A 115343-nucleotide genomic window follows, 5' to 3' on the forward strand; every position below is an offset into this window, starting at 1 on the left:
CCAGGGTCGGCGCGGCCGAGGCCACGCTGCCCCAGCCGGGCGCGGGTTCCCCGGCGCCGGAGGAGCCGTGCGGGCCCGCACCCGCGGCCGGGCCGCCGTATCCGGCCGCGGAGGCCGACCGGACGGGCGCGGGGGGCGGGACCGGCCCCGGTGCCCGTGCCGGTGGCGCCGGGGGCGCCGGTGGGACGGGCAGGGTCGGGTGGTCCGTGGCGGCGGCCGGGGGAGAGGAGGTCAGGGCGTAGCCGCAAAGGCCGCAGAAACGGTCACCCTCTTCCAGGGGCTCCGCGCAGCTGGGGCAGCCCGACGGCCGATGCATCGACATCAATCACACCCACGTCCGGGGACGGAAACGGTTGGCCCGTTCCACCAGTTCGATCCTCTCCTCGCCACGCCGTGCCAGCCGTGCGAGAACGCGGTACGAGCGCTCCAGTCCGAAGCGCAGGCCCCGCTCGTCCAGTTGACTGCCGAGCAACGAGGTCCGGCCGGGGTCGGCACCCCGGCCACCCGACAGTACCCAGTCCAGGGCCGAGCCCAGAACCTCCGTCGTCAGCAACTCCTGCCGTTCCGGGTCCAGCCCGAACCGCCGCAGGGCCTCCACCTGGTCGGCGGCCGCCGAAAGATCGGCCAGCAGCGGCTCGTCCGGTGACCGGTCGCGCAGACGTGCGCGTACGGCCGCCACCCGCGCGGCGGTGTAGTGGATGGACGCCTCCGGCACGGACTCCAGCGTGCGGACGGCCCCCTCCCGGTCACCGGCGGCCAGTTGCACCCGGGCCAGCCCGAAGGCCGCGCTGACGAAACCGGGGTCGGTGATCCAGACCAGGCGGTAGTACTCGGCGGCGTTGTCCAGTTGGCCCAGCACCTCCGCGCACAGCCCGAGAGCCAGCTTCGGCGCGGGCTCGCCCGGGAAGGCGTCGTAGATCGCGTCGAAGGACAGGGCCGCGGTCTCGTCGTCACCGGTAGCGAGGGAGGCGATGCCGCGGGCCCAGACGACACGCCAGTCGTCCGGGTGCCGGGCCTCCAGCTCCGCCAAGGCCTCGCCGGCGGCGGCCGGTTCGCCCAGCTCCAGCCGGGCCCGCAGCTCACGCAGCCGCAACTCGGCCGATTCCGCGGGGGCGGTGGCGAGGGCGCCGAGCAGGTCCGCGGGCGCGGAGGCCAGCAGGCCGGTCAGGAAACCGGCGTTGGGGTCCGCCGGGTCCACGAGGGGCACGGGCAGGGCGAGCGCGCTCTCGCGGGCGTCCACGCGGGTGGCTCCGGCGGGGCCGGTCGCGGCCGTGGCGGGCGGCGGCACCGGTGCAGGGGCCGCCGCGCCGCCCGGCACCTGCCGAGCCCGCGGCACACCGGCCCCGGCCACGCGCGTCGCGCTGCTCCCCACCCCACCGACCCCGCCGGAGGGTGCCGCGTACGCGGCGACGCCGCCCGGAGCGGGATGCCAGGCACCGGCCGGGGTGCCCGGGGCGCCCGCTCCGCCGCCGGCCGCCGCCCAGGTCCCGGGCGCGCCGCCGGTGGCCGGGCCGGGCAGGCCGACACCGCCGGGCAGGGAGGTGCCGGCGGGCCCCGTCGGCCTTCCGGGCACGGGTGCAGCACTCGGCGGCGTGGGCGCGAGGCGGGCCAGGAGGGCGGACAGGGCGGCCGCGCGGCGCGGGGCCGTGGGGCGGTCGCCGAGGCGGGAGACCACCGTGTCCGCCGTGTCCGTACCGGTGAACAGCCGGGTGTCCGGCACGCGCAGTTCGGGACCGAAGAGGGTGGACAGCTGCGGCCGCGGCCGGCCCGTCTGCAGGGCGACCACCTCCCGCAGCACACCCGTCAGCTGGTCCGCCATCTCCTGCGCGGAGGCGAACCGCCGACCGGGGTCCGGGTCGGTCGCCCGGACGAGCAGCCGGTAGAAGGACTCGTACCGCCGGAACACCTCGATGTGCTCCGGATCCGGCAGCGAATCCACGAAGACATTGGTGTAGCCCTGGAAGTCGAAGGTCAGGACGGCCAATGTCCGGGCCACCGTGTACAGGTCGGAGGCGACCGACGGACCCAGCTCCGCGACCTCCGGGGCCTGGTAGCCGACGGTGCCGTAGATGGCCGACTCCTCGTCGTCCATCCGCCGCACCGCGCCCATGTCGATCAGCTTCAGCTGGTCCTGCTGCTGGATCGCGTTGTCGACCTTGAAGTCGCAGTAGAGGAGGTTCCGGCTGTGCAGGTGGCCCAGCGCCTCCAGCGCCTCGATGCCGTACGCACACGCCTGTTCCACCGGCAGCGGGTCGCGCCGCCCGTCCGGCCGGCGCCGCTCGTTCGCTATCTCCTTCAGCGACTTGCCGCCGACGTACTCCATGACGATGTACCCGTCCAGCGAACCGGTGCGCTGGTCCAGGTGCTCCACGAAGTTGTAGATCCGCACGATGTTGGAGTGCTCGATCTCCGCGAGGAAGCGCCGTTCCGAGATCGCGGCCTCCATCGCGTCCTGGTCACCGGTGTCCAGCAGGCCCTTGAGAACCACCCACCGGTCCGCGACCGCCCGGTCCACCGCCAGGTACACCCAGCCGAGCCCGCCGTGCGCCAGGCAGCCCGCCACCTCGTACTGCCCGCGCACCACTTCACCGGCGCGCAGCTTGGGCACGAAGGAGTACGGGTGCCCGCACTTGGTGCAGAAACCCTCCGTCCGGCCCGGCCGGTCGCCGCGGGCCCGGCCCACCGGGGCGCCGCAGTCCGCGCGCGAGCAGAAGCGCTTGCGCTCGGGCACCTCGGGGTGTTCCAGCACCGCTGTCGAGGGATCGGGGCGCGGCACTTCCGGAACGGTGACCAGACCGGCACCCAGCCTGCTGCGGCCCGAGGAGGGGGCGGCCGAACCCGAACTGCGCACCGACACCGACCGGGTCGAGGACGGGCCGCCGCCCGTGAGCGACCGCGAGAGCCGCCCGGACACCGAACGGCGGGACGAGGAGGACCGGGAGGACCGGGCCGACGCCGAGGAGCGCGCCGAACCGCGCGACCCCTGGGAGCCCTGGGACCCGTGGGACCCGCCGGACCCCAGGGCGCCGCGGGCCGCGCTCGTCATCCCCGTGGGCGGCGACACCAGTTCCCCCGCGCCCGCCGCGACCGAGCCGGCCGGGGCCAGGCCGCAGGTGTCGCAGTACAGCCCGCCGTCACCCATGTCCTCGTACGTTCCCGGGCAGCCGAGGCGAACGCACGCCGTTCCGACCATGCTCATGCGTCCTCCGTCCCCGGCCCCTCGGGCCGCACCGCCTGCTCGGGCACGGGCCGCGGCGCCAGCGACTCCGCGGCCGCCTGCTGGTAGCGCAGGACGGCCTGCTCGGCGGCGCGCAGGTCGCAGGGCGCGCTCCACAGCATGCGCCGAGCCGCGTCGTACCTTTCGATCAGCAGGGGGTCCTCCGCCAGGCCGTGCCGCGCCACCTTCGCCTTGTAGGCGTCCAGGCGCCCGCGCAGCTCGGCCCGCACGGCCAGCGGCGCCGTCACGGCGGTCAACGATTCACGGGCCCTGCGCAGTTCCTCCTCCGCCCGTTCCTCCAGGGATTCCAGCAGCGGCGAGAGCCGGTGCCAGCGTGCGTGCCGCCGGTGCTCGGCCGCCGCCGCGAGCTGCTCCTGCAGCACCGTCGGGGGCCCGCTGACCGCGGGCACCTCGGACGCGGCGATCTTCGCCAGTACCTCGCCGCGCGCCGTCCGCGCCTCCGCCAGTGTCCGGTCGGCCCGTGAGAGCACGTCGCGCAGGCTGATCAGCCGCTGCTCGGCGTCCTGCCGTACGGCCAGTACCGCCTCGACCTCCCGCCGTACGTCCTCCAGCGCGAGCGCGGCACGGTCGTACCGGCCGGTGTCCGGGCGGCCGCCGCCCGGCGCGGAACTCCCGGCGGCGGGACGCCAGAAGGCCAGCGGATCCGAGATGACCTCGGTACGCAGCTCCGCGAGCTCGGCGGTGATGTATTCCAGGTCGTCGCCCGACGGGTGCTCGCCCGGGCGAACACCCACCGAGTGGGCCAGCGAACGGGTGCGGTGCAGTTCGGCGGCGAGCAGGTCGATCCGGGCGGGCAGTGCCGACCAGACGGCGTCGGCGGCGACCACCACGTCCAGCGAACGCGCGTAGAGGTCGTTCATCCGGGTCACCAGCTCGGCGAGGGAGAGCCGCTCCGCCAGGGCGGCGCCCTCGGTGGCGGCCCCGGCGATCAGGACGCCGGGCCCGCGCAGCCGTTCGGTCAGCTCGATCAGGTCCTCACGGTGGGGCCAGCGGCGCCGCTCGCGGACCTCCCGGGCGGCGGTCAGCGCACCGCTGTAGGCGTCGAAGTACGTCCACAGCCTGGTGATGTCCGCGTCGGCCGCCGCCCAGCGCTCCTTGGTGAGCCCGGTCAGCTCGGCGCCCTCCAGCAGCCGCCGCCCCGCGTGGTCCTGGAGGGCGAGCAGGGAAGTCTCGACGGCCTCGTGCTCCGCGCCCAGCCGGGCCAGGGCACGGTCGACACCGTCCCGGTCCATCACACCAGACCCCGTCTCCACCGGCCGTGCCTCCGCTTCCGCCGCCGCCTCCGTGTTCGCTTCCCCGCCCGCGTCCGCGCCCGCGTCCTCGCGCGCCGTCCTACTCATCCCCGCGTCCGGTCTCGCGCCCGGTCCCGTGTCCGCCACCGCCACCGGCCTCAGCCGTCCCGGTACTTGGGTGCGGGCGGCGCGCTCACGCCGGGCAGCACGGGCTGGAGGTGCTTGAGGTACGCCTTCATCCACGGGCTGTCATTGCCGCCCGCGCGGTAGTTCTCCAGCACCTTGTTGACCCGCCGGACCAGGTCCGGAGCGTCCTTGTTCATCGCGACCCCGTAGAACTCGCGGGTGAAGGGCGAGCCCACCAGACGCACCGAGGGGTCCTGCGCGGCCTGGCCGGCGGCGAGGGCGTTGTCCGTGATGATGCCGTCGACCTGGTGCAGCTGCAGCCGGACCAGGCAGTCCAGCTGGTTGGCGACGGTGACCGGCTGTGCTCCGTACGACTGCGCCTTGAGCGCGCTCTCCGCAGTGGAACCGGCCGCGACGCAGATCCGCTTGTCCTTCAGGGAGGCGTCGTACCCGGTGATCGGCGACCCCTTGGGGGCCAGGACCTGCTGTCCCGCCTCGAAGTAGGCCGTCGAGAAGGCGACGTCCTCCAGCCGCTTGCAGTTGATGGTCATGGTCCGCACGACGATGTCGACGCGGCCCTCCTGCAGGGCGGGGATGCGCTGGCTGGTGGGGATGGCCCGGTAGATGACCGCGTTCTCGTCGCCCAGGATGTCCTTGGCGATGGCCTTGACCAGGTCGATGTCGAAGCCGTCGAGGCGGCCGCCCTCCGCGGTCTGGTTGCGGTACCCCCAGCGGAAGCTGTTCTGGTCCACACCCGCGACGAGCTTGCCCGCCGCCTTGATCCGCGCGATGGCCGCCCCGTCCACGTCGGACGGGCGCAGGCTGGCCTCGGGGTCCTGGCAGGTGTCGGTGAGGACCCATGGCGCCGCCGGGGCCGCCACCGCCGAGGCGGGTCGGCGCGGCACGCCCGGTGCGGTGTCCGGGGTCGCGTGGGCCAGCGGCAGCAGCACCGCCGCGGCCGTCACCGCGCAGGCGACGGCCATCGCGCTCACGCCGCCCCAGCCGCGCAGCCGTCCGGCGGCCCGCCGGAACCCGGACGCCCGGCCCCGGGTCCGCGTGCGGGCCCGGTGTTCCCCGAGCACCCCGTGATCCCCGAGCACGCTGTGTTCCTCACCCGCCCCGTGGTCTCCGAGTGCCTTGTGCCGCACGTGTTCCCCGTGCTGCGCACGGCGGTCGTACTCCCCTTGGCCCCCGGCGGCCCGCCTCGCCCGTATCCGCATCGCTCTCACCTGTACTCCGACAGCCTGCGCCCGATACCGAGCAGGGCCGCTGTCGCGCCGGCGACCACCAGGACCGCCGAACCCGTCACCAGGCCGCCCAGCGCGCCGATCCCGTCCCGGGCCGCGCGCGTGAACTCCCGCTGCTCATGGGCGACGGCCCGGTCCAGGGAGGCGTCCACCGTGTCGAAGGCGGCGCCGCTGCTCTCCTTGTGCTGCTCGTCGCCGACGACCTGGGACAGCGCGGCCTCGTAGTCGCCCTTCAAGTCCGCCTCCCGGGCCGCCGCGTGCCGCTGCTTCCACTGCTCCACGCCGTCCACGGCGCGGCTCACGGGCGACCGGCCGTCCTCGTCGTCGGCCAGCCGCAGCGCGGTCGCGAGCCCCGCGTCCAGCTGCTTCATGTTGTTCGCGAAGTCCACGTCGTACTTGTCGGACTTCTTGTCCTCGGCCAGTACGGCGCCCCGCGCGATCAGAGTCAGGTTCTCACTCGCGCGGGCCTGGAGGGAGGCGATCCGCGCGTCGTTGAGCACCTTCATCGACTCCTGCCCGTCCGTGCGGGCTTCACTCAGCGAGGAACGCGCCACCGTGTGGCCGACGGACAGCCAGAGCAGCACCACGGCGGAGGCCGCGGTCGCGGCCACCAGACCGTGGTTGAACACCCGGTTGGTGTGCCGGTAGTTGCGCCGCTGCGCCCACACCAGGGCGGCCAGGGCGAGCAGGCCGAGGCCCAGCGAGCCCACGGGCCAGGCGCGGGCGTCGTCGTCGTCGGTGTACAGCCGCCGGGTCTCCGCCTCGTAGAGCCGCTGGGCGGCCGGCAGCAGCTGGGTCGTCATCTGTTCGTTGGCGTAGCGGAGGTAGGCGCCGCCGAGCGGCAGGCCCTGTCGGTTGGTGGCCCGGGCCTGCTCGATCAGCCCGGTGTAGCGCGGCAGCTGCTCGCTCAGCAGGGTGATCTGCCGGCGGGACTCCTCGCTGCCGCCGGTGTTGGCGGCGGCACTCACCAGCAGGCGGGAGGCGTTGGCGATGTCCTTCTCGTAGCGCTCGCGGACCTCGCGCGGCTCCTGCGCGCCGAGCAGGAAGCCGCTGGAGGAGGTGGTGTCGGCGTCGGCCAACGAGCGGTAGATGCTGGCCGCGTCGGCGCTCAGCGGCTGGCTGCGTCCCACCACATCGTCGGCGGCGGTGGCCCGCTCGGCGACCTCCCACACGCTGACCATGCCGAACAGCATGATCAGGGCGGCCAGTACGGCGCCGATGATCCGCAGCCGGCCCGGCTCGGTGGTGGCCGCCTCGCGCAGCCGCTGCACTCCCTCGGACCAGGCGGTGCGCCGTCCCGGTGGCCCGCCGGGCGACGGCGCCGGCGCACCGGAGGGCGGCGCGGAGGCACCACCCCCGGGCGCGGGCGCGCGTGAAGTGATTGCCACGGTGACCTCCCCCTCGGTCCTGTCGTCCCCCAGTCGGCGCCGGGGGTCCCCCTGCGCAGCAGCAGTATGGCCGTAGTGCCGGTGGACCACAGCACCCGGTGCTGGATCCGGGGCGATCCGCCCCCGCGGGTGCCTTTCGTCACCCCTTCACCGTCAATACGTCCTTACGGGCGCAACGGTTCCAGACCGGGCGCCTCCCGGGGCCGGTTCACCCGAAATGGGCACGGAGATTTCCGTGGGACTGCGCCGAGGCCCCGACCGCGTCCAGGCCCAGCAGTGCGGCGCCCAGGACCGGGGGCGCCGTGACGACGGTGACGCGGGCGCGCGGGGCCCGTTCGGCGAGGCCCGCCGCGATCCGGTCGTCGAGCCGCGCGTGCCGGGCAGTCAGCACTCCGCCGCCCAGCACCACCGGCACCTCCTCGCCCAACAGTCCCAGCCGACCCAGCGCCACCACGGCCATGGCGACGACCTCGTCCGCCTGGCGGTCCACCAGCGACAGCGCCACCGCGTCCCCGGCGGCGGCCACCTCGAACATCACCGGCGCCAGTTCGTGCCGCCGTGCGGCCGGTACGCGGCCGAGGTGCAGCGCCTCGATCAGCGAGGCCATCGAGGCGTGGCCGAGACGGGCGGGCAGCGCCCGGGCCAGCTCCGTGGCCGCGCCCCGCCCGTCCTCCGCCCGGGCCGCGCACCACAGGGCCTCCTCGGCCAGCCCGCCCCCGCCGCCCCAGTCGCCGGAGATCCGCCCGATCGCGGGGAAGCGCGCGGTCCGCCCGTCCGGGGTCATGCCGACGCAGTTGATGCCCGCCCCGCACACGACCGCGACGCCGCGCGGCTCGGCGCCCGCGGGCAGTCCGGCGCGCAGCAGCGCGAAGGTGTCGTTGTGCACGGCGGTGGACCGCCCCCAGCCGCGGCGCCCGATCTCCTGCGCCAGCAGCCGCTCCTCCACCGGGAAGTCGGCGTTGGCGAGGCAGGCGGACACGTGCGCCGCGACGGGCCGGGCGCCGCCGGTGTGCAGCCCCGCCGAGGCCAGTGCCTCGGCGAGGACGTCCACGGCCGGCGCCACCCCGGTGCGGGGCGGCTGGAAGCCGCCGGCCCGCCCTTTGGCCAGCACGGACCCGTCGCGGCCGACGAGGGCGACGTCGGTCTTGCTGTTGCCCGCGTCGATCGCCAGGACCGGAGGGAGGGTCACGCCCATGGCAGGTGCTCCTTGTTGTGCGCGAGGAGCCGGTCGGTCAGCCCTTCGGCCAGGTCGTACTGGCCGATCAGCGGGTGCGCCAGCAGCGCCTTGAACACGCGGTCGCGGCCGCCCCGCAGGGCCGCGTCCAGCGCGAGGTCCTCGTACGCCGTCACGTGCTGGACCAGCCCGGAGAACAGCGGGTCCAGCCGCGGTACCGGCAGCGGTACGGGGCCGGTGCCGCCGGCGGCGCGGACGCGGGCCTGGACCTCGACGACGGCGTCGTCGGGCAGGAAGGGCAGGGTGCCGTTGTTGAGGGTGTTGACCACCTGCACGGCGGAGCCGGCGCCGCCGAGCAGTGCGGCCGCCAGGTCCACGGCCGCCTCCGAGTAGAAGGCGCCGCCCCGCTTCGCCAGCAGCGCGGGCTTCTCGTCGAGCGCCGGATCCGCGTAGAGGGCGAGCAGTTCGCGCTCCATCGCGGCGACCTCGGCGGCGCGCGAGGGCTTGGTCCCCAGTTCCCGTACGACGTCGTCGTGGGCGTAGAAGTAGCGCAGGTAGTACGAGGGGACGACGCCCAGCCGGTCCAGCACGGTCCGCGGCAGCCGCAGGTCCGAGGCGACGGCCTCCGCGTGCGCGGCGAGCAGGCCGGGCAGCAGGTCCTCGCCGTCCGGGCCGCCCTTGCGCACGGCCAGCTCCCAGGTGAGGTGGTTGAGGCCCACGTGGTCCAGGTGGACGTCGGCGGGAGCGAGCCCGAGCAGGGCGGCGAACTTGCGCTGCAGGCCGATGGCGACGTTGCAGAGGCCGACGGCCCGGTGCCCGTCCCGCAGGAGGGCCCGGGTGACGATCCCGACCGGGTTGGTGAAGTCGATGATCCAGGCCTCGGGGGCGGCCCGGCGGATCCGTTCGGCGATGTCGAGGACCACCGGGACGGTGCGCAGGGCCTTGGCGAGCCCGCCCGCGCCGGTGGTCTCCTGTCCGATGCAGCCGCACTCCAGCGGCCAGGTCTCGTCCTGGAGCCGGGCGGCCTGCCCGCCGACGCGCAGCTGGAGGAGGACCGCGTCGGCCCCGGCGACGCCCGCGTCGAGGTCGGTGGTCGTGGTGACGAGGCCGGCGTGGCCCTGCCGGGCGAGGATCCGGCGGGCCAGGGCGCCGATCGGCTCCAGCCGGTCGGCGGCCGGGTCGATCAGCACCAGCTCGCCGACCGGGAGGGTGTCGCGCAGCCGTGCGAAGCCGTCGATGAGTTCGGGGGTGTAGGTGGAACCGCCGCCCACCACTGCGAGTTTCAACGTCGTCAGCCTTTCACGCCGGTCGGGGTGACTCCCTCGACGAACGCCTCCGGGGCGACGGGGAGAGGGCGGTCACCGGGGCCGGGACCGGCACGGTCACGGCCATGGTCGGGGTCAGGTCCGTTCCGGTCGGGTTCCGGTCGGTTCCGCTCGGTGCGGTGCACCCCCTTGCAGGACTCAGTCCATGTCCGGGCGTCCAGCCGGGGGGACGGTCACAGGGGTGGATCTGTGGGGCCGGGAGGTGTCGAAGACCTCGTCGCGGGTGACGGCCAGCGCGCTCTCCAGCGCGCCGTGCAGGACGGGCCGCTCCAGGACTTCACCCGGGACGAGCGGGGGGCAGGACGGGGCCAGTTCGGCGAGCTCGGCCTCCAGCAGCGCGTGCAGCGGTCGGCCGCCGGCGCTGATCGCGGCCCCGGCCAGCACCACGACTTCCGGGTCCACTACGGCGACCAGCGAGGCGAGGCCCGTGGCCAGGGCGGTGGCGTACTCCTGGAGGAAGCGCAGGTGCGCCCCCTCGGGCGCGGCGGCGGCCCGCGCGAGCAGTGCGACGGCGGCCGCGACCGCCGGGCCGTACGGCGCGCCGGGTGGGGACGCGGTGGTGTCCGAGGGGGTCTCGACGCCCAGTTCCGCGGCGAGCCGGGGCAGCGCCGCCACGCCGGCCAGCTCCTGGTAGCCGCCGGAGTTCGCCCGGGTGACCCGGCGGACCAGGGGGCGGCCCGGCACGGGCAGGAAGCCCACCTCCCCCGCGCCGCCGGTCCGGCCGCGGTGCAGCCGCCCACCGAGGACCAGGGCGGCGCCGAGGCCCTGCTCGTTCCACAGCAGGACGAAGTCCTCGCGGCCGCGGGCCGCGCCGAGGCGCTGCTCGGCGACGGCGGCGAGGTTGACGTCGTTGTCGTACGCGACGGGCATCGGCAGGGCTGCCGCCAGGTCGTCGAGGAGGGTGGGGGAGTGCCAGCCGGGGAGGTGGCCGGCGTAGCGCAGCCGGCCGGTCTGCGGGTCGAAGGCGCCGGGCGTGGCGACGACCACGCGGTGCAGGTCCGAACGGTGCAGCCCGGCGGCCTCGACGGCCCCGTCGAGGGCCTCGGCCACCTGGTGCACGGCGTCGGCGCCACCGGCGCAGCGGACCTCGTGGGTGGTGACGACGGTGCCCGTGAGGTCGGCGACGGCCGCGAGGATGCGCTCCGGGGTGACGTCGAGGCCGCCGACGTACGCGGCCCGCGGGTTGACGGCGTACAGCTGGGCACTGGGGCCGGGGCGGCCGCCGTCCGTGCCGGTGGCCACGACCAGGCCGGCGGCCTCCAGCCGGGCCAGCACCTGGGAGGCGGTCGGCTTGGACAGCCCGGTCAGGTGGCCGATGCGGGTCCGCGACAGGGGGCCGTGCGCCAGGAGGAGGTCGAGAGCGGCCCGGTCGTTCATGGCGCGCAGCAGGCTGGGCGTTCCGGGTGTGGCGGCGGGCATGCGGCTCTCCTCACCGAGGTCTGTCAGGTAACTTTCCTATTGGTGTCGGCCCGTGTCAACGCCGCTGCCCCGCGGGCCGGGTCCGTGCGGACCCCGCCCGCGGGGCAGCGGGAGCAGTGGCGTGGAGGCTACTTGGTGATCCGCGGTCCGGACGGGGACGGGATCGGGGCGGTGGCCAGGGACTGCGGCGAGGCGGGGTTCGCCAGCGCGGAGGGCGCGGCGACGGAGGCCGTCGGGTCCGCCGGGGCCCCGTCCTCGTCGTCCGTGGCCGGCACGCCGCCGATGATCCGGATGCCCGCGGCGTCGAAGGCCTCCTTGATCCGCCAGCGCAGCTCGCGCTCCACCGCGAACTGCTGGCCCGGCATCGTCTTCGCGGACACCTTCACCGTCATCGAGGCGAGCAGCACCTCGTCCAGGCCCAGCACCTCCACCGGACCCCACAGGCGCTCGTCCCAGGGCGACTCCTTCGCCAGCGAGTCGGCGACCTGCTGCACCACCTCGCGGATCCGCGTGAGGTCCTCCGAGGGCTTCACCTGCACGTCCACGGTCGCGGTCGCCCAGCCCTGGCTGAGATTGCCGATCCGCTTGATCTCGCCGTTGCGCACGTACCAGATCTCGCCGTTGTCCCCGCGCAGCTTCGTCACCCGCAGGCCCACCTCGATGACCTCGCCCGACGCCACCCCGGCGTCGATCTTGTCACCCACGCCGTACTGGTCCTCCATGATCATGAAGACGCCGGAGAGGAAGTCCGTCACCAGGTTGCGCGCACCGAAACCGATGGCTACACCGGCGACACCGGCACTGGCCAGCAACGGGGCCAGATCGATCTTCAGGGCGGCGAGGACCATCAGCGCGGCCGTGCCGAGGATCAGGAAGGACGCCACCGACCGCAGCACGGACCCGATCGCCTCGGACCGCTGGCGGCGCCGCTCGGCGTTGACCAGCAGCCCGCCGAGCGCGGTGCCCTCGACCGCCTCGGCGCTGGTGTTCATCCGGTTTATGAGCTTGGTCAGCGCCTTGCGGACGACCGAGCGGACCACGGCGGCTATCACCACGATCAGCAGGATCCGCAGACCGATGCTCAGCCAGGTGGCCCAGTTCTGCTCGATGAAGCTGGCGGCCTCGGTGACGCTCTCCTGCGCCTCCTTGACCGAGGCGGGCGCGTCCGGGACATCGGCTGCCAGCGGCAGCAGAGCGGCGGGCCAGGGCACGACAGGAACCTCCAGATGTAGCGGTCTGCCCGCCGGGGGTCCCCTCGGACGGAGTCCGCGGGCGGATGTGCGGGGCAGACCATCCACACTAACGGGGCAATCCCTCCACCTTGGCGCCCTGTTCGAGGGAGAGACCAGACTCACCCGGGGATGACCGACTGTGGTTGAAAACACCTCGGACCCGTTACGGGCGAGTGGTGGCGCTTCGACCAGCCGTAAGGAGAGACTGGAGAGCAGATCGTCCCGGCGCGAGCCACGCGCCGCCGGCGTACAAGGAGGCAGTCCGTGCCGCACGTCCTGGTCCTCAACGCGTCGTACGAGCCCCTCGGCGTCGTACCGCTCCGCCGCGCGCTCGTCCTCGTCCTGGAGAACAAAGCGGTCTCCCTGGAGGAATCCGGCGCCTATCTGCACAGCGCGACAAGGGTCGTCCCCGCGCCCAGCGTGGTACGGCTCAAGCGCTTCGTGCGGGTCCCCTACCGGGGGCCCGTTCCACTCACCCGGCGCGCCCTGTTCGCGCGGGACGGAGGCCGCTGCATGTACTGCGGCGCCGTCGCCACCAGCGTCGACCACGTCATTCCGCGCAGCCGGGGCGGACAGCACGTCTGGGACAACGTCGTCGCGGCGTGCCGGCGCTGCAACCACGTCAAGGCCGACCGGCACCTGCTGGAACTGGGCTGGCGCCTGCGCCACCAGCCTGCCCCGCCCTCGGGGCTGGCCTGGCGCATCATCGGCACCGGGCACCGCGACCCCCGGTGGATGCCCTACCTGCAGCCCTACGGTGCCGACGACGCGCTGGAACGGATCGGGATCGGCGTCGCGGCCTCGTAGCAACCGCCGGACGGATCGCCCCGCCCCTGCGCTGCGCCGGCCGCCCGGAGGGCGGGCGGGACCGCGCGGCCACGACCTACGGCGTGACCGCGTAGGCCTCCGCCGACCACAGCGAGCAGCCGTAGCGCGTCGCACGGCGCTCGCAGGTCACCCGCAGGAAGCGGGTGTCCGCTGCCGGCGCGTCCAGCCGCAGGGACTCGCGACCGCCGCGGGACCCGGTGACGGACGCGGCCGGCCGCCAGGTCACCCCGTCGGCGGAGGTCTCCACCCGGTAGGCCGACGGGTACGCATCCTGCCAGTGCAGCTCCAGCCGTCCGACCCGGGCCGGGGCGGGCAGCTCCGCCTGCCACCACGCGCCGTCCGCCGCCGGTGACGACCAGCGGGTGGAGGGCGAGCCGTCCACGGCCGCCGAGGCGGGGAACGCGGCGGTCTCGTTCCCCGACGAGCTCGCCCGCGCCGTGCGCAGCAGATCCGGTCCGCCGGTCCGGGGCACCGCCCGCACCGTCAGCGTGCGGGTCTCCCCGTCGAAGGCCACCGGGATCCGGTAGCTGCCGGGCGGGGTGTTCGCGGCGACGAGGACCTCCAGCGGGATCGACGCCCGGCCGCCGCGCGGCACCACCGCGGTCTGCGGCAGGCGCACCTCTATGCCCGCCGGCGGCTGCGCCGTCAGCGGTCCGCGGACCTCCCCGGGACCCAGCGCGGACAGCTGCGCCGTGACCCGCTGCGCCGCGCCGCCGATCTCGGCGTCGGCCCGGCCGCCGTCCGCCAGCTCGAAGCGGGCCCGGGGGCCGTCCCCGAACCACGGGACCACCTGGTGCACCACGGGCGCGTCCCCGGCCCAGGCCAGGCGAACCGCGTCCGCGCGCAGGCCCGCCGTGTCGGCCTGGGTCCAGCCGGACGCCGCCGCGTCGGCGACCTTGCGCCAGCCCTCGCCCGGTATGTGGACCTCCACCACGGCGCCGCGCGTGCCGCCCCCGAGCGGGTCCGTCATCACTGTCACCGCCGACACCGGGCGTACGGCGTCCAGCCGGACCGTCCAGGACTGCCCGTCCTTCGCCACCGTGCCGGCCGTGCGGGCCAGGCCGGTCCAGGCGTCCGCCTCGGCCGCCGCCTGCTTCAGGAACGGATCCAGGACCGCCTTGTCGACCTGGGCCGGGCCCGGCTCGGCCAGCGCCCGGCGGGCCTCGGCGAGGGAGCGGGAGGCCTGCCAGGCGGCCGCACCGTCCCCGCGCGCCTGGGCCTGCAGGACGTCCACGGCCAGTTCGCCGGCCGTTCCGTACTGCGCGAGCCGCTCCATCCAGGGGCCCGCCTCGTCCGACAGGGCCGTCAGCCGGTCGGGAGTCTCGCGCATCACCGTGAACGCCTTGCGCAGGGCGGCCCCGGCCGCCGGATCCCCCGCGGCACGTGCCTTCCAGAACTGCTCCACCAGCGGCCGCAGGTACGCCGACTCCTCCTGCTTGAGCCCGGACGCGGTGGTGTTCCCGGCCAGCGCCGCCACCGCCTCGCGCTCGCGCGGGTCGGACCCCGACAGGTCGCGCACCGCCGCCTGCCACGACTCCCCGGCCCGGTAGCCGCGCGGGTTCCAGGCGAAGTCGGCAGCCGTGAAGAGCGGGATGCGCGACAGGACGGGCTGCTGCATGGCGTTGGCCAGCAGCGCCGCCGAACCGCCCGCCACCGCCGGTTCGCGGCCCGCGTAGGGGCCGAGGAAGATCCGGCCGGGATCCCAGTCGTTCACCGGGTAGTTGTCCATGGTGATCAGCGGCTGGTGTCCCAGCGCGGAGCGTGCCCCGGCCAGTTCCCGGCCCGTGATCGTGCGCGGTACGACCCCGACGCCCGTCCAGGCCACCTCCACCCGCGCGTCCAGCGTGCGGGCGAGTGCGGTCCGGTAGGCGGTGGCGCCCTCCTGGTAGTACTCGGTCGGCAGCAGCGACAGGGCGGGCGCCCCCGGGTACCGGGCGGCCAGGTGCGCGGCCAGTTCGTTCGCGACCTCCGCGTGCGCCTTCGCGGCCGCCTCCGGGCCCCTCCCGTAGCGCTCCCGGTCCGCCCGGCAGCCCCATTCGGTGTAACTGACGTCCTGGAACTGCACCTGGAAGGCGCGGAAGCCCAGGTCCCACATCGCGTCCAGCTTCCGGGCGAGCGCCGCCCGGTCGGCCGACGACGCCAGGCACATGGACTGTCCCGGCGTGACGGCCCAGGCCAGGACGACCCGGTTGGCGCGGGCCCGCTCGGCCAGCGCGCGGAACTCCTCCTGCTGCTCCCGCGGGTAGTCCTCGCGCCAGCCCGTCGTGCGGTACGTGTCGTCGCCGGGCGCGATCAGCAGCCGGTTCTGCTTGGTGCGGCCCATGAAGTCCACCTGGGCCAGGCGCTGCTGCTGGGTCCACGGCTGCCCGTAGAACCCCTCGGTGATCCCGCGCACCGGTGCGGCCGGCCAGTCCCGCACCAGGACGCCCGGTACCTTCCCGCGGTGGGCGGCGAGCAGCTGACGCAGCGTCTGCGCCGCGTGGAAGAGCCCCTCCTCGCCGACGCCGGCCAGGGCGACCGTGTCGCGCCCGCCCGGCCGTCCCACGGCCAGCCGGTAGCCGCCGTGCGGCAGGTCCGCGGCCCCGGTCGCACCGAGCGCCAGCAGTGCCTCCTGGGCGGCCGCGTCCTGGAGCCGTACGAGGGTGCCCCGCTCGGGCAGCGGCTCCCCGGGCCCGGGCTCGTGCAGGGTCTTCACGCCGGCCCGGCGCAGGGCCTCGCGCACCACCTGGACCGCGTACGGATCCGCGTCGGCGGGGGCCACCAGTACGGCCTCCGTGCCCAGCGCCAGCTCGCGTGCCTGATCGGCGGCCATCGACTGCGGCCGGGGCCACACGGCGGGCCCTTCGGAGGCTGCCCGGGGGGTGTCGCCGCCGGGGTCGAGCACGGGGCCGACGGCGCCGTTCGCGCCGACGCCGCCCGCACCGGCGGCCCCCGGGGCGGGTGTCGGCACGTCCGGCACGGAGGGGCCCGCGAGGAAGCCGGGCGGCGCGGAGGCCACGGCGCCGCCGAGCAGCGACCCGATCACCGCGATGGCGGCGGCGGTCGACCGTTTCCTGCCCCTGAGCTGCACAGAGCCTCCTCGTCCCGAGACGTCCCCCACTCGCACGAATGAGCCCGAGCCCACCACCCGTGCGGCTTGAGTGTCAATGCGGGTGGGTGATCTGCCCCGGATGCGACAGGAATGCGATCCCTCCGAGTGGGTATGGCTGCGGTGTTCCCCGGCGGCGTCCCGCTTCTGTGCTCCACGCTTCTGACCCACCCTCATCCCCGCCTGCCCGCACGCACGAAGGAGCGCCCGTCCATGGACGACCTGGCCCGGCTCGCCGCCCTCCACGGCATCGCCACCGCCTACCGGCCCGCAGCGGACGTCACCGTCCCGACCCCCGAGGCCACCGTCAGAGCCGTCCTCGGCCTGCTCGGCGTGGCCGTCGGCGACCCCGAGGACCTCCGGGCGCAGGCCGACCGGGCCGAACGGGAGCAGGCCGAACGGCTCCTCCCGCCGACGGTGGTGCACTGGCGGACGGAGGGCGCGCCCTCCGCGCAACCGCCCGTCCTCGCGGCGCTGCCGCCCGGCACCCGGATCCGGGTGGTCCTGGAGGACTCGGGCGCGAGCGTGCCGTGGAGTCCCGGGCTGCCCCTGGGCGTCCACCGGGTGAGCGCCGAGTCACCGGACGGACGCAGTACCGAGGCCGTGCTCGTCGTCGCCCCGGACCGGGCCCCCGCCGCACCAGAACGGGCCCACGGGCTGCTCGTCCAGCTCTACTCGCTGCTCTCGGACCGCTCGTGGGGCATGGGCGACCTCGCCGACCTGGCGGAGCTGGCCCGCTGGGCCGCCCGGACCCACGGCGCGGACTTCATCCAGGTCAACCCGCTGCACGCGGCCGTGCCGGGCGCCCCGACGGACCCCTCGCCGTACCGGCCGTCCTCGCGCCGCTTCCCCGACCCCGTCCACCTGCGCATCGAGGACGTCCCCGAATACGCCGACTGCCCCGAGCGCGGGGCACTCGCCGACCTGGCGGCGCAGGGCGGGCAGCTGCGCCGGGAGGTGCTGGAGAAGGGTGCGCTGATCGACCGGGACGCGGTCTGGGACCTCAAGCGCCGGGCCCTGGAACTGCTGTACACCGTCCCGCGGACCGCCGAACGGGAAGCGGAGTACGGGCGGTTCTGCGCGGAGCAGGGCGCCGCGCTGGACGAGCACGCGGCCTGGTGCGCGGCCGCCGCGGGCGAGGAACCGGGGCGGCGGGCCGACTTCCACCGGTGGACGGTCTGGCTGACGGACGGCCAGCTCGCCGCCGCCCAGCGGGCCGCGCGCGGGGCGGGGATGGCCGTCGGCATCGTGCACGACCTCGCCGTCGGGGTGCACCCCGACGGCTCCGACGTGGTCACGGGCTCCTTCCACGCCCGCGACACCTCGGTCGGCGCCCCGCCGGACGCCTTCAACGCGCGTGGCCAGGACTGGGGTCTGCCGCCCTGGCGGCCGGACCGGCTGGCCGCCACCGGCTACGCGCCGTTCCGGGCCCTGCTGCGCGGGGTGTTCCGGTACGCGGGCGCGCTGCGCATCGACCACGTCATGGGCCTCTTCCGGCTGTGGTGGATCCCCGAGGGGACGCCGCCCGCCGAGGGCACGTACGTCGGCTACGACGGCGAGGCCATGCTGGCGGTCCTGGTCCTGGAGGCCCACCGGGCCGGTGCCCCGGTCATCGGCGAGGACCTCGGGACGGTGGAGCCGCACGTGCGCCGCGAGCTGGCCCGGCGCGGGGTGCTCGGCACGTCGGTGCTGTGGTTCGAACGGGACTGGGCGGGCGACGGCGGCCCGCTCGCCCCGGAGGCCTGGCGGGCGGACTGCATGGCCACCGTCACCACCCACGACCTGCCGCCCACGGCGGCGAAGCTGGCCGGCGGCCATGTGGAACTGCGCGACCGCCTCGGCCTGCTGACGCGGCCGGCCGAGCAGGAAAGGGCCGAGGACGCCGCCGACACCGCCGAGTGGCTGGAGCTACTGGACGGGCTCGGCCTCGACACCAAGGGCGAGGAGGCAGCCGTCCAGGCCCTGTACGGCTTCCTGCTGCGCACCCCCGCGCGCATGGTCGGCGTATGGCTGCCGGACGCGGTGGGCGACCGGCGGCCGCAGAACCTTCCGGGCACCTGGGACCAGTACCCCAACTGGCGGCTGCCCCTCGCCGATGCCTCGGGCAAGCCCCTGACCCTGGCCGAGCTGATGGCCTCCCCCCGGGCGAACGCGCTGCTCAGCGCGGTCCGGGAGGGGGCGGGTCCCCGTACGGCACCCCCGGGCGCGCGCCGCGTTTAGGTGTTCGCTACGTTTGCACCGTGGACAAGAAGAACGCTCTGCGCGCCGGCGCCGTCTCGGCCGGAACGACGCTGATGATGCTGCTGATGACGTCTCCGGCCCTCGCGCTGACCCGCGACGACGGCGACGACCCGGGCCCGGGCCTGAGCATCGGCGAGACGCTCGGCCTGTACGTGGCCCTGCCGCTCGTGATTTTCCTGGTCATCGTGGGCCTCGTGATGGTCCTCGACAAGTCGGACAAGCCGCAGAAGAAGCAGGCCTGACCCGCTGCGGCCCCCTCGGGGGTCGCAGCCGCGTGACCTCCCCGGGCGCCGGGGGTCCGCACCGCCGATCCTCGTCGGCCGTGCGTCGACCCCCGGCGCCCGGTCATGTCCTCAGACGCCGGCCAACAGCTTGCGGAGCAGCCCGGTCAGCCGGCCGACCTCCTCGTCGGTGAGCCCGGTGAGTGCGGCGCGCTGCACCTCCAGGCCGGCGGTGACGGCCTCGTCGATGAGCGCGAGGCCGCGATCGGTGATCGTCACCTGCAGTCCCCTCCGGTCGTGCGGATCGGGCTTGCGGCACAGCAGCCCGGCCTTCTCCAGCTTGTCCAGCCGCCCCGTCATACCGCCCGTCGTCAGCATGAGCGTGGCCGAGAGCTGGCGGGGCGAGAGCGTGTACGGGGCGCCCGAGCGACGCAGTGTGGCGACGACGTCGAACTCCCCGCGCGAGATGCCGAAGCGCTGGTAGCGCTCCTCCATGGCGTCGCCCATGGCCTTGGCGATCCGGTAGATGCGCCCGAAGACGGCCATGGGGGTCGTGTCCAGGTCGGGGCGCACGGCGAACCACTGGGCCGTGATCGCGTCGACCGCGTCCGGCGGGTCCTTGTCCTCACTCATGAACGCAGTATTCCGGCTCGGCAGGATCGGTCGCAAGAAAGTGGCTTGACGGTAAGTAGCTTAGCGGTAAGCTACTTACCGGCAACTGAATCGGGGGAGGGACCGTCGTGGCAGTGTTCAGGGACAGGACGCCGACAACCGGGGAGGCGAAGGTCGCGGGGGAGCGGTCGCTTCTCCTCGGCATCGGTATCGGCGCGATCGGGACCGGCATGTACGTTCCGTTCTCGCTCGTCTTCTTCCACCACGTCACCGGCCTCTCCTTCACCCTCGTGGGCCTGGTCCTGACGGTCACCGCGGTGGCCGGGCTGGCCTTCATGCCGCTGGCCGGCTCGGCCGTCGACCGGTTCGGCGCCCAGCGGCTCAGCCTGCTGCTCCACGCAGTCCGGGCGGTCGGCTTCGCCCTCTACCCCTTCGCCGGCTCCCTGCCCGCCTTCGCGGCCGTCGCCCTGGTCACCGCGCTCGCCGACCGCTCCTTCCCCGTCGTCCAGCAGTCCCTGATCGGGGAGGTGGCGCACGGCCCCGCCCGCGACCGGCTGCAGGCCTCCACCCGGGCCCTGCAGAACGCCGGGATGGGCGCGGGCGCCCTCCTCGTCTCCGGAGTGCTGGCGCTGTGGGGCACCGGCGGATTCACCGGCACCGCCTGGGCCAACTCCGCGGCCTTCGCCCTCGCCGGACTGCTCGTCGGCCGGGTCCGCCCGGTCCCCGCCGGGCCCTCCGCCGGGCGGCCGGCCGCCGGCTACCGGATGGTCCTGCGCGACCGCCCCTTCCTCGGGCTCACCGCCGCCAACTTCCTCACCGCACTCGGCTACGCCGCCCTCTCCGTGCTCTTCCCGCTCTACCTCTCCACCTGGCTGGCGGCCCCCCACTCCCTCACCGGAGCCGCCTTCACCCTCAACACCGCCCTGTGCGCCGGTATCGGCGTGCTCGTCGCGGGCCGGGTCCGCCGCTCCGGCGCCCGCCGCACCCGCTCGGCCGCCCTCGGTGCGGTGCTCTTCGCCGCCGCCTTCCTCGGACAGATCGTCCTCGGCACGCTGCGCCCCGGCCAGAGCGCCACCCTGGCCGCCCTGCTGGTCATCGTCGTCGTCTACACCCTGGGCGAACTAATGCACAGCCCCTCCGGCGGCGCCCTGTCCGTCTCTGCCGCCCCCGAACCGCTCCGCGGCCGCTACCTGGCCACCTACCAGCTGTCCTACGCGCTGGCCACCGCCCTGGCCCCCTCCCTCTTCACCGCCCTGCTCGCCGTGGACGGCCGCCTGCCCTGGGCCGTGCTGGCCGTCGCCGCGCTCGGCGCCGCCCTGGCGCTGCTGCGGCTGGAGCGCCACCTGCCGGCCGAGGCCGTGCACGCCGAGCCCCCCGGCACGGCGGCGGTCACCGCGGGCCGCCGGCCGGCCGCGGCCACCGTCTGAGCCCCGGCGCCCGGTGCCCGCAGTCCCCTTTGCCACCCGCCCCGAGGAGCCGTCCGCCATGAAGCGTCCCGCCGTCGTCGCCCTGACCGCCCTCGCCCCCGTCTCCTGGGGCTCCACCTACGCCGTCGCGTCCGAACTGCTCCCCGCCGACCGGCCGCTGTTCACCGGCGTCATGCGGGCCCTGCCCGCGGGACTGCTCCTGACCGCCCTCGCCCGTACGCTGCCCAAGGGCGAGTGGTGGTGGAAGTCCGCGGCCCTCGGCACCCTCAACATCGGCGCCTTCTTCCCGCTGCTGTTCCTCTCCGCCTACCGGCTGCCCGGCGGCGTCGCGGCCGTACTCGGCTCCGCCGGGCCCCTGTTCGTCGTGGGCCTCGCCGCCCTCGTCCTCGGGGAGCGCGCGAGCCTGCGTACCGTCCTGGCCGCCGTCGTGGGGGCGCTCGGGGTGAGCATGGTGGTCCTCACAGCCGAGGCGGCACTCGACGTGGTCGGCGTCTTCGCCGGCGTGGTCTCCTCCGCCTCCATGGCCGCGGGCACCGTCATGACCAAGCGCTGGGGGCGCCCCGAGGGTGTCGGGCCGCTGGCGATGACCGGCTGGCAGCTCACCGCCGGCGGGCTGGCCATCGTCCCGGTCGCGGCCCTCGTCGAAGGCGCGCCGCCCGCGCTCGACGGTGGGGCCCTCCTCGGCTACGGCTACATGATGCTGATCAACACCGGCCTCGCCTACTGGCTCTGGTTCCGCGGCATCGGACAGCTCAGCGCCACCTCGGTCACCCTGCTCGGGCCCCTCTCCCCGCTCACCGCGGCCGTCATCGGCTGGGCGGCCCTCGGCCAGGCGCTCACCGCCGTCCAGGTCGCCGGCATGGCGATCGCCTTCGGAGCCACCCTCGCCGGGCAGCTCGCGACGGCGCGCACCCGACAACCGTTCAGTTTGCCTGAAGAGAATGATCGAAACATTTCGATGGACCTGACAGATGGGCGGGTGCGACGGTAGGTCCCTCACCACCCGACCGACCCCGAGGGGGAGACGCACAGTGGCCGTCACGGACCGCGCCCGCACCGTTTCGCACGCCGGACCCCTCAGCACCGGCACGCCGGGTGCCGCCGGGTTCGGCGTGCTCCTCGCCCTCCTCGCGACGGTCGTCTGGTCCGGCAGCTTCGTCGCCACCCGCGGCATGGCCGACAGCGTCCCGCCCGTCCAGGCGGTCTTCTGGCGCTGGATCATCGCCCTGCTCGCCGTCGCGCCCTTCGCCGCCCGCCAGGCCTGGGAGCAACGCGCCCTGATCCGACGCCACCTGCGCTTCGTCGCCCTCGCCTCACTGTTCGGCGTCACCCTCTACAACACCCTCGTGCACCAGGCCGGACTGACCACGTCCGCCTCCAACATGGGCATGATCATGGCGGCCTCGCCCGTCATCATGGCGCTCTACGCCCGCCTCGGCGGCGAGCGCCTCGGCGCCCGCCGGACCGCCGGCATGCTGCTCGCCGCCCTCGGCGTGCTGCTGCTCGTCGGAGACGGCTCCATCGGCCTCGACCTCGGCGCCGGCGACCTGTGGATGTTCGCCGCCGCCCTCTCCTTCGCCACGTACAGCGCCCTGCTCAGGCGCAAGCCCGCCGAACTCGGCGGACTGGCCTTCCTGATCACCACCTTCGTCCTCGGCGCGCTGATGCTGGCCCCCGCCTACGCCGTCTCCGTCCACGTCCAGGGCGGCTTCGCGGTCACCGCCGGCACGGTCGGACCGCTGCTGTACGTCGGGGTGTTCTCCTCCGCCGTCGCCTTCTTCGCCTGGAACAAGGCCGTCTCGGTGATCGGCGCGGCCCGCGCGGGAGTCGTCTACTACCTCCAGCCGGTGTGCGTCGCCGGACTCGGCCTGCTGCTGCTGGGCGAGCCGACCGGGCCCGTGCAACTGCTCTGCATGGCGCTGATCCTCGGCGGGGTCGGGCTGGGAAGTGCCCGGCGGTAGGTTCGGGCCCATGACCGAGTGGGACATCAAGAAGCTGCGGATCCTGCGCACCCTCGCCGAACAGGGGACCGTGACCCGGGCGGCCGAGGCCCTGCACATGACGCCCTCGGCCGTGTCGCAGCAGCTGACGAACCTCGCCCGGCAACTGGGGGTGGTCCTGCTGGAGGCGCAGGGCCGCCGGGTCCGCCTCACCGACGCCGCCCACCTCGTACTGCGGCACGCGGAAGCGGTGTTCGCCCAGCTGGAGCAGGCCGACGCGGAACTGGCGGGCTACCTGGCCGGGGACGTGGGGGAGGTACGGGTCGGCGCGTTCTCCACCGCCGTGCCCGCGCTGGTGGTCCCGGCGGTGGCGCACCTGCGCACGGCCCACCCGGGGGTGGAGGTCCGGGTCCGCGAGACCGAGGCCGCGGAGTCGTACGAGCTGCTGTCGGCCGGGGGAGTGGACCTCGCGCTGTCGCTGGCCGCCCACGCACCCACCGCCCGGGACCGGCGGTTCACCCGCGTCACGCTGATGGAGGACCCGCTGGACGTGGCGCTGCCGCCGGGGCACCCGCTCCGGGACGCGGCGGACCTGCGGTTGGCGGACCTGTCCGGGGATCCGTGGATCTACGGGGGCAGCGGCCCGTGGTCGCAGATCGCGCGGGGCGCCTGCGAGGCGGCGGGATTCGTCCCCGAACAGGCCCACTCCGCGTCGGGCTGGACCGCGATCCTGGCCATGGTCGAGGCGGGGATGGGCGTGGCCCTGGTCCCGCGGATGGTTTCCAGCCGGGCGTCGGGGGTGGCGGTGCGTGTGCTGTCGCAGGACCGGCCGACGCGGCACGTGATCGCGGCCGTCCGCCGCGGCGCCGAGTCCGCTCCCGCGGTGGCGCACGTCCTCACGGCCCTCCGGTCCGCCGCCGCGCGCCCCTGACCCCGCGCTCCCGGGGCTCTGCCCCCGTGCCCCGAGCGCCGGCGAGGCCGAAAGAGCGGACCCCGCGCCCCGAACGCCGGGCGGCTGGTGGATCCAGCCCCGCCGGCGTTTGAGGCGCGGGGGTCCGGGGGCGGAGCCCCGTATCGGGCCCGGGGCCCTAGACCTGAGCGGCAGCGGCAGCCGCAGCGGCGTCGGCCGCCTGGGCCTTCAGCGCTCGCTCGACGCCCGCGCGGGACTCCGAGACCAGCCGCCGCAGCGCGGCGTTCGGCTCTGCGGAGGCGAGCCACGCGTCCGTCGCGTCCAGCGTCTCCCGCGAGACCTGGAGCGCCGGGTAGAGGCCCACCGCGATCTGCTGGGCGATCTCGTGGCTGCGGGTGTCCCAGACCTCCTTGACCGCCGCGAAGTACTTCTCGGTGTACGGCGCCAGCAGCTCGCGCTGGTCGGTCTGCACGAAGCCGCCGATCACCGCCTCCTGCACCGCGTTCGGCAGGTCGCCGGACTCCACCACCGAGGCCCACGCCCCGGCCTTGGCCTCCGCCGTCGGGCGGGCCGCCCGCGCCGTCGCCGCGTGGCGCTCGCCGGCCGCCGTCGCGTCCCGCTCCAGCTCCGCCGCGATCGCCGGCTCGTCCGCGACACCCGTCGCGGCCAGCCGCTCCAGGAACGCCCACCGCAGCTCGGTGTCGACGGCCAGGCCCTCGATCTCGGCCGAGCCGTCCAGCAGCGCCGACAGGAAGGCCAGCTGCTCCTGCGTCCGGGCGGTCGCCGCGAAGGCCCGGGCCCACGCCAGCTGGTGGTCGCCGGCCGGCTCCGCGGCGCGCAGGTGCTCCAGAGTGGCCTCGGTCCAGGCCGCCAGGCCCTCCTCCCGCCACGCCGGGTCGGCGTACAGGTCGATGGCCAGCTTCACCTGCCGGTGCAGGGACTGCACGACGCCGATGTCGGACTCCTTGCCGATGCCCGAGAGCACCAGCGAGAGGTAGTCGCGGGTGGCGAGCTCGCCGTCACGGGTCATGTCCCAGGCCGAGGCCCAGCACAGGGCGCGCGGCAGCGACTCCGCGAAGTCGCCGATGTGGGCGGTGACCGCCGCGAGGGACTCCTCGTCGAGGCGGACCTTCGCGTACGACAGGTCGTCGTCGTTCAGCAGGACCACGGTCGGGCGGGCCCGGCCCACCAGCTCCGGCACCGTCGTCAGGGCACCGTCGATGTCCAGCTCGATCCGGTCGGTGCGCACGAGCGCGCCGTCCTGGAGCTCGTACAGGCCCACGGCGATGCGGTGCGGGCGCAGGGTCGACTCGCCCTTCGCCCCGGCGGGCAGCGGCGGCGCCTCCTGGCGGATGCCGAAGGCGGTGATCACGCCGTCGGCGTCGGTGGTGATCTCCGGGCGCAGGACGTTGATGCCGGCCGTCTCCAGCCACGCCTTCGACCAGGCGGTCAGATCGCGGCCCGAGGTCTCCTCCAGCGCGCCCAGCAGGTCCGACAGGCGGGTGTTGCCGAAGGCGTGCGCCTTGAAGTAGGCCTGCACGCCCTGGAAGAACGCGTCCGTGCCGACGTAGGCGACGAGCTGCTTGAGCACCGAGGCGCCCTTGGCGTAGGTGATGCCGTCGAAGTTGACCATCACGTCGTCGAGGTCGCGGATGTCCGCCATGATCGGGTGCGTGGACGGCAGCTGGTCCTGCCGGTAGGCCCACGTCTTCATCGAGTTGGCGAAGGTGGTCCACGCGTGCGGCCACTTCGAGCCCTCCGCGTACGCCTGGCACGCGATGGACGTGTAGGTGGCGAACGACTCGTTCAGCCACAGGTCGTTCCACCACTCCATGGTGACGAGGTCGCCGAACCACATGTGGGCGAGCTCGTGGAGGATGGTCTCCGCGCGCACCTCGTACGCAGCGTCCGTCACCTTCGAGCGGAAGACGTACTGGTCGCGGATGGTGACCGCGCCCGCGTTCTCCATCGCGCCCGCGTTGAACTCCGGCACGAAGAGCTGGTCGTACTTGGCGAACGGGTAGGCGTAGGCGAACTTCTCCTGGAACCAGTCGAAGCCCTGCCGGGTCACGTCGAAGATCGCGTCCGCGTCGAGGAACTCGGCGAGCGAGGGCCGGCAGTAGATGCCGAGCGGCACGGACTGGCCGTCGGGGCCCTCGTAGGAGCTGTGCACCGCGTGGTACGGGCCGACGATCAGGGCGGTGATGTACGAGGAGATGCGCGGCGTCGGCTCGAAGCGCCAGACGTTGTCCTTGACGTCCGCGGGCTCGGGCGTCGGGGAGTTCGAGATGACCGTCCAGCCCTCGGGGGCCTTCACGGTGAACTGGAAGGTGGCCTTCAGGTCGGGCTGCTCGAAGCTGGCGAAGACCCGCCGCGCGTCCGGCCCCTCGAACTGGGTGTAGAGGTAGGCCTGCTGGTCGACCGGGTCGACGAAGCGGTGCAGGCCCTCACCGGTGTTGGTGTACGCGCAGTCCGCGACGACCCGCAGTTCGTTGGCCCCGGCCGCGAGGTGCGCCAGCGCGATCCGGGAGTCGCGGAAGACGGCCGCGACGTCGAGCGACTTGCCGTTGAGGACGACCTCGTGCACCGCGGGGGCGACCAGGTCGATGAAGGTCTCCGCCCCGGCCTCGGCCGACTGGAAGCGCACGGTGGTCACGGACGGGTAGGTGCCGCCCTCCTGCGCACCGCTGAGATCGAGTTCGATCTCGTACGAGTCGACGGTGAGCAGCTTCGCACGCTGCTGAGCCTCTTCACGGGTGAGGTTCGTGCCTGGCACGCGGTCATCTCCTTCGATGGTGACGTTGCCCCGCCATCCTTCCACGGGGGGACGGGTCACCGCCCCGGAGTAATCCACGGGCGAACGCACCGCCGCGGGGGCCGCGCCCCCGCACCGGTGGGAGGGAGGGCGCCGGTGGCGGCCGCCCTCCCCGGTGTCCCGGCGGGTCAGCCGCGCAGTTCCTCGGCGACGAGCTCCGCGATCTGGACCGCGTTCAGCGCGGCGCCCTTGCGGAGGTTGTCGTTCGACACGAACAGCGCGAGGCCGTTCTCCACCGTCTCGTCGACGCGGATGCGGCCCACGTACGAGGCGTCCTGGCCGGCGGCCTGCAGCGGGGTCGGGATCTCGGAGAGCTCCACGCCCGCCGCTTCCTTCAGCAGCTCGTAGGCGCGCTCGACGCTGATCGGGCGGTCGAAGCGGGCGTTGATCTGGAGGGAGTGGCCGGAGAAGACCGGCACGCGCACGCAGGTGCCGGAGACCTTGAGCCCGGGGATCTCCAGGATCTTGCGGGACTCGTTGCGGAGCTTCTGCTCCTCGTCGGTCTCGAAGGAGCCGTCGTCGACGATCGAGCCCGCGAGCGGCAGCACGTTGAAGGCGATCGGACGCTTGTAGACGCCCGGCTCGGGGAAGTCGACGGCCGCGCCGTCGTGGACCAGCCCGGTCGCGCCCTCGGAGACGGCCTTGACCTGGCCGTCGAGTTCGGCGACACCGGCCAGGCCGGAGCCGGACACGGCCTGGTAGGTGGTGGCGATCAGGGCGGACAGGCCGGCCTCGTCGTGGAGCGGGCGCAGCACCGGCATGGCCGCCATGGTGGTGCAGTTCGGGTTCGCGATGATGCCCTTGGGCCGGTTCTTGATCGCGTGCGGGTTGACCTCGGAGACGACGAGGGGGACCTCGGGGTCCTTGCGCCAGGCGGAGGAGTTGTCGATCACGACGGCGCCCTGTGCGGCGACCTTCTCGGCCAGGGCCTTCGAGGTGGCGCCGCCCGCGGAGAAGAGCACGATGTCCAGGCCGGTGTAGTCGGCCGTGGAGGCGTCCTCGACGGTGATCTCGCGGCCCTCCCACTCGATCGTCGAGCCGGCGGACCGGGCCGAGGCGAACAGGCGCAGCTCGTCCACCGGGAACTTGCGCTCGGCGAGGATGCCGCGCATGACTGCGCCGACCTGACCGGTGGCTCCGACGATTCCGACCCTCACGTTGACTCCTCTTGATCCGTACGTCGCGTGCGCGCGTGGGGCCATCATGCGTTCGACCCCACGAGCCTTGTCCAATCCATTGTCCGAGGACCGGACGGTGTTCTGCATGCGAACACCCGTGACGGGTGCCCGGCGGCCTTGTCCTGGGCCCGCTGTGTGCCCGTTCTGCCTGGTGGGGGCGGGTTGACGTCCGGTCTGTCGCGTCCGCTCTCCGGACATGATCGACCGAAGGCCGAAACCCGCCCCTGGAGGGATCCACCGTGCCCGCGCCCGGCAGGTGGCGGGCCGCGGAACGGCCCGAGGGGGCGGCGCTCGTCAGAGCGCCGCCCCCTCGGGTTCCCTGCGCAAGGTGCTACGGGAGGACCTTCTCGATCTGCACGCTGCCGGTGCCGGCGGCGGTGCCGCGGGCGTTGAGCAGCTCGACCTGGCCGAAGAACTGGCGGCCCTCGGGGGCCGCGCTGGTGACCAGGACGTTCGCCGAGACCTGCGCGGTGGCGCCGGTGGCGAGGTTCACCGCGGCGGCCTCGTCGACCTGAACGGAGCCCAGGGCGGCCGAGAAGAACACGTCGCGGTAGTCGTACGTGGTGGAGCCGGCCGGGACCGCGTAGCCGATCACCTTGACCGTGTAGGTGCCCGCGGCCGGGTTGACCAGGCTCACGGACTCCTCGGAGTCGCCGTCGGCGGCGGAGCCGACCTTGACGCCGTCCTTGTAGACCTCGAGGTCGAGGTCGGCGGCGGTGTCGGACACCTTGCCGATCGCGACGTCGAGGCGCGAGGTGCCGGCCGGCACCGCGATCTCGGTGGTGTGGGTCTCACCGTTGGCGATGGTCGGCTTGGCGACCTTCGCGGAGCCCAGCGGACCGCCCTTGAGCTTGCCGCCGCTGATGGCCGCGCCGCCGTTCTTGACGCTCCACTGGACGGGCGCCGGGGTGCCCTGCTTCACCTCGGGCAGGACCTTGACCGCGGGGTCGAAGGCCGCGCCGAGCACGGAGACGTCCAGCTTGTACGGGTTGTCCAGGACCGGCGACGTACGGCGGGCCTCGACCTCGATCTCCCAGACGCCCGGCGTCGGCTCGGGGTACGAGCGCACGTCGGGCCGGCAGGTGTTGGCCGGGTTGTCGTAGTTCGGGTAGCAGTTCGTCGTGGCCGTCGGGTCGACCGGCACGCCGTACGGGTGGATCGCGATGAAGCGCGTCTGGGCGCCCGCCGCGAGACCGCTGAGGGCGACCTCCAGGCTCTTGGCGCCCGGCGGAACGGTCACGAAGTACGACGTGTGCGAGTTGCGCTGCACCGAGGCGGACTGCGACAGGGAGAACGACGGCGCGGCCAGGGGGGCGGAAGCCACGACGGTCGTGAGGATCTGCTTGTCGATGCCCTCGGTGGTCTCGTCGTCCAGCTGCAGGATGCCGCTGTGGACGCCGGCGGTCTTGGCGTTGGCCTCGACCTTGATGGTGACGGGCTTGTTCAGCGGCAGGGTGACGTAGTCGTAGCCGCCGACGACCTTGAAGGTGCCGTCGTTGTTGCGCCAGCTCAGGTCGTGCCGGGTGCCGTACTTGACGCCCGTGGTGCGGGTGACGACGACGTTGTAGACCTTCTTCTGGCCGACCTTGAGGCCGCCCTCGCGGTCGTACAGGCCGGTGCCGAAGCCCGGGGTCTTCAGGAACTGGTCGATCGCGGTGTCGACCGGCGCCTTGACGGTGAACTCGTTGGCCTTCGCGTCGCGCTGGACGGACTCCCACGCGCCGTTCACGTCGATCAGGCCCGAACCCTGCGCGTGCGCCGGGACGTTGTCGATCTTCTTGGCGGAGCTGGTGAGCGCGATCCGCAGGGAGGCCGGGGTCAGCTTGATGCCCTGCTGCTTCGCGGCCGAGATCAGCAGCGCGCTCGCGCCCGCCGCCTGCGGCGACGCCATCGAGGTGCCCTGGAGCATGCCGTAGCCGGCCGGCAGGGCGTAGCCCGCCTCCTTCACCGGCGCGCCGGGCAGCCAGGTCTGGATGGTGTTGATGGCCGCGCCGGGGGCGCTGATGGTCGGCGTGAAGCCGCCGTCCTCACGCGGACCGCGCGAGGAGAAGGGGAACATGTTGTACTTCGTGCTCACGCCCGAGCCGTAGTTCGCGGCCCACGTCTCCTTCGAGACCGAGGCGCCCACGGAGATGACCTTGTCCGCGAGGGCCGGGTCGCCGATGGTGTTGACACCGGGGCCGGAGTTGCCGGCCGAGATGACCAGCTGGACGCCGTAGGTGTCGACGAGGTTGCGGTAGAGCTCGGCGCGCGCGTTGTTGCCGTCGTTCAGCGCGGGCAGGCCGCCGATCGACATGTTGACGATGTCGACGCCGCGGTTGACGACGAGGTCGATCATGCCCTCGGTCAGCGCGATGTTGGTGCAGCCGCCGGACCAGGAGCAGGCGCGCGAGGAGACCAGCTTGGCGCCGGGCGCCCCGCCGTTCATCTTGCCGCCGAACAGGCCGTTGGCGGCGGTGATGCCGGCGACGTGCGTGCCGTGCTCGGACTCGATGATGCCGATGTTGACGAAGTCGGCCTTCTTGCCGACCCAGTCCCCGCCCAGCGGGTCCATCGGGACGTCCTTGCGGATCTCGATCACGAACGGAATCCGCTCGGCGACCTCGGTCGCCGGGTTGTCCGTGCCGAAGTAGCCGATCTGGTAGCCGTCCTTGTACGGCTTCATCGGCTCGTTGTTCGTGAAGTCGCCGTCCTGGTCGGTGTCGACGCGGACGGTTCCGGCGGCGGCGTCGTAGAGCATGCCGAACCGGTCGGTGGTGTCACCGTCGCGGTTGACGTCGCCCGCCATGTCGCCGGTGGCCGTGATCGACTCGCTGAACCGGCTCCACTGGAAGCTGCCCTCGGGCGCCTTCCAGCTCTGGCCGCCCGCGGTGAAGGAGCCGCCCGCGGCGGTCACCGGGGTGATCTGCGCGCGCCAGGTGCCGTCGCTGTCGGTGATCGGGTCGGTGGCCGTCACCCAGTCGACGATCTTGCGCTCGCCGGTGGTGGTCTTCTGCAGGGCCGGGTGGCCGAGGTCGACACCCGAGTCCATGATGCCGATGGTCACGCCGCGGCCGTCGGCCTGCGGGTTGTTCGCGACGAAGTCGACCGCGCCGGTCTCGAAGGACGGGTTGTACGGGTTCTTCGCCGGGGTGTCCTTGTCCGGCGCCGCGTACGACTCGGCCGCGGTCTTCTTCACCGTGCCGGCCTCCCGGCCGGCGTCGGGACGCGGGTCCGGCAGCTGGATCTCGTGCCGCAGGTCGATGCCGTGCACCGAGGACAGCTTGGCGGCCGCCTTCAGCGCGGCCTCCGCCTTGCCGGTCGGCAGGGTGGCGCGCACGTAACCGAGGTTGTCGTACGTCCGGCCGACCGAGGCGCCCTGGACGGCGTCCAGCTGCTCGGCGACCTGCTTGGTCTGGCCGGGGGCCGTCGCGACCATGACGGTGACGTTCGCGTCACCCTTGGCCTTGGCCTCCTGGAGGAGCTCGACGTCGGCCGAACCGAGCTTCTGATCGGCGGTCTTGACCGCGGGCGAGGTGCCCGGGGTCTCCGCGCCGGTCGCCGCGAACGCGGGCGCGGCGCCGGTCGCCGCGAGGGCGGCGACCAGGCCGGCCGCGGCCGCGACGCGCGCGACGCGTCTGGCCCCGGGTATGGAGCCGGGGGATTCGAGGGTCATCAGCATCCCTGGTAAGTGAAAGATACGGTCCGGATTTCGGTGCCGGATGACCGGTCAGCTTTCCTCAACCGACAGGTCTTTGGGGAGGGATGTCATCGACCGAGACCTGCGGTGGCGGAGACCCGCCAGCGCGGAACATCCGCCAGTGAGGCCGTATCGGGGCACAGTGGTGCGAACCTCGGGGGTCGAAGAGTGGCTTTGTCGACTTGGAGGCCTCGCGCCGCTACCGGTGCGGGATGGTCCGCCGACCCGGGTGTGACAGATTTCGCCCCGTCAGCGCTCGCGCGTGCGCGCGTAGTGGCGCGAGGCCTTCGCCCGGTTTCCGCAGGCGGACATCGAGCACCAGCGCCGGGTGCCGTTGCGCGAGGTGTCGTGGAAGTGCAGGACGCAGGTCTCCGCGGCGCACTTGCGGATCCGATCGGGCGCGGAGGCCAGCAGCTCAAGGTAGTTCCGGGCGGCCGTCCAGGCCGGACCCCAGGACGGGTCGTCGAACTCGGCCCGCTCACCCGGCCCTTGCGCGGTCAGGGTGGCGCGGATGCGGCCGTGCTCCAGTACGGCGTCGACCAGGGCGCGGGCGCCCGCGTCGGCCGGGTCCGCGACCGCGCGGGCCAGTGCCTCGCGTGCGGTCATCAGGTGGACGAGGGTGGGGGCGTCGGCCCGGAAGCGGCCGGCCAGCCCGGCGGACTCCAGCCACACGGCGAGCCCTTCGACCCTGCTCAGCCCGAAGGCGCCGGCGAAGAGGTCGACGGGCTCGCCCTCCTGCACCCAGCGGGTGTTCAGCAGGTCGAGGGCGATCGGCTCCCCGGTCAGGGGCCGTGCGTCCGCCGTCGTCATGTCCGTCTCCTCGCTCGCTAACCACTCAAGAGTACGTGAGCGGTTGACGCCTCCTGTTCTAACCTTTAAATTGCATTTAGAAGGTTAGAACTCGTGGAAGCAGTCTTCGGGGAAGGACCCGTCATGACCACCGCCATCAGCACCCTCCGCACCGGGCACGTCGGCCTCAACGTCACCGACATCGAGCGCTCACTCGCCTTCTACCGGGACGCCCTCGACTTCGAGGTCCTGGCCGAGGGCAAGGAGGAGGACCGCCGCTTCGCCCTGCTCGGCCGGGACGGCGCGCTCGCCCTCGCGCTCTGGCAGCAGGCCACCGGCTCCTTCGCGCCGGCCGCGGCCGGACTGCACCACCTGGCGTTCTCGGCGGGCGGAGTCGAGGAGGTGCGCGGGTACGAGGAGCGGCTGCGCGGCCTGGGCGTCGTGTTCGCCTACGAGGGTGTGGTCGCGCACGGCGAGGGCGCCGCCTCCGGCGGCATCTTCTTCCACGACCCCGACGGCACCCGTCTGGAGATCTCCGTACCGGCCGGGGCCGAAGGCGCGCCCGCCCCCGTCGCCGGGGCGCCGACCTGCGGGTTCTTCTAATGCCCGGCGCCTACCACTGGGGTTCGCTGGCGGTGCAGGAGCGGGTGGGCGTACGCGGGGCGGCCGAGCACGTCGGCCGCTCGATCGGTACGGGCATCCGCGATGTCGCCGCGGCCTTCCTGGAACTCCAGCCGCACCTGGTCGTCGGGGCCGCCGACGGAGCCGGCCGGATGTGGGCCTCGCTGCTCACCGGCCCGCCCGGCTTCGTGCGGGCCACCGGCCCGCACCGGATCTCCGTCGCGGGAGGCGTACCCGCCGCGGACCCCCTCGCCGAGGCGCTGGCCGCGGACGGGACCCGCGTCGGGACCCTCGCGCTCGACCCGCGCACCCGGCGCCGGATGCGGCTGAACGGGACCCTCTCGGCGACCCCTCGGGGCTTCGCCGTCGAGGCCGAACAGGTCTTCGCCAACTGCCCCAAGTACCTGCAGAAGCGGCAGCCGCTGGAGCGGGTGGCGCAGGGGGCCGGCGTCGTGCGCCGCGGGGAGGCCCTGACCCCCGGCCAGGTGGATGCCGTGCGGAGCGCCGACACCTTCTTCGTCGCCACCACGGCGGAGGCGGACGGGGTCGACGCAAGTCACCGCGGCGGCCTGCCCGGCTTCGTGGACGTGCTCTCCCCCGCCGAGCTGGCCTGGGCGGACTACGCGGGGAACGCGATGTTCCTGACCCTCGGGAACCTGACCGCGGACCCGCGGGCCGGACTGCTCTTCCCGGATTGGGAGACGGGGGCCGTCCTCCAGCTCAGCGGCCGGGCCCGGACGGAGTTCGCGACCGACGGCGGCCGCCGCACCCGCTTCCGGGTGGAGTCGGTGGTGGAGGCGCTGCACCCGGGGCGGCTGCTGTGGAGCACCCCGGAATACTCGCCTCACCTGGGCAGCACCACCAGATAGGCGGCGGGCTCGCGGTCGTCGGACGCCGTCAGGGCGGTCCGGATGACCGCGGCCTGCTGCTCGGGCCAGTCGCGGAGCTTGCGCGGGGTGATGTGCACGACGGTCACCCCGAGCCGCTCCAGCGTCTCCCGCTTGCGCACGCACTCGGACCACTCCTCGTCCTCGCCCTGGCGCGGGGCGCGGGTGTCGATCTCCACCGCCACGGAGTGCTCGGGCCAGTACGCGTCGACCCCGCCGAGGTGCGGGCCGCCGGGGATCCGCAGGTCCACGTTCCAGACGGGGTCGGGGAGCTCGTGCCCCCGTACGAGGTGGTACAGCCGGTCCTCGGCCATGGCCCTGCCCTCCGCCAGGAGGGACTCGACGGCGTCGACCACGTGCTCCCGGTTCAGCAGCCGGGCCACCGTCAGCTCCCGTACGATCGCCGCCGGTTCGCAGTGCCCGCTGCGGACGGCCTCGCTGAGCAGCCGCCGAACCGTGCCCGCGTCGGAGAGCTGCGCGACGGCGTCGGCGACGGCCCGCGCGACCGGCGCCACCGGCAGTCCGGTGACCTCCTGCGGCCGGGGCGGGGTGTGCGCACGCACGATGCGGACGTCGCCGGTGGACCGCAGCCGCCGGATGCCCGGCACCAGGACGTCGATGTGTGCGAGGGCGAGCAGCGGCGGCGCGGAGGCGAAGCGGTACAGCGCCAGCGCCGCCAGCCCGGTGATCATGCCCTCGCCCCCGCCGCGCCGCCCCGCGTACAGCAGCGCCGCGTGCAGCCGCTCCTCGCTGGTCGCCGGCCCGGAGTGGAGCAGGAACACACCGGGCAGGATCTGCCGCCACGGCCGCTCGGCGGCGTCGGAGGCGCTCACGCCGTGTTCGCGCAGCTGTGCGAGGGTCAGCACGCGGGGGCGGTTGCCGGTGAGGTGGGCGAGGGGGAGGGGTGCGTTGTGGTTCATGACGCAGTGATTCCCTCAGGCCATGGCCTCGCTAACCCCTGTTACACGCCTGTCGGCAAATGCGGACAAGCTGGGGCTAAAGTACGGGCGTTCGACTGCCGATAGCCTGCCGCGCCGCGTCCCCGGACCGCTGCTGCCGGGGGCGGCGCCCCCGGCAGCGGCGCCGCAGGTCAGGCTCCCGCCGCGTCGCACGCCTGGGCGCGCAGGGCCCGGGCCAGGTCGTCGCGGGACTCCAGCACCAGGCGGCGCAGGGCGGGGGCGGCGTCCTCGTGCCCGGCCAGCCACGCGTCCGTGGCCTCCAGCGTGGCGGCGTCGCCCTGCAGCGAGGGGTAGAGCCCCCTGACGACGTCCATCGCGATCTGGATCGACCGGTCCGCCCACACCCGCTCGATCACCTCGAAGTAGCGTCCCGTGTGGGCCGCCAGCAGCTCCCGCTGCGAGGACTGCTGCATGCCCGCGATCGTCGCCTCCACCAGGGCGTTGGAGAGCGCATCCGACTCCACGACCGCCGCCCACGCCTGGTCCTTGACCGCCTGCGAGGGACGCGCCGCCAGGCACCGGACCTGGTGCCGCTTGCCCGACGCCGTGTCGTCCCGGGCCAGTTCCGCGGCGAGGACGCCCTCGTCCACCGCCCCGTGCGCCGCCAGCGGCAGCAGGAGGTCCCAGCGCATTTCCTGGTCCACCTCCAGCCCGTCGATCCGCGCCGACCCCTCCAGCAGTCCGCGCAGCAGCTGGAAGTCGCCCTCGGTCGCCGCGCACGCCGCGAAGAACCGGGCCCAGGTCAGCTGGTGCTCCGAACCCGGCTCGGCCACCCGCAGCTCGTGCAGCGCACCCGCCGCCAGGTCCCGGCCGCTCTGTTCGCGCCGGTCGGGAGCCGCGTAGTGCGTGACCGCCGTCAGGGCCTGCGCGTGCAGCATCTGCAGGACGCCGACGTCGGTCTCCCGGCCCGCGTGCGCCAGCAGCAGCGCGACGAAGTCGCGCGCCGGCATCAGGCCGTCCCGCGTGAGGTTCCACAGCGCCGACCAGCTCAGGGCCCGGGCCAGCGGGTCCGTCAGGTCGCCGAGGTGTCCGCGCAGCGTGGCCAGCGACCCCTCGTCGAAGCGGATCTTGCAGTAGGTGAGGTCCTCGTCGTTCACCAGGACCAGGTCGGGCCGGTCGGCACCGGCCAGCTCCCCGATCACCGAACGGGCGCCGGCGACGTCCGCCTCGGCCCGCGCGTAGCGGACCAGCGCGCCGTCCGGCTCCAGCCGGTACAGGCCGACGCCGATCCGGTGCGGCCGGAGCTCGTCGCCCTCCTGGACGACCGCGAGCTCGGTGATCCGCCCCGCCGCGTCGTAGGTCACCACCGGGGTGAGCGCGTTCACGCCCGCCGTCTGCAGCCAGGCCCGCGACCACTCGGTCATGTCCCGCCCGGACACCTCGCCGAGCACCGACAGCAGGTCGTCCAGGGTGGTGTTCCCGTACGCGTTCGCCTTGAAGTAGCGGCGCGCGCCCTCCAGGAACGCCTCCCGCCCGACGTAGGCGACCAGCTGCTTGAGCACCGCCGCGCCCTTGGCGTAGGTGATGCCGTCAAAGTTCAGCTTCGCGTCCTCCAGGTCGCGGATGTCGGCCGTGATCGGGTGGGTGGACGGCAGCTGGTCGGCGCGGTAGGCCCACGACTTGCGGCTGTTGGCGAAGGTCACCCACGCCTGGTCGAAGCGGGTGGCCTCGACGAGCCCGAAGGAGCCCATGAAGTCCGCGAAGGACTCCTTCAGCCACAGGTCGTCCCACCACTTCATGGTGACCAGGTCGCCGAACCACATGTGCGCCATCTCGTGCAGGACGACGTTCGCGCGCCGCTCGTACGACGCCTGCGTGACCTTGCCGCGGAAGATGTACTCCTCGCGGAAGGTCACCATCCCCGGGTTCTCCATGGCGCCCAGGTTGTACTCCGGCACGAAGGCCTGGTCGTACTTGCCGAAGGGGTAGGGGTAGTCGAAGATCTCGTGGAAGAGGTCGAAGCCCTGCTTGGTGACGAGGAAGACGTCGTCGGCGTCGAAGTGCTTGGCCAGTCCCTTGCGGCACATCGCGCCCAGCGGGATCGTCAGGTCCCCGCGGGTGTAGGTGTCCGTCACGTAGTGGTAGGGCCCCGCCACCACACAGGTGATGTACGTGGAGATGGGCGCGGTCTCGGCGAACCGGCGGGTCTGCCCCTCGCGGGACTCCTCGGCGCCGTTGCTCCAGACCTGCCAGCCCTCCGGTGCCGTCACCTCGAAGCGGTAGGGCGCCTTCAGGTCCGGCTGCTCGAAGTTCGCGTACACGCGCCGGGCGTCGGCCGGCTCGTACTGCGTGTACAGGTAGACCTCGCCGTCCTCCGGGTCCACGAAGCGGTGCAGGCCCTCGCCGGTCCGGCTGTAGGCGCAGTTCGCGTCGACCACCAGCACGTTCTCGGAGGCCAGATCGTCCAGGGCGATCCGGGCCCCGTCGAAGACGGCGGCCACGTCCAGCGCCCGCCCGTTCAGGGTGACGGAGTTGACCGAGGGGGCGATCAGGTCCGCGAAGGTGGCGGCGCCGGGGGCCGCGGACCGGAAGCGGATCGTCGTCACCGAGCGGAAGGTCCGCGGGCCCTGCGCCGGCTCCGCCTCGTCCACCGCGGACCTGATGTCGAGGGCGACCTCGTAGGCGTCGACGGTCAGCAGCTCGGCCCGCTCGCGGGCCTCCTCGCGGGACAGATTCTCTCCGGGCACCTGCACTCCTTCGTGCGTGATCGCGTTCTTGGGTCGAATCCTCGCACGGGGGGAATGCGTGCGAGGGCGTCCTGGTTGGCCACGGAGGACATGCGCCGTTGATGCCTTTTTCCACCCGAGACCGACACCGAGGAGAGACATGACCGAGACCCGGGTGCGCGAGAAGACGCCGGTCGACTTCTGGTTCGACCCGCTCTGCCCTTGGGCCTGGATGACGTCCCGTTGGATGCTGGAGGTCGAGAAGGTCCGCGACGTCGAAGTGCGGTGGCACGTGATGAGCCTCGCCGTCCTCAACGAGAACAAGCTCGACGAGCTGCCCGAGGTCTACCGGGAGCTGCTCGGCCCCAAGGGCTGGGCCCCCGTGCGCGTCGTCATAGCGGCCCAGCAGAAGCACGGCGACGAGGTGACCGGCAAGCTCTACACCGCGCTCGGCACCCGCATCCACAACGAGGACAAGGGTCCCACCCGCGAGGTGATCGCCGAGGCGCTGGCCGAGGTCGGCCTGCCGGCCGAGCTGATCGCGTACGCCGACTCCGACGAGTACGACGAGGTGCTGCGCGCCTCGCACAACAACGGCATCGACCGGGTGGGCCAGGAGGTCGGCACCCCCGTGATCTCCGTTCCGGGCGCCGACGGCGAGGGCGACGTCGCCTTCTTCGGCCCGGTCGTCACCCCGACCCCGCGCGGCGAGGCCGCCGCCCGGCTGTGGGACGGCACCCTGCTCGTCGCCTCCACCCCGGGCTTCTACGAGATCAAGCGGACCCGCACCGAAGGTCCCCGCTTCGAGTAGTCCGCACGGCGCACACGAGCACACAGAAGACCCCCGTGAGTCACGTCCTCACGGGGGTCTTCTGCTGGACACGCCCGCCGGTGAAGGTGGAGAAGACGATCACGAGGCGGACGGGCTCGGGGGTGCGATCAGCCCTTGACGGGGATCAGCAGCGGGGTGTTGGCCTTGGCGTCGGCGTAGCGCCGGGAGACGTCCTGCCAGTTGACGACGTTCCACATGGCCTCGATGAAGTCCACCTTCTGGTTCTTGTACTGCAGGTAGAAGGCGTGCTCCCAGGCGTCGAAAACCAGGATCGGGGTGCTGGCCACGCCCACGTTGCCCTGGTGGTCGTAGACCTGCTCGACGACCAGGCGTCCGCTGACGGGCTCGTACGCGAGCACGCCCCAGCCGGAGCCCTGCGTGGCGGAGGAGGCGAAGGTCAGCTGCTTCTTGAACTTCTCGAACGAGCCGAACGACTCGGTGATCGCGTCGGCCAGGTCGCCCAGGCCGTCGGCCGCGGTCGGCTCGCCGCCGCCCTCGCCGGTCTTCGGGCTCGCCATGTTGTGCCAGTAGATGCTGTGCAGGATGTGCCCGGAGAGGTGGAACGCGAGGTTCTTCTCCAGGCCGTTGAGCGCGCCCCAGTTCTCCTTGTCGCGCGCCTCCGCCAGCTGCTCCAGCGTGTTGTTGGCGCCCGTGACGTAGGCCGCGTGGTGCTTGTCGTGGTGCAGCTCGATGATCTGCGGGTTGATCACCGGCTCCAGCGCCGCGTAGTCGTACGGAAGTTCAGGAAGCGTGTAGATGGCCATGCGTGTTTCCGGTCCCCTCGGCGTGCCAATCGCTAATTGCAATTAATGCGCAACTGCACGCTAGCAGCATCTATTCCAGCTCACACGTAAGGGTTGCCTCTGTGGAACGCAGGTGGGCCCCGTGCGCTCGCACGGGGCCCACCTGCGGTCGGGGTCGTCAGCGGGCCGTGGCCGCCGACCGGCGCTGCAGGACGTAGCCGATCGCGGCGAGGGCGACCGTGAGCCCGCCGGTGAAGAACACCTGGACGCGGGTGTCCTCGCCCAGCGCCATCAGCGCCAGGACCCCGGCCACCCCGGCCAGCGCCACCCAGGTCAGGTACGGGAAGCCCCACATGCGCACGACGAGCTTCTCGGGGGCCTCGCGCTCCAGGCGGCGGCGCAGCACGACCTGCGACACGGCGATGAAGCCCCAGACGACGAGGATGACCCCGCCGACCATGTTCAGCAGCCAGGCGAAGAGGGTGTCCGGGTACCAGTACGACAGCAGGACGGTGACGAAGCCGAAGCCGGAGGAGGCGAGCACCGCCCGGCGCGGCACCCGGCCGGCGAGCCTGCCGAGCGCCTTGGGACCCTGGCCGCGGGCGACGAGGGAGTAGGCCATGCGCGAGGAGCCGTAGATGTTCGCGTTCATCGCGGACAGCAGTGCGACCAGGACGACCGCGTTCATGATCTGGCCGGCCGCGGGGATGCCCAGGTGGTCCAGGGTGGCCGCGTACGGGCCCTGCTCGGTGACCTTCGGGTCGTTCCACGGCAGCAGGGTGACGATGACGAGCATGGAGCCGACGTAGACGACGGCGATCCGCCACATGGTGGTCCGCACCGCCTTGGCCACGCCCCTGACCGGGTCCTGCGACTCGGCGGCGGCGATGGTGACCGTCTCCAGCCCGCCGTAGGCGACGACCGAGGCCAGCAGGCCGACCAGCAGGCCGTCCACGCCGCGCGGCAGGAAGCCGCCGTCGGGCAGCAGATTGGCGGTGCCGGGGGCGCCGGTGCCCGGCAGCAGGCCGAGGACGGCCAGCACACCCAGGCCCAGGAAGAGGCCGATGGCGCCGATCTTGAGGGCGGAGAACCAGAACTCGAACTCGCCGAAGTTCGAGACGGCCGCCAGGTTGGAGCCGCAGAACAGCGCCATGAAGACCAGCACCCACATCCACGACGGGGTACCCGGGAACCAGCCCGTCATGATGTGCGCCGCGCCGATGGCCTCGATGGCCACGCCCACGCACAGCAGCGTCCAGAACATCCACCCGGCGGTGAAGCCGGCCCACGGGCCGATCGCCCGCTCGGCGTGCACCGAGAAGGAGCCGGAGGCCGGGTCGGCGGCGGACATCTCGCCGAGCATCCGCATCACGAACATCACGAGCAGTCCGGACGCGGCGTAGGCGAGCACGATCGAGGGACCCGCCGCGGCGATGCCGGCTCCGGACCCGACGAAGAGGCCGGCGCCGATGACGCCGCCGAGGGCGATCATCGAGAGGTGGCGCTGCTTGAGTCCGTTGCCGAGGGGGGAGGCCCCTGAGTCGGTCGGCGGGGGCTCGGGAGGTGCGACGGTGGTGCTGTGGCTCATGGGGTGGGTGCCTGTCCGGTGCGGGGGTGGAGCGGGCCCCAGTGTGCCGAGCGTCCGCTGACCGGACGTCTTTCGTCCGATATTCGGACGCCCGCTTCACGGATCGTGATCACGTCCGCACGTCCCGGGGACGGGGAACCACCGGACGGACAGGACCCCCGCGCCGGGGCACGGGGGTCCTGAGGGTGTCCGCGGACGGACGCGGGGTCAGCCGGTGCGCCGCTCGCGCAGCTCGCGGACGCCCGCCACGGCGAGCACCAGCAGGGCGGCGCCCGTCGACCACAGCAGCTGCGGCCGCGCGGAGTCGTCGAACAGCATCAGGACCAGGACCGCCGCCATCCCGGCGAGCGCGGCCCAGGTGGCGTACGGGAACAGCCACATCGGCAGCGTCAGCCGCTCGGGCATGTCCTGCTCGATCCGGCGGCGGAGCTTCAGCTGCGAGACGGCGATCAGCGCCCACACGAACAGCAGGACGGCGCCGACGGCGTTCAGCATGTAGAGGAAGATCGTGTCCGGCCACAGCAGGTTGAGCACCACCGAGACGAAGCCGAAGGCCACCGACGCGAACACCGCCCGGCGCGGCACGCCGCCGCCCGAGACCTTCAGCAGCCCCATCGGCGCCTCGCCGCGCTCGGCGAGCGAGAACACCATGCGCGAGGAGCCGTACAGGTTCGCGTTGAGCGCCGACAGCAGGGCCACGAACACCACGATGTTCATGATCTGGCCGGCTGCCGGGATCCCGATCGAGTCGAGGACGGCGACGTACGGGCTCTGCCCCGGCTCCAGCGAGTCCCACGGCAGCAGGGTCACGATGACCACCATCGAGCCGACGTAGAAGAAGAGGATGCGCCACACGGCGCTGCGCACGGCGCGGGACACCGACCGGGCCGGGTCGTCTGACTCGGCGGCCGCGATGGTGACGACCTCCAGGCCGCCGAAGGCGAAGATGACGGCGAGCATGCCGGCGACCACGCCGCCGAAGCCCTCGGGGAAGAATCCGCCGTGCCCGGTGAGGTTGGCCATCCCCACCGGGTCGGTGTCCGGGAGCACGCCGAAGATCGCGAGGGTGCCGAGGACCAGGAAGAGCACGATCGCGCCGACCTTGAGGGCGGCGAACCAGAACTCGAACTCGCCGAAGTTCTTCACCGCGGCCAGGTTGCTCACGGTGAAGACGACCATGAAGAGCAGCACCCAGATCCACTGGTCGACCGCGGGCACCCAGCCGTTCGCGATCTTCGCGGCTCCGGTGGCCTCGACCGCGAGCACCACGACCAGCAGGAACCAGTACAGCCAGCCCGCCGAGAAGCCGGCCCAGCGGCCGAGCGCCCGCTCCGCGTAGACGGAGAAGGAGCCGGAGGCGGGCATCGCGGCCGACATCTCGCCGAGCGCGCGCATGACGAGCATCGCGAGGACGCCGGCGAGGAGGTAGGAGCAGATGATCGCGGGACCGGCGATGCCGATGCCGGCGCCGGAGCCGACGAAGAGGCCGGCGCCGATCACACCGCCCAGCCCCAGCATGGTCAGGTGGCGCTGCTTGAGGCTGTGGCTGAGGGGTTCCGCGGGCAGGTCGCCCGTCGTGGGAGGTGCTTCTGGCAGGCGCTCACGCATGAGGAGTGCTCGTACTCTCGTTCGGCCCAGCGGTGATGGGGGCCCGCGCTTGGCTTGGCGGGATCCAACAGTCTTGCTGAGCGGCGGCCGTCCGTGCAAAACGGACGTGTTGTCAGATGTTGCTCGTGACGAGGATCACGCCGATCCGATCGGGGGAGCGCGCTTTGTGCATTCCCCACCAACGCGGGGAGCGGGGCTTTGTACCGGGCGGCGGTGGGGCGGCCACGGGGCGCGCACTAACGTCGGTGATCGTCCCCACCCCCACCACCTCGCGGAGCCCCCTCATGAGCACTGCTTCCGTCTCCCTCCGGCCCGGCGCCGTCCTCGCCGACCTGCTGCCCGCGAGCCGCGTGCGCGACATCGCGCTCGTGGTCGGCGGCGCCGCCCTCACCGGGATCGCCGCGCAGATCGCCGTGCCCGTCCCCGGCTCCCCGGTCCCCGTCACCGGCCAGACCTTCGCCGCGCTGCTCGTCGGCACCGCCTTCGGCGCCCGCCGCGGCTTCCTCTCCCTGGCCTTGTACGCCCTCGTCGGCATGGCCGGGGTGCCGTGGTTCGCGGGTGGCACCTCCGGCGCCGGCGGTGCCTCCTTCGGCTACGTGCTCGGGATGCTGCTCGCCGCCACCGTCGCCGGCGCCCTCGCCCGCCGCGGTGCCGACCGGTCGGTCCTGCGTACGGCGGGCACGATGGTGCTCGGCTCCGCGGTGATCTACGCGGTGGGTGTGCCGTACCTCATGGCCGCCACCGGGATGTCGCTGGGCGCGGCCGTCGCGGCGGGCCTGACGCCGTTCCTGATCGGCGACGCCCTCAAGGCGGCCCTCGCGATGGGTGCCCTGCCGGCCGCCTGGAAGCTGGTCGGCCGCCGCGGCTGAGCCCGGCCCCGGAGCGCCCCCGTATCGGCCGGAGCCCGGCCCGCCTGACGAGGCGGGCCGGGCTCCGGCGTACGTACGGGACGGGTGCGGGCCGGTCAGCCCTGGACGGCGGTCCGCTTGCGGCGGAAGTCCAGGACCACGCCGACGGCCACGACCAGGCCGGCGACGACGGTGGACAGGGTGACCACCTCGCGGTTGGCGTCGTCCACGAACATGTAGCCGATCACGAACAGGATCAGTGCGGCGGTGGCCCAGGTGAGCCACGGGAAGAGCCACATCTTCACGGTCAGCTTCTCCGGGGCCTCGCGGACCAGGATCCCGCGCATCTTCAGCTGGGTGAAGCAGATCACCAGCCACACGAAGAGCGCGATCGCACCGGAGGAGTTCAGGAGGAAGTTGAAGACCGTGTCCTTGAACGCGTAGTTGAAGTAGACGGCGACGAAGCCGAAGACCGTCGAGCCGAGGATCGCGGCAACCGGCACGCCCTTGGCGTTGACCTTGGCGAACGACTTGGGGGCGTCGCCGCGCTCACCGAGCGAGAAGGCCATGCGGGAGGCGGTGTAGAGGCCGGAGTTCAGGCAGGACAGCACGGCGGTCAGGACGATGACCTCCATGATCGTGCCGGCGTTCGCGATACCGATCGAGTCGAGGGCGGCGACGTACGAGCCCTTCTCGGTGATCGACTTGTCGTTCCAGGGGAGCAGCGTCAGCACGACGAAGATCGAGCCGAGGTAGAAGACGCCGATGCGCCAGATGACGGAGTTGGTGGCCTGCGTGACCGCCTTGCGCGGGTTCTCCGACTCGCCGGCCGCCAGGGTGACGATCTCGCTGCCCATGAAGGAGAAGACGACCATCAGCACACCGGTCAGGACCGCGCCGTAGCCGTTGGGGAAGAAGCCGCCGGTGTCGGTCAGGTGCGCGAAGCCCGCACCGGGGTTGTCCGAGCCGGGCAGGACGCCGAAGACGGCCAGCATGCCGATGACGACGAAGGCGCCGATCGCGACGACCTTGATGCCCGCGAACCAGAACTCGAACTCGCCGTAGGAGGCGACCGAGCCGAGGTTGGTGGCGGTCAGCACCGCCATCACGATCAGGGCCCAGGCCCACTGCGGGACGGCCGGTATCCAGTTCTCCAGGATGGCGGCACCGGCGGTGGCCTCCACCGCGAGCACGACGACCCAGAAGAACCAGTACAGCCAGCCGATGGAGAAGCCGGCCCAGCGGCCGAGCGCCCGGTCGGCGTAGGCCGAGAAGGAGCCCGAGTTCGGGCTGGCGGCCGCCATCTCGCCCAGCATCCGCATCACGAAGACGACCATCGCGCCGACCAGCGCGTAGGAGATCAGGATGGCGGGACCGGCCTTGGCGATGCCGCCACCGGAGCCGACGAAGAGACCGGCGCCGATGACGCCGCCAATGGCGATCATGGACAGGTGGCGGTTCTTGAGACCGGCCTTCAGACCGTCGGAAGGCTGACCGTTACCGGGGTTGCCGGCGGGGTTGCCTTCCTTCTGAAGGGTCGTCGTGGAGCTCATGGACGGATCCTTAGGTTCTCGGGTTGCGAGCCCCGGCATTCAAACCTGAGATGAACGCAGGACGGAAGACCTCAATCCGGATCGTTGCCTTGGGACGAACGTCCAGGACCCACGTCCTGCCGTGTCCCATCTGCGTTCTTTGGGTTTACTTGAGCTTTAGAAGTGACTTACGCGACACCCACTGCGGGTCGTCCGGGCTCCCCGTGCCACACTCGTCCCATGCGCGTGTACCTCGGATCCGACCATGCCGGCTTTGAGCTCAAGAACCACCTCGTGGACTGGCTCAAGAACAACGGCCACGAGCCCGTCGACTGTGGCCCCCACATCTACGACGCCGTGGACGACTACCCGCCCTTCTGCCTCCGCGCCGCGGAGAAGACCGCCGCGGACGAGGGCAGCCTCGGCATCGTGATCGGCGGCTCCGGCAACGGAGAGCAGATCGCCGCGAACAAGGTCAAGGGCGTCCGCGCCATCCTGGCCTGGAGCGTCCAGACCGCCCAGCTCGGCCGTGAGCACAACAACGCCAACGTCATCTCCGTCGGCGGCCGCATGCACACGCAGGACGAGGCCGTCAGCTTCATCGAGGCCTTCCTGGCCACCCCGTACTCCGGCGAGGAGCGCCACACCCGCCGCATCGACATGCTCTCCGCCTACGAGCAGACCGGCGAGCTCCCCCCGATCCCGGCCCACCACCCGCAGGGCTGATCCCGCTTCCGGCCGTGCCGTCCCCAGGTGGGCGGCACGGCCGTCGACGTCCTTCCCAGGAGTGCGCCGTGCCCGAGGGGCATACGATCCACCGCCTCGCCCAGGACCACACCGAACGGTTCGCCGCCCGGCCGGTCCGCGTGAGCAGCCCCCAGGGCCGCTTCGCCGAGAGCGCGGCCCTGCTCGACGGGCGCCCGCTGGAGAGCGCGGAGGCCCACGGCAAGCACCTCTTCCTCGAACTGGGCGACGCCTGGATCCACATCCACCTCGGACTCTTCGGCAAGCTCGGCTTCGGCCCCGCCCCCGCCCCGCCCGCGACCGAAACGGTACGGCTGCGCCTGCTGAACGACGAGCACTACGCCGACCTGCGCGGACCCACGGCCTGCGCCCTGATCGGCGAGGGGGAGAAGAAGGCGATACACGGACGGCTCGGCCCGGACCCGCTGCGCCCGGACGACGACCCCGACCGGGCCTGGGCCCGGATCTCCCGCTCCCGCACCACCGTCGCCGCACTGCTCATGGACCAGAAGGTCGTCGCGGGCGTCGGCAACGTCTACCGCGCCGAGGTCCTCTTCCGGCACGGCATCGACCCGTACCGCCTGGGCAAGGACCTCACCCGCGCCGAATGGGACGCCATGTGGCAGGACCTCGTGGTCCTCATGCGCCAGGGCGTGCGCTACAACCGCATCGACACCGTCCGCGACGAGCACCTCCCCGAGGCGATGGGCCGGCCGCCGCGGGTCGACGACCACGGAGGCGAGGTGTACGTCTACCGGCGGGCGAACCTGCCCTGCCACATCTGCGGCCACGAGATCCGCACCGCCGGCCTCGCCGCACGCAACCTCTTCTGGTGCCCCACCTGCCAGCGGCACTAGCGCGCGGCAGCCGGACGGATGTTCGCGCTGCGACAGCGGACATCACACCCACCGGCCCGCAAACCGTGCATCTCCAGAGCCATGCGGCGCCATACGGCCATCCCCGCCAGGGCAATCCCTACCGGCCCGGCTGATTTCGGGCACTCCCCGCCCCACCCCCGCGGCCGGGTCCGGGGGTACCCCTGCGCATTCACAGCCAGGATCGATAGGGTCCCGAAGCAATGGCCGGAGCACGCGTGGAGACCTTCCTGGCCCGGATGCGCATGCGGTCGCACCGGGGCCGCACCGTCCTGCGCAAATCGGCCGTCGACTACTTCCGCGGCGACGCCTCCGACTGGCTCGCCTTCATCGGTTTGCTGCTCACCGTTCCCGCCATAGCCTGCGGCACGCTGATGCTCCCGGTCTGGTTCTCGCCGTCCGCGCTCGTCCTGCCCATCGTGGCCGGCGGACTCCTGCTGCGGCCCGCCAGCCTCCTCGCCCTCTACGCCGCCTCGGCCGCCGCACTGATCGTCGAGGCCCTGGTACTCGGCCCGTACACCCAGGGCCCGGCGCGCGTCACCCCCGGCACCGTGCTGGTCGTCGCGGCCTGCGGCTTCTTCGGGCTGGTCATCGCGCAGTTCCGCAGCCGCGTCGGCGTGCCCTGGCGGCGCGGCGGCACCATGCTCTTCGACCTGCGCGAACGCATCCGCGTACAGAGCAAGCTGCCCGCACTGCCGCGCGGCTGGCACCGCGAGATGGCCCTGCGCCCCGCCGGCGGCCAGTCCTTCTCCGGCGACTTCGTCGTCGCCGCCCGCACCAACGGCGGCCGGACCCTGGAGATCGTCCTGACCGACGTCTCCGGCAAGGGCATGGAGGCGGGATCCCGCGCCCTGCTGCTGTCCGGCGCGTTCGGCGGGCTGCTCGGCGCCCTCCCGCCGCACGGCTTCCTCCCCGCCGCCAACGGCTACCTGCTCCGCCAGGACTGGGACGAGGGCTTCGCCACCTCCATCCACCTCGTCCTCGACCTGCGGACCGGCGACTACGAACTGCTCTCGGCCGGCCACCTCCCCGCCCTCCAGCTCTGCGCCGGCACCGGGCGCTGGCAGGAGAAGTCCGGCGAGGGCCCGCTGCTCGGCGTCTACGACGGAGCCGAGTTCACCCCCACCCGCGGCAACCTCCGCCGCGGCGACGTCCTGATGCTCTTCACCGACGGCCTCGTCGAGACCGCCGACCGCGAGATCAGCGAGGGCATCGACCGCCTCACCGGCGAGGCCGACCGCTATGTCTCCGCCGGCTGGGAGGGCGCGGCCTGGCACCTGATCGAAAAGGTCGCCAAGGACGTCAACGACGACCGCGCCCTCCTCCTCATCCGCCGCTCCGCCTGACGCGGCCCGGGGCCGATCCGGAGCCTCCGGTGCCCCCGGGGGCCGCGGGGCCGCCCCGCAACCGGGGCCGCCCGGCCACTCGGGCCGAATTGGCACGTCCGCGGCGGAGCCGGCGGGGCCTACCGTGCCCCCATGGACCGCACGCTCGCCGCCGACCTCGCCCGGCTCCCCGACCTCCTCGACACCACCCGCCGCGCCGCCGCCGAAGCGCTCACCACCCTCGACGAACGCCCCGTCGTACCGCACCCGCCGAAACCGGCCGACCCCGAACCGCTCCCCGAGCACGGCTCCGGCACGGAGACCGCCCTCGCGGCGTTCCGCACCCGCTGGGAGCCACGGCTCTCGGCCTCCGCCGGCCCCCGCTACTTCGGCTTCGTCACCGGCGGAGCCACCCCCGCCGCGCTCGCCGGTGACTGGCTCACCGCGGCCCACGACCAGAACTCCAACTCCGCCATGGACGGCGCCGGCCAGGACCTCGAACGCGAGACCGTGGGCTGGCTGCGCGCCCTCTTCGGCCTCTCCGACGCCCACACCGGCACCTTCGTCAGCGGCGCCACCATGTCCAACACCACCGGCCTGGCCATCGCCCGCGAATGGCTGGGCGAGCGCCTCGGCGTGTCCCCCGCGGACGACGGAGCCGCCGCCCTCGGCCCGGTCCGCGTCCTCTCCGGCGCCCCGCACTCCTCCATCGCCAAGGCCCTCGCCTTCCTCGGCCTCGGCCGCAACTGCCTCGTGCGCGTCCCCACCCTGCCCGGCCGCGAGGCCGTGGATCCAGCAGCCCTGGACCGCGCCCTGGCCGACACCCCCGGACCGGCGGTGGTGGTGGCCAACGCCGGCACCGTCAACACCGTCGACTTCGACGACCTCACCGCCGTCGCCGCCCTCCGCGCCCGTCACGACTTCTGGCTGCACACCGACGCCGCCTTCGGCGCCTTCGCCGCACTCTCCCCGCAGCACGCGCACCTGACCGAGGGGCTCGACGCCTCCGACTCCGTCTGCGTCGACCTGCACAAGTGGCTCAACGTCCCCTACGACAGCGCCGTCCAGTTCACCCGCCGGCGCGACCTGCAGGCCCGCGTCTTCCAGAACGCCGCCGCCTACCTCGGCCCCCTCGGCGAACACCCCGACCTCGTCCACCTCACCCCCGAGAACTCCCACCGGCTGCGCGCGCTGGCCGCCTGGTTCACGCTGCGCGCGTACGGCCGCCAGGGACACCGGGAGATCGTCGAACGCAACATCGCCGGCGCGCGCGCCCTCGGCGCGGCCCTGGCCGAGGACCCCGCCTTCGCCCTCCTCGCCCCCGTCCGCCTCAACGTCGTCTGCTTCACCCTCGCCGGCGACCCCGACCCGGCCCGGCTGACCGCGCTGCGCGAGGCGGTGTCCGCCGAGGTGTTCGTCACCCCGACCGTCCACGAGGGAACCGCCGGCCTGCGTGCGGCGTTCTCCAACTGGCGTACGACGCAGGCAGATGTCCGCAGGGCCGCCCGAGCCCTGCGCACGGCAGCGAGGGAGATCGCATGACGAGCAGTCCCCTGACCCTCCTGGAGGTCGAGGCCCTGGCGCGGGAAGCGCACGAGGGCCAGACGGACAAGGCCGGCAGGCCCTACGCCGAGCACCTCGCGGCCGTCGCCGAGGGCGTGCGCTCGCGTGGCGGCAGCCCCGAACAGCAGGCCGCGGCGTGGCTGCACGACGCGATCGAGGACGAGGCGCTCAGCCTGACGTGGCTGGAATCCGCCGCCCTGCCGCAGGCCGTGAAGGACATCGTCCTCGCCGTCACCAAGCGGCCCGGCGAACCGGTCGAGGAGTACGCGGCCCGCATCCTGGCCACCCCGGGCGCCCTGCTGGTCAAGGAGGCCGACCTCGCGCACAACGCCGACCCGGCACGCCTCTGCGAACTGGACGCCCCCACCCGTGACCGATTGTCCGCGAAGTATGCGTATGTCCGATCCCTCTTGGGCCTCACCGCCCCCTGACCCCTCCACCCCCCAGGCGGTTGGCGAAAACGGAACCATGGCCTTTCGTCACGGGGCGTATGACCGCGGCCGGTTGGTGGGAGGATGGTCCATGTGGGGGCATTCCCGGCCGTGCGCCCCCGGCCGACCAGGGGACGACCGAAGGTGTGATCAGTAGTGGCCATTTCGCTGTCAGTGGTGGTTCTGTTGGCGGTCATCCTGGTGGTGCTGATCCGCGGCAACCACATCAAGACGGGCCCCGCCATCGTCGCGGCCCTCTTCGGCTTCTTCCTGGCGTCCAGCTCGATCGCGGACGACGTGAACCGTTTCCTCAACTCCCTGGCGACGATGATCGCCAACATCAAGCTCTAGCGTCCCCGGGCAGCACCCCACTCGCCCCGCCCCGCCTCCGGGCCCCGGGAACGACCTAGGGCCAGGAGGAGGAAACATCCTCCGACCTGGCCCTTCGGTACGCAGAGCGGGCGCCGGGAATCGAACCCGCGCAGCTGGTTCGGAAGATCGCGTACGCCCCCGCCGCCCGACCGGCCAAGCCCCTGGCCTGCACCCGGGCCGAGCACCTACCGCGGTTGACCGTGTTTCCCCGCCACTCGCGCCGCCCGATCGGGCACGTGAAGGGCGCGCCGGCGAACTCGGACGTCAGAGGAACCTCTCCGGCATCGGACACGCCTCCGGCGCCCCGTCCGGCCGGTCGGCCCAATGCAGTAGGCGCGTAATCGGCCATGCCGAGGACGCCAACAGCGTTGCGGCGCCCGGCCCGGCTGGCTTTGTCCATGAGAACGGGCTGTGGCTCAAGTTCTGTGATGGGTCGCCTGGTCCCGGTTGAGCGCATCAGCCAGCTGCGTGCCTGGGTCGCCGGTGGGGCGGCGACGGGAGGGCCCGGTCGGCCAGGTGGAGATCCCGTCGTCCACCCATCGCGGAACGACATGGAAGTGCATGTGAGGCACGGACTGTTCCGATCCCGGGCCACTGGCACTCAGGATGTTGACACCCGAGGCGCCCAAGGCGGTCCTCATAGCCGCCGCGACGCGCTGGACCAGCGCCATCGACGCGGTCAGGACATCGGGCGGGATGTCGAACATGCCCTCGTAGTGACGGGTGGGAACCACCAATGTGTGCCCCGGCGCGAGCGGGTTCAGCGGGGTGAAGGCACAAGACTCGGCGTCGCGGGCCACCCAGCGCGCGGTGCCCTCACGGATGAGTCGGCAGAAGACACAGTCCATCCGTCCAACCCTGTCACATGCCGCTCCGAGGCCCACTGCGGGACGGACACCGTGGCCCTCGGGGCGGACTGTGCCGTGTGCTTCCACAGATGAGCCAGAACCTGAGAACGGGTTCTGGCACACATTCCGTGAGGCGTGCACCGTGGGTGACGGTTGAGGCCGCTCCTACCGTCCGAAGCGATGGTGCTCCGGCTGGAGAAGCTGCGGTTCCCGGCGATCGTGGCTGGGGCGGGGTCAGCGCTGATCGGGCGCCGTGTCCGTCCCGCGCTGCCCGCAGTGTGGGCAGCGCTCGCGGCCGTCCCATGCGGACCAGCCGAAGTCGGTCGGGGTGAGGGCGTGGCCCTCCAGCTCGTTGCGGACGGCCTCACGGTAGGCCCAGACGGCGTCCAGGTAGGGGTGGTAGATGTCGTGGAATGCGGGGGTCGAGATGCCGGCGCCCGCGGCGACCGTCCTTCGGAGGGCGCGGAGGCGTTCGAACATGGTCTGGCCCGTTCCCGCGATCCGGGCGCTGGCGTCGAGGAAGAGGCGCTCGCGCACCTCGTAGATGCGGGCGTCCGTCAGCGCCAGGCGGCTTGCTTCCTCCAGGTCGGTCGCCTCGGCGCCGCTCTGCGCGAGGCGGCGCAGTTCGGTGTGGGCCGCGCCCGCCGCCGCGATGAACTCCGTGTAGACGTCCCGGCGGCGCGCCTGAAGGCCTCGGCGGTGTTCCTGACGGGTGCGTAGGCGGTCGGCCAGAACCGTGCCCGCTATCGCGATCAGACCGCCCCCCAGTGTGGCGACCAGCGTTCCCCACTCCATAACGTCTCCCCCAGTCGGTGCTCCGGAAGGGCGCGCCCCCCGCGCCGTCCCGTCCCGCAGATCATGCCCGACGCCCGGTCCGACCGAGTACGCCCCGGCTCAGATGTTCGGCCGGGCCAGCTCCGCCACTGACTTCACGCTCAGTCAGCCCTCCACGGAAAGTGAGCCAGAACCCGAGAACGGACAGCAGGTGTTCACGACTCCGAGCAGCGTGGGCCGGGGTGCTGTTCGAATGCCGCCGGCCTGCGGCAGTCAGCGCAAGAACGCCATGTGATACCCGATCCGTCCGAGGTCATACCGGTCAGAAAGACAGTTCGCATCATCGGGCGATCTTGGCTCCGACGTGGCCCTTCCATGGGTTTTGGGAAGAATCCGACGCCTAGTCTCGGGGCGGACGCGTCGACGCGCCCGCCCCGCCACTCCCGCGAAAGGACGATCATGGCCACCGTCGCCACTGACCCGATCACCATGAAGCTGGACCAGCTGTTCGCCGCCACGGACACCAACAGCGACGGCTATGTCGACTGGAGCGACTACCAGCGCCTCGTCGACCGCTACCTGAGCACCTACAAGATCGACAAGCGCGACCGTCGGGCGCAGGCGCTGCTGACCTCGTACCAGATGCAGTGGGTCGAGCTGCTGCGGCACGCGAACGGCGCCGACCGTCTCTCCAAGGAGCAGTTCCAGGCCGCCAACCGCGCGGTGAGCGTGGACACCAGCCGCTTCAACATGGTCGAGGGCGTGCCGCACGCCATCTTCGACATCATGGACACCGACGGCGACAACACCATCAGCAAGGCCGAGTTCGCGCAGTACCTGAAGGTCTGGGACATCTCCGACCCCGGCGCCCTGGACACCTTCGTCCATCTGGACACCGACGGCGACGGAGAGATCAGCCGGCAGGAGTTCATCCGCGCGGTCAGGGAGTTCTTCTACTCTTCGGACCTGGAGGCCCCGGGCAGCCTGTTCTTCGGGCGCCTGTCCGCCTGAGACGCGAGGTCTCCCACCCGCAGCGGGCCCTGCGGGGCCCGAGCCGGCTCGGACGACTGCCTGATCCTCACCCGGCGGTGGTCCTCCGGGGCGTTGCACCTGGAAGCGGCCCGGGTCCGGAACCATGGATGGTGGTTCCGGACCCGGACCGCTTCCGACAGTACGGGACAGGCTTTGCGGCCCTCCCGGCGTTGTCCGCATCGAGCTCGGCGCTGGTCTTACAGGACCGACCAGAGCAGGCACCGCTCGGTGGCGTTCGATTCTGAACCGCCCTCGGTACCTCCCGAGCCGATGAACATCGAAGGCTGCCATGGCCGCCCTCGCAGATGGCGCCGACCACGTCGTCCGGGCGGGCGTGGACTTGTCTTCCAAGGACTACGCCCGGCGCTACGAGAGCCGGCGAAGGCTGTACCAGTGGAGGGGCACAGAGACCCTCGTGACTCTCCGCCCACACGGGCACAGCAGCCGCAGCCAGCGCGGCTGTGCGGGCCATCCGCTCCGCGTCCCCAGAGATTCCCCTCTCTCCTCCTGCGGCTGCCCTGACGGCCCACAGGCACGCGGGGAACACGTCGCCCCCGTCACAGCCCCGGGAACGCCTCAGGGCCAGGTCGAGGAAACATCCTCCGACCTGGCCCTGAGCCATCAAGAGCGGGCGACGGGAATCGAACCCGCGTAGCTAGTTTGGAAGACTAGGGCTCTACCATTGAGCTACGCCCGCAGTGCGCGTGTCGCAGGTCCGGGGACCGCGGCACGGACAGCATCCTAGCGGGTCGTTCCCGCCGCGTGCACACCACATTCCGTGCCCGCGCCGCCGTCCGTGCGAAACGGCTCGGGAAACACCGCGCATCGGAGGGTCTCCGGGCATGTACCCTACGTGTCGCACCGACGGGGTGTGGCGCAGCTTGGTAGCGCGTCCGCTTTGGGAGCGGAAGGTCGTCGGTTCGAATCCGGCCACCCCGACCACGCACAGTCCACCCGCAAGATCGCGTTGTGGGCTGATTGCCGCGTGCGGCTACTATGCAAGCTGCGTGCCCGTGTGTCTGATGTACCGGGCCGAAGTCCGCCGGGCCGCTGATTCCAGCGAGACGGCAGATCCCCCAGCAGTCAGCCACAAGGAGACCGAACCGTGAAGAGCGCCGTTGAGACCCTGAACCCGACGCGGGTTCGGCTCACTGTTGAGGTGCCCTTCGAGGAGCTCAAGGACAGCCTCGACGCGGCGTACAAGAAGATCAACCAGCAGGTCACGGTGAAGGGCTTCCGCAAGGGCAAGATCCCGGCCCGCGTCATCGACCAGCGCTTCGGCCGCGGTGCGGTGCTGGAGGAGGCCGTCAACGACGCCCTCCCGAAGTTCTACACCGAGGCCGTCAACGAGGCCGACCTGAACCCGCTCGGCCAGCCCGAGGTCGACATCACCGAGCTGAAGGACGGCGAGCTGCTGGCCTTCACCGCCGAGGTCGACGTGCGCCCCGAGATCGAGATCCCGGACTACTCCGGCATCGAGGTCGAGGTCGACGCCGTCGAGGTCTCCGACGAGGACGTCGAGAAGTCGGTCGAGCAGCTGCGCAACCGCTTCGCGTCCACCAAGGACGTCGAGCGCGCCGCCGCCGAGGGTGACGTCGTCACCATCGACCTGGAGGCCAAGGTCGACGGCGAGGTGCTGCCCGACGGCGTCGCCTCCGACGTCTCCTACACCATCGGCTCCGGCGAGCTGCTCGAAGGCATCGACGAGGCCGTCACCGGCCTGGAGGCCGGCGGCGAGGCCACCTTCACCTCGCAGCTGAAGGGCGGCTCCGCCGAGGGCAAGGACGCCGAGGTCACCGTCAAGGTCACCAAGGTCTCCGCCAAGGAGCTTCCCGAGCTGGACGACGAGTTCGCCCAGATGGCCAGCGAGTTCGACACCCTTGAGGACCTCAAGGCGGACAGCCGCAAGCGCCTCGAGAACATGAAGCAGTACGACCAGGCCACGCAGGCCCAGGAGCGCGTCCTGGAGAAGCTGCTGGAGCTCGTCGAGGTGCCGATCCCCGAGAAGCTGCTCGAGGACGAGGTCAACACCCGCAAGCACAACCTGGAGCACCACCAGCTCGGCCAGATGGGCCTGGACCTGGCGAAGTACCTGGAGTTCCAGGGCAAGACGGTCGAGGAGTTCGACGCCGAGACCAAGGAGCAGGCGATCAAGGGCATCAAGACCCAGTTCGTCCTGGACGCCCTGGTCAACAAGGAGAAGCTCGGCGTCAACCAGGAGGAGCTCACCGAGCACCTCATGCGCCGTGCCCAGTCCTCCGGCATGTCCCCCGACCAGTTCGCCCAGGCCGTCGTCGAGGGCGGCCAGGTCCCGATGCTGGTCGGCGAGGTCGCGCGCGGCAAGGCCCTCGCGGTCGTCGTCGAGGCCGCCAAGGTCGTCGACACCAACGGTGACGTCGTGGACCTCTCCGACGAGGAGGACGAGGACGAGGCCGCCGCCGAGACCGTCGAGGCCGCCGCCGAGGGCGACGACGAGGTCAAGGGCGACGAGGCCAAGTAACCCCTCGGGCGAGGCCGGGTGACGCCCCGGCCGGAGCCCGTCGAACAGTGCCCCGAAGAGTGCCCCGAAGGGCCCGGACGCAGCCGCGTCCGGGCCCTTCGGCATGGCCGCGGCGCGGTCCCCGCAAGGGTTCGGGAGCTTGCGCTCCGAGCGAACAGTTCGGGAAGCGGGATGGCGTTGTCCGACCTGCGCGTTAGGGTCCATGAATACGAGGGCACGTGAGTACCCGGGCGCCTGCGGACCCGTCCGCGTCCCGGCCGGACCGTGCCCCAGAACGAGACGCTGAGACGGCACATGGCCGTCGGAGACGAGCAGGTGGATACGTGACGAATCTGAAGCCTTACGCCGCGGGTGAGCCGTCCATCGGTGGCGGCCTCGGCGACCATGTCTACAACCGGCTGCTCGGCGAGCGCATCATCTTCCTCGGCCAGCAGGTCGACGACGAGATCGCCAACAAGATCACGGCGCAGCTCCTGCTCCTGGCCGCCGAGCCGGAGAAGGACATCTACCTCTACATCAACAGCCCCGGTGGCTCGGTGACGGCCGGCATGGCCGTCTACGACACCATGCAGTACATCCCCAACGACGTCGTCACCATCGGCATGGGCATGGCGGCCTCGATGGGCCAGTTCCTGCTCACCGGCGGCGCCAAGGGCAAGCGCTTCGCCCTGCCGAACACCGACATCCTGATGCACCAGGGCTCCGCCGGCATCGGTGGCACCGCGTCGGACATCAAGATCCAGGCCCAGTACCTGCTGCGCACCAAGCAGCGGATGGCCGAGATCACCGCGTTCCACTCGGGCCAGACCGTCGAGGCGATCATCCGCGACGGTGACCGCGACCGCTGGTTCACCTCCGAGGAGGCCAAGGAGTACGGCCTCATCGACGAGATCATCTCGGCCGCGTCCAACGTTCCGGGCGGCGGCGGCACCGGGGCCTGATCCCCGGAGCACCGCCAGTACCCAGCAGCCGACAGCCCGCAGAACGCCACCAGGATGGTGAACACCCAGATGCAGAACAACTTCTCCGCGAGCTCCGCGAGCGGCCTCTACTCCGGCCCGCAGGTGGACAACCGCTACGTCATCCCGCGCTTCGTCGAGCGCACCTCGCAGGGCGTGCGCGAGTACGACCCGTACGCGAAGCTCTTCGAGGAGCGCGTGATCTTCCTCGGCGTGCAGATCGACGACGCCTCCGCCAACGACGTCATGGCGCAGCTGCTGTGCCTGGAGTCGATGGACCCGGACCGCGACATCTCGATCTACATCAACAGCCCCGGCGGATCCTTCACCGCGCTGACGGCGATCTACGACACGATGCAGTTCGTCAAGCCCGACATCCAGACGGTCTGCATGGGCCAGGCGGCCTCCGCCGCCGCGGTCCTCCTCGCGGCCGGCACGCCCGGCAAGCGCATGGCCCTGCCGAACGCCCGCGTACTGATCCACCAGCCCTCCGGCGGCACCGGCCGTGAGCAGCTCTCCGACCTGGAGATCGCGGCCAACGAGATCCTGCGCATGCGCGACCAGCTGGAGACGATGCTGGCCAAGCACTCGACGACGCCGATCGAGAAGATCCGCGACGACATCGAGCGCGACAAGATCCTCACGGCCGAGGACGCCCTCGCGTACGGCCTGATCGACCAGATCATCTCCACCCGCAAGAGCACCAAGCTCTGAGCCTTGCCGCCAGTTGGCGCGGGCACACCTCCGGATGATTCGGGGATGTGAACCACGTCAAGGGGGCCCCGCACGGGGCCCCCGGCAAGGTACCGTCGGATATGAGGCACCAGGAGCGCTGAACCAGGCGTCTCCCAGGCGAAGGGGAAGCACCTCGTGGCACGCATCGGTGACGGCGGCGACCTGCTCAAGTGCTCGTTCTGCGGAAAGAGCCAGAAGCAGGTGAAGAAGCTCATCGCAGGACCCGGTGTGTACATCTGCGACGAGTGCATCGACCTCTGCAACGAGATCATCGAAGAGGAACTCGCGGAGACCTCCGAGGTCCGGTGGGAGGAACTCCCCAAGCCCCGCGAGATCTACGAGTTCCTGGAGAGCTACGTCGTCGGCCAGGAGCCGGCGAAGAAGGCGCTCTCGGTAGCGGTCTACAACCACTACAAGCGGGTCCAGGCCGGCGAGAACGGCGGCGCGCAGGGCCGCGAGAACGCCATCGAGCTGGCGAAGTCCAACATCCTGCTGCTGGGCCCCACGGGCTCCGGCAAGACGCTGCTGGCGCAGACCCTCGCCCGCATGCTGAACGTCCCGTTCGCCATCGCCGACGCCACGGCGCTGACGGAGGCGGGGTATGTCGGCGAGGACGTCGAGAACATCCTGCTGAAGCTGATCCAGGCCGCCGACTACGACGTCAAGAAGGCCGAGACCGGGATCATCTACATCGACGAGATCGACAAGGTCGCCCGCAAGAGCGAGAACCCGTCGATCACGCGCGACGTGAGCGGTGAGGGCGTGCAGCAGGCCCTGCTGAAGATCCTGGAGGGCACGACCGCGTCGGTGCCGCCGCAGGGCGGCCGCAAGCACCCGCACCAGGAGTTCATCCAGATCGACACGACGAACGTGCTCTTCATCGTGGGCGGCGCCTTCGCCGGCCTGGAGAAGATCATCGAGTCGCGCGCGGGTGCGAAGGGCATCGGCTTCGGGGCGACGATCCGCTCGAAGCGCGAGATCGAGGCCAGCGACCAGTTCCAGGAGGTCATGCCGGAGGACCTGGTGAAGTTCGGGATGATCCCCGAGTTCATCGGCCGTCTGCCCGTCATCACCTCGGTCCACAACCTGGACCGCGAGGCGCTGCTCCAGATCCTCATCGAGCCGCGCAACGCGCTGGTGAAGCAGTACCAGCGGCTGTTCGAACTCGACGGTGTGGAGCTGGACTTCGAGCGCGAGGCGCTGGAAGCCATCGCGGACCAGGCGATCCTCCGCCAGACGGGCGCGCGCGGCCTGCGCGCCATCATGGAGGAGGTCCTGATGTCGGTGATGTACGAGGTCCCGTCCCGCAAGGACGTGGCCCGGGTCGTCATCACCGCGGACGTCGTCCGCTCCAACGTCAACCCGACGCTGGTCCCGCGCATCGTCCCGAAGGACCAGGGCCCGCACGAGAAGTCGGCGTAGCCGAAAGGCAGTAGAGCGGCAGAAGACCGGTAAGCGAAAGGGGCGCCCCCGCCGGGGGCGCCCCTTTCGGCATTCAGGACTTCGTCGCGCAGTAATCGGCCAAGTGCTCGACGACGGCTGGCGGGAGCGCGTGTTCCTTGATCAACTTTTCAGGGAGAGGTCACTGCGGAGGGATGAAGAATGAAGAAGAAGCGGACGTTCAGCACTCTCGCAGCCGTATTCGCTGCTGCTGCCCTGCCCATAGTCGCCGCTTCGCCGGCGTCGGCCTCTTCGGCCGACTGCCAGGTGTACCTGCGAAACGTCGGTTACAACGTGGGTGCGCAGGTGCAGGCCGCGTGCGACCACGCCGCTGCATGGGACATGTCGGGCATGAATCGCCATGCCTGCTATGCGAGTCTGGTCAACCTTGGAGTGAAAGCCAACGACGCTTCGACGGCCTGCTATCAGCTCGCGTGAGGGCCACACGGTCGGCGTAGGGTTCCCCCTGCGCCGACCGCTGCACCCGTCATGACTTGACGCGGGCGGTGTTGTAGAGCTTCGCGGCGAGATCCGCGGCCTGCTCCTGGGTGTAGCCCGGCTTGCCGGCCAGGATCGACGCCACGTCGGAGGCGCTGACCATGGAGAGGGTGCTGTAGTCACCCCAGATGCAGAACGGCACCGTGGCCTCCTTGGGGCCCTTGGTGCTCGTGTCCTTCGAGGTGAACTTGATGTCCTGGCACTTCATGACGGCGCCCTTGAAGTTCGGCGGGGACATCTCCTTCGGGCTGCCCAGGAGCTGCACTTCGGACTTGCCGTCCTTGGCCGCCTCCAGCCGGGCCTGGGCGAAGTAGCCGTCCACGGCCTTCTCCGGGTCGGAGATCTCGCCGTACACGCCCGAGAAGTTGAGCCCCTTCAGGGTGAGGGGGTTCTTCGGGTCGCCGGACTGGTAGTTCATGCCCACCTGGGTCGGGTTCTTGACGCCCGCGGCCTCGGCTTCCTGCCGGTCCTTGTCGGTGAAGGGCTTCGCCGCGTACTTGGGGTCCTTCTTGAAGTCGTCCACCGACTCCGGGGCGACCAGCTTGTAGCCCTTCGTGTCGGCGGAGATGCTGCCGCCCGCGCCGCCGCCCAGGAGGTACCAGCCGCCGCCCGCGATGACCGCCACCGCCACGACCACGCCGATGATCACGCCGGCCTTGGACTTCTTCGGCGGCTGGCCGCCGTACGGGGCCTGCTGGGGGTAGCCGTAGGCCGGGGTCGGCGGCTGCTGGGGGTAGCCCTGCGGCGGGACGCCCGGCTGCTGCGGGTAGCCGTAGCCCGGCTGCGGGGGCGCGGGCTGGCCGCCGTACGGGCCCGGCTGCGCGGGCTGGCCGTACGGGCCGGGCGGCGGCGTGGGCTGCTGCCCGTACGGTCCGGGCTGCTGAGGCTGCTGTCCGTAAGGTCCCGGCTGGTTGTAGCTCATCCCGCGTCCCCCTCTGAGGTTGCTTATGCGTTCCTCACATCCTGTCCCAAGCCGAACCCCGCCAGGGCGCCGGGCCCCTCCCTAACCGGTTTCATGACTGGACTGTTACGGCCCTAAACTGGGCCCCGTGACCGAGAACACGCAGACACCCAGCAGCCCCGACTCCGAACTGCCGACCGCCTACACGCCGGCCGATGTAGAGGGGAAGCTCTACGAGCGCTGGGTGGAGCGTGGGTACTTCACGGCCGATCCGGCGAGCGAGAAGCCCCCGTACACCATCGTCATCCCGCCGCCGAACGTCACCGGCTCCCTCCACCTCGGCCACGCCTTCCAGCACACGCTGATGGACGCCCTCACCCGCCGCAAGCGCATGCAGGGCTACGAGTCCCTGTGGCTGCCCGGCATGGACCACGCCGGCATCGCCACCCAGAACAAGGTCGAGCAGCAGCTCGCCGAGGAGGGCAAGTCCCGCCACGACCTGGGCCGTGAGGCGTTCGTCGAGCGCGTCTGGCAGTGGAAGGAGGAGTACGGTGGCAAGATCCTCGGCCAGATGCGCCGCCTCGGCGACGGCGTCGACTGGTCCCGTGAGCGCTTCACCATGGACGAGGGCCTGTCGAAGGCCGTCCAGACCATCTTCAAGAAGCTCTACGACGACGGCCTGATCTACCGCGCCGAGCGCATCATCAACTGGTGCCCCCGCTGTCTGACGGCCATCTCCGACATCGAGGTCGAGTACCAGGAGGACGCGGGCGAGCTCGTCTCCATCCGGTACGGGGAGGGCGAGGACTCCCTCGTCGTCGCCACCACCCGCGCCGAGACGATGCTCGGTGACACCGCCGTCGCCGTCCACCCCGACGACGAGCGCTACAAGCACCTCGTCGGCAGGCAGATCAAGCTGCCGCTCACCGACCGCACCATCCCGGTTGTCGCGGACACGCACGTCGACCCGGAGTTCGGCACCGGCGCCGTCAAGGTGACTCCGGCGCACGACCCGAACGACTTCGCCATCGGGCAGCGCCACAACCTGCCCAACCTGACGATCATGGACGAGCACGGTGTCATCACCGTCCACGGCCCCTTCCTCGGCCTGGACCGCTACGAGGCCCGTTCCGCGGTCGTCGGCGCACTGCGCGAGCAGGGCCGGATCGTCGCCGAGAAGCGCCCGTACCTGCACTCCGTCGGGCACTGCTCGCGCTGCAGCACCACCGTCGAGCCGCGCCTGTCGCTGCAGTGGTGGGTCAAGGTCGAGACCCTCGCCAAGGCCGCCGGCGACGCGGTCCGCGACGGTCGCGTCGCCATCCACCCGGTCGAGATGGAGAAGCGCTACTTCGACTGGGTCGACAACCTCAACGACTGGTGCATCTCGCGCCAGCTGTGGTGGGGCCACCGCATCCCGGTCTGGTACGGCCCGGACGGCGAGGTCGTCTGCCTCGGCCCCGACGACGAGGCGCCCACCGGCGAGGGTTGGACGCAGGACACCGACGTCCTCGACACGTGGTTCTCCTCCGGCCTCTGGCCGTTCTCCACGCTCGGCTGGCCGGAGAAGACCCCGGACCTGGCCAAGTTCTACTCCACCGACGTCCTGGTCACCGGCCACGACATCATCTTCTTCTGGGTCGCCCGGATGATGATGTTCGGCCTGTACGCCATGGACGGCGAGGTCCCCTTCAAGACGATCGCGCTCACCGGCCTGGTCCGCGACGAGCGCGGCAAGAAGATGTCGAAGTCCTTCGGCAACGTCGTCGACCCGCTGGACTGGATGGACAAGTACGGCTCCGATGCCGTCCGCTTCACCCTGGCCAAGGGCGCCAACCCCGGCACCGACGTCCCGATCGGCGAGGACTGGGTCCAGGCGTCCAGCAAGTTCGCCAACAAGATCTGGAACGCCACGCGCTTCGCGCTGATGAACGGCGCCACGATCGAGGGCGAACTGCCGCCGGTCGAGCAGCTGTCGGCCACCGACCGCTGGATCCTCTCCCGCCTGAACAAGACGATCGCCCAGGTCGACGCCTACTACGAGGACTTCCAGTTCTCGAAGCTGAGCGAGGCGCTCTACCACTTCGCGTGGGACGAGGTCTTCGACTGGTACGTCGAGCTGTCCAAGACGACCTTCTTCGCCGGCGGCGAGCAGGCCAAGGTCTCCGCCCGGGTCCTCGGCGAGGTCCTGGACGTCATGCTGCGCCTGCTGCACCCGGTGGTCCCGTTCGTCACCGAGACCCTGTGGACCACCCTCACCGGCGGTGAGTCGCTGGTCGTCGCCGACTGGCCGAAGGACAGCGGCTTCCGCGACGACGCCGCGGAGGCCGAGATCGGCAGCATCCAGACGCTGACCAAGGAGGTCCGCCGCTTCCGCAAGGAGCAGGGCCTCGACGACAAGCAGAAGGTCCCGGCCCGCCTGGACCTGGCCGGCACCGTGCTGGCCGCCCACGAGGCCGCCATCCGCCAGGTGCTGCGACTCCAGCCGGAGGGCGAGTCCTTCAGCGCCACCGCCACCCTGCCGGTCGCCGGCGCCACGGTCGCGCTCGACCTGTCGGGCACCATCGACGTCGAGGCCGAGCGCAAGCGCCTGACGAAGGACCTCGGCGCCGCCGAGAAGGAGAAGGCGCAGGCCGAGGCGAAGCTGGGGAACGAGGCGTTCCTGGCCAAGGCCCCCGACAACGTCGTGGACAAGATCAAGGGCCGGCTGGCCAAGGCCGAGGCGGACATCGCCCGGATCCAGGCCCAGCTGGAGACGCTTCCCGCCGCGTAGTCCCGCCCCTCGTACGACGCGTCAAGGCCCCCGCACCGGTCCGCCGGTGCGGGGGCCTTCACCGTGTCCAAAGTATCCCGAAGTGCCCTACGTCACTCCGGTTCCCGGGCGGTGGGATCTCATCCGCGGTGCCGACCACGGATGATGGAGGGCATGCACGTCAAGTCCGTCGCCCCGGTGTTCCAGCGCGGCGTGGCCGCCGGCCGCCGGCTGACCGACACCTGGGGCGCGTCCCCGCGGGCGGTCGACGTGCTCACCGCGCTCGGCTGCCTCGGGCTGATGGCCCTGGACCTGCCGGGACTCGCCGCCGCCGACAACTCCCTCAGCGGGCCCGCCGCGGCCGTCGTACTCGCCCTGGGCTGCGCGACCCTGCTGGTGCGCCGCCGGCTGCCGTGGATCTCGTACCTGGCCGCGCTGCTCTTCATCGGGTGGCTCCACGAGCTGACCCTGGTCCAGTTCGCGCTCTACTCGATCGGCCGCTTCCGCGGGCGCCGGGCCGGAATCCTGGCGACGCTCGGGTACATCGCCTTCGCGCTGCTGATGTTCTGGGCGCCGGGCCGGCCCGAGCCCGACGGGCAGACGCTCAGCGGCTTCCTCAGCATCGTCGTGTCCGTCGGAGCGCTCGCCTCGGCGGTGGGGATCGCCGCCTACCGCCACGACCTGGTACGGGAACTGGCCGCCCGGCGGGCCGAGTCGGCCGTGCTCCGCGCGGTCCAGCAGGAGCGCGCCTCCGTCGCCCGCGACGTGCACGACTTCGTCGGGCGGGAGCTGACCCTGCTGACGGTGCGCTCCGAGGTGCTGTCGGTACGGGCGCGCGAGACGGCGCACGCCAAGGACTTCGAGGAGCTGGCCGACACCGCGCGCCGGGCCCATCTCGTCCTCAACGAGATCATCGTGCAGCGGGGCGAACGGGCCTCCACCCCGGGAGTGGACGAGCTGCCCGCGCTCGCGGAGGAGAGCGGACGGGCGGGATCACCCGTCCGGCTGGCCGTGGACGAGGGCGTGCACGGGCTGTCGCCGCTGCGTCAGGCGGCCGTCTACCGGGTGGTGCAGGAGTGCCTGACCAACGCCGCCAAGCACGCGCACGGGGAGACCGTCGACGTGTCGATCGCGGCGGACGGCCCGCAGCTGCGGATCGCCGTCAGCAACGCGCTGCCGGCCGGGATGCGGGGCCGGGCCCCCGTCTCGGCGGGCTCGGGCACGGCGAGCATGTCCGAGCGCGTCCGCAGCCTGGGCGGCACCCTGACGGCGACCCGCACGCACGACGCGTACGAGGTCGTGGCGACGCTCCCGAGGGGCTGAGCCGGGTCCGCACGCTCCTGCCCCGCCGCTGTCCGCTGCGCGCAAGGCCCCCGTGACGATCAGGTCGCTTCCGGCGCCGAAGGTCCCGAAACGCCAGGGCCGGAACTCCTCGCGGTGGCCGTCCGTAGACTGGCCCTGTGAGTGACCAGCAGCCCGAGAGCCACGACCGCCACGACGACGAAGACCTCGCCGGCCCCTTCGACGAGTTCGATCAGATCGTGGCGGAAGAGTCCGACCGCGACCCCGACCTGGCGGTGATCGAGGCCGGCAGCCGCACCCTGCGCGCCCAGGCCGGCCCGCCCCAGGGGGACCCGGTGCCCGCCCGGCCCGTCGACCCCGAGGTCGCCCGGGCGCTGCTGGAGGTGGAGCAGGAGCTCTCCACCCGCTGGGGCGAGACCAAGCTGGAGCCCTCGGTGTCGCGGATCGCGGCACTGATGGACGTACTGGGCGAGCCGCAGCGCGCCTACCCCTCGATCCACGTCACCGGCACCAACGGCAAGACCAGTACGGCCCGCATGATCGAGGCCCTGCTGAACGCCTTCGAGCTGCGCACCGGCCGCTACACGAGCCCGCACGTGCAGTCGATCACCGAGCGGATCAGCCTGGACGGGGCGCCGATCGACGCCGAGCGGTTCGTGGAGACGTACCACGACATCAAGCCGTATGTGGAGATGGTCGACGCCGCCGAGGAGTTCCGGCTGTCGTTCTTCGAGGTGCTCACCGGGATGGCGTACGCGGCCTTCGCCGACGCCCCGGTGGACGTGGCCGTGGTCGAGGTCGGCATGGGCGGCAGCTGGGACGCCACCAACGTCATCGACGGCGCCGTCGCCGTCGTCACCCCGATCAGCCTGGACCACACCGACCGGCTCGGCTCCACGCCCGGTGAGATCGCCGTCGAGAAGGGCGGCATCATCAAGCAGGACGCGACCGTGATCCTGGCGCAGCAGCCGGTGGACGCGGCCCAGGTGCTGCTGAAGAAGGCCGTCGAGGTGGACGCGACGGTGGCCCGCGAGGGCATGGAGTTCGGCGTGGTCGCGCGCGAGGTCGCGGTCGGCGGCCAGCAGCTGACGCTGCGCGGGGTGGGCGGTGAGTACGACGACATCTTCCTGCCGCTGTACGGCGCCCACATGGCGCACAACGCGGCGGTGGCGCTCGCCGCGGTCGAGGCCTTCTTCGGGGTCGGCGGGCAGCACGCCCGGGTGCTGGACGTGGACACCGTGCGCAAGGCCTTCGCCTCGGTCACCTCGCCGGGCCGCATGGAGGTCGTACGGCGCAGCCCGACGGTCATCCTGGACGCGGCGCACAACCCGGCGGGGGCGGCGGTCACCGCGGAGGCGGTCACCGAGGCGTTCGGGTTCAGCCGGCTGGTCGGCGTCGTCGCCGCGAGCGGGGACAAGGACGTGCGCGGGGTGCTGGAGGCCTTCGAGCCGATCTTCGCGGAGGTCGTGGTCACGCAGAACTCCAGCCACCGGTCGATGGGCGCGGACGAGCTGGCGGCCGTCGCCGTGGAGGTCTTCGGCGGGGACCGGGTGCAGGTGGAGCCGCGGCTGGACGACGCCCTGGAGGCGGCGATCACCCTGGCCGAGGAAGAGGCCGAGTACGGAGGGGCCGGGGTCCTGGTGACCGGTTCCGTGATCACGGTGGGCGAGGCCCGCCTGCTGCTGAAGAGGGGCTGAGGATGCGCACGCTGTGTGCGAGCACGCTGATCGGCGAGTTCTTCGTGATCGGCTTCGCGGGACTGGTCGCCATGAAGGACCCCGACCTGACCCAGGCAACGGTCTGGACGGTGTGCGGGGTCGCGATGCTGCTGTCGTTGCTGCTGTGCGGGATGCTGTCGCGGCCGGGTGCGGTCCCGCTGGGCTGGGCCCTGCAGATCGGTCTTGTCGCGAGCGGGTTCGTCGTTCCCACGATGTTCTTCCTCGGTGCGGTCTTCGCCGGCCTGTGGTGGTGCTCCGTGCACTACGGGCGGAGGATCGACGCGATCAAGGAGCGCTGGGCCGCCGCGCAGGAGACGCCGTCGGCGCCCGCGGCGTCCGACCCCGCCTGACGGGCCTCAGGCCCCCTCCCGCCGGCCTCCGGACCCCGGCCGTCCGGGCCACCCGGGCGGCCGGACCGCCCCGGACGGCCCTGTAGATTCGTCCTACCGCACCCGTATGCCGCAAGGAGCCGCAACATGACCCAGCGCACCCTCGTCCTGCTCAAGCCCGACGCCGTCCGTCGCGGCCTGGTCGGCGAGATCATCGGCCGCATCGAGCGGAAGGCCGGCTGGACCATCCCCGCGCTGGAGCTGCGCACGCTCGACCAGGAGACCCTGGAGGCGCACTACGGCGAGCACAAGGGCAAGCCCTTCTACGAGCCGCTGATGGGCTTCATGTCCAGCGGCCCGGTCGTGGCCCTGGTGGTCGAAGGGGAACGCGTGATCGAAGGTGTCCGCCGGCTGGCCGGGCCCACCGACCCGATCGCCGCCACGCCCGGCTCCATCCGGGGTGACTTCGGCACCATCACCCGGGAGAACCTGATCCACGCCTCGGACTCCGAGGAGTCGGCCGAGCGCGAGCTGAAGCTCTTCTTCCCCGCGCTCTGATCAGTCACTCCTGACGAGACATCAGCCGAATAGCGCTCATGACCTGGGGCGACCGAAGTAATTTCGGTCGCCCCCAGGTATTTCCGGGTCCGGGCGGGAACGCCTGGGCAGGACACGTCGTCACCAGTAAGGGGGCGGGTATCCATTCCGGCGGGATTGCCGGAGTCCCGTCGCGCGGTGTCGGTACAACCGTGACTACGATGGGGCCTCCACCCACACACCCACCTCGCCGACCTGACAGCAGCCGCTATCAACTGGAAGGCCAGACGCTCCTCATGGGGAACAAGGGGAACAACATGTCGTTCATCGGCCGTGACATGGCGATCGACCTCGGGACCGCCAACACGCTGGTGTACGTGAGGGGCCGGGGGATCGTCCTGAACGAGCCGTCCGTGGTCGCCATCAACACGAACACCGGCGGCATCCTGGCGGTCGGCTCCGAGGCGAAGAAGATGATCGGGCGCACGCCCGGCAACATCGTCGCCGTACGGCCCCTCAAGGACGGCGTGATCGCCGACTTCGAGATCACCGAGCGTATGCTCCGGTACTTCATCCTCAAGATCCACAAGCGCCGCTATCTGGCGCGTCCGCGCGTCGTGGTCTGTGTGCCCTCCGGCATCACGGGAGTCGAGCGCCGCGCGGTCATCGAGGCGTCCACGCAGGCCGGCGCCCGCCAGGTGCACATCATCGAAGAGCCCATGGCCGCCGCCATCGGCTCGGGCCTGCCCGTCCACGAGGCCACCGGCAACATGGTCGTGGACATCGGCGGCGGCACCACCGAGGTCGCCGTCATCTCCCTCGGCGGAATCGTCACGGCGCAGTCCATCCGGGTGGCCGGCGACGAGCTGGACAACGCGATCATCCAGCACATCAAGAAGGAGTACTCGCTCCTCCTCGGTGAGCGGACGGCCGAGCAGATCAAGATCACCATTGGCTCGGCCTACGACCTCGACAAGGACGAGCACACCGAGATCCGGGGCCGGGACCTGGTCTCGGGCCTGCCCAAGACGGTCGTCATCTCGGCCGCCGAGGTCCGCAAGGCCATCGAGGAGCCGGTCAACGCCATCGTCGACGCGGTCAAGACAACGCTCGACAAGTGCCCGCCGGAGCTCTCGGGCGACATCATGGACCGCGGCATCGTCCTCACCGGCGGCGGCGCCCTGCTCCGCGGCCTGGACGAGCGGCTGCGCCGTGAGACCGGCATGCCGATCCACATCGCCGAGGACCCCCTCGACTCCGTCGCGCTCGGCTCCGGCAAGTGCGTCGAGGAGTTCGAGGCCCTCCAGCAGGTCCTGGACGCGCAGCCCCGTCGCTGACGACACCCCTCCCTCCCGGGGAGGGGGTAAGCGGAACACAAGGATCCGCCGTACGGGTGCTACCGGGCCCGTGCGGCGGATCGTTGATATACAGGCAAAGAGAATTCCGACGAGGAAGGCACGGCCGCCGCACGTGAGGGACACACGAGAAAGCCGGCTGCTCCTGGTGCTTCTGATCGCCATCGCGTTCGCGTTGATCACGGTGGACATCAGGGCAGGCGAGGAGTCACCGGTCGACGGTGCCCGACAGGCCGCCGCGGCGGTCTTCGGACCGGTCGAGGAAGGTGTGGCGACCGCGGTCGATCCCGTCGCCAACGCCATAGGGGCGGTACGGGACTCCGGCGAGCGCCACAACCGCATCGCCACGCTGGAGCGCGAGAACGCCGCCCTGAAAGCCAAGCTGGGCAGCGAGGACCAGACCCGCAGCCGCATCCACGAACTCGACGAGATGCTCAAGCGGGCCGGCGCCGGACAGTACGGCATCAAGGGCGCCGAGGTCATCGCCATAGGAGCGGCCCAGGGCTTCTCCTGGACCGTCACCATCGACGCCGGCAGCAAGGACGGCATCGAGCGCGACATGACCGTCCTCAACGGCGACGGGCTCGTCGGCCGGGTCACCACCGTGGGCCCCGACACCGCCACCGTCGTCCTCGCCAACGACCCCGACTTCACGGTCGGTACGCGCCTGGAGAAGACCGGCGAACTCGGTTTCGCCACCGGGCAGGGCGACCGCGCCCTGTCCGTCCAGATGCTCAACGGCAAGGCCAAGGTCAGCCCCGGCGACCGGCTCGTCACCTTCGGCTCGCGCGGCAACAAGCCCTTCGTGCCCGGCGTCCCGATCGGCGAGGTGGTCAAGGTCGACCCCTCGCGCGGCGACCTGACCCGCACCGTCTGGGTGCGTCCGTTCGTGGGCTTCTCGCGACTCGACATCGTGGGCGTCGTCGTGATGCCCCCGCGCGAGGACCCGCGCGACACCGTCCTGCCGCCCAAGCCCGAGGCCCCCAAGCCCACCCCGACGGTCACCGTCACGGTCACTCCGTCCGGGTCCGCCAGCCTGGCGGCCCAGCCGGCCGACGACTAGGAGCCGACCCCGCATGCGCTTCAACCGGATCCTGCTCTCGGCCACGCTCGTCGTGGTCGCCCTCGTCATCCAGGTCACCGTCCTGGGCCGGCTCCAACTGCCCGGCGCCGTTCCCGACCTGCTGCTCCTCACCGTCGTCTCCCTCGCGCTCGTGTACGGGCACGTCAGCGGTGCGCTCATCGGCTTCGGCGCCGGGCTCCTCGCCGACCTGGCACCGCCCGCCGACCACGCGGCCGGACGGTACGCGCTCGTCCTGTGCGTCATCGGCTACGTCGCCGGCCTGGTCCGCCCCGACGGCGGACGGTTCCGCTCCGCCTGGGGCCCGATGCTGACCGTCGTCGCCGCCGCGATCGGCTCCACCCTCCTGTACGCGAGTGTGGGCGCCCTGGTCGGCGACACCGCCGCCCGCCACGTGGGCCTGACCGGGCTGGTGTTCACCGCCACCCTCTACGACCTCCTGCTCGCGCCGTTCACCGTGCCGTGGATCATGGCGCTCGCCCGGAAGGCCGAGAACGACCCGATGGCCGTCGAGGCCGGAGGCGGCCCCACCAACAAGGCCGCCGACGTCTCCGCCGGCTGGCTGGCCGGCGGCACCGGCCTGCGCATCGGCAGCCAGCGCGGCGGCCTGCGCCTGAAGACCGCGCGGGTCCGCGCCAACAAGGCCGTCCGGATAAAGGGCGTCAAGCCGGCCAAGGGTGTGAAGAGCGTCAAGAAGCTGTGAGGGAGGAGCAGACGTGACCAACGTCCCGGAGACCGGCCGCACCTCCCGGGTGCAGATCAGGCTCGTCATCATGCAGGTCCTCGTCTTCTCGATGTTCGTCACCCTCGGCGGCCGGCTCTGGTTCCTCCAGATCCGCAACGGCGCGGAGTACTACCACGAAGCGAAGAGCAACCACGTCCAGCGGGTCGTCCAGCCGGCCGTGCGCGGCTCGATCCTCGACGCCCGCGGCGTCCCCCTCGCCGACAACGAGACCCGCCTCGTCGTCTCCGCCAGCCGCACCGCGCTGATGAAGATGAAGGACAAGGGCAAGGGCGTCATGACCCGCCTCGCCGACGTCCTGGACATGACCCCCAAGGAGGTCATGGACAAGGTCCGGCTCTGCGACTCCCAGACGCCCAAGCCCTGCTGGAACGGCTCCCCCTACCAGCCGATCCCCGTCACCCTCGAAGCCACCACCCAACAGGCGCTCCAGCTGCGCGAACGCCCCGAGGAGTTCCCCGGCATCACCGCGGAGCCCACCGCCGTGCGCCGTTACCCGGCCCCCGGCGGAGCCCGTACCTCGCAGGTCCTCGGCTACCTGTCGCCCGTCACCGACGACGAGATCCAGAAGGCCAAGGACACCGACTCCCCGCACCTGCGGTCCGACCAGGTCGGCCGCTCCGGCATCGAGCGCACCTACGACCGCCAGTTGCGCGGCAAGGCCCAGGTCACCTCGTACGAGGTCGACAACCTCGGCCGGGTCATGGGCCAGACCAGGTCCGACCCCGGCGTCGCCGGATCCACCCTCGTCACCAGCATCGACGCCCGGGTCCAGGCCGTCGCCGAGTACGAGCTCCAGCAGGCCATGAAGGTCGTCCGCAACGAGACCGACAACATCACCGGCCGCAAGTACGAGGCCGACTCCGGCGCCGTGGTCGTCATGGAGGCCAGGACGGGCCGCATCGTGGCGATGGCCTCCCAGCCCGACTACGACCCCAACGCCTGGGTCGGCGGAATCTCGGGCGCCGACTACGCCAAGCTCACCAGCAAGAAATCCAACTACCCGCTGCTCAACCGGGCCATCCAGGGCATGGCCCCCGCAGGCTCCATCTTCAAGGTGGTCTCCGCCAGCGCCGCCGTCCGGGCCGGCTACAAGTTCAACGACAGGTACAACTGCAGCAGCTCCTACAGCCTCGGCGGCCGGAGCTTCGCGAACTTCGAGTCGAAGGGGCACGGCCCCATCACCCTCGGCGAAGCCCTCAAGTTCTCCTGCAACACCGTCTTCTACGCCCTCGGGCACAAGGAGTGGCAGCGCGACGGCGGCCTCAGCCCCAAGAAGGACGCCCACGACTGGTTCTACCGGACCGCACGCGAGTTCGGACTCGGCTCCGAGACCGGGATCGACCTGCCCAACGAGGTCAAGGGCCGCATTCCCGACCGCCAGTGGAAGCAGAGCTTCTGGGCCGCCAACAAGAACTCCTGGTGCAAGCAGGGCAAGCGCGGCGGTACCTACGTCGAGCAGATCGCCTACGAGAGCTGCCTCGAAGGCAACCAGCTGAAGGCCTACGACAGCATCAACTTCGCCATCGGCCAGGGTGACGTCCTCGTCACCCCCATCCAGATGGCCACCGCCTACTCCGCCATCAGCAACGGCGGCACCCTCTACAACCCCACCGTCGGCAAGGCCGTCATCAGCCCCGACGGCAAGCACGTCGAGATGATCAAGCCCCAGTCCCACGGCCGGCTCCCCATCGGCGCCCAGACCATCGCGGACCTCGACCGGGGCCTGCGCATGGTCGTCGAGCCCGGCGGCACCGCCGCATGGCGCTTCGGCGGCTGGCCCCAGGACAAGATCCCGATGCACGCGAAGACCGGTACCGCCCAGGTCTACGGCAAGCAGACCACCTCGTGGCTCGCGACGTACACCAAGGACTTCACGATCGTCATGACGATCTCCCAGGGCGGCACCGGCTCCGGCGCCTCCGGACCCGCCGTGCGCAACCTCTACAACGCCATCTACGGTCTGACGATGGACGGGAAGCAGGACCCCGAGCGGGCCCTGCTTCCGACCCCGGAGACGAAACTGCCCAGGATCAACCCCGACGGCTCCATCGAGTCCCCCGAGATCCGGCCGTACGTACCGCCGTCCCCGGAGGAACTGGCGCCGCCGGCGCTCGCCGGGCCACCCCCGACACGGCACGACTGAGGACCCCATACCGACATGCCAACCGCCAACAAGTTCTCCGTCTCCCGCTACGCGCCCGAGCGCGGCCCGATGGCCAAGCTCACCGCCCGCGACTCCGTGCTGCGCCGGCTCGACTGGCCGATCCTGCTCTCCTCGCTCGCCCTGTCCCTCCTCGGCGCCCTGCTCGTGTGGTCCGCGACCCGCAACCGGACCACCCTGAACCAGGGCGACCCCTACTACTTCCTCGCCCGGCACGCCCTGAACACCGGCATCGGCCTGGTCCTGATGATCGGCACCATCTGGCTCGGCCACCGCACCCTGCGCGGAGCCGTGCCGTTCCTCTACGGGCTCTCGCTCCTGCTGATCCTCGCCGTGCTGACCCCGCTCGGCGCCACCATCAACGGCGCCCACGCATGGATCGTGATCGGCGGCGGCTTCTCCCTCCAGCCGTCCGAGTTCGTGAAGATCACGATCATCCTCGTCATGGCGATGCTCCTGGCCACCCGGGTGGACGCGGGCGACCTCGCCCATCCTGACCACCGCACGGTCGTCAAGTCGCTCTGCCTGGCCGCCGCGCCGATGGGCATCGTCATGCTGATGCCGGACCTCGGCTCGGTCATGGTCATGGTCGTCATCGTGCTCGGCGTGCTGCTCGCCTCGGGGGCCTCCAACCGCTGGGTGATCGGCCTGCTCGGCTCGGGCGTGGCCGGAGCCGTCCTGATATGGCAGCTGGGCGTCCTCGACGAGTACCAGATCAACCGCTTCGCGGCCTTCGCCAACCCCGAGCTCGACCCCGCCGGCGTCGGCTACAACACCAACCAGGCGCGCATCGCCATCGGCTCCGGCGGCCTGACCGGCTCCGGGCTCTTCAAGGGCTCCCAGACCACCGGCCAGTTCGTGCCCGAGCAGCAGACGGACTTCGTCTTCACCGTGGCCGGCGAGGAACTCGGCTTCCTCGGGGCGGGCCTCATCCTGGTCCTGCTCGGCGTCATCCTCTGGCGGGCCTGCGTGATCGCCCGTGAGACCACCGAGCTCTACGGGACGATCGTGTGCGCCGGCATCATCGCCTGGTTCGCCTTCCAGTCCTTCGAGAACATCGGGATGACCCTCGGCATCATGCCGGTGGCGGGTCTGCCGCTGCCGTTCGTGTCCTACGGAGGCTCGTCGATGTTCGCCGTGTGGATAGCGGTGGGCCTCCTCCAGTCGATCAAGGTCCAGCGGCCATTGTCAGCCTGATGTTCCCTTCATCCTGCAGACGCGCTCCGTTCAGGACTAAGTTCGGTACATGGCGGACACAAAGCGCGAGATCGAGCGCAAATTCGAGTTCTCCAAAGCCACCTCTGCCCGGCGCGGGGTGCCGGATCTGACGGGGACGGCCGCGATCGCGGCCGTCACCGACCAGGGCACCGTCGACCTCGACGCCGTCTACTACGACACCCCCGACCAGCGGCTCGCCGCCGACGGCCTCACCCTGCGGCGCAGAACGGGGGGCGCGGACGAGGGCTGGCACCTCAAACTGCCCGTCTCCCCGGGAGTCCGCGACGAGGTGGGGGCCGCGCTCAGCGACACGGTCCCGCCCGCCCTCGCCGCCCTCGTCCGCTCCCGCGTCCGGGACGCCACCCTCCGGCCGCAGGTCCGGCTGGTCTCCTCGCGCCACATCAGCCACCTGCTCGACGCCGACGGCGCGCTCCTCGCCGAACTGAGCACCGACGAGGTCGTGGCCGAACGCGGCGACGCCACCGCCGGCTGGACCGAGGTCGAGGTGGAACTCGCCGACGGCGTCGACCCCGACCTCCTGAACGCCGTCGAGAAAGCCTTCCGCAAGGCCGGCCTCCGGGTCTGCGACAGCCCCTCGAAACTCGCCCGGGCCCTCGCCGAGACCGACGCACCGCCCCCCGCCCGGCCCGGCGACGGCGGTCCGCACGGCACCGCCGGCGCCCACGTCGTCGCCTACCTGGCCGAACAGCGCGACGCCCTGGTCGCCCAGGACCCCGCCGTACGACGCGACCTGCCGGACGCCGTCCACCAGATGCGCGTCGCCACCCGACGGCTGCGCAGTGCCTTCAAGACCTACCGCAAGCTCCTGGACCGGGACATCACCGACCCCCTCGGAGAGGAACTGCGCTGGCTGGCCGCCGAACTCGGCGTCGACCGCGACCAGGAGGTCCTGATGGAGCGGCTCCAGGCACACCTCGCCGAACTCCCGCGCACGCTCCTGACCGGCCCGGTCCGCAGCCGGCTGCGGACCTGGAACACCGCTCGCCGTTCCGGATCGCGGCGCAGGGTCCTGGCCGCACTCGACAGCGACCGCTACATCGGCCTGCTGAACGCCCTCGACGCGCTGCTGACGGCACCCCCGCTGCTCGACGGCGCCGCCAAGTCCCCGAAGAAGGCCCTTCCCAAGGCGGTCCTGCGCGACTACGCCCGCCTCGCCACCCGCATCGACGGGGCGCTCGCCCTCGACGGGGGCCGCGAGCGGGACGTGGCCCTCCACGAGGCCCGCAAGGCGGCCAAACGCGTCCGGTACGCGGCGGAGTCGGCCGTGCCCGAGCTCGGCAAACCGGCGAAACACCTGGCCAAGGCCGTCAAGGAGGTGCAGACCCTGCTCGGCGACCACCAGGACAGCGTGGTGGCCCGCGAAGCCCTGCGCGGCCTCGCCGCCCAGGCGGCGGAGGCAGGGGAGCCGACCTTCACCTGGGGCGTGCTCTACGGCCGCGAGGAGGCGCTGGCCGAGCGGAACGAACGGGAGCTGCCCGACGTCTGGGCGAAGGCGTCGGCCCCCGCCCTGCGCAGTGCCCTGTAGTGATCATGCGGGTGGGGGCGGCTGAGCCATCGGGGTACGCTAGATAGCTGCCCCCTGCCCGCTTCACGAAAGTCGCGTGATGACCGAGTCGGTCTTCCCTCAGCTTGAGGCCCTGCTTCCGCACGTGCAGAAGCCCATCCAGTACGTCGGCGGTGAACTCAACTCCACGGTGAAGCCGTGGGAGAGCTGTGACGTCCGCTGGGCCCTCATGTACCCGGACGCATACGAAGTCGGGCTGCCCAACCAGGGCGTCATGATCCTGTACGAGGTGCTCAACGAGCGCGAGGGCGTCCTCGCCGAGCGCACCTACAGCGTATGGCCCGACCTCGAAGAGCTGATGCGCGAGCACAAGGTGCCGCAGTTCACCGTGGACAGCCACCGCCCGGTCTCCGCCTTCGACGTGTTCGGCCTGTCCTTCTCCACGGAGCTGGGCTACACCAACATGCTCACGGCGCTCGACCTCGCGGGCATCCCGCTGGAGTCGCGCAACCGCACCGTCGACCACCCGATCGTCCTCGCGGGCGGCCACGCGGCCTTCAACCCGGAGCCGATCGCGGAGTTCATCGACTGCGCGGTCATCGGGGACGGCGAGCAGGCCGTCCTCGACATGACCGAGATCATCCGCACGTGGAAGGCCGAGGGCAGGCCGGGCGGACGCGAAGAGGTCCTGCTGCGCCTCGCCAAGACGGGCAACGTCTACGTGCCGGGCTTCTACGACGTCGAGTACCTGCCGGACGGCCGCATCGGCCGTGTCGTGCCCAACCGCTCCGGCGTGCCGTGGCGCGTGTCCAAGCACACCGTCATGGACCTCGACGAGTGGCCGTACCCCAAGCAGCCCCTGGTCCCGCTCGCCGAGACCGTCCACGAGCGCATGTCCGTGGAGATCTTCCGCGGCTGCACCCGCGGCTGCCGCTTCTGCCAGGCCGGCATGATCACGCGCCCCGTGCGGGAGCGAAGCATCACCGGCATCGGCGAGATGGTGGAGAAGGGCCTCAAGGCGACCGGCTTCGAGGAGGTCGGCCTGCTCTCGCTGTCGTCCGCGGACCACACCGAGATCGCCGACATCGCCAAGGGCCTCGCCGACCGCTACTCGGACGACAAGGTGGGCCTGTCCCTCCCGTCGACCCGCGTGGACGCCTTCAACGTGGACCTGGCCAACGAGCTGACCCGCAACGGCCGTCGCTCCGGCCTGACCTTCGCCCCCGAGGGCGGCTCCGAGCGCATGCGCAAGGTCATCAACAAGATGGTCTCGGAGGAGGACCTGATCCGCACCGTCGCCACCGCCTACGGCAACGGCTGGCGCCAGGTGAAGCTGTACTTCATGTGCGGCCTGCCCACCGAGACCGACGAGGACGTGCTCCAGATCGGCGACATGGCGGTCAACGTCATCGCCAAGGGCCGCGAGGTCTCCGGCCAGAACGACATCCGCTGCACGGTGTCGATCGGCGGGTTCGTGCCCAAGCCGCACACCCCGTTCCAGTGGGCGCCGCAGCTGTCGGCCGAGGAGACGGACGCCCGCCTGGGCAAGCTGCGCGACAAGATCCGCGGCGACAAGAAGTACGGCCGTTCCATCGGCTTCCGCTACCACGACGGCAAGCCGGGCATCGTCGAGGGCCTCCTCTCCCGCGGCGACCGCCGCATCGGCGACGTCATCCGCGCCGTGTACGAGGACGGCGGCCGCTTCGACGGCTGGCGCGAGCACTTCAGCTACGACCGCTGGATGCAGGCGGCCGAGAAGACGCTGCCGGCCTACGGCGTGGACGTCGCCTGGTACACCACCCGCGAGCGCACCTACGAGGAGGTCCTGCCCTGGGACCACCTGGACTCCGGCCTCGACAAGGACTGGCTCTGGGAGGACTGGCAGGACGCCCTCGACGAGACTGAGGTCGACGACTGCCGCTGGACCCCGTGCTTCGACTGCGGCGTGTGCCCGCAGATGCAGACCGAGATCCAGATCGGTCCGACCGGCAAGAAGCTGCTTCCGCTGTCGGTCGTGAAGTAGCACCGGCGACGTAACCCTTGGGTCACGAGAGGCCCCTGCCCGCAACGGGTGGGGGCCTTCGCCGTGTCCTTCACCGCATGGACATGGACAAACGGCCTCCCGGCGGCGGCGACGGGTGCCTGGTGGGCGCCATCAGGATCCCCGTCAAGATCGTCGCCGTACTCGTCGTACTGCCCGTACGGGTGATCTGGGAACTGCTGGTCGGCGCGGGCCGCGCCCTGCACCGCAACGTCCTCGGGCCGCTGTACGTCCACGTCCTGGAGCCGCTGCTGCGTGCGCTGGGACGGCTGGTGGGCACCCTGCTCAAGCTGGTCCTCCTCTGGCCGTGGGTCGGGCTGTGGCGCTACGTGATCACTCCGGTCGGGCAGGGCGTGGCGTGGCTGGGGCGGGGGCTGTACCAGCGGGTGCTGGCCCCGGGCGGACGGTTCCTGACCGTTCACGTGCTGCGTCCGCTGGGGGAGGCGCTGGCATGGGTCGGCCGCGGCGGCATGCGCTACCTGCTGGCCCCCCTCGGCCGGGGCGCCGCCCGGCTCGTGCGGTTCCTCGGCATGCTGCTGTTCGTGTGGCCGTGGGTCGGGCTGTGGCGGTACGTGCTCGCGCCGGTCGGCCGCGCGATCGCATGGCTCGGCGCCGCGGCGTACCGGTACCTCCTCACCCCGGTCGGGCACGGGCTCGTGTGGCTCGCGGTCGCGGTGTACCGGTACCTGCTGCGGCCGGTGGGGCTGGGTGTGGCCTGGCTGGTGGTCGGGGTGTACCGGTACCTGCTGCGGCCGGTCGGGCTGGGCCTGGCCCGGCTGGCCTCCGCCCTGTACCGGTACGTGCTCTCGCCCCTCTGGCAGGTCCTCGTCCAGGCCTGGCACCTGGCCGGGCGGATCACCGCCGCTCTGTGGCGCGGGCTCCGATGGGTCGGACGGGTTCTCATCGGATGGCCCGCGTCCCGGGTGTACCGGCATGTGCTCACCCCCGCCGGACACGCCGTGCGCGAGGTGTGGCGGACCGCCCGCGCAGCGGTCCGCGAAGCGCGGGCCACCGTACGCCGTGCGCTGTTCGGTACTCCTCCCTGGGAACCGGCGAGGTCACGGGCGCGTACTCTGGGTAGTACGACAGCCGCCGACGCGGCACCCGCTGACGAGATCTCCCTGCCCCGACGGCGGGGGTGAGCCGGAGCGGGTCGACAGACCTCAGGGCGATGCGCGAGCCGCGGAGCCCCGCACAAGGAGAAGAACCACTGGGCAAGCGACAGCCCGAAGGCCCGCCTCCCGCACCGGTGGTGCAGCGCATCCGACTGCGCTACACCAAGCGCGGCCGCCTCCGGTTCACCAGCCACCGAGACTTCCAGCGCGCCTTCGAGCGGGCCCTGCGCCGCGCCGAGGTGCCGATGGCGTACTCGGCGGGCTTCACCCCGCACCCGCGCGTGAGCTACGCGAACGCCGCCCCCACGGGGACCGGCAGCGAGGCCGAATACCTGGAGATCGGCCTCGCCGCACCGCGCGACCCCGAGACCCTCCGCGAACTGCTCGACGCGTCGATGCCGGCCGGCCTCGACATCATCGACGCCGTCGAGGCCCGCACCTCCGGCCTCGCGGACCGGCTCACCGCCTCCGTGTGGGAGCTGCGGCTGGACGGCGTGGAGCCCGCCGAGGCCGAGCGGGCGGTGGAGGTCTTCCTCGCCGCCGAGACCGTGGAGGTGCAGCGCAAGACCAAGAACGGCGTGCGCACGTTCGACACCCGTGGCGCGGTCGTCAGCCTCGAAGCGCTTCCCGCGCCGGCTGATAGGCCCCTGGACAGTGCTTGTGCGATACTGCGGCTGGTTGTTCGGCATCTGACACCTGCCGTGCGACCCGACGACGTCCTGTCCGGTCTCCGAGCTGTGGCCGACCTGGCGCCGCCGGTCCCCTCTGCGGTGACCAGGCTGGCGCAGGGGCTCTTCGACGAGGAGTCCGGCACGGTGACCGACCCGCTCGCGCCCGACCGCGAGGCAGACACGGCCGCCCCACCCACGGTCGCCGTGACCGCCGACGCGAAGGCGCCGGAAGGTCCCGCCGCGTAGGGATCGTCGTCGTCGCGCAGCCCTGGCACTCGGGAGCCACCTGGGTCGGGCCGCGTACAGACCTGAAGACTTCCGCCAGGCCGTACGGACCAACACGTACGGAACCGGCGGCCATGGACTACAGCTCCCGTGTGGCGCACGCGCCCCGGAGGCCGGCTCCGCGTCATCGCGCGCAGCCGTGCCGGACCGGAAGTCAGCCGCGGCGCCCGGGAGCGTGACGGGAGAACCGCCCGCAATGCCCAACAACGAAAACGAAACCACCCCCGCCGGTGCCGACAGCAGCAGCCCCAGCGACAACCTGCCCCCGCGCAGGCGCCGCCGCGCCGCCTCCCGGCCCGCCGGCCCGCCCGGCGGCGCCCCCGCGGCCGAGGCGGCCCCGGTGACGGAGCCCGCCGCGGTCGAGGAGGCCGCTCCGGTCGAGGAGGCCGCTCCGGCCGCCGCCCCCGCCCGTCCCCGCCGCCGGGCCACCCGTGCCGTCGCCGCTCCGAAGACGCAGGCCGCCGAGGCTGTCGTGGAGTCCGCCGCCGAGACCCCGGCCGCCGAGGCCGCAGCCGCCCCGGTCGTGGAGGAGGCCGCTGCGGCGCCGGCTCCGCGTACCCGGCGTCGTGCCACCCGCGCTGTCGCCGCTCCGGCCGGCGAGGCCTCGGAAGCCGCCGAGGTTCCGGTTGTCGAGGCTCCGGCCGCCGCCGAGGCTGCTGCCGCCCCGGTCGCGGAGGAGGCCGCTGCGGCGCCGGCTCCGCGTACCCGCCGTCGCGCCACCCGCGCCGTCGCCGCTCCGGCAGTCGAGGCCGCAGAAGCCGCCGAGGTTCCGGTGGTCGAGGCTCCGGCCGCCGCCGAGGCCGCAGCCGCCCCGGTCGCGGAGGAGGCCGCTGCGGCGCCGGCTCCGCGGACCCGGCGTCGTGCCACCCGCGCCGTCGCCGCTCCGGCAGTCGAGACCCCGGCCGCCGAGACCGCCGCCGAGCCCGCCCCGGCCGCCGAGGAGGAGGCCCCCAAGGCCGCCCCCCGCGCCGTGACCGTCGCCGACGCCGTGGACGCCCCGAAGCGCGGCCGCCGCCGGGCCACCCGGTCCACGACCGCGCCCGCCGCCGCCCCGCAGCAGCCCGCCGCCGCCGCGCCGGAGGCCGCCGAGGCACCCGCCGCCCCGGCCCGTGCCCGCCGCGCCGTGCGTCCCGCCGTGGCCGTCTTCCAGGCGCCGGTCTTCACCGAGCCGATGTTCCAGACGCCCGAGACCGCCGCCATGGCCGCCGCGGCCGCCGCCGCGATCGAGGCCGAGGAGATCGACGAGGAGGAGACCGGGGCCGCCGCTCCGGTCGAGCCCGCGCAGCCCGCCGGCCGTCGCCGTCGCCGTGGCCGCGGCGCCACCGAGGTCGCGCCGGCCGCCCGTACCGAGGCCCCCGCGGAGGAGGAGCCCGAGGCCGCGGCCGCCGAGGCCGAGGACGAGTTCGCCGAGGCAGCCGACACCGCTGAGTTCGACGACGGCGACGAGTCGGGCGAGCGCCCCTCGCGCCGCCGCCGTCGCGGTGGCCGTCGCCGCCGTCGCGGTGAGGCAGCCGACCTCGACGAGTCCGCCGAGGACGAGACCGAGGCCGAGGCCGCCGAGCAGGAGGCCGAGACCGAGGAGGACAGCGCCGAGTTCGACGACGGCGAAGAGGCCCTGGGCTCCACCTCCAGCCGCCGTCGCCGCCGTCGCCGGCGCCGCAGCGGCGACACCGGTGCCGACGTCGCCGAAGCGGGCGACGAGGACGGCGTGCGCACCGTGGTCAAGGTCCGCGAGCCGCGCCCGGCGCGCGAGAAGGCCGAACCGTCCGACGAGGTCCAGTCCATCAAGGGCTCGACCCGCCTGGAGGCGAAGAAGCAGCGCCGCCGCGAGGGCCGCGAGCAGGGCCGCCGCCGTGTGCCGATCATCACCGAGGCCGAGTTCCTGGCCCGCCGTGAGGCCGTCGAGCGCGTCATGGTCGTCCGCCAGTCCGGCGAGCGCACCCAGATCGGCGTCCTTGAGGACAACGTGCTCGTGGAGCACTACGTCAACAAGGAGGAGGCCACCTCGTACGTCGGCAACGTCTACCTGGGCAAGGTCCAGAACGTGCTGCCGTCGATGGAGGCCGCCTTCATCGACATCGGCAAGGGCCGCAACGCCGTCCTGTACGCCGGTGAGGTCAACTTCGAGGCGCTCGGCATGGCCAACGGGCCGCGCCGCATCGAGTCCGCCCTCAAGTCCGGCCAGTCGGTCCTGGTGCAGGTCACCAAGGACCCGATCGGCCACAAGGGCGCCCGCCTGACGAGCCAGGTCTCGCTGCCCGGCCGCTACCTGGTCTACGTGCCCGAGGGCTCGATGACCGGCATCAGCCGCAAGCTGCCCGACACCGAGCGCGCGCGTCTGAAGACCATTCTCAAGAAGATCGTCCCCGAGGACGCGGGCGTCATCGTGCGCACCGCCGCCGAGGGCGCGAGCGAGGACGAGCTGCGCCGCGACGTCGAGCGCCTGCAGGCGCAGTGGGCGGACATCCAGAAGAAGTCGAAGCAGATCACGACGTCCTCCCCGTCCCTGCTCTACGGCGAGCCGGACATGACCGTCCGGGTCGTGCGCGACATCTTCAACGAGGACTTCTCGAAGGTCATCGTCAGCGGTGACGGCGCCTGGGAGACCATCCACGGCTACGTCTCGCACGTGGCCCCGGACCTGGCCGACCGGCTCCAGCGCTGGACCTCCGAGGTCGACGTCTTCGCGACGTACCGGATCGACGAGCAGCTCGCCAAGGCGCTCGACCGCAAGGTGTGGCTGCCCTCCGGCGGCTCCCTCGTGATCGACAAGACCGAGGCGATGATCGTCATCGACGTCAACACCGGCAAGTTCACCGGCCAGGGCGGCAACCTGGAGGAGACCGTCACCAGGAACAACCTGGAGGCGGCCGAGGAGATCGTGCGCCAGCTGCGGCTGCGCGACCTCGGTGGCATCGTCGTCATCGACTTCATCGACATGGTCCTGGAGTCCAACCGCGACCTGGTCCTGCGGCGCATGCTGGAGTGCCTGGGCCGTGACCGCACGAAGCACCAGGTCGCCGAGGTGACGTCGCTGGGCCTGGTCCAGATGACCCGCAAGCGGGTCGGCCAGGGTCTGCTGGAGTCCTTCTCCGAGACCTGCGTCCACTGCAACGGCCGCGGTGTCATCGTCCACATGGAGTCGCCGGCCTCGATCGGCGGCGGTGGCAACGGCAAGCGCTCGAAGCGCCGTGGCGGCCGTGCCGACTTCGACCAGCACGACCACGAGGTCGAGACCGTCGAGGCCCCGGAGGCCGAGGTCTTCGAGTCCGAGGCCGAGGTCGCTGCCGAGGTGGCCGCGCCGAAGGCCCTGCCGGAGCCGGAGTTCGTCCCCGGCGAGGAGCTCTACGGCTCCCCGGCCGAGGCCGAGGCCGCCGCGGGCCTGAGCGGGCGCCGCAACCGGCGCCGCGCCACCCGCAAGGCGACCGCTCCCGCGGGTGCCCCGCGGCGCGAGGCCGCTCCGGCGCAGCCGCTGGCCCCCGTGGCCGAGGTCGTGGCCGAGCCGGTGACCGAGCCGGCCGACACGGTCCTGGAGCCGGTCGCCGAGGTCGTCGCCGAGGCCGTCGAGGCCGCGGAGTCGGTCGAGGCCACTCCGGCCCCGGTCGAGGAGGCCGCGCCGAAGGGCCGTACCCGTCGCCGGGCGACCCGCAAGGCCACCGCGCCGGCGGCCGCCGCCGAGCAGGTCGTGGTCGCGGAGTCCGAGCCGGCCCCGGCGGCTGAGCCCGCGCCGGTCGCCGTCGCGGAGCCCGAGCCCGTCGTCGAGCCCGAGCCCGTCGTCGAGCCCGAGTCGGCCGCCGCGGCCGAGGCGGCCCCGGTGGCGGAGGCCGCGCCGGCCCGTCCGCGCCGTCGTGCCACCCGCAAGGCCACCGCACCCGCCGGTTCCCCGGCAGGCGCGGCGGAGGCCGCCGTGGTGGTCGTCGAGGCACCCGTGACCGAGCCGGCGGCGCCGGCCGAGGAGTCCGCCCCGGCCGAGGAGCCCGCTCCCGCCGAGGAGGCCGCCCCGGCCAAGAAGGCCGCCAGGAAGGCTCCGGCCAAGAAGGCGACCGCCGCGAAGAAGGCCCCGGCCAAGAAGGCCGCGGCCGCCAAGAAGACGGTGGCCAAGAAGACGGCCACCACCAAGAAGACCGCGACGAAGCGGGCGACGAAGAAGACCGCGGCGGCGGAGCAGCAGGCTGCCCCGTCCGTCTCGGCTCCGACCGAAGCCTGATCCGTCCCGTGACCGTGGGCCCCGCCGAGCGGCGGGGCCCACGGCCGTGCGGGGCCCGGTTTGACCCTCCGGAACCGGGCCCGTAACCTAGACCGTCGGCGTGTCCTGGACGATTTCCGTCCGGCGCGCGCCGAGCTCCTGAGCACCTTCCTCCCGCCCCCGGCGCGCAAGCGCTGTACGGGAGAGGCCGCTCGTCCATTCCGGATCAGCGCGGGCCCCGGCCCGCCTGAGCGGCTGGCTTCAGGAGCATCCGTCCCGAGTGAGAGAGAGATCCGCGTGTACGCCATCGTGCGCAGCGGTGGTCGCCAGCACAAGGTTGCTGTCGGCGACATCGTTGAGGTTGACAAGATTTCCACTGCCAAGGTTGGCGACACGGTCGAGCTCTCGACCCTGCTCGTTGTCGACGGCGACGCCGTGACCAGCGACCCGTGGGTCCTGGCCGGTATCAAGGTCACGGCCGAGGTCGTGGACCACCACAAGGGCGCCAAGATCGACATCCTGCGCTACAAGAACAAGACCGGCTACCGCCGTCGCCAGGGTCACCGCCAGCAGTACACGGCGATCAAGGTCACCGGTATCCCCGCGGCTGCGAAGTAAGAGGGACTGAGACATGGCACACAAGAAGGGCGCATCGTCCACCCGGAACGGGCGCGACTCCAATGCCCAGCGGCTCGGCGTGAAGCGCTTCGGCGGTCAGGTCGTCTCCGCCGGCGAGATCCTCGTCCGCCAGCGCGGCACCCACTTCCACCCGGGCTCGGGTGTCGGCCGTGGTGGCGACGACACGCTGTTCGCGCTGCAGGCCGGTGCCGTGCAGTTCGGCACGCACCGTGGCCGCAAGGTCGTGAACATCGTTCCGGCCGCCTGATCCAGCTCCTGCTGATCAGGCGTTCGTAACTTCCCGAGGGCGGATCTCAGCTCTTCCCGGCACATGCCGGGAAGAGAGGTCCGCCCTCGGCGCGTTGTCACATAGGCACGTTTAATGGGCAGTAAGGCCTGCCCGGGACATTCCCGTATGTATCTGGAGGAACAACCATGACCACCTTCGTGGACCGCGTCGAGCTGCACGTCGCCGCGGGTAACGGAGGCCACGGCTGCGCCTCCGTTCACCGGGAGAAGTTCAAGCCGCTCGGCGGCCCCGACGGCGGCAACGGCGGCCGTGGCGGCGATGTGATCCTGGTCGTCGAGCAGGCGGTCACCACCCTGCTGGATTACCACCACAGCCCCCACCGCAAGGCCACCAACGGCAAGCCCGGCGAGGGCGGCAACCGCTCCGGCAAGGACGGCCAGGACCTGGTCCTGCCCGTGCCGGACGGCACCGTCGTCCTCGACAAGGAGGGCAACGTCCTCGCCGACCTCGTCGGCCAGGGCACCACCTACGTGGCCGCCGAGGGCGGCCGCGGCGGCCTCGGCAACGCCGCGCTGGCCTCCGCCCGCCGCAAGGCGCCCGGCTTCGCGCTCCTCGGCGTCCCCGGCACCACCGGCGACATCGTCCTGGAGCTGAAGACCGTCGCCGACGTGGCGCTGGTCGGCTTCCCGAGCGCCGGCAAGTCCTCGCTGATCTCGGTGCTCTCCTCGGCCAAGCCGAAGATCGCGGACTACCCCTTCACCACCCTGGTCCCGAACCTGGGTGTCGTCACCGCCGGCTCGACCGTCTACACGATCGCCGACGTCCCCGGCCTGATCCCCGGCGCCAGCCAGGGCCGCGGCCTGGGCCTGGAGTTCCTGCGGCACGTCGAGCGCTGCTCGGTGCTCGTGCACGTCCTGGACACCGCCACCCTGGAGTCCGACCGCGACCCGATCGCCGACCTCGACGTCATCGAGGAGGAGCTCAGGCTCTACGGCGGGGGCCTGGAGAAGCGCCCGCGCCTCGTCGTCCTGAACAAGGTCGACATCCCGGACGGCCAGGAGCTCGCCGACATGGTCCGCCCGGACCTGGAGGCGCGCGGCTACAAGGTCTTCGAGGTCTCCGCGGTCGCCCGTACGGGTCTGAAGGAGCTCTCCTTCTTCCTCGCCGAGGTCATCGCCAAGGCCCGTGCCCGCAAGCCGAAGCAGGAGGCGACCCGCATCGTCATCCGGCCGAAGGCCGTGGACGACGCCGGCTTCACCGTCACCTACGACGAGGTCGAGGACGTCTACAACGTGCGCGGCGAGAAGCCGGAGCGCTGGGTGCGCCAGACCGACTTCAACAACGACGAGGCCGTGGGCTACCTCGCCGACCGCCTCAACCGCCTCGGCGTCGAGGACGCCCTGAGGAAGGCCGGCGCCCGCGCCGGTGACGGCGTGGCCATCGGCTCCGACGAGAACGCGGTCGTCTTCGACTGGGAGCCGACCATGATGGCCGGTGCCGAGATGCTGGGCCGCCGCGGTGAGGACCACCGCATGGAGGCGCCGCGCCCGGCCACCCAGCGCCGCAAGGAGCGCGAGGCCCGCCGGGGCGACTCCGCGCAGCAGGAGTACGACGAATTCCGGCCGTTCTAGTCCACTCCCGGGGGAAGCTGTCCCGGAGGGTTTGAAGGCGTCCTTATGCGGGTCGCCTAGGATCCTCCGGGTGAACAGCAGCAAGCTCCCCACCGTTTCCGTCGTGGTCATCGCGTACAACGACGCCGCGCTCGTGGGCGAGGCCGTCTCCTCGGCCCTCGCCCAGGGCCCGGTGGTCGCCGAGGTCATCGCGGTGGACGACGCCTCCTCCGACGGCACCTCGCAGGTGCTGGACGAGCTGGCCGCCGTCCATCCCCGCCTCAAGGTCGTGCACCGGACGGAGAACAGCGGCGGGTGCGGCACCCCGCGCAACGACGGGATCGCGGCGGCGTCCGGCCGGTACGTGCTCTTCCTCGACAGCGACGACATCCTGCCACCGGGTGCGGCGGACGCCCTGGTGCGCACCGCCGAGGAGCACCGCGCCCCGGTCACCGTCGGCGCGGCCGTGCGGCGCGAGCTGCCCCAGCACCACGACGTGCCGTGGATGCCCGGCCTCTACACCCCCGGCGACGTCATCGAGCGCCCGGCGGACCGGCCCGAGCTGGTCCGCGACACGCTCTGCGTCAACAAGCTCTACGAGCGGGCCTTCCTGGAGGAGCACGGCCTGCGCTTCCCGGACGGCCGCTTCGTCTACGAGGACTTCGCCTTCACGGCCCGCGTGCTTGCCGCGGCCCCCCGCATCGCCGTCACCGGCGACCTCGTCTACGTGTGGCACGTGCGCCGCAGCGCCGCCCAGGTGTCGATCTCCCTGGACCGCAAGGACGTCGGGAACTGGCGCTCCCGCATCGAGGCCCACCGCACGGCCGCCCGCACCCTGGCCGCCGCGTCCCCGGTGCTGGGCAGCGCCTGCCACGTGAAGTTCCTCGAATACGACCTGCGCATGTACCTGCGCGAACTCGGCGCCGACCCCGAGTACCGGGCGGCCTGGTGGACCCTGACCCGCGACTACGTCGCCACCTTCGCCGGGGCCGACGTCGAGGCCGCCGCCGCCCACGCCCGCTGGATCGTCCGGGTGCTGCGCGCCACCGCGACCCCGCCGGCCGACATCGAGCGGCTCACCCGGTTGGCCGCGCAGCCGCCCCGCCTGCTGCCCCCGTACGCGGTCGGCGCGTCCGGCGAGCCGGTGTGGAGCGAGGAGCTCCCGGTCGAGCTGGACGGCCTGGCTGCGCTGCCGGTCGAGGAGCTGCCCGTCACCGTCGACGCCGAACCGGCCGGCCGCGGCGCCGTCCGGATCCGCGTGCACGACCTGTACGGGCGCCTGGCCGAGGCCGGCCCGCAGACCGCCCGGCTGAGCTTCCTGCCCCGCGCGGGTGGCGAGCCGGTCCTGGCGCGCCCCGTCGAGCTGCTGCCCGACCGCAACGGCGGCTGGACGGCGGTACTGGCGTTCCGCCTCGCCGACCTGGCCGTCACCGGCCGCCGCCAGGGGCTGCGCCGGATGCAGGCCTGGAACGTCGGGGTGGGCGTGCAGTGCGCCGACGGGAGCTCGCTGTTCACCTCCCTGCGCCCCCGCGGCCGCCTCCTGCGCCGTCGGGCCCTGCCCAGCAGCCGGTACGGTGTTCTGCTGGCGCAGCCCTACCGGACGGGGGCCGGCGCCCTCGCCCTGCGCCTCGCGCCGGGCGCCGAGGGAGCCCTGTACCTCGTACGCAACCGCCTGCACCGGGCCAGGGCAGCCCGCGCGGCGGGCTGAACCGATGCGCCCCGCTGCGCTTTCCCCACCGAAGTCGGACAGGACCAAGGAGATACACATGACGTTTCTGATCACCGGTGGCGCCGGTTACATCGGCGCGCACGTCGTCCGCGCGATGCTGCTCGCGGGGGAGAAGGTCGTCGTCCTCGACGACCTCTCCACGGGCAACGAGGACCGCGTCCCGGAGGGCGTCCCGCTGGTGGTCGGCTCGGTCCTGGACCGGCTGGTGCTGGAGAAGACCATCCGCGAGCACAAGATCACCGGCGTGGTGCACCTGGCGGGCAAGAAGCAGGTCGGCGAGTCCGTCGAGAAGCCGCTGTACTACTACCACGAGAACGTGCAGGGCCTCACGGTCCTGCTGCAGGCCGTGGCCGACGCCGGTGTGCGCAACTTCCTCTTCTCCTCCTCCGCGTCCGTGTACGGCATGCCCGACGTCGACCTGGTCACCGAGGACACCCCGTGCGCGCCGCTGAGCCCGTACGGCGAGACCAAGCTGGCCGGCGAGTGGCTGGTGCGCGCCGCGGGCAAGGCCCACGGCATCTCCACCGCCTGCCTGCGCTACTTCAACGTGGCGGGCGCCGCGACCCCGGAGCTCGCGGACACCGGCGTCTTCAACCTGGTCCCGATGGTCTTCGAGCGGTACGACGCCGGCCAGGGCGCCAGGATCTTCGGTGACGACTACCCGACGCCGGACGGCACCTGCATCCGCGACTACATCCACGTCGAGGACCTGGCGGAGGCCCACGTGGCGGCCGCCCGCAAGCTGGCCGAGTGGGCCTCCGCCGAGGACTACAAGGACCTCACCGTCAACATCGGACGCGGCGAGGGCGTCTCCGTCGCCGAGATGGTGGCCCTGCTGAACGAGGGCACCGGGCACGACCTCGCCCCCGTGATCAGCCCGCGCCGTCCCGGCGACCCGGCGAAGGTCGTGGCCTCCGCCGACAGGATCAACACCGAGCTGGGCTGGAAGGCCCGCCACGACGTCCGTGAGATGGTCACCTCCGCATGGGCGGGCTGGGAGGCCAACAAGACGGCCCGCAAGGACGCCCACCGCGACGTCCACAAGGCCTGACCGGCACACCGGCCGAACGACGAAGCCGCCCGCCCCCCGGACATTCCGGGGGGCGGGCGGCTTCGTCGTGGTGGCGTGCCGCGCCACTGCGCCGCGCGTGGTGCCGTCAGCGCTCCAGGAAGGAGAACAGCTCCTCCCACCGGTCGGTGATCTCGGCGCTGGAGTAGCGCTTCACCGCGTGGAAGGCGTTGTCGCCGAGCCGGTCGCGCAGCTCACCGTCGGACATCAGCACGTCCAGGTGCCCGGCCAGCTCCATCGTGTTGCCGAGCCGGGCCAGGAGCCCGTCCTCGCCGTGCCCGACGATCTCCCGTACGCCCGGCGCGCAGTCGAAGGCCGCAACCGGCAGACCCGCTGCCATCGCCTCCAGCAGCGTGATCGGGAAGCCCTCGGCGCGCGAGGCCTGAGCGAAGACCGACGCCCCGCGCAGCGCGCCCAGCACGTCGTCGGTGCTGCCCATCCACTCCACGGAGTCGTCGAGCCCCAGGCCCGTGCAGTGCGCCCGCAGCGCCGCCTCCTCAGCGCCCGCGCCGTAGATGCGCAGCACCCAGTCGGGGTGGTGCGGCGCCGCGTCCGCCCACGCGTCGAGCAGCAGGTCGACGCCCTTTTCGAAGGCGAGGCGGCCGACGCTGGCCACGACCTTCTCGGTGCGCGGTGCGGGGGTGTCCGGCATGAAGGGGATCGGGTTCGGCATGCTGGCGACGTTCTCCATGCCCGTCCGGATCCACAGGTCCGCGTCCTCGGCGGTCAGCACCAGCAGCCGGTCGACCTCCCGGTAGTGCCGGCGGACCCGCTCGCCGCGCGTCGACTTCTGACTGGCCTCGAAGGACTCGTGGCTCATCCCGATGACGGACAGCCCCTTGGTGTCGGCGAGCGCCACCCACTCCATCGCCCACACCTGGGTGACGATGACGACGCCGCCCGGCCGGGCCCCGCGCAGCAGCTCGCTCAGCCGGTCCGCCCTGACCCGCATCTGCGCCCGCCGGGCCGCCTGCCGGCGCCGCTCGGGGGCGTTCAGCCGGCCCTTGATGCCGCGCAGCCGGCGCGCCGCCGGCGGGTGGGCGTCGTACAGCGTGGTCGTCTCGTACGGGAGGTCCTGCGGGAGCTTCTGCCGGATCTCCTCGGCGACGGGCGCGATGCCGACGATGTGGACCCGGTGGCCGCGTTCGGTGAACAGCCGGGCCATCTGGTGCGACCAGGTGGTCACGCCGCCGATCTCGTCGACGCTGTTGGAGACGATGAAGATGTCCCGGCTCACTTGCCGCTCCCGGTGAAGAACTTCTCGACGATCTGGCGGGCCGCGTCCCCGCGGTCGTACTCGCCGAACTCGGCGAGGAAGCGCTGGCGCGCCTCCGCGTACTTGGTGTCCGCCTCCTCGAAGGCCGCCAGCACCTGCAGGAGTTCGTCCGCGGTGGCCACCACCGGACCCGGGGCCTTCTCCTTCAGGTCGAAGTAGGTGCCGCGGATGTCATTGGCGTACTTGTCGTAGTCGTACGCGAAGAACACCATCGGCCGGTCCAGGACGGCGTAGTCGAACATCACCGACGAGTAGTCCGTGATCAGACCGTCGGCGAGGGCCAGCAGCGGGGTGATGTCGTGGTGGCGCGACACGTCGACGACCCGTCCGGCCACCGACGGCGGCAGCGAGACGCTGTTGAGGTAGTGGGTGCGCACCAGCAGCGTGTAGCGGTCGCCGAGCCGGTCGGCGAACTCCTCCACGTCGAAGGGGAAGGTGAAGCCCTCCACCGCGCCGTCCGCGCCTGCCCGGAAGGTCGGCGCGTACAGCAGGACCTTCTTGTCCGGGTCGATGCCGAGCTCGGCGGCGAGCGGGCCGCGGATCCGTTCGCCGCTGTCCGCCTCGGCCCGGTGCGCCTCGACGAGGGCGTCGTTGCGCGGGTAGCCCGTGCGCAGCAGCACCTCGTCACGCAGCCGGAAGGCCTTGGCGAGGGTGCGTGCGTCGTGCTCGGAGCGGATCAGGAAGTGGTCGAAGCGGTCCACGGCTGCCTGGAAGCGGGCCTGGCCGGCCCGGCCCTGTGCCTTGGTGCGGGGCTCGTGGAAGCCCATCCGCTTGAGTGCGGAGCCGTGCCAGGTCTGGATGTAGGTGGTGCCCGGGCGCTTGGCCAGGGCCAGCGGGAAGCCCTGGTTGTCGACCCAGTACTCGGCCTGGGCCAGGGCGCGCAGGTACGGCCAGCTCCAGCGCTTGACGAGGGTGGCCTCCTTCGGGAAGCCCGTGGGCCTGGCGCCCGCGTACGACCAGATCGCCTCGAAGGGGACGCCCTGGCGGACCATCTCCTCGTAGATGGCCTTCGGGCTGTCGCTGTACTGCTTGCCCATGTGGCTCTCGAAGACGACCGTGCCCTTCTTGACCGGCAGCTTCGAGAAGACCTCGTGGTAGATCTTCACCTTCTGCTCGCCGGAGCCCATGTTCCGGCGGGCTCGCAGCGCCTTGCGCAGGCCCCGCTTGACCACGCCCGCCGCCCTGCCCTGTATGGCGTTGTTGATCAGCGACTGGGTGCGGACGGCGGCGGCGCCCTCGGCGGTCAGGACGTAGGAGAGGTTGCCCTTCTTCGTCATCTCCGCCGCGAAGCGGTCCGAGACCAGGCGGGTCAGCCGCGGCCGGACGCGCAGCCGGGCCGCCGAGTCCAGGTCGAGGCCGCCGACCGAGACGCGGGTGATGATCCGGTCGGCCCCGGCGGTCAGCTTGAGGCGGACGTCCCAGACGGCGTCGATGATGCCGAGCGGGCGCACGGTGCCGCCGATGTCGGCGGTGGTGCGCCACTCGATCGTGTCACCGGCGTGGCGGACGGTTGCCACGGGGAAGCTGAACGAACGGACGCCGATCTGGCGGCGGGCCCGGAGCTCCAGCGTCGCCTTCAGCTCGGCGTCGGCGTCGATGCGGCCCAGCGGGTTGACGACGGTGCCGGACAGCGTGACGGTGCCGCGGCCGTCGTCCTCGTAGGAGGTGAGGCGGTTGCCCAGGGTGAGGGACGGCAGGGGAGTGGTGTGGAAGCCCTGCTCGGTGACGTCCAGTATCCGGCGGGCCTCGGCGGCGTCGGGGCCGTCGATGTGCTGCGCGCACCAGTAGACGCGGCCGTCGCGTTCGGCGAGCGGGGAGGTCAGCCGCCCCTTGTTGATCATGGCGTCGGCGGCCGGGAGCAGGTTGTCCCAGTCCTCCTTGCCCAGCAGGTACGCGCAGATCGCCTGGAGGTGGGTGACGTGCTCGTACGCCTCCGGATCGATGCCGGCGAGGTAGCCGTTGGCCAGGCGGGCGAACTCCTGGCGGTACTCGTCGCTGAGCAGGGGCAGGTCGCGCAGGTGCAGGACCAGGTCGTGCTTGAGGAACTTGGCGTCCTTCGCGGACTTGATGTCCGTGTGGCCCTTGGCCGCCAGCAGCTCGTCGACGCGCCGGTGGATCTCCATGCGGTGCACGAAGTTCGCGATCTCGTGGCGCCGGTTACTGATCGACTTGGCCGCGGCCTTCTCGACCACGTTCCAGAAGTACACGTGGTTGGGGATCAGCGTGATGCGCCGGGCCGCCACGTACGCCTTTGCGGAGAACAGCAGGTCCTCGTAGTGGATGCCGACCGGGAACTCCAGGCCCTGCTCCAGCAGGAACGCGCGCCGGTAGCACTTGTTGGTGGAGAGGGTGTCGTAGACCAGCAGGTCCGGGAACTCGGTGATCGACTCCAGGGTGCGCGTGTGCGCGTAGATCCAGGGGTACCACTCGGTGGTCTTGCCCCACCGGTTGTCGAGGTGCACGCGGACGCACATGCCCGAGACCAGGTCCGAGCCGGTCCGCTCGGCGGCGGCCAGCATGTTCCGGCAGGCGTTGCGCTCCAGCACGTCGTCGCTGTCGAGGAACATCACGTACGTTCCGGTGGCCTGCTGGATGCCGTGGTTGCGCGGCGCACCGCAGCCGCCGCTGTTCTGCGGGAGCTGGAAGGCGCGCACCCTCCCCGGGTGCGCCGACTCGAGTTCCTGGGCGACCGCGAAGGAGCGGTCCTGGCTGCAGTCGTCGACGATCACGACCTCGACGCCCTGGAGTGTCTGGTCGAGAACCGACTGGACTGCTGTCGACAGACGGTCTGCGTCGTTGTAGACGATGACGACCACGGAGACGTCGGGCACGTGCACCTCGATCCCTTCGTTTCGTTCCGCTCATTCCGCTTATCCCGTCAAAGCTACCGTGTGCCGCCCTCGGCTCAGGCAGGGCGACTCTCGGTAGCCCCTCGCCGTGCATACTTCTAAGGAAGAGGTGAGAGGCGGGTCCGGTCGCCGACAATCACCCGTTCGGATCCAGCAGGAAGTGTTCATGACCAAGCTGTCCGTAGTTGTCCCCTGCTACAACGAAGAGGCCGTCATCGACCGCTTCGACGTCGAGATCCGCAGGGTCCTGGACTCCCTGCCCGTCGAGTACGAGGTCTGCTACGTCGACGACGGCAGCCGCGACGGCACCCTCGGCAAGCTCCGGAAGATCGCTGCCGAACACGGGGAGCAGACCCGCTACGTCTCCTTCAGCCGCAACTTCGGCAAGGAGGCCGGCATGCTCGCCGGCCTGCGCGAAGCCACCGGCGACGCCGTAGTGATCATGGACGCCGACCTCCAGCACCCGCCGGAGCTCATCGCCACCATGCTGGAGCACTACCGGCAGGGCCACGACCAGATCATCGCCCGCCGCACGCGCGAGGGCGACAAGAAGGTGCGCTCGGCCCTCAGCCGCCTCTACTACCGGGGCGTCAACCGCTGGGTCGACGTGGAACTCACCGACGGCGTCGGCGACTTCCGGATGCTGTCCCGCCCCGCCGTGGACGCCCTGCTCTCCCTGCCGGAGTACAACCGCTTCTCCAAGGGCCTGTTCTCCTGGATCGGCTTCGACACCGTCCACTTCGACTACCGCAACGCCCAGCGCGAGGCCGGCGAGACCAAATGGAAGTTCGGCTCCCTGCTGAACTACGGCATGGACGGCCTGATCTCCTTCAACAACCGGCCGCTGCGGATCGGCATCTGGTTCGGCGTGTCGCTGGTCGCGCTGACCGGCCTGTACGCGCTGTGGATCACGATCACGGCGATCACCAACGGCGTGGACTCCCCGGGCTACGTCACCCTGGTGGCCATCATCACCGGCCTGGGCGGCGTCCAGCTGATCATGCTGGGCCTCGTCGGCGAGTACATCGGCCGCATCTACTACGAGACCAAGCGCCGGCCGCACTTCCTGGTCAAGGAGTCGCACGGCTCCGGCCCCCTCCCCGGGACCCCGGGCACCACCCCGGCGGCGGAGCCGACGATCGCGGAGCGCAGCACCCGATGAGCCGCAGGGAACAACTCGGCCAGGTGTTCCGCTTCGCCCTGGTGGGCGGGGTCAACACCGGCACCTTCTTCGGCCTCTACCTCCTGCTCCACCCGTGGATGCCGTACTTCGCCGCCTACTCGCTCGCTTTCGTACTGGCGATGGTCGGTTCGTTCTTCATGAACACCTACTTCACCTACCGGACCCGGCCCACCTGGAAGAAGTTCCTCCTCTTCCCCCTGACGAACGTCACCAACTACGTCATCCAGTCCGCCGGCCTCTACGCCCTCGTCGCCTGGGCCGGGATGGACACCCGCATCGCCCCGCTCGTCGCGGCGGTCGTCGCCATCCCCTTCACCTTCCTGCTGTCCCGGAAGATCCTCGTGCCCGGCGCGGCCCGGGCCGGGGAGGAACCGGAGGAGCGCCGGGGCCGGGCCAGGACCTCGTCCACGGTCTGAAACCCCTGAGCGGCCCCCGTCGGCCACCCCGTAGATTGAGGTGGCAGGCAATGAAGGCAAGGGGCAAGGGGAAGAACGTGTCAGCGGCTAGGCAAGGTGTCGTGGACGCCCGCAGGATCGTGGTCAAGGTCGGCTCCTCCTCTCTGACCACCGCGGCCGGCGGGCTCGACGCCGACCGGGTGGACGCACTCGTCGACGTCCTGGCCAAGGCCCGCAGCGGCGGTGAGAAGGAGATCGTCCTGGTCTCCAGCGGCGCCATCGCCGCCGGGCTCTCCCCGCTCGGCCTGCGCCGCCGCCCGAAGGACCTGGCCCGCCAGCAGGCCGCCGCCAGCGTCGGCCAGGGCCTGCTCGTCGCCCGCTACACCGCCTCCTTCGCGCGGTACGGCGTGCGCGTCGGGCAGGTGCTGCTGACCACCGACGACACCAGCCGGCGCGCCCACTACCGCAACGCCTACCGGACCCTGGACCAGCTGCTGGCCATGGGCGCCCTGCCGGTCGTCAACGAGAACGACACCGTTGCCACGGACGAGATCCGCTTCGGCGACAACGACCGGCTCGCCGCCCTCGTCGCCCACCTCGTCCGCGCCGACCTCCTCGTCCTCCTCTCCGACGTCGACGGCCTCTACGACGGCGACCCGTCCCTGCCGGGCACCACCCGCATCGAGGAGGTCCGCGGGCCCGAGGACATCGCGCACGTCTCCATCGGCAGCGCCGGCAAGGCCGGCGTGGGCACCGGAGGCATGGTCACCAAGGTCGAGGCGGCCCGCATCGCGGCCGCCGCCGGCATCCCGGTGGTGCTCACCTCCGCCAGCCGGGCCGCCGACGCCCTGGCGGGACGCGAGACCGGCACGCACTTCCACGCCACCGGCCGCCGCTCCGCGGACCGGCTGCTGTGGCTCCAGCACGCCTCGACCCCACAGGGCCACCTGGTCCTGGACGACGGCGCCGTCCGGGCCGTCACGGAGCGGGGCAGCTCGCTGCTCCCCGCGGGGATCGCGGCGGTCGAGGGCGACTTCGTCGCGGGCGACCCGGTGGAGCTGCGGGCCGCGGACGGCCGCGCCGTGGCCCGGGGCCTGGTCAACTTCGACGCCAAGGAACTCCCGCAGCTGCTCGGCCGCTCCACTCGCGAGCTCGCGCGGGAACTCGGACCCGCGTACGAGCGGGAGGTCGTCCACCGTGACGATCTGGTCCTGCTCCAGGGCTGAGGTTCGGCAAAACCGCAGCGCGGCCGCCCGGGGACTGGTCAACTGTGAGGGCGGGAGCAGGCGGACACGCGTAGCGGAGACAGGAGGCGGCTGGTGAGACGAGCGCTGACCAGCGTCGGTCCCGGGGACGGTGACGGCGGTGGGTACGACCAGGTCGAGGCCTCGCGGCTGTGGCACGTGACCCTGAGCGTCTCCGGCAAGCCGGCCCCGCTCTCCGAGGTCCGGCGGGGACTGGAGCAGCTGGCCCACGACCACCCGTTCCTGCTGACCAGCAGGTACGCCGACGACCACGCGGAGATCCGCTACTGGGAGGAGGCGCGCGACCTCCACGACGCGGCGGCCGTCGCGCTGCGCCTGTGGGGCGAGCACCGCTCCTCGGCACAGCTCCCGCCGTGGGAGATCGTCGGCCTGGAGGTCATCGACCGCGCGACGTACCACCTGCGCGTGGCGGAGGGCTACGGCCCACCCCCGGCCCACCCGGTGGGCGTCCACCCGTACTGACCCGGCCCCACCGGGGCCGCGTCCCGGGCCGGAGTTGTTCCAGCGCCGCCGGCGTTCGAGGCGCGGGTCCGGGCAGCGCCCGGGAGACGGAGAAAGGGCGGGGCGGGAGAAGGCGCCGGGCAGCGGCACCCGGCCCCGTCTCGCGGGCTGGAAGCACCTCCGGAGGGGCACCCCGGGCGGACTACCCTGGTCGGCATGACCTCGCTCGACGACGCCACCGCCACGGCCCCCGCCACCTCCCCCGTCCTCGCCACCGCGCAGGCGGCCCGGACCGCCGCCGCGGCCATCGCCCCACTCCCGCGGTCCGCCAAGGACACGGCCCTGCTGGCGATCGCGGATGCGCTGGAGGCCCGCACCGCCGAGATCGTCGCCGCCAACGCCGCGGACACCGACAAGGCCCGCGCCGCCGGCACCAGCGAGACCGTCATCGACCGACTCACCCTGACCCCGGAGCGGGTCGCCGCCATCGCCTCCGACGTACGCGACGTCGCCGCCCTCCCCGACCCCGTCGGCGAGGTCGTCCGCGGCAACACCCTCCCCAACGGCATCGACATCCGCCAGATCCGGGTCCCCCTCGGCGTCGTCGGCATCATCTACGAAGCCCGCCCCAACGTCACCGTCGACGCCGCCGCCCTCTGCCTCAAGTCCGGCAACGCCGTCCTCCTGCGCGGCAGCTCCTCCGCCTACGCCTCCAACACCGCGCTCGTCGCCATCCTGCGCGACGCCGTCGAGAGCGCCGGCCTGCCCGCCGACGCCATCCAGCTGGTCCCCGGCGAGTCCCGGGACTCCGTCCGCGAGCTGATGCGCGCCCGCGGCCTCGTCGACGTGCTCATCCCGCGCGGCGGTGCCTCCCTCATCAAGACCGTGGTCGAGCAGTCCACCGTCCCCGTCATCGAGACCGGTACCGGCAACTGCCACGTCTACGTCGACGCCCAGGCCGACCTCGACATGGCCGTGGACATCCTCATCAACTCGAAGGCCCAGCGGCCCTCCGTCTGCAACGCCGCCGAGACCCTCCTCGTCCACCGCGACATCGCCGACGCCTTCCTGCCGCGCGCCCTCGACGCCCTCGCCGACGCCGGGGTCACCGTCCACGGCGACGGTGCCGTCCTCGCCGCTGCCGAGGGCACCAAGGCCACCGCCCTGCCCGCCACGGACGAGGACTGGGCCGCCGAGTACCTCTCCTACGACATCGCCGCCGCCGTCGTGGACTCCCTCGACGACGCCGTCACCCACATCCGCCGCTGGACCTCCGGGCACACCGAGGCGATCGTCACCACCTCCCAGGCCGCGGCCCGCCGCTTCACCCAGTTGGTCGACTCCACCACCGTCGCCGTGAATGCATCCACCCGGTTCACCGACGGTGGCCAGTTCGGCTTCGGCGCCGAGATCGGCATCTCCACGCAGAAGCTGCACGCCCGGGGCCCGATGGGGCTTCCCGAGCTCACCTCCACCAAGTACATCGTCACCGGCGACGGTCACACCCGGTAGCCGGACCGTCCACCGGGTGTGGCCGGAATTCGGCGGACACCCTGCCCAAAGGCTCCCCCCAGGTCTAGTCTGGTCCCGTGCCGGACGACGTGGGGGGCAAGCCGTTCCCGGACGACGGGGAGCCCGACGACGACCGCGGAGGCGCGGAGAACGACTTCGCCTCCGTGGTGTTCGACGAGGACTTCGTCCGGAACGCCGAGATCCATGAACCGAGCGCCGCCGAGCGCCAGCGGGCGGCCGACCGGGCGCGCGCCGAGGCGGAGGCCGCCCGGGCCGTCGCCGGCGGCTGGACCGGTGACGACGACCACGACGGCTACGGCTACGGCCACCCCGAGGGGTACGACGCCGACGCGTACGACTGGGACCACGAGGGCGACCACGAGCGGGCGTACGGCCACCCCGACGGACCGTACGGGGCCTACGGCGGCAGCCTGCGCCCCTACCGCGGCCGCGCCCCGTGGCTGCGCCCCGTCGCCTGGGTGCTCGCCTTCGTAATGGGCCTCGGCATGGTCGCGCTCGCCTTCAGCGCCGTCTACCGCAGCGCCTCCGGCCAAGCGGACCCCGCTCCGGCACCCGCCAGCACCCCCCGCCGCGAAGTCACCGGCGTCGGCGCGTTTACGTACCCCTCAGTACGCCAACCCTGAAGGTACGACCCCACTCCCGTTCGCCGGAGCCGGGGGCTTCTCTGAAGCGGGGACAGCGGGGAGAAGCGATGGCCGTGCCAGGAGATCCACCCGACGGCACCCCCGACGGCACCGGCGGGGGCGACGACGACTTCCGGTCGGACGAATACCGGTCGGTGGTGTTCGACGAGGACTTCGTCCGTGCTGCCCGGCTCCAGGAGTACTCCGCCCGGGAACGCATGGGCGAGCACGCCCGGGCCGTCCGCAGCCGGTCCATCTGGTCGAGCGGCGCCGCGCCGCGCACCAGCACCCCAGGCCGCGGCGCCCGGCAGGGCATGCTGCTCGTGCTGCTCATCGCCACGGCCTTCGCCGTCGCCGTCTACATGGGGCTGCGCAACCCGTACGTGCCCCCGGCCGACGGGCCCGCCCAGCCGCTGAGCAGCACCGTGGTCCCGCTCGCGCCGACCACGGCCGTGCCCGGCGGGCTGCCGCCCGACCTGTATGCGAGGAGCCCCGCCGCCGGCTACCGGGTCGGGGCGGCCGGGATCAGCCTGCCCGCCGTGCGCCGCACGCACCACTTCACCGACGTCCAGGTCGTCACCGCCCTGTCCATCGCCAAGGACTACCTCGTGCAGTCCTCGCTGGACCCCGACGTCCTCGCCGGGACCGCCACCCGGCCGGTGCGCGTCCTGCTCGACCCCGACCAGCTGGAGCAGTTCGACCGCAGCATGACCTCGCCCGCCGGCGACGGCCGGCACGCGGCCACCGGCTGGCTGGTCCGCTTCGACCCGGCCACCGCCGTCATGGCCGACCCCAGGATCCGGGTGAGCGGCACCTTCACCTACGAGGAGGTCGCCCAGGACGTCCTGGAGGTCACCACCGATCACACCTTCGTGTACGCGGTACGGCCGGCCACCGGGTCCCCGGCCGCCGCCGGGGGCGCCTCGCTGTTCACCGTCCGGCGCGAGCTGCGGCTGCGCTTCGACCGGGACGACCTCGGCGCCCGGAGGCTGGAGCTGGCGTCGGCCTACGTGATGGCCGGGCCGCACGACTGCTCCGCCGAGCCGGCCGGAGGCTTCCGCCCGCTCCTGGCCGGAGCCGGCCCCACCACTGTGGGACCGGCCGCGAGCGACCCGTACGCCAGCGGCCACCCGCGGCGCACGGCCGGGCTGTGCGGCGTACTGGCCCCGTCCGTGCCGCAGGGCGCCCCGGTCAGCCCTGCCCCGTAGCCCCTCGCGGGGCGCCCGGGCCGGCATCCGAACCGGTGCCGCCCCCGGCGCCGGCACCGGTGAACTTGTCGCGCAGCCGGCCCCCCATGTCGGCCGCGCCGCCCGCGATGTCGCCCACCAGCTTGAACAGCGGGTCCTTGCTGGTGCGCACCGAATCGGCGTAGTGCGTGGCGGACTCCCGGAAGGAGTCCCTGACCGAGGCGTCCTTGTCCTCCTCGCGGCGCGGGTAGTGGCCGTCCATGATCCGCTGGTAGTCCCGGCTCTGCGACCACTTCTTCAGCTCGGCCGCCCGGACCGTGGTGAAGGGGTGCGTGCGGGGCAGCATGTTGAGGATCTTCAGCACGGAGTCCCGCAGGTCCCCGCCCTTCTCGTACTCGTCCGCCTGCTCCAGGAAGGCGTCCACGTTCATCTCGTGGAGGTGGTTGCCGCCCGCCAGCTTCATCAGCCCGCGCATCGACGCCGTCACGTCCTGCCCCACCAGCAGCCCCGCCCGGTCGGCCGACAGCTCCGACTTGCGGAACCACTCCCGCAGCGCCGTCACCAGCGTCATGACCGCCACATTGCCCAGCGGGATCCAGGCGACCTTCAGCGCCAGGTTCGTCAGGAAGAGCAGGATCGTGCGGTACACGGAGTGCCCCGACAGCGCGTGGCCCACCTCGTGGCCGACCACCGCCCGCATCTCCTCCTCGTCGAGCAGCTCGACGAGGCTCGTGGTCACCACGATGATCGGCTCGTCCAGCCCGATGCACATGGCATTGGGCCGCGGGTCCTGCTGCACGTACATCTGCGGGACCTTCTCCAGGTCCAGGATGTGACAGGCGTCGCGGAGCATGGCGTACAGGTGCGGGAACTGCGTCTCGCCCACCCGCACCGAGTCCGACAGGAACAGCAGCCGCAGGCTCCGCTCCGGAAGCAGGCCGCTGAGCGCCTTGAGGGCCGTGTCGAAGCCGCTCAGCCTGCGCAGCGCCACCAGGGCCGAACGGTCCGCCGGGTGCTCGTACGCGCGTGAGGAGATACCGGGGAACCTCCTGCGGTCCCGCGCCGGTGCCTTCTCGAATCCCGTGTCCGTCATTGCGCCCTCCCCTGATGGAACTGCTCGACCATGCGTCTATCCTCTCCAACGCCTGAGTCGGCGCGAGCGTGCCCCGGGCACCCGCATACGATGTGAGCGAAGTCTCCGCCCGCTCCCCGACTCGATAGGTACCTGCCTGATGAGCCTCTCCTCCACCGCCCACAACCTGGTCGTCCTCGCCTCGGAGGGGGCCGAGCAGCACGGCGGCAACCACGACAGCCTCAACCCCTACGTGACCGGCGGCGCCGCCTTCATCATCCTGATGCTGATGCTCTGGGTCACCACGCGCCTGAACCGCGACCGCTAGTCGGACCGGTCCGCCGGGCCAGTAGGCTCTGCGCTCATGGGAGAGCAGGAAACGCCTACCGGTCCGGTCAAGCGCCGGCTCGGCGTGATGGGCGGGACATTCGACCCGATCCACCACGGACACCTGGTGGCCGCCAGCGAGGTGGCCGCCCTTTTCCACCTCGACGAGGTGGTGTTCGTGCCGACCGGCGAGCCGTGGCAGAAGTCCCAGCGGGCCGTCTCGCCCGCCGAGGACCGCTACCTGATGACGGTCATCGCCACCGCGTCGAACCCGCAGTTCTCGGTCAGCCGCATCGACATCGACCGCGGCGGGCCGACCTACACGATCGACACCCTGCGGGACCTGAAGGCGCTGAACGACGACGCCGACCTGTTCTTCATCACGGGCGCCGACGCGCTCGCCCAGATCCTGACCTGGCGGAACGCCGACGAGCTCTTCTCGCTCGCCCACTTCATCGGAGTCACCCGGCCGGGCCACGTGCTCACCGACGACGGACTGCCGGAGGGCGGGGTCTCCCTGGTCGAGGTACCCGCGCTGGCGATCTCGTCCACCGACTGCAGGGCGCGGGTCGCCCAGGGGGATCCCGTCTGGTACCTGGTGCCCGACGGCGTCGTGCGCTACATCGACAAGCGTGAGCTGTACCGGGGAGCCTGAGCTTCCGGAGAGAGGGGCCCGCGGTGAACGACCGACAGGATCCGTACGACCCGTATGCCGCGCAGGAGCAGCAGCTCATCGGCTACGACGCGTACGGGCGGCCGGTGTACGGCCAGGCGCCCGCGCAGCCCGCCACCCAGTACGAGCAGCAGTACGGCTACGACTACCAGGACTACGGCCGGCCGCAGCAGCAGTACTACCAGCAGCAGCCGGCGGCCCCGGAGTACGGGCAGCAGGGGTACGCCCAGGAGCCCTCCTACGGGTACGACGGTCAGCAGCCCGGGCACCAGGCCCCGCAGTACACCCAGGCGCAGGCCCAGCAGTGGATCCCGCAGCAGACCGCACCCGAGCCGCCGGCCGCCGAACAGCCCGCCGCCGCCCCGGCACAGCGGCCGGCCGGGGCCCAGGTCCCCGAGCCGCGCCGGCCCGAGGCCGGCTCGGACACGGGCTCCGAGGTGGGCCGGGACTACCGCACCGAGATGTTCGCCTTCATCGACCAGCCGGACGAGGACTCCGAGGACGTCATCGACTGGCTGAAGTTCACCGAGAGCCGCACCGAACGCCGTGAGGAGGCCCGCCGCCGCGGCCGCAACCGCGTGGTCGCGCTGATCGTCGTCCTGGCGGTGTTCGTCGTCGCCGGGCTCGGCTACCTCTGGTACGCGGGCAAGCTGCCGTTCCTCGACGGGCCCGGCGGGAAGAAGACCGCCGCCACCGCGGACGCCGCCGCGCAGAAGCGCGACATGATCGTCGTGCACCTGCACAACACCAAGAAGGGCGGCACCTCCTCGGCGCTGCTCGTCGAGAACGTCACCACCCGGCAGGGCGCCACCGTCCTGCTGCCGAACGCCCTGGCCGTCGCCGGCCAGGACGGCACCTCCGTCCCCCTCGGCAAGGCGGTCGAGGAGGGCGGCCTCGGCACCCGCGAGGCCCTGGACGCCGTGCTCGGCACCCGCATCGGCGGTACCTGGCGCCTGGACACCCCCTTCCTGGAGAACCTGGTCGAGCTGGTCGGCGGCATCGAGGTCGACACCGACACCGCGGTCCCGGCCGACGACGCGGCCAAGACCCCGGCCGTGGCCCAGGGCCAGAAGCAGAGCCTGAGCGGCCCGATGGCCGTCGCGTACGCCACCCACCGCGCCCAGGGCGAAGCGGAGGCCAAGCAACTGGAGCGCACGGGCAAGGTGCTCCACGCGGTCCTGCGCAAGTTCCCGAGCGACCCGAAGGCGGGGGCGGTGACGGTCGAGAGCATCGGGCAGATCCTCGATCCCGCGCTCGACGCGCAGACCCTCGGAGCCCTGCTGGCCAAGCTCGGCGCACACGCCAAGGTGGGCGCGTACCGCACCGACGCCATCGCGGTGAAGCCGGACGGGACGCTCACCGACGAGGCCACCAAGAAGGTCGTCAAGGAGGTGCTCGGCGGCTCCGCCGACGCCGCACAGCCCGGCGCCACCCCGCGCGTCGGCCTCAGGGACGCCACCGGCGACGAGAAGACGCAGGTCGCGGCGAAGGCGGCGCTGATGAACGGCGGCTACACCTTCGTGGACGGCGGCAAGGCCGACAAGACCGCTTCCGCCTCGCAGATCACCTACCAGGACGACGCCCAGCGCGACCGCGCGATCGAGGTGGCCAAGACGCTGGGGCTGCCCGAGACGGTCGTGAAGAAGGCCGAGAACGCCGTCAACGCCGAGGTCGTGGTGATCCTCGGGAAGGACTACAAGCCGTCCTGACCCGGCCGCTGTCCCCGGCGGAAGGGCACTCGCGCCCGCGCGGAACGTTCCGCGCGGGCGCCGTCGGCGGTACATGAGACCCTTGTAAGGATCTGCCCGCCAACCCGAAAGCATGGCCAGTGACCGCCACGGACCGCTCCATCGAGCTCATCACCACCGCTGCCCAGGCCGCGGCCGACCGGCTCGCGCACGACATCATCGCGTACGACGTCAGCGACGTGCTGTCGATCACCGACGCCTTCCTGCTCGCCTCCGCGCCCAACGACCGCCAGGTCAAGTCGATCGTCGACGAGATCGAGGAGCGCCTGCAGAAGGAGCTCGGCGCCAAGCCGGTGCGCCGCGAGGGCGACCGCGACGCCCGCTGGATCCTGCTCGACTACGTCGACATCGTCGTCCACGTCCAGCACAGCGAGGAGCGGGTCTTCTACGCGCTGGAGCGCCTGTGGAAGGACTGCCCCGAGATCGAGCTCCCCCAAGACGCCAAGCTCACCATCGGCAAGGCCGAGGAGCACGCCAAGCTGCGCGAGGCGGCGGGCGACGAGGACCTGGACGGTGATCTGTTCTGAGCACGACCACCTCGGGCCGGTCCGGCAGGAAGATCGTCCTGTGGCGGCACGGCCAGACCTCGTGGAACCTGGAGCGGCGTTTCCAGGGCTCCACGGACATCGAGCTGACCGAGACGGGCCTGGCGCAGGCGCGGCGCTCCGCACGGCTGCTCGCCTCGCTGAAGCCGGACGCCATCGTCGCGTCCGACCTGAAGCGTGCCGCGGCCACCGCGGCCGAGCTGGCCGCCGTCACAGGCCTGTCCGTGACGCACACCGACGCGCTGCGCGAGACGTACGCGGGCGAGTGGCAGGGCCTCACGCACGAGGAGATCGTCGAGAAGTACGGCGAGCAGTACGCGGCGTGGAAGCGCGGCGAGCCGGTGCGCCGCGGCGGCGGTGAGCTGGAGACCGAGGTCGCCGACCGCGCCGCACCCGTGGTGTTGGACCACTCCGACCGGCTGCCGGCGAACGGCACCCTGGTCGTGGTCAGCCACGGTGGCACGATCCGTACGACCATCGGCCGCCTGCTGGGCCTGGAGGCGCACTCCTGGGAGAGCCTGGGCGGGCTCTCCAACTGCTGCTGGTCCGTCCTCGGCGAGGGCGCGCGCGGCTGGCGCCTGCTGGAGCACAACGCCGGCACGCTGCCGGAACCGGTGCTCGGCGACGACGACTGAGCGAGCTCCCTGCCGCTTCCCGACGGGGCTGCGACCCGGATTTCACTTTCCGGCTGGTCACAGGCTAGAGTTCTTCTTGTTCGCAGCGAAGAACACCGGAGACGGGGGAAGCGCAGCGGAGAGCGGGGCTATAGCTCAGTTGGTAGAGCGCCTGCATGGCATGCAGGAGGTCAGGAGTTCAATTCTCCTTAGCTCCACAATCAGGATCCCGTCCCCAAGTGGGGGCGGGATCCTTGTTTTTGTACCCTTTGCGTTTGCTGACCTGGCCCGCACCGGCGTGGCAGAATCGGACAGCCGGAGGGGGAGTCGACGGCCCGACGCGGGAGGGAGTCGCGAACGGATGGGTGCACACCGGCGCCGGTGCGACTGGTGCAACAACGGGACGCCGATCGTGCGGGACATGGACCCGGTCAACCCCGACTACCAGTACTGGTGCGAGGAATGCGCGCGGGCGCTGATCATAAAGGGCGACCCGATCGAGACGTACCGCGAGCTGGAAGGGGAGCCGATCTATGGTCGGCTGCTCGACGAGCACTGCACGCTCAAGCGCTTCTACCAGTTCGCGAGAGCGTGACAGATCGTCTCACATCGGACATGGCCCGCGGTTCACGGAAACCGATTTTTGGACCAGGGCCATGACCGTGTAATGTTTGGGACGTCGCCGAGGGGAACCGGCAAGGGAAACCGAAGCGGCAAGCAGGGCAAGGGGCTATAGCTCAGTTGGTAGAGCGCCTGCATGGCATGCAGGAGGTCAGGAGTTCAATTCTCCTTAGCTCCACAGTGAGAAGCGGGCCACCCGGATCGGGTGGCCCGCTTCTCGTTGTGCGCCCACCGGGTGGAACGTCCGAGCGTCGGCGGGGGCCGCTGCGGTACCCTGACGCCATGCGTGCCGTACGCCTCCTGCTTACCGAGCCGCGCTGATCAGTACCGACCTTCGAAACGGTCGGCCTCGGCGCGGCGCCCCCTCCTGTGCGAGGGGTTTTTTCGTTTGGGCAGGCAGAGACGGCAGAGACGATCGATGGAGCTTCAGAAATCATGAGCGAGACGAACACCCCGGCCCCCGAGGCGGCCGAGGCGCACCGTTACACGGCTGCCATGGCCGCCGCCATCGAGGCACGCTGGCAGGACGTATGGGACGCGCAGGGCACCTACGAGGCCCCGAACCCGACCGGTGACCTGGCCGGGGACCCCGCGGTCGTCGCGCGGCCCAAGAAGTTCATCATGGACATGTTCCCGTACCCGTCCGGCGCGGGCCTGCACGTCGGCCACCCGCTCGGCTACATCGCCACCGACGTCTACGCCCGCCACCAGCGGATGACCGGGCACAACGTCCTGCACACCCTGGGATTCGACGCCTTCGGCCTGCCGGCCGAGCAGTACGCCGTGCAGACCGGCACGCACCCGCGCGTGTCCACCGAGGCGAACATCGAGAACATGAAGGTCCAGCTGCGCCGACTGGGCCTGGGCCACGACAAGCGCCGCTCCTTCGCCACGATCGACCCGGACTACTACAAGTGGACCCAGTGGATCTTCCTGCAGATCTACAACTCCTGGTACGACGCCGACGCGAAGAAGGCCCGGCCGATCGCCGAGCTGGTCGCCGCATTCGAGGACGGCTCGCGTGAGGTTCCGGGCGGCCGCGCCTGGGCGGAGCTGACCGCCGCCGAGCGGGCCGACGTACTGAACGGCTTCCGGCTGGCGTACTCCTCCGACGCGCCCGTCAACTGGTGCCCCGGGCTGGGCACCGTCCTGGCCAACGAGGAGGTCACCGCCGACGGCCGCTCCGAGCGCGGCAACTTCCCGGTTTTCAAGTCCAAGCTGAGCCAGTGGAACATGCGGATCACCGCCTACGCGGACCGGCTGCTGGACGACCTGGACGCGCTGGACTGGCCGGAAGCCATCAAGCTGCAGCAGCGCAACTGGATCGGCCGCAGCGAGGGCGCGCGCGTCGACTTCGCACTGGGCGACGAGGCCGTCACCGTCTTCACCACCCGCCCCGACACCCTGTTCGGCGCCACCTACATGGTGCTGGCGCCCGAGCACCCGCTGGTCGAGAAGTTCCTCCCGGCCGCCTGGCCCGAGGGCACCCACGACGTGTGGACGGGTGGGCACGCCACGCCGGCCGAGGCCGTCACCGCCTACCGCAAGCAGGCCGCCTCGAAGTCGGACGTGGAACGCCAGGCCGAGGCCAAGGACAAGACCGGCGTCTTCACCGGCGAGTACGCGATCAACCCGGTCAGCGGGGAGAAGGTCCCCGTCTTCATCGCCGACTACGTCCTGATGGGCTACGGCACCGGCGCGATCATGGCCGTTCCGGCGCACGACAGCCGGGACTTCGAGTTCGCGCGCGCCTTCGAGCTGCCGATGCGCTGCGTCGTGCAGCCCACCGACGGCCGCGGCACCGACCCGGCCGAGTGGGACGACGCCTTCGTCTCCTACGACGCGACGCTGGTCAACTCCACCGGCGAGGGCATCTCCCTGGACGGCCTGGGCGTCGTCGAGGCGAAGGCCGCGATCACCGCGTGGCTGACCGAGCGCGGCATCGGCGAGGGCACGGTCAACTTCCGCCTGCGCGACTGGCTGTTCAGCCGCCAGCGGTACTGGGGCGAGCCCTTCCCGATCGTCTACGACGAGGACGGCGTCGCGCACCCGCTGCCCGAGTCGATGCTGCCGCTGGAGCTGCCTGAGGTCGAGGACTACTCGCCGCGCACCTTCGAACCGGACGACGCGGACTCCCAGCCGGAGACCCCGCTGTCGCGCAAGGCCGACTGGGTCAACGTCCCGCTGGACCTGGGCGACGGCGTGAAGTCCTACCGGCGCGAGACCAACACCATGCCCAACTGGGCCGGTTCCTGCTGGTACGAGCTGCGCTACCTGGACCCGCACAACGCCTCCGCGCTGGTCGACCCGGAGATCGAGCAGTACTGGATGGGCCCCCGCGAGGGCGCTCCGCACGGCGGTGTCGACCTGTACGTGGGCGGCGCCGAGCACGCCGTGCTGCACCTGCTGTACGCCCGTTTCTGGTCCAAGGTGCTGTTCGACCTGGGCCACGTGTCGTCGGCGGAGCCGTTCCACAAGCTGTTCAACCAGGGCATGATCCAGGCGTACGCCTACACCGACGAGCGCGGTGTGTACGTCCCGGCGGCCGAGGTCGAGGAGCGCGACGGCGCGTACTTCCACCAGGGCAAGCAGGTGAAGCGCGAGCACGGCAAGATGGGCAAGTCCCTGAAGAACGCCGTCACGCCCGACGAGATCTGCGAGGAGTACGGCGCCGACACCCTGCGCCTGTACGAGATGGCGATGGGCCCGCTGGACGTCTCGCGCCCCTGGGACACCCGCGCCGTCGTCGGCCAGTACCGTCTGCTGCAGCGCCTGTGGCGCAACATCGTGGACGAGGAGACCGGCGCGGTGACGGTCGTCGACGCCGAGCCCGGCGAGGACACGCTGCGCGCCCTGCACAAGGCGATCGACGGGGCCGGCGCCGACATGGCCGGGCTGCGGTTCAACACCGCCATCGCCAAGATCACCGAGCTGAACAACGCGCTGACGAAGGCGGGCCGCCCGCTGGAGCGCTCGGTCGCCGAGCGGCTGGTCCTGCTGGTCGCCCCGCTGGCCCCGCACATCGCGGAGGAGCTGTGGCACCGGCTGGGCCACAGCGACTCGGTGGTCCACCAGGACTTCCCGGTCGCGGACCCCGCGTACGTGGTCGACGAGTCGGTGACCTGCGTCGTCCAGATCAAGGGCAAGGTCAAGGCGCGCCTGGAGGTGCCGCCGACGATCTCCGAGGGCGACCTGGAGCAGCTGGCGCTGGGCGACGAGGCGGTCGTGGCGGCGCTGGGCGGCGCCGAGATCCGCAAGGTGATCGTGCGCGCGCCGAAGCTCGTGAACATCGTCGTCTGAGGGCCCGCCCCGCGCATAGGGGGGATCCCGTACGGGCAGGTTGGGGGTTCGATTGGAACCCCTGGCCTGCCTGTGGCGTTTACGGTGGAGGGGAAGAGCCGACGCCTGGGGAAAGGGGCCGTCATGGAGGCCGCGTTGATCATCTTCGCGCTGATGTTGCTGACCTTGGTCGGCCTCGGCGCGTACCTCACGGTCAAGGCGGTGGGCGCGGCCAAGCGGGGTGTGGAGCGCACCGTCGTGCAGGCGCGGCGCACGGTGGAGGACACCACGCTGCGGGCCAAGAGCTTCGGCCAGGTCGGAGTGGTGGGCGCGCTGGCGCAGCTGCGGCTGGACCTGAGGACGTCGATGCGCGCCACCCAGCAGGCACTGGCCGAGGGGGCCCGGGCGGATGCATCGCTGCGGGAGTCCCTCGGGCTGTTCGAGCGGCTGAGCGCGCACGGTCACGAGCTCGACGGGGAGCTGAAGCGGCTGGAGCAGGAGCCGGACCGGCGGCGGACCGCCGAGCTGCTGCCGGACCTGCGGGAGCGCGCGAGCAGGATCATCCAGGCGGCGGACTCCCTTCGGTGGGCCGCCCGCGACCGGGCCCGCCGCTTCGCGGAGGACGAGCTGTCCCTGCTGTCGGAGCAGATCGAGATGGAATCGGGCGCGCTGCGCGACTGGTCGCGCGAACCGGTGGACGACCTGGCGGCGGCGGCCGCGGAGTGGGACGCCACCCACTCCGCGCCGCCCCAGCCGCAGTCCCAGCCGCAGTCCCAGCCGCAGTCCCAGCCGCAGTCCCAGCCGCAGTCCCAGCCGCAGTCCCGGTCCGCGACGCCCCCGCCGGCAGCCCTGAACCCGCCCACCCCGACGGTCCAGTACCCCTGGCAGAAGACCCCCCGTCCGGAAAGCGCGGGCTGAGTGTCGGGCTCGGGGTGAGCCGGAAGGGGTTCCAGGGGCGGAGCCCCAGGGGCTTCGGGGCATGACCCGGGGGCGGGGTCTCGGGGCGGAACACCGAGCCTCGGGCAGGGACGGGGTTGCGGAAGGCTCAGCAGAGCCCCCGCCGCGGAGGCGCCAGGTGGGGAAGGCCCCGCGCGGCCTCCGCCGTGGAGGTGCCGGGCCGGCCCTGCCGACGCCCCGGCCGAAGCCGACACGGCGCCATCGCGCACCTTCGCAGGGGCCCCGGCTGCGCCCCCGCCCCGCCGAGCGGTAACCTCCGCCTCATGTCCCGCCATGTCGCCATCGTCACCGATTCCACGGCCTACCTGCCCCGACCGGCCATGGCGCGGCACGGGATCACCGCCGTCCCGCTCACCGTGGTGCTCGGCGGCGAGGCCCTGGAGGAGGGCACCGAGATCTCGGCGCGCAGTCTGGCCCAGGCCCTGCAGAAGCGCCGTTCGGTGACCACCTCCCGCCCCAGCCCGGAGGAGTTCGTACGGGCCTACCGGGCCGCCGCGGACGCCGGGGCGAGCGGCATCGTCAGCCTGCACCTGTCCGCCGAGTTCTCCGGGACGTACGACGCGGCCGTCGTGGCCGCCAGGACCGCGCCCGTTCCGGTACGCGTCGTGGACACCGGCATGGTGGCGATGGCCCTCGGGTTCTGCGCGCTCGCCGCGGCCGAGGCCGCCGAAGCGGGCGGCTCCGTGGACGAGGCCGTGGCGGCCGCCGAGAAGCGGGCCGCGGACATGTCCGCCTACTTCTACGTCGACACCCTGGACTACCTGCGCCGCGGCGGCCGCATCGGGGCCGCGCAGGCCCTGCTCGGCTCGGCCCTGGCGGTGAAGCCGCTGCTGACCCTGGACGGCGGGCGGATCGAGATGCTGGAGAAGGTGCGTACGGCCTCCAAGGCCATCGCCCGCCTGGAGGAGCTGGCCGTCGAGCGCGCCGGCTCCGCCGGTGTGGACGTGGCGGTGCATCACCTGGCGGCGCCGGAGCGGGCGGAGAAGCTCGCCCAGCGGCTCCGCGAGCGGATTCCCGGACTGGTCGAGCTGCATGTCAGCGAGGTGGGAGCGGTGATCGGCGCACACACCGGACCGGGACTCCTGGCGGCGGTCGTCTCGCCGCGCTGATCACCGGAAGGAGTGGCCCGGTTATCCACAACGGGGCTGCTGTCCACCGGAATTGATGGCTCCGAACGGCGGTCGGGAGCTGCCCCTACGGTCGTGGCATGACTCTTCGAACGCGTACTCCGTATCCGTCGGGCGCCACCAGCGGCCCGGGCCGTTCCCGTCTCTCCGACGGCCGTCTGCGGCACGGGCGTGTCCGCGGCAGGCGCCGCCACGCCCTCCGGGCCGCGCCTGCGGACCCGTCCCCGGGTCCGCGGCCGAGCCCACCGCCCGACGTGTCTCCACACCCCGGACCCGGCCTGCGCCCTGGGCCCAGTGCCGGCCGGAGTCCCACTTCCACTTCCACTTCCGGTCCGATTCCGGACGCGGTGCGCCGACGGGCCGAAGCCCTGTTCGGGGGCGGCAGCCCGCAGCAGCCGCCCACGCCGGCCGCGGAGGACCCTCCTGCACCGTCGGGGGAGCCGGCCGTCCTGCTGCCCGGCACGGTGCGAAGGCTGGCCGTGCGGGAGCGGCTTCCGGTGTGGCTGCAGGCCCGTTGCGCGGTGGAGCCGCGGACGGTGGCCGCGGTCGGTGTGGTGCTCGTCGTCGCCGTCGGTTTCGCCGGACAGCAGTACTGGTCGGCCCGGCCGCGTGAGGTGACGGCCCCCGCACCGGTCGCGCCGGCGGTCCTGCCGGCGAGCGCCACGGCCTCCCCCGGGGCACCGCCCGCGGCCGGCGGTGGTGCGGGATCCGGGCCCGCCGCAATCGTCGTCGACATCGGCGGCAAGGTCCGGGATCCGGGGGTCCGCCGGCTGCCCGCCGGGTCCCGGGTCGAGGACGCGCTGGCAGCTGCCGGAGGAGTGCGCCCGGGTACGGACACCACCGGGCTGAACCGGGCCCGGGTACTGGTGGACGGCGAACAGGTGCTGGTGGGCGTGGCCGCGACGGCCCAGCCGCCGCCGGCAGGTGCCGCGGGCGGGCCGCGCTCAGGGCCCGCCGCCGGGCCGCTCAGTCTGGGCTCGGCCACCGTCGAGCAACTGGACGGCCTGCCGGGAGTGGGGCCGGTACTGGCCCAGCACATCGTCGATTTCCGCACCGCCCGCGGCGGCTTCCGCTCGGTGGAGGAGCTCCGCCAGGTCGACGGAATCGGCGAACGGCGCTTCGCCGACCTGCGCACGCTGGTGCGGCCGTGAACCGGCCGGAGGGGGAGGGCCCCACGGATCTGCGTCTCGCGGCACCCGCCGCGGCCGCCTGGGCGGCGGCCGCCCTGGCCCTCGGCGCCCCCGGCGGGCGGACCGCCCTCGGCGTGGGCCTGGCGGTGGTCGGCGCCGGGCTGCTGATGCTGGTCCAGGGCCGGCGCCCGGGAGCCCTGTGGAGGGTCGCTCCGGCCGTGGCGACGGCCCTGCTGGCCGCTGCCGCGGGAGCTGGTGTTGCCGCGCTCCAGGTGGCCGAGGCGCGGGCCGGGCCGGTAGCCGGGCTGGCGGACCGGCATGGCCGGGTCCTCGCGGACCTCACCGTCGCCTCCGATCCCAGGACCGCACGGAGCGGCAGCGGGCCGCCGCTGGTGGTGCTCGACGCCGTGGTGACGCGGGTGACCGGGCCCGACGGGACGAGTACCCGGGTCGCCACTCCGGTGCGGGTGCTGGCCGGGCATGGGGGGTGGGCCCGGCTGCTGCCGTCGACCCGGGTGGCGGTGGTGGCCCGGCTGGCCCCCGGTCGGGCCGGGGAGCGGGCCGTGGCACTGCTCCGCCCGGCCGGTGACACGCCACCGCGGGTGACCGGCGGCCCGGACGCCGTCCAGCGGCTCGCGGGGCGGCTGCGGGCCGGGCTGCGCGACGCCACCGAGGGGCTCCCGCCGGATGCGAGGGCCCTGCTGCCGGGGCTGGTCGTCGGGGACACCTCCAGGGTCCCGCCCGACCTGCACGAGGCCTTCCGGGCCACCGACCTGCTCCACCTGCTGGCCGTCTCCGGGTCGAACCTGACCGTGGTGCTGTTCCTGCTCATCGGCCCGCCCGGCCGGGCGCAACAGGCGGAGCGGCGCGGGCTGGCGCCCCGGCTCGGGCTGTCGTTGCGGGCGACCGCCCTGTGCGGGGCGGCCCTGACGCTGGCGTTCGTGGTGGTGTGCCGGCCGGAGCCGAGCGTGCTGCGGGCCGCGGCCTGCGGGGCGGTCACGCTGCTGGCCATCGCCACCGGCCGCCGCAGGTCGCTGATCCCCGCCCTCGGGGCCGCGGTGCTGCTGCTGGTGCTCTACGACCCGTGGCTGGCCCGCAGCTACGGCTTCCTGCTCTCGGTCCTCGCGACCGGGGCGCTGCTGACCCTGGCTCCCCGGTGGAGCGGGGCCCTGCGGCGGCGCGGGATGGGGCCGCGGCTCGCCGAGGCGGTGGGCGCCGCCGCTGCCGCCCAGGCGGTGTGCGCACCGGTCGTCGCCGTACTCGCTGCCCGGGTCAGCCTGGTGGCCGTGCCGTGCAACCTGCTGGCCGAGCTGGCGGCCGGTCCCGCGACCGTCCTCGGCTTCGCCGCGCTGGCGGTGGCGCCGCTCTGGATGCCCGCCGCGGAGGTGCTCGCCCGGTGCGCGGGGGTGCCCGCGGGGTGGATCGCCGCCGTGGCGCGGACCGGTGCGAGGTTCCCCGGTGCGGAACTCCCTTGGCCCGGCGGGCTCACCGGCGGGCTGCTGCTGGCCGCCGCCACCCTGGCGGTCGTCGTCCTCGCCGCCCGCTGGGGGCGGCGGCGGTGGCTGTGCTCCGCGGTGGCGGTGCTGCTGCTCCTGGCGGTGCTGCGGCCGCCGCAGCTCACCCGTACGCTCACCGGCTGGCCGCCGCCCGACTGGAGCTATGTCCAGTGCGCCGTGGGGCAGGGGGACGCAGCCGTCCTGGCCACCGGCCCGGGGGAGGCACTCGTGGTCGACGCCGGCGCCGACCCCGGGCCCGTGGACGCCTGCCTGCGCGAGCTGGGGGTGCACCGGGTGCCGATGCTGCTGCTGACGCACTTCCACGCCGACCACGTAGGAGGCCTCGCGGGCGTGCTGCGGGGCCGGTCCGTGGGGATGATCCAGGCCACCGTGCTGGAAGAGCCCTCGGGACAGGCCGAGTTCGTCCGCAGGACCGCCGCGGCCGCGGGGGTGCCGGTCGTACCGGCGGTGCAGGGGGAGCGGCGGCGGGCGGGCCCGTTCGCGTGGCAGGTGCTGTGGCCGCCGTCGGGCCCCACGTCCTTCGAGGGGCCCAACGACGCCAGCGTCGTGCTGCTGGTGCGGGGTGCGGGGCTCACCCTGCTGCTGCTCGGCGACCTCGAACCGGCAGGACAGCAGGCACTTCTGAGGGAGCATCCGCAGCTGGGGCCGGTCGACGTCCTCAAGGTCGCGCACCACGGGTCCGCGCACCAGGATCCCGGGCTGCACGAGCGGATCCGGCCGCGGCTCGCGATCGTCCCGGTCGGCGCCGGCAACCGCTACGGACACCCCGCTCCGGGGACGCTCGCCCGCCTGCGGGCAACCGGAGCCACGGTGCTGCGCACCGATACCGACGGTTCGGTCGCCGTCAGCGGAACCGGCGTCCGGCTGCGTGCGTATCCCAGCAGGAGACGCCGCACGGGACGCGGGCATACCGGGCGCGACCGCTCTGTTTGCCCACAACCCGACAGCATGATCGAATGCGTCTTCGCCAGAACGGTCCCAGTCCACACAGCACGGGGGTGCACACGTCATGTTCGGTCGCCGACGGGGGATGGAGTCGGCCGGAAGTTCCAGCCCGCAGACATCCGCGACACTGACGTTGCCGCCGACGGCGCGTCTGCTCAGCTGCCGCGTCCTCGACACGGTCCACCGGCCCGTCCGGCAGGCGGCGTTCGAGGTGACGGACCCGATCGGCCGCCGGATCGTCAGGGGCGAGACCGACCCGTTCGGCGGCTTCACGGCCGCCGTGCCGGAGGGGGAGTACCGGCTGTCCGTCACCGCCGAGGGGTACACGCCGTTCCACGGGGTCACGCTCGTGGGGGACCCGGCGCAGCCCGGTACGGGGGAGATCATCCTCGACGCGGTGGAGCCGCCGATCCTGCCGCAGCCCGGCCACTGGGAGCTCGACCCGACGCACTCGTCGATCGGCTTCACGGCCCGGCACATCGGCCTCGCCCGGATCAACGGACGGTTCAACACGTTCGCCGGGGCGGTACGGATAGCCGAGCGCATGGAGGACTCCTCCATGCACGTGATCATCGACACGGCGAGCATCGACACGGGGGTGCGGCTGCGCGACGACCACCTGCGGTCGGCGGACTTCCTGGACGCGGTCCGCCACCCCACGGTGGAGTTCTACAGCGAGCGGTTCATCCACCGCACCGGCAGCCGTTGGGCCGTCGCGGGAGCCCTGACCCTCCGCGGAGTGAGCCGGTCGGTGACCTTGGACACCCAGTACCTGGGACTCGGGACGGGCATGGAGGGCGAGGTGCGGGCGGCCTGCCGTGCCACCGCCGAACTCCACCGGGAGGACTTCACCCTCAACTGGCAGTCGATGCTGGCGCACGGGATCGCCGCGATCGGTTCGAGCGTGGACGTGACACTGGACGTCCAGATCGTGCACAAGGCCTGACCCCGCCGGCCGGGGCCTACGGAGCCTCCAGCCAGCCCTCGTACTCGGCGGCGAGGTCGTCCAGGGCGGTGGCGTCGAGCCGTGCGCGCGGGTCCTCGACGACCACCAGCCACTGGGCGTCCTCGGCGTCGTCCTCGCCGGCCAGCGCGTCGCGCACCAACTGCGGTTCCTCCGGGAGGCCGAAGCGGTCGACGACCTCCTGCGCCACCTCCTCGGCGGAGTCGCGGTCGGGCAGGACGAGTACATGGCGCACGTTCACGCGGACATTGTCGAACACGGGGTGGAGGGGACCGGGGCGCGGGGGGCTGTCGGTGGGGCGTGGGATGCTGGGGACGATGGCCACCAGGAAGAACTCCACCGACGATCCCCTTGCCCCGATCACCCTCGCGGTGGGGCAGGAGGAGCTGCTGCTCGACCGCGCCGTGCGGGAGGTGGTGGCGGCGGCCCGGGCCGCCGACACCGACACCGACGTCCGCGACCTCACCTCCGACCAGCTCCAGCCCGGCACGCTCGCCGAGCTGGCGAGCCCCTCGCTCTTCTCCGAGCGCAAGGTGCTGGTCGTGCGCAACGCGCAGGACCTGTCCGCCGACACGGTCAAGGAGGTGAAGGCCTATCTGGCCGCGCCCTACGAGGAGATCGCGCTGGTCCTCCTCCACGCGGGCGGGGTCAAGGGGAAAGCCGTGCTCGACGCGGCCCGCAAGGCCGGTGCCCGCGAGATCGCCTGCCCGAAGATGACGAAGGCCGCGGACCGGCTCGCCTTCGTGCGGGGGGAGTTCCGCACGCTCGGCCGGTCGGCGACGCCGGAGGCGTGCCAGACACTCGTCGACGCGATCGGGAGCGACCTGCGGGAGCTGGCGAGCGCCGCGGCGCAGCTGTGCGCCGACGTCGAGGGAACCATCGACGAGGCCGTCGTCGGCCGCTACTACACCGGCCGGGCCGAGGCCTCCAGCTTCACGGTCGCCGACCGGGCGGTCGAGGGGCGCGCCGCCGAGGCCCTGGAGGCCCTGCGCTGGTCCCTGGCCACCGGGGTGGCCCCGGTCCTGATCACCAGCGCCCTGGCGCAGGCGGTCCGCGCGATCGGCAAGCTCGCCTCGGCCCCGCGCGGGGCCCGGCCCGGGGACCTCGCCCGCGACCTCGGTATGCCGCCGTGGAAGATCGACCGGGTCCGGCAGCAGATGCGCGGCTGGTCGGCGGACGGCGTCGCGGACGCGCTGCGCGCCGTGGCCGCCGCCGACGCGGGGGTCAAGGGCGGGGGCGACGACCCGGAGTACGCCCTGGAGAAGGCGGTCGTCGCGGTGGCCCGCGCAGCCCGCGCCCAACGCCGCTGACCGCCGCCGAGCGGCCACGGCGACAACCCGGGTACGGCAAGGGCCCGGGCACGCCCGCGGCCCGGTGGCACGACGGGG

At 72.2% G+C, this 115343-nt stretch carries 90 protein-coding genes, 4 tRNA genes and 1 pseudogene (1 of these 95 cut by a window edge); 66 read left to right on the plus strand and 29 right to left on the minus strand.

Annotation, left to right across the window (positions count from 1 at the left end; genetic code table 11):
* From IF89_RS0103315 to IF89_RS0103355, 9 genes are all read right to left on the minus strand, one after another.
* Positions 1-322, minus strand: partial view of a protein phosphatase 2C domain-containing protein gene (locus IF89_RS0103315; protein WP_051806744.1) — the 5' portion only. The gene continues 1256 nt to the left of window position 1, outside the view; the window shows 322 of its 1578 coding nt (coding positions 1-322); it begins with the start codon at positions 320-322; its stop codon lies off the left edge, out of view.
* 3 nt (positions 323-325) lie between these two features.
* Positions 326-3199: a serine/threonine-protein kinase gene (locus IF89_RS0103320; protein WP_030760799.1), complete on the minus strand. Its 2874-nt coding sequence runs from the start codon at positions 3197-3199 to the stop codon at positions 326-328.
* A complete protein-coding gene (locus IF89_RS0103325; RefSeq protein ID WP_051806745.1) occupies positions 3196-4470 on the minus strand; it encodes a hypothetical protein in 1275 nt (424 codons plus the stop codon). The genes IF89_RS0103320 and IF89_RS0103325 overlap by 4 nt, the downstream gene beginning before the upstream one ends.
* A 158-nt stretch (positions 4471-4628) precedes the next feature.
* A complete protein-coding gene (locus IF89_RS0103330) occupies positions 4629-5579 on the minus strand; it encodes a glutamate ABC transporter substrate-binding protein (protein WP_078628082.1) in 951 nt (316 codons plus the stop codon).
* A gap of 242 nt (positions 5580-5821) precedes the next feature.
* Positions 5822-7231, minus strand: a complete 1410-nt coding sequence (locus tag IF89_RS0103335) for a hypothetical protein (protein WP_051806746.1) — start codon at positions 7229-7231, stop codon at positions 5822-5824.
* A gap of 208 nt (positions 7232-7439) precedes the next feature.
* Positions 7440-8426 (minus strand): N-acetylglucosamine kinase, encoded by a 987-nt coding sequence (locus tag IF89_RS0103340; protein ID WP_030760810.1) that lies wholly within the window; start codon positions 8424-8426, stop codon positions 7440-7442.
* Complete coding sequence (locus tag IF89_RS0103345) at positions 8417-9691, minus strand: 6-phospho-beta-glucosidase (protein WP_030760813.1); 1275 nt, start codon at positions 9689-9691, stop codon at positions 8417-8419. Before IF89_RS0103345 ends, IF89_RS0103340 begins: the two co-directional genes overlap by 10 nt.
* A 177-nt stretch (positions 9692-9868) precedes the next feature.
* Complete coding sequence (locus IF89_RS0103350; RefSeq protein ID WP_051806747.1) at positions 9869-11149, minus strand: ROK family transcriptional regulator; 1281 nt, start codon at positions 11147-11149, stop codon at positions 9869-9871.
* 128 nt (positions 11150-11277) lie between these two features.
* Positions 11278-12360 (minus strand): mechanosensitive ion channel family protein, encoded by a 1083-nt coding sequence (locus IF89_RS0103355; protein ID WP_420706864.1) that lies wholly within the window; start codon positions 12358-12360, stop codon positions 11278-11280.
* Between the two features lie 285 nt (positions 12361-12645).
* Here IF89_RS0103355 and IF89_RS0103360 point away from each other — a divergent pair, with 285 nt between their 5' ends.
* Complete coding sequence (locus tag IF89_RS0103360) at positions 12646-13188, plus strand: HNH endonuclease (protein ID WP_030650158.1); 543 nt, start codon at positions 12646-12648, stop codon at positions 13186-13188.
* Positions 13189-13264: 76 nt separating this feature from the next.
* Here the strand turns inward: IF89_RS0103360 and IF89_RS0103365 are convergent, their stop codons facing one another.
* On the minus strand, positions 13265-16279 hold the full coding sequence (locus IF89_RS0103365; protein ID WP_030760821.1) for a beta-N-acetylglucosaminidase domain-containing protein: 3015 nt from the start codon (positions 16277-16279) through the stop codon (positions 13265-13267).
* Between the two features lie 231 nt (positions 16280-16510).
* Here IF89_RS0103365 and IF89_RS0103370 point away from each other — a divergent pair, with 231 nt between their 5' ends.
* Both IF89_RS0103370 and IF89_RS0103375 read left to right on the plus strand, forming a co-directional pair.
* Complete coding sequence (locus tag IF89_RS0103370) at positions 16511-18517, plus strand: 4-alpha-glucanotransferase (RefSeq protein ID WP_043192771.1); 2007 nt, start codon at positions 16511-16513, stop codon at positions 18515-18517.
* A 20-nt stretch (positions 18518-18537) separates the two neighbouring features.
* Positions 18538-18780, plus strand: coding sequence for a hypothetical protein (locus IF89_RS0103375; protein ID WP_030760827.1), 243 nt, complete (start codon positions 18538-18540; stop codon positions 18778-18780).
* Positions 18781-18891: 111 nt separating this feature from the next.
* On the opposite strand, the gene IF89_RS0103380 is transcribed toward IF89_RS0103375, so the two are convergent.
* Complete coding sequence (locus tag IF89_RS0103380; RefSeq protein ID WP_030760830.1) at positions 18892-19392, minus strand: MarR family winged helix-turn-helix transcriptional regulator; 501 nt, start codon at positions 19390-19392, stop codon at positions 18892-18894.
* Between the two features lie 107 nt (positions 19393-19499).
* Between IF89_RS0103380 and IF89_RS0103385 the strand changes: the two genes are divergently transcribed.
* The 4 genes from IF89_RS0103385 to IF89_RS0103400 are packed head-to-tail and all read left to right on the plus strand — an operon-like array spanning position 19500 to position 23669.
* On the plus strand, positions 19500-20798 hold the full coding sequence (locus tag IF89_RS0103385) for an MFS transporter (RefSeq protein ID WP_051806748.1): 1299 nt from the start codon (positions 19500-19502) through the stop codon (positions 20796-20798).
* Positions 20799-20856: 58 nt separating this feature from the next.
* Complete coding sequence (locus IF89_RS0103390) at positions 20857-21789, plus strand: EamA family transporter (RefSeq protein WP_030760834.1); 933 nt, start codon at positions 20857-20859, stop codon at positions 21787-21789.
* A gap of 40 nt (positions 21790-21829) precedes the next feature.
* Entirely contained in the window at positions 21830-22759 is a 930-nt protein-coding gene (locus IF89_RS0103395; RefSeq protein WP_030760837.1) for a DMT family transporter, read from the plus strand.
* 10 nt (positions 22760-22769) lie between these two features.
* Entirely contained in the window at positions 22770-23669 is a 900-nt protein-coding gene (locus IF89_RS0103400; protein WP_030760839.1) for a LysR family transcriptional regulator, read from the plus strand.
* Between the two features lie 157 nt (positions 23670-23826).
* Here the strand turns inward: IF89_RS0103400 and pepN (IF89_RS0103405) are convergent, their stop codons facing one another.
* From pepN (IF89_RS0103405) to IF89_RS0103420, 4 genes are all read right to left on the minus strand, one after another.
* Entirely contained in the window at positions 23827-26424 is a 2598-nt protein-coding gene (pepN, locus tag IF89_RS0103405) for an aminopeptidase N (RefSeq protein WP_030760841.1), read from the minus strand.
* Positions 26425-26591: 167 nt separating this feature from the next.
* Complete coding sequence (locus IF89_RS0103410) at positions 26592-27620, minus strand: aspartate-semialdehyde dehydrogenase (protein ID WP_030760844.1); 1029 nt, start codon at positions 27618-27620, stop codon at positions 26592-26594.
* A 352-nt stretch (positions 27621-27972) separates the two neighbouring features.
* Positions 27973-31296, minus strand: a complete 3324-nt coding sequence (locus tag IF89_RS0103415) for a S8 family serine peptidase (protein ID WP_030760847.1) — start codon at positions 31294-31296, stop codon at positions 27973-27975.
* A gap of 273 nt (positions 31297-31569) precedes the next feature.
* Entirely contained in the window at positions 31570-32130 is a 561-nt protein-coding gene (locus IF89_RS0103420; protein ID WP_030760850.1) for a CGNR zinc finger domain-containing protein, read from the minus strand.
* A gap of 123 nt (positions 32131-32253) precedes the next feature.
* Here IF89_RS0103420 and IF89_RS0103425 point away from each other — a divergent pair, with 123 nt between their 5' ends.
* Both IF89_RS0103425 and IF89_RS0103430 read left to right on the plus strand, forming a co-directional pair.
* A complete protein-coding gene (locus IF89_RS0103425; protein ID WP_030760853.1) occupies positions 32254-32712 on the plus strand; it encodes a VOC family protein in 459 nt (152 codons plus the stop codon).
* Positions 32712-33599, plus strand: coding sequence for a pyridoxamine 5'-phosphate oxidase family protein (locus IF89_RS0103430; protein ID WP_030760856.1), 888 nt, complete (start codon positions 32712-32714; stop codon positions 33597-33599). The genes IF89_RS0103425 and IF89_RS0103430 overlap by 1 nt, the downstream gene beginning before the upstream one ends.
* Here IF89_RS0103430 and IF89_RS0103435 read toward each other — a convergent pair.
* Positions 33575-34537 (minus strand): hypothetical protein, encoded by a 963-nt coding sequence (locus IF89_RS0103435; protein WP_030760859.1) that lies wholly within the window; start codon positions 34535-34537, stop codon positions 33575-33577. The genes IF89_RS0103430 and IF89_RS0103435 overlap by 25 nt on opposite strands.
* Before the next feature lie 170 nt (positions 34538-34707).
* A complete protein-coding gene (gene pepN / locus IF89_RS0103440) occupies positions 34708-37263 on the minus strand; it encodes an aminopeptidase N (protein WP_030760862.1) in 2556 nt (851 codons plus the stop codon).
* A gap of 139 nt (positions 37264-37402) precedes the next feature.
* Between pepN (IF89_RS0103440) and IF89_RS0103445 the strand changes: the two genes are divergently transcribed.
* The gene (locus tag IF89_RS0103445) at positions 37403-38053 is read left to right on the plus strand and encodes a DsbA family protein (protein WP_030760865.1); all 651 of its coding nucleotides are present in this window, start codon (positions 37403-37405) and stop codon (positions 38051-38053) included.
* Between the two features lie 128 nt (positions 38054-38181).
* Here the strand turns inward: IF89_RS0103445 and IF89_RS0103450 are convergent, their stop codons facing one another.
* The 3 genes from IF89_RS0103450 to IF89_RS0103460 all read right to left on the minus strand — a co-directional run bounded on the left by IF89_RS0103450 (position 38182) and on the right by IF89_RS0103460 (position 42013).
* Complete coding sequence (locus IF89_RS0103450; RefSeq protein WP_030760868.1) at positions 38182-38838, minus strand: superoxide dismutase; 657 nt, start codon at positions 38836-38838, stop codon at positions 38182-38184.
* Between the two features lie 157 nt (positions 38839-38995).
* A complete protein-coding gene (locus IF89_RS0103455) occupies positions 38996-40405 on the minus strand; it encodes an amino acid permease (RefSeq protein ID WP_030760871.1) in 1410 nt (469 codons plus the stop codon).
* Positions 40406-40612: 207 nt separating this feature from the next.
* Positions 40613-42013: an amino acid permease gene (locus IF89_RS0103460; RefSeq protein WP_030760874.1), complete on the minus strand. Its 1401-nt coding sequence runs from the start codon at positions 42011-42013 to the stop codon at positions 40613-40615.
* A gap of 284 nt (positions 42014-42297) precedes the next feature.
* On the opposite strand from IF89_RS0103460, the gene IF89_RS0103465 reads away from it, so the two are divergent.
* Positions 42298-42882 carry a biotin transporter BioY gene (locus IF89_RS0103465; protein WP_030760877.1) on the plus strand — a complete coding sequence of 195 codons (585 nt, stop codon included), beginning with the start codon at positions 42298-42300 and terminating at the stop codon, positions 42880-42882.
* A gap of 95 nt (positions 42883-42977) precedes the next feature.
* Here IF89_RS0103465 and IF89_RS0103470 read toward each other — a convergent pair whose 3' ends face one another.
* Entirely contained in the window at positions 42978-44414 is a 1437-nt protein-coding gene (locus IF89_RS0103470; protein WP_030760880.1) for an amino acid permease, read from the minus strand.
* Positions 44415-44633: 219 nt separating this feature from the next.
* Here IF89_RS0103470 and IF89_RS0103475 point away from each other — a divergent pair, with 219 nt between their 5' ends.
* The 6 genes from IF89_RS0103475 (at position 44634) to IF89_RS0103500 (ending at position 49682) form a co-directional block, all read left to right on the plus strand.
* Complete coding sequence (locus IF89_RS0103475) at positions 44634-45119, plus strand: ribose-5-phosphate isomerase (RefSeq protein ID WP_030036244.1); 486 nt, start codon at positions 44634-44636, stop codon at positions 45117-45119.
* A 68-nt stretch (positions 45120-45187) separates the two neighbouring features.
* The gene (locus IF89_RS0103480; RefSeq protein ID WP_030760882.1) at positions 45188-45994 is read left to right on the plus strand and encodes an Fpg/Nei family DNA glycosylase; all 807 of its coding nucleotides are present in this window, start codon (positions 45188-45190) and stop codon (positions 45992-45994) included.
* A 221-nt stretch (positions 45995-46215) separates the two neighbouring features.
* On the plus strand, positions 46216-47358 hold the full coding sequence (locus IF89_RS0103485; protein ID WP_030760885.1) for a PP2C family protein-serine/threonine phosphatase: 1143 nt from the start codon (positions 46216-46218) through the stop codon (positions 47356-47358).
* 132 nt (positions 47359-47490) lie between these two features.
* Positions 47491-48879, plus strand: a complete 1389-nt coding sequence (locus IF89_RS0103490; RefSeq protein ID WP_030760888.1) for a pyridoxal phosphate-dependent decarboxylase family protein — start codon at positions 47491-47493, stop codon at positions 48877-48879.
* Positions 48876-49331: an HD domain-containing protein gene (locus IF89_RS0103495; RefSeq protein ID WP_030760891.1), complete on the plus strand. Its 456-nt coding sequence runs from the start codon at positions 48876-48878 to the stop codon at positions 49329-49331. The genes IF89_RS0103490 and IF89_RS0103495 overlap by 4 nt, the downstream gene beginning before the upstream one ends.
* Positions 49332-49487: 156 nt before the next feature.
* A complete protein-coding gene (locus IF89_RS0103500; RefSeq protein ID WP_030008564.1) occupies positions 49488-49682 on the plus strand; it encodes a membrane protein in 195 nt (64 codons plus the stop codon).
* 437 nt (positions 49683-50119) lie between these two features.
* On the opposite strand, the gene IF89_RS0103505 is transcribed toward IF89_RS0103500, so the two are convergent.
* The gene (locus tag IF89_RS0103505; RefSeq protein WP_030760894.1) at positions 50120-50551 is read right to left on the minus strand and encodes an HIT family protein; all 432 of its coding nucleotides are present in this window, start codon (positions 50549-50551) and stop codon (positions 50120-50122) included.
* 234 nt (positions 50552-50785) lie between these two features.
* Positions 50786-51346, minus strand: coding sequence for a hypothetical protein (locus IF89_RS0103510; protein WP_030760897.1), 561 nt, complete (start codon positions 51344-51346; stop codon positions 50786-50788).
* Between the two features lie 438 nt (positions 51347-51784).
* Between IF89_RS0103510 and IF89_RS0103515 the strand changes: the two genes are divergently transcribed.
* Entirely contained in the window at positions 51785-52336 is a 552-nt protein-coding gene (locus IF89_RS0103515; RefSeq protein ID WP_030760901.1) for an EF-hand domain-containing protein, read from the plus strand.
* A 647-nt stretch (positions 52337-52983) separates the two neighbouring features.
* Here the strand turns inward: IF89_RS0103515 and IF89_RS0103520 are convergent.
* A tRNA-Gly gene (locus IF89_RS0103520) sits at positions 52984-53054 on the minus strand.
* 168 nt (positions 53055-53222) lie between these two features.
* On the opposite strand from IF89_RS0103520, the gene IF89_RS0103525 reads away from it, so the two are divergent.
* From IF89_RS0103525 to IF89_RS45805, 6 genes are all read left to right on the plus strand, one after another.
* A tRNA-Pro gene (locus tag IF89_RS0103525) sits at positions 53223-53299 on the plus strand.
* A gap of 163 nt (positions 53300-53462) precedes the next feature.
* Positions 53463-54857, plus strand: coding sequence for a trigger factor (tig, locus tag IF89_RS0103530; RefSeq protein WP_030760904.1), 1395 nt, complete (start codon positions 53463-53465; stop codon positions 54855-54857).
* 323 nt (positions 54858-55180) lie between these two features.
* A complete protein-coding gene (locus tag IF89_RS0103535) occupies positions 55181-55798 on the plus strand; it encodes an ATP-dependent Clp protease proteolytic subunit (RefSeq protein WP_030760907.1) in 618 nt (205 codons plus the stop codon).
* A 54-nt stretch (positions 55799-55852) separates the two neighbouring features.
* Complete coding sequence (locus IF89_RS0103540) at positions 55853-56530, plus strand: ATP-dependent Clp protease proteolytic subunit (RefSeq protein ID WP_030760910.1); 678 nt, start codon at positions 55853-55855, stop codon at positions 56528-56530.
* 156 nt (positions 56531-56686) lie between these two features.
* Positions 56687-57973 carry an ATP-dependent Clp protease ATP-binding subunit ClpX gene (clpX, locus tag IF89_RS0103545; RefSeq protein ID WP_030760913.1) on the plus strand — a complete coding sequence of 429 codons (1287 nt, stop codon included), beginning with the start codon at positions 56687-56689 and terminating at the stop codon, positions 57971-57973.
* A 180-nt stretch (positions 57974-58153) separates the two neighbouring features.
* Complete coding sequence (locus tag IF89_RS45805) at positions 58154-58429, plus strand: hypothetical protein (protein WP_158717794.1); 276 nt, start codon at positions 58154-58156, stop codon at positions 58427-58429.
* Between the two features lie 49 nt (positions 58430-58478).
* Here the strand turns inward: IF89_RS45805 and IF89_RS0103550 are convergent, their stop codons facing one another.
* Positions 58479-59411 (minus strand): hypothetical protein, encoded by a 933-nt coding sequence (locus IF89_RS0103550; protein ID WP_030760916.1) that lies wholly within the window; start codon positions 59409-59411, stop codon positions 58479-58481.
* A 127-nt stretch (positions 59412-59538) separates the two neighbouring features.
* Between IF89_RS0103550 and IF89_RS0103555 the strand changes: the two genes are divergently transcribed.
* The 20 genes from IF89_RS0103555 to galE all read left to right on the plus strand — a co-directional run bounded on the left by IF89_RS0103555 (position 59539) and on the right by galE (position 87666).
* Positions 59539-62160, plus strand: coding sequence for a valine--tRNA ligase (locus IF89_RS0103555; protein WP_030760919.1), 2622 nt, complete (start codon positions 59539-59541; stop codon positions 62158-62160).
* A gap of 153 nt (positions 62161-62313) precedes the next feature.
* Positions 62314-63462: a sensor histidine kinase gene (locus IF89_RS0103560; RefSeq protein WP_030760922.1), complete on the plus strand. Its 1149-nt coding sequence runs from the start codon at positions 62314-62316 to the stop codon at positions 63460-63462.
* A gap of 137 nt (positions 63463-63599) precedes the next feature.
* Positions 63600-65138, plus strand: coding sequence for a bifunctional tetrahydrofolate synthase/dihydrofolate synthase (gene folC, locus IF89_RS0103565; protein ID WP_030760925.1), 1539 nt, complete (start codon positions 63600-63602; stop codon positions 65136-65138).
* A gap of 2 nt (positions 65139-65140) precedes the next feature.
* Positions 65141-65509 (plus strand): DUF4233 domain-containing protein, encoded by a 369-nt coding sequence (locus IF89_RS0103570; protein WP_030760928.1) that lies wholly within the window; start codon positions 65141-65143, stop codon positions 65507-65509.
* Positions 65510-65635: 126 nt separating this feature from the next.
* Complete coding sequence (ndk, locus tag IF89_RS0103575) at positions 65636-66046, plus strand: nucleoside-diphosphate kinase (protein ID WP_030760931.1); 411 nt, start codon at positions 65636-65638, stop codon at positions 66044-66046.
* A gap of 296 nt (positions 66047-66342) precedes the next feature.
* Complete coding sequence (locus IF89_RS0103580; RefSeq protein ID WP_008738981.1) at positions 66343-67362, plus strand: rod shape-determining protein; 1020 nt, start codon at positions 66343-66345, stop codon at positions 67360-67362.
* A 133-nt stretch (positions 67363-67495) separates the two neighbouring features.
* Positions 67496-68443 (plus strand): rod shape-determining protein MreC, encoded by a 948-nt coding sequence (gene mreC / locus IF89_RS0103585; RefSeq protein ID WP_030760934.1) that lies wholly within the window; start codon positions 67496-67498, stop codon positions 68441-68443.
* 13 nt (positions 68444-68456) lie between these two features.
* Positions 68457-69164 (plus strand): rod shape-determining protein MreD, encoded by a 708-nt coding sequence (gene mreD / locus IF89_RS0103590; RefSeq protein WP_030760938.1) that lies wholly within the window; start codon positions 68457-68459, stop codon positions 69162-69164.
* 13 nt (positions 69165-69177) lie between these two features.
* Positions 69178-71349 (plus strand): penicillin-binding protein 2, encoded by a 2172-nt coding sequence (gene mrdA / locus IF89_RS0103595; protein WP_030760941.1) that lies wholly within the window; start codon positions 69178-69180, stop codon positions 71347-71349.
* Between the two features lie 15 nt (positions 71350-71364).
* The gene (gene rodA / locus IF89_RS0103600) at positions 71365-72564 is read left to right on the plus strand and encodes a rod shape-determining protein RodA (RefSeq protein ID WP_030760945.1); all 1200 of its coding nucleotides are present in this window, start codon (positions 71365-71367) and stop codon (positions 72562-72564) included.
* A 49-nt stretch (positions 72565-72613) separates the two neighbouring features.
* Positions 72614-74131, plus strand: coding sequence for a CYTH and CHAD domain-containing protein (locus IF89_RS0103605; RefSeq protein WP_030760948.1), 1518 nt, complete (start codon positions 72614-72616; stop codon positions 74129-74131).
* 76 nt (positions 74132-74207) lie between these two features.
* Entirely contained in the window at positions 74208-76133 is a 1926-nt protein-coding gene (locus IF89_RS0103610; RefSeq protein WP_199820459.1) for a TIGR03960 family B12-binding radical SAM protein, read from the plus strand.
* A 77-nt stretch (positions 76134-76210) separates the two neighbouring features.
* Entirely contained in the window at positions 76211-77293 is a 1083-nt protein-coding gene (locus tag IF89_RS0103615; RefSeq protein WP_063831239.1) for a hypothetical protein, read from the plus strand.
* Between the two features lie 110 nt (positions 77294-77403).
* Positions 77404-78183, plus strand: coding sequence for a TIGR03936 family radical SAM-associated protein (locus IF89_RS0103620; protein WP_030760956.1), 780 nt, complete (start codon positions 77404-77406; stop codon positions 78181-78183).
* Between the two features lie 235 nt (positions 78184-78418).
* Positions 78419-82429 carry an Rne/Rng family ribonuclease gene (locus IF89_RS0103625; protein ID WP_030760959.1) on the plus strand — a complete coding sequence of 1337 codons (4011 nt, stop codon included), beginning with the start codon at positions 78419-78421 and terminating at the stop codon, positions 82427-82429.
* Between the two features lie 276 nt (positions 82430-82705).
* Positions 82706-83026, plus strand: a complete 321-nt coding sequence (gene rplU, locus IF89_RS0103630) for a 50S ribosomal protein L21 (protein WP_015033583.1) — start codon at positions 82706-82708, stop codon at positions 83024-83026.
* A 13-nt stretch (positions 83027-83039) separates the two neighbouring features.
* Entirely contained in the window at positions 83040-83294 is a 255-nt protein-coding gene (gene rpmA, locus IF89_RS0103635) for a 50S ribosomal protein L27 (RefSeq protein WP_030027134.1), read from the plus strand.
* A 167-nt stretch (positions 83295-83461) separates the two neighbouring features.
* Complete coding sequence (gene obgE / locus IF89_RS0103640; RefSeq protein ID WP_030760963.1) at positions 83462-84907, plus strand: GTPase ObgE; 1446 nt, start codon at positions 83462-83464, stop codon at positions 84905-84907.
* Between the two features lie 70 nt (positions 84908-84977).
* Positions 84978-86594: a glycosyltransferase family 2 protein gene (locus IF89_RS0103645; RefSeq protein WP_043192800.1), complete on the plus strand. Its 1617-nt coding sequence runs from the start codon at positions 84978-84980 to the stop codon at positions 86592-86594.
* Positions 86595-86652: 58 nt separating this feature from the next.
* Positions 86653-87666 (plus strand): UDP-glucose 4-epimerase GalE, encoded by a 1014-nt coding sequence (gene galE, locus IF89_RS0103650; protein WP_030760968.1) that lies wholly within the window; start codon positions 86653-86655, stop codon positions 87664-87666.
* Positions 87667-87772: 106 nt separating this feature from the next.
* Here the strand turns inward: galE and IF89_RS0103655 are convergent, their stop codons facing one another.
* The gene (locus IF89_RS0103655) at positions 87773-88921 is read right to left on the minus strand and encodes a glycosyltransferase (RefSeq protein WP_030760970.1); all 1149 of its coding nucleotides are present in this window, start codon (positions 88919-88921) and stop codon (positions 87773-87775) included.
* Positions 88918-91797 carry a bifunctional glycosyltransferase/CDP-glycerol:glycerophosphate glycerophosphotransferase gene (locus IF89_RS0103660; protein ID WP_030760973.1) on the minus strand — a complete coding sequence of 960 codons (2880 nt, stop codon included), beginning with the start codon at positions 91795-91797 and terminating at the stop codon, positions 88918-88920. The genes IF89_RS0103655 and IF89_RS0103660 overlap by 4 nt, the downstream gene beginning before the upstream one ends.
* A 178-nt stretch (positions 91798-91975) precedes the next feature.
* On the opposite strand from IF89_RS0103660, the gene IF89_RS0103665 reads away from it, so the two are divergent.
* The 7 genes from IF89_RS0103665 (at position 91976) to IF89_RS0103695 (ending at position 98457) form a co-directional block, all read left to right on the plus strand.
* Positions 91976-92971 carry a glycosyltransferase family 2 protein gene (locus IF89_RS0103665; RefSeq protein ID WP_043192802.1) on the plus strand — a complete coding sequence of 332 codons (996 nt, stop codon included), beginning with the start codon at positions 91976-91978 and terminating at the stop codon, positions 92969-92971.
* A complete protein-coding gene (locus IF89_RS37590; RefSeq protein WP_051806750.1) occupies positions 92968-93408 on the plus strand; it encodes a GtrA family protein in 441 nt (146 codons plus the stop codon). The genes IF89_RS0103665 and IF89_RS37590 overlap by 4 nt, the downstream gene beginning before the upstream one ends.
* A gap of 77 nt (positions 93409-93485) precedes the next feature.
* Entirely contained in the window at positions 93486-94613 is a 1128-nt protein-coding gene (gene proB / locus IF89_RS0103675; protein WP_030760981.1) for a glutamate 5-kinase, read from the plus strand.
* 105 nt (positions 94614-94718) lie between these two features.
* Entirely contained in the window at positions 94719-95114 is a 396-nt protein-coding gene (locus tag IF89_RS37595) for a hypothetical protein (RefSeq protein WP_051806778.1), read from the plus strand.
* Between the two features lie 195 nt (positions 95115-95309).
* Positions 95310-96605, plus strand: coding sequence for a glutamate-5-semialdehyde dehydrogenase (locus IF89_RS0103685; RefSeq protein ID WP_030760987.1), 1296 nt, complete (start codon positions 95310-95312; stop codon positions 96603-96605).
* A gap of 77 nt (positions 96606-96682) precedes the next feature.
* Positions 96683-97249, plus strand: a complete 567-nt coding sequence (locus IF89_RS0103690) for a hypothetical protein (RefSeq protein WP_030760990.1) — start codon at positions 96683-96685, stop codon at positions 97247-97249.
* A 68-nt stretch (positions 97250-97317) separates the two neighbouring features.
* Positions 97318-98457 carry a hypothetical protein gene (locus IF89_RS0103695; protein WP_030760993.1) on the plus strand — a complete coding sequence of 380 codons (1140 nt, stop codon included), beginning with the start codon at positions 97318-97320 and terminating at the stop codon, positions 98455-98457.
* Here the strand turns inward: IF89_RS0103695 and IF89_RS0103700 are convergent.
* A complete protein-coding gene (locus tag IF89_RS0103700) occupies positions 98441-99529 on the minus strand; it encodes a M48 family metallopeptidase (RefSeq protein ID WP_030760996.1) in 1089 nt (362 codons plus the stop codon). The genes IF89_RS0103695 and IF89_RS0103700 overlap by 17 nt on opposite strands.
* Before the next feature lie 139 nt (positions 99530-99668).
* Here IF89_RS0103700 and IF89_RS46880 point away from each other — a divergent pair, with 139 nt between their 5' ends.
* The 14 genes and pseudogenes from IF89_RS46880 (at position 99669) to IF89_RS0103770 (ending at position 113937) form a co-directional block, all read left to right on the plus strand.
* On the plus strand, positions 99669-99836 hold the full coding sequence (locus tag IF89_RS46880; protein ID WP_037661433.1) for a hypothetical protein: 168 nt from the start codon (positions 99669-99671) through the stop codon (positions 99834-99836).
* A 36-nt stretch (positions 99837-99872) separates the two neighbouring features.
* A complete protein-coding gene (nadD, locus tag IF89_RS0103710; RefSeq protein WP_030760999.1) occupies positions 99873-100490 on the plus strand; it encodes a nicotinate-nucleotide adenylyltransferase in 618 nt (205 codons plus the stop codon).
* A 23-nt stretch (positions 100491-100513) separates the two neighbouring features.
* The gene (locus tag IF89_RS0103715; protein ID WP_030761002.1) at positions 100514-102217 is read left to right on the plus strand and encodes an LCP family protein; all 1704 of its coding nucleotides are present in this window, start codon (positions 100514-100516) and stop codon (positions 102215-102217) included.
* A 119-nt stretch (positions 102218-102336) separates the two neighbouring features.
* Positions 102337-102783 carry a ribosome silencing factor gene (rsfS, locus tag IF89_RS0103720; protein ID WP_030761005.1) on the plus strand — a complete coding sequence of 149 codons (447 nt, stop codon included), beginning with the start codon at positions 102337-102339 and terminating at the stop codon, positions 102781-102783.
* The gene (locus IF89_RS0103725) at positions 102780-103436 is read left to right on the plus strand and encodes a histidine phosphatase family protein (RefSeq protein WP_030761008.1); all 657 of its coding nucleotides are present in this window, start codon (positions 102780-102782) and stop codon (positions 103434-103436) included. The genes rsfS and IF89_RS0103725 overlap by 4 nt, the downstream gene beginning before the upstream one ends.
* A 124-nt stretch (positions 103437-103560) precedes the next feature.
* Positions 103561-103633: transfer RNA gene (locus IF89_RS0103730), tRNA-Ala, on the plus strand.
* Between the two features lie 143 nt (positions 103634-103776).
* Entirely contained in the window at positions 103777-104010 is a 234-nt protein-coding gene (locus IF89_RS0103735; RefSeq protein WP_008738908.1) for a hypothetical protein, read from the plus strand.
* Positions 104011-104141: 131 nt separating this feature from the next.
* Positions 104142-104214 (plus strand) — tRNA-Ala (locus IF89_RS0103740).
* A 257-nt stretch (positions 104215-104471) separates the two neighbouring features.
* On the plus strand, positions 104472-107336 hold the full coding sequence (gene leuS / locus IF89_RS0103745) for a leucine--tRNA ligase (RefSeq protein WP_030761011.1): 2865 nt from the start codon (positions 104472-104474) through the stop codon (positions 107334-107336).
* A gap of 123 nt (positions 107337-107459) precedes the next feature.
* A complete protein-coding gene (locus IF89_RS0103750) occupies positions 107460-108233 on the plus strand; it encodes a hypothetical protein (RefSeq protein ID WP_030761014.1) in 774 nt (257 codons plus the stop codon).
* Positions 108234-108535: 302 nt separating this feature from the next.
* Positions 108536-109381, plus strand: a complete 846-nt coding sequence (locus tag IF89_RS0103755) for a DegV family protein (RefSeq protein WP_030761017.1) — start codon at positions 108536-108538, stop codon at positions 109379-109381.
* Between the two features lie 365 nt (positions 109382-109746).
* Positions 109747-110550 carry a ComEA family DNA-binding protein gene (locus IF89_RS37605; protein ID WP_324605295.1) on the plus strand — a complete coding sequence of 268 codons (804 nt, stop codon included), beginning with the start codon at positions 109747-109749 and terminating at the stop codon, positions 110548-110550.
* Positions 110547-112919, plus strand: a pseudogene (locus IF89_RS41730) (ComEC/Rec2 family competence protein); the annotation flags it as partial. The gene IF89_RS37605 and the pseudogene IF89_RS41730, both read left to right, overlap by 4 nt.
* A gap of 136 nt (positions 112920-113055) precedes the next feature.
* Positions 113056-113937 carry a YceI family protein gene (locus tag IF89_RS0103770; RefSeq protein ID WP_078628065.1) on the plus strand — a complete coding sequence of 294 codons (882 nt, stop codon included), beginning with the start codon at positions 113056-113058 and terminating at the stop codon, positions 113935-113937.
* A 16-nt stretch (positions 113938-113953) separates the two neighbouring features.
* On the opposite strand, the gene IF89_RS0103775 is transcribed toward IF89_RS0103770, so the two are convergent.
* A complete protein-coding gene (locus IF89_RS0103775; RefSeq protein ID WP_030761026.1) occupies positions 113954-114196 on the minus strand; it encodes a hypothetical protein in 243 nt (80 codons plus the stop codon).
* Positions 114197-114272: 76 nt separating this feature from the next.
* Between IF89_RS0103775 and holA the strand changes: the two genes are divergently transcribed.
* Positions 114273-115265, plus strand: a complete 993-nt coding sequence (gene holA, locus IF89_RS0103780; protein WP_030761029.1) for a DNA polymerase III subunit delta — start codon at positions 114273-114275, stop codon at positions 115263-115265.
* Positions 115266-115343 lie beyond the last annotated feature (78 nt).

Origin of the sequence: Streptomyces sp. NRRL F-2664 (assembly GCF_000719345.1) — a bacterium.
GTDB lineage: Bacteria > Actinomycetota > Actinomycetes > Streptomycetales > Streptomycetaceae > Streptomyces.

What these genes read in the sequence shown, in the direction of transcription:
- IF89_RS0103695 (WP_030760993.1), top strand. Translation starts at nt 97,318, where the DNA reads ATGGCCGTGCCAGGAGATCCACCCGACGGCACCCCCGACGGCACCGGC.
- IF89_RS0103465 (WP_030760877.1), top strand. Translation starts at nt 42,298, where the DNA reads ATGAGCACTGCTTCCGTCTCCCTCCGGCCCGGCGCCGTCCTCGCCGAC.
- IF89_RS0103735 (WP_008738908.1), top strand. Translation starts at nt 103,777, where the DNA reads ATGGGTGCACACCGGCGCCGGTGCGACTGGTGCAACAACGGGACGCCG.
- galE (WP_030760968.1), top strand. Translation starts at nt 86,653, where the DNA reads ATGACGTTTCTGATCACCGGTGGCGCCGGTTACATCGGCGCGCACGTC.
- nadD (WP_030760999.1), top strand. Translation starts at nt 99,873, where the DNA reads ATGGGAGAGCAGGAAACGCCTACCGGTCCGGTCAAGCGCCGGCTCGGC.
- IF89_RS0103330 (WP_078628082.1), bottom strand. Translation starts at nt 5,579, where the DNA reads ATGGCCGTCGCCTGCGCGGTGACGGCCGCGGCGGTGCTGCTGCCGCTG.
- IF89_RS0103445 (WP_030760865.1), top strand. Translation starts at nt 37,403, where the DNA reads ATGACCGAGACCCGGGTGCGCGAGAAGACGCCGGTCGACTTCTGGTTC.
- IF89_RS46880 (WP_037661433.1), top strand. Translation starts at nt 99,669, where the DNA reads ATGAGCCTCTCCTCCACCGCCCACAACCTGGTCGTCCTCGCCTCGGAG.
- IF89_RS0103540 (WP_030760910.1), top strand. Translation starts at nt 55,853, where the DNA reads ATGGTGAACACCCAGATGCAGAACAACTTCTCCGCGAGCTCCGCGAGC.
- IF89_RS0103400 (WP_030760839.1), top strand. Translation starts at nt 22,770, where the DNA reads ATGACCGAGTGGGACATCAAGAAGCTGCGGATCCTGCGCACCCTCGCC.
- IF89_RS45805 (WP_158717794.1), top strand. Translation starts at nt 58,154, where the DNA reads ATGAAGAAGAAGCGGACGTTCAGCACTCTCGCAGCCGTATTCGCTGCT.
- IF89_RS0103485 (WP_030760885.1), top strand. Translation starts at nt 46,216, where the DNA reads ATGGCCGGAGCACGCGTGGAGACCTTCCTGGCCCGGATGCGCATGCGG.
- IF89_RS0103340 (WP_030760810.1), bottom strand. Translation starts at nt 8,426, where the DNA reads ATGGGCGTGACCCTCCCTCCGGTCCTGGCGATCGACGCGGGCAACAGC.
- holA (WP_030761029.1), top strand. Translation starts at nt 114,273, where the DNA reads ATGGCCACCAGGAAGAACTCCACCGACGATCCCCTTGCCCCGATCACC.
- IF89_RS0103380 (WP_030760830.1), bottom strand. Translation starts at nt 19,392, where the DNA reads ATGAGTGAGGACAAGGACCCGCCGGACGCGGTCGACGCGATCACGGCC.
- IF89_RS0103320 (WP_030760799.1), bottom strand. Translation starts at nt 3,199, where the DNA reads ATGAGCATGGTCGGAACGGCGTGCGTTCGCCTCGGCTGCCCGGGAACG.
- IF89_RS0103605 (WP_030760948.1), top strand. Translation starts at nt 72,614, where the DNA reads ATGGCGGACACAAAGCGCGAGATCGAGCGCAAATTCGAGTTCTCCAAA.
- IF89_RS0103615 (WP_063831239.1), top strand. Translation starts at nt 76,211, where the DNA reads ATGGACATGGACAAACGGCCTCCCGGCGGCGGCGACGGGTGCCTGGTG.
- IF89_RS0103350 (WP_051806747.1), bottom strand. Translation starts at nt 11,149, where the DNA reads ATGCCCGCCGCCACACCCGGAACGCCCAGCCTGCTGCGCGCCATGAAC.
- IF89_RS0103770 (WP_078628065.1), top strand. Translation starts at nt 113,056, where the DNA reads ATGTTCGGTCGCCGACGGGGGATGGAGTCGGCCGGAAGTTCCAGCCCG.
- IF89_RS0103505 (WP_030760894.1), bottom strand. Translation starts at nt 50,551, where the DNA reads ATGGACTGTGTCTTCTGCCGACTCATCCGTGAGGGCACCGCGCGCTGG.
- IF89_RS0103755 (WP_030761017.1), top strand. Translation starts at nt 108,536, where the DNA reads ATGTCCCGCCATGTCGCCATCGTCACCGATTCCACGGCCTACCTGCCC.
- rpmA (WP_030027134.1), top strand. Translation starts at nt 83,040, where the DNA reads ATGGCACACAAGAAGGGCGCATCGTCCACCCGGAACGGGCGCGACTCC.
- IF89_RS0103625 (WP_030760959.1), top strand. Translation starts at nt 78,419, where the DNA reads ATGCCCAACAACGAAAACGAAACCACCCCCGCCGGTGCCGACAGCAGC.
- IF89_RS0103510 (WP_030760897.1), bottom strand. Translation starts at nt 51,346, where the DNA reads ATGGAGTGGGGAACGCTGGTCGCCACACTGGGGGGCGGTCTGATCGCG.
- IF89_RS0103420 (WP_030760850.1), bottom strand. Translation starts at nt 32,130, where the DNA reads ATGACGACGGCGGACGCACGGCCCCTGACCGGGGAGCCGATCGCCCTC.
- IF89_RS0103570 (WP_030760928.1), top strand. Translation starts at nt 65,141, where the DNA reads ATGCGCACGCTGTGTGCGAGCACGCTGATCGGCGAGTTCTTCGTGATC.
- IF89_RS0103665 (WP_043192802.1), top strand. Translation starts at nt 91,976, where the DNA reads ATGACCAAGCTGTCCGTAGTTGTCCCCTGCTACAACGAAGAGGCCGTC.
- IF89_RS0103750 (WP_030761014.1), top strand. Translation starts at nt 107,460, where the DNA reads ATGGAGGCCGCGTTGATCATCTTCGCGCTGATGTTGCTGACCTTGGTC.
- IF89_RS0103415 (WP_030760847.1), bottom strand. Translation starts at nt 31,296, where the DNA reads ATGACCCTCGAATCCCCCGGCTCCATACCCGGGGCCAGACGCGTCGCG.
- IF89_RS0103370 (WP_043192771.1), top strand. Translation starts at nt 16,511, where the DNA reads ATGGACGACCTGGCCCGGCTCGCCGCCCTCCACGGCATCGCCACCGCC.
- IF89_RS0103475 (WP_030036244.1), top strand. Translation starts at nt 44,634, where the DNA reads ATGCGCGTGTACCTCGGATCCGACCATGCCGGCTTTGAGCTCAAGAAC.
- IF89_RS0103425 (WP_030760853.1), top strand. Translation starts at nt 32,254, where the DNA reads ATGACCACCGCCATCAGCACCCTCCGCACCGGGCACGTCGGCCTCAAC.
- IF89_RS0103685 (WP_030760987.1), top strand. Translation starts at nt 95,310, where the DNA reads ATGACCTCGCTCGACGACGCCACCGCCACGGCCCCCGCCACCTCCCCC.
- IF89_RS0103515 (WP_030760901.1), top strand. Translation starts at nt 51,785, where the DNA reads ATGGCCACCGTCGCCACTGACCCGATCACCATGAAGCTGGACCAGCTG.
- IF89_RS0103700 (WP_030760996.1), bottom strand. Translation starts at nt 99,529, where the DNA reads ATGACGGACACGGGATTCGAGAAGGCACCGGCGCGGGACCGCAGGAGG.
- IF89_RS0103435 (WP_030760859.1), bottom strand. Translation starts at nt 34,537, where the DNA reads ATGAACCACAACGCACCCCTCCCCCTCGCCCACCTCACCGGCAACCGC.
- IF89_RS0103550 (WP_030760916.1), bottom strand. Translation starts at nt 59,411, where the DNA reads ATGAGCTACAACCAGCCGGGACCTTACGGACAGCAGCCTCAGCAGCCC.
- IF89_RS0103470 (WP_030760880.1), bottom strand. Translation starts at nt 44,414, where the DNA reads ATGAGCTCCACGACGACCCTTCAGAAGGAAGGCAACCCCGCCGGCAAC.
- IF89_RS0103580 (WP_008738981.1), top strand. Translation starts at nt 66,343, where the DNA reads ATGTCGTTCATCGGCCGTGACATGGCGATCGACCTCGGGACCGCCAAC.
- IF89_RS37590 (WP_051806750.1), top strand. Translation starts at nt 92,968, where the DNA reads ATGAGCCGCAGGGAACAACTCGGCCAGGTGTTCCGCTTCGCCCTGGTG.
- leuS (WP_030761011.1), top strand. Translation starts at nt 104,472, where the DNA reads ATGAGCGAGACGAACACCCCGGCCCCCGAGGCGGCCGAGGCGCACCGT.
- IF89_RS0103560 (WP_030760922.1), top strand. Translation starts at nt 62,314, where the DNA reads ATGCACGTCAAGTCCGTCGCCCCGGTGTTCCAGCGCGGCGTGGCCGCC.
- IF89_RS0103460 (WP_030760874.1), bottom strand. Translation starts at nt 42,013, where the DNA reads ATGCGTGAGCGCCTGCCAGAAGCACCTCCCACGACGGGCGACCTGCCC.
- IF89_RS0103490 (WP_030760888.1), top strand. Translation starts at nt 47,491, where the DNA reads ATGGACCGCACGCTCGCCGCCGACCTCGCCCGGCTCCCCGACCTCCTC.
- mreD (WP_030760938.1), top strand. Translation starts at nt 68,457, where the DNA reads ATGCGCTTCAACCGGATCCTGCTCTCGGCCACGCTCGTCGTGGTCGCC.
- IF89_RS0103495 (WP_030760891.1), top strand. Translation starts at nt 48,876, where the DNA reads ATGACGAGCAGTCCCCTGACCCTCCTGGAGGTCGAGGCCCTGGCGCGG.
- ndk (WP_030760931.1), top strand. Translation starts at nt 65,636, where the DNA reads ATGACCCAGCGCACCCTCGTCCTGCTCAAGCCCGACGCCGTCCGTCGC.
- IF89_RS0103455 (WP_030760871.1), bottom strand. Translation starts at nt 40,405, where the DNA reads ATGAGCCACAGCACCACCGTCGCACCTCCCGAGCCCCCGCCGACCGAC.
- IF89_RS0103430 (WP_030760856.1), top strand. Translation starts at nt 32,712, where the DNA reads ATGCCCGGCGCCTACCACTGGGGTTCGCTGGCGGTGCAGGAGCGGGTG.
- IF89_RS0103390 (WP_030760834.1), top strand. Translation starts at nt 20,857, where the DNA reads ATGAAGCGTCCCGCCGTCGTCGCCCTGACCGCCCTCGCCCCCGTCTCC.
- IF89_RS0103450 (WP_030760868.1), bottom strand. Translation starts at nt 38,838, where the DNA reads ATGGCCATCTACACGCTTCCTGAACTTCCGTACGACTACGCGGCGCTG.
- IF89_RS0103325 (WP_051806745.1), bottom strand. Translation starts at nt 4,470, where the DNA reads ATGGACCGGGACGGTGTCGACCGTGCCCTGGCCCGGCTGGGCGCGGAG.
- obgE (WP_030760963.1), top strand. Translation starts at nt 83,462, where the DNA reads ATGACCACCTTCGTGGACCGCGTCGAGCTGCACGTCGCCGCGGGTAAC.
- rodA (WP_030760945.1), top strand. Translation starts at nt 71,365, where the DNA reads ATGCCAACCGCCAACAAGTTCTCCGTCTCCCGCTACGCGCCCGAGCGC.